The organism is Curtobacterium sp. VKM Ac-1395, from assembly GCF_015350975.1.
Classification (GTDB): Bacteria; Actinomycetota; Actinomycetes; order Actinomycetales; family Microbacteriaceae; genus Curtobacterium.
On sequence record NZ_JADKRX010000002.1, the window covers coordinates 337346 to 452688 of the forward strand.

The following is a 115343-nucleotide window of genomic DNA, read 5'->3' on the forward strand; positions in this document are numbered from 1 at the left end:
TCACCTCGAGGACGTCCTCGAGCTCCCGGATCACGTCGGGCAGCGGTGCACCGGCGTCGGGGGCGAACACGACCTGCACCAGGATGGACTCCGGATCGACATCGGTCATGCCAGCAGCCTAAGTGGACCCGTCGAGCGCCGGTAGGCTCGTCGTGTGACGATCCGCATCTCGCCGAGCATCCTGTCCGCCGACTTCGCGAACCTCGAGCGTGAGCTCGGGCGCATCGCCACCGCCGACCTGGTGCACGTCGACGTCATGGACAACCACTTCGTGCCGAACCTGACGCTCGGGCTGCCGATCGTCGAGCGGCTGCAGCAGGTGTCACCCGTGCCGCTCGACGTCCACCTGATGATCACCGACGCCGACACCGAGGCCCCGAAGTACGCCGAGCTCGGGGTGTCCAGCGTGACGTTCCACCTCGAAGCCGCGACCGACCCGGTGGCGACCGCCGCAGCGATCCGGTCGAACGGCGCCCGTGCCGCGGTCGCGGTGAAGCCCGGCACGCCGATCACCCCCGTGCTCGCGCACCTCGACGCCTACGACATGATCCTGCTCATGACGGTCGAGCCCGGGTTCGGCGGTCAGTCCTTCATGCCCGAGGTGATGCCGAAGCTCGCCGACGCCCGCGCGGCCGTCGACGCCTCGGGGCTCGACGTCTGGCTCGAGGTCGACGGCGGCATCGCGGTCGACACCGTGCCCCAGGCCGTGCGGAGCGGGGCCGACACCCTGGTCGCCGGGTCCGCGGTCTACGGCGGCGACCCCGAGTCCCGCATCCGTGACCTCCGTGACGCGGCGCAGCGTGCGCTCGCGGGACGGTAGCCTGGTCCCGTGAAGACGTTCGACGAGCTGTTCGCGGAGCTGACCGAGAAGGCCGCATCGCGCCCCGAGGGCTCCGGCACCGTCGCCGAACTGGACGCCGGCGTGCACCAGATCGGCAAGAAGATCGTGGAAGAGGCCGCCGAGGTCTGGATGGCCGCCGAGTACGAGGGCGACGTCCGCACGGCCGAGGAGATCTCGCAGCTCGTGTACCACCTGCAGGTGCTCATGGTCGCGAAGGGCCTCACCCCTGCGGACGTCTGGCGACATCTGTGACGCGCTGACCAGTCGCCGACCTCCACCAGAAAGCAGACCACCTGATGCTGCGCATCGCCGTGCCCAACAAGGGCTCGCTCTCCGAGACCGCCTCCGAGATGCTGCGGGAGGCCGGCTACGCCGGTCGTCGTGACCCGAAGGCCCTCCACCTCATCGACGAGCGCAACGGCGTGGAGTTCTTCTTCCTCCGTCCGCGCGACATCGCGACCTACGTCGGTTCCGGCGCGCTCGACGTCGGCATCACCGGCCGCGACCTGCTCCTCGACTCGGGGTCCCAGGCGCACGAGGTCGACGCCCTCGGGTTCGCCGACTCGACCTTCCGCTTCGCCGGCACGCCCGGACGCTTCGGTTCGCTGCAGGACCTCGACGGGGTCCGCGTCGCGACGAGCTACCCCGGCCTCGTGGGGGAGTTCCTCGGTCGCCACGGGGTGACCGCCACGCTCGTGCAGCTCGACGGTGCCGTGGAGAGCGCCGTGCGGCTCGGCGTCGCGGACGCGGTCGCCGACGTCGTCTCGACCGGCAGCACCCTGCGTCAGGCGGGCCTGGAGATCTTCGGGCCGGTCATCCTCGAGTCCACCGCGTTGCTGATCTCCACCGACGAGACCATCCCCGGCATCGACGTGCTCCGCCGTCGGCTGCAGGGCGTGCTCGTCGCCCGTGGCTACGTGATGCTCGACTACGACATCCCGACCGACCTGCTCGAGCAGGCGACCGCGATCGCGTCGGGCATCGAGTCCCCGACGGTCTCGCCGCTGCACGGGCGCGACTGGTCCGCCGTCCGCGTGATGATCCCGCGCGACGACGCCAACCTGATCATGGACGCGCTCTACGACCTCGGCGCCCGCGCCATCCTCGTGAGCCCCATCCACGCCGCACGCCTGTGAGCCCCGCCGTGGGCGGTGCCCGTGGCGGCGTCGCGGTCCGTGTCGTCCCGTGCCTCGACGTCTCGGGCGGCCGGGTGGTCAAGGGCGTCAACTTCCTCGACCTGCAGGACGCCGGCGACCCGGTCGAGCTCGCCGCGCGCTACTACGAGCAGGGCGCCGACGAGCTGACGTTCCTCGACGTCGGGGCCACGGTCGAGAACCGCTCGACGATGTACGACACGGTGACCAGGACGGCCGAGCAGGTCTTCATCCCGCTCACCGTCGGTGGTGGCGTCCGCAGTGTCGACGACGTGTCGCGGCTGCAGCAGTGCGGCGCGGACAAGATCGGCGTGAACAGCGCGGCCATCGCCCGGCCGGACCTGGTCGGGGAGATCGCCGACCGCTTCGGCGCGCAGGCCGTGGTGCTCTCGCTCGACGTCAAGCGCTCCGACCGCACCGACTCCGGCTTCGTCGTGACGACCCACGGCGGCCGCATGGAGACCGACATCGACGCCGTCGCCTGGGCGCGCGAGGCCGTCGAGCGGGGCGCCGGTGAGCTGCTCGTGAACTCGATCGACGCCGACGGCACGAAGAACGGCTTCGACCTCGACCTGGTCCGTGCCGTGCGCGCCGTGTCGACCGTGCCGGTGATCGCATCCGGCGGTGCCGGGCGGGTCGAGCACTTCGCACCGGCCGTCGACGCCGGTGCAGACGCCGTCCTCGCCGCCAGCGTGTTCCACCGCGCGGAGATGACCATCGGCGACGTCAAGGACGCTCTGCGGGAGTCCGGGCACGCCGTACGCTAGGAGCCTCATGACCGACAGCACCAGCACCAGCACCAGCACCGAGGCGGTCCTCGACCGCGCGCGCTTCGGTGCGGACGGCCTGCTCCCGGCAGTCGTGCAAGAAGAGTCCTCGAAGGACGTCCTCATGCTCGGCTACATGGACCGCGAAGCCCTCCGCCGCACCCTGACCGAGGGGCGGGTGACCTTCTGGTCCCGCTCGCGGCAGGAGTACTGGCGGAAGGGCGACACCTCCGGGCACGCCCAGTACGTGCGGGCAGCCGCGCTCGACTGCGACGACGACACCCTCCTGGTGACCGTCCAGCAGGTCGGTGCCGCGTGCCACACCGGTGCCCACCGCTGCTTCGACGTCGACCCGCTCGACCCCGTGACCGCGTCGGCCCCGGTCGCCGACGCGACGGTCGCCGACGTGACGGAGGCGACCCGATGACCACGACGACCGCCCCGTCGTCCGCGACGATCCCCGACAAGCCGCACACGACCTCCCGTCCGGAGTTCGACGCCCTGGTGGCGGACGGCCACCGTGTCGTCCCGGTGGTGCGCGCCCTCTACGCCGACAGCGAGACCCCGGTCGGCGTCTACCGGAAGCTCGCCGACGGCCGCCCCGGGTCGTTCCTGCTCGAGTCCGCCGGCCAGGGCGGGCTGTGGTCCCGCTGGTCGTTCGTCGGTGTGCGCAGCTACGGCGTCCTGACGCAGGACGGCGACCAGGCCGCGTGGATCGACACCGGCATGAGCGCCGACCGTGCCGTCGGCTCGCTCGACGGCGCGCCGCTCGAGGTCCTCGCCCGGCTCCACGAGCGCTGGGCCACCCCCCGCGTCCCGGGCACCCCGCCGCTCGTCGGCGGGACGGTCGGGTTCATCGGATGGGAGGCGGTCCGGCAGCTGGAGCACCTGCCGAACGTGCCGCCGGCCGACTTCGAGGTGCCCGGGCAGTCACTCGCCTTCGTCGCCGAGCTCGCCGCCCTCGACCACCGCACCGGACTCGTCCTGCTCGTCGCGAGTGCCCTGAACGACGGCACCGACGACGCCGACGCGCTCTGGACCGGAGCGCAGGAGCGCCTCGACCGGATGCAGGCCGACCTCGTGCAGCCGAGCCCGGCCACCGTCGCCGAGGCCTTCGACATCGCCGAGCCCACCGCCAGGCACCGCACGACCCCGGACGACTACATGGCTTCCGTCGTGCGGTCGAAGGACTTCATCCGCGACGGCGACGTCTTCCAGGTCGTCATCTCGCAGCGGTTCGACCACGACGTCACGGCCGACCCGCTCGACGTCTACCGGGTGCTCCGCACGCTCAACCCGAGCCCGTACATGTACTTCCTGTCCATGGCGGACACCGAGGGCGAGCCGTTCTGGATCGTCGGCGCTTCCCCGGAGGCACTGGTCAAGGTGCAGGACGGGCGGGTCATCACGCACCCGATCGCCGGGTCCCGCCCGCGTGGGGCGACCCCGGAAGAGGACGTGCGCCTCGGCGAGGACCTGCTCGACGACCCCAAGGAGCGGGCCGAGCACCTGATGCTCGTGGACCTGTCCCGCAACGACCTGCAGAAGGTGTGCGAGCCCGGCACCGTCGCGGTGACCGAGTTCATGACCGTCGAGCGCTTCAGCCACATCATGCACCTGGTGTCGAGCGTCGAGGGCGTCGTGCGTCCCGAGCAGTCGGCGATCGACGTGTTCCGGGCGACGTTCCCGGCCGGCACGCTCTCCGGGGCGCCGAAGCCGCGCGCGCTGGAGATCATCGACGAGCTCGAGCCGGCCAAGCGCGGGGCGTACGCCGGGGTCGTCGGCTACTTCGACTTCGCCGGGGACGCCGACCTGGCGATCGCGATCCGGACGGCGCTCATCAAGGACGGCGTCGCGCGGGTGCAGGCCGGAGCGGGGCTCGTCGCCGACTCCGACCCGGCGACCGAGCACGCCGAGGCCGTCAACAAGGCCGCGGCGCCGCTCCGGGCCGTCGCCACCGCGAACCGCATGCGCGAGGTCCGGTCATGAAGCGCTCCCGTCCGCTCGTCGTCGTGCTCGGCCTGGCGGTCGCCGGCATCGTGATGCTCTCGTGGACGCAGACGTGGTTCACGCTCCGCCTGGACGCCGACGCCGCCGTGACCCCGACGGTCGTCGCCGACGGGGCCGCTGCGGTCCCGCAGTTCACCGCACTGGCGATCGCCCTGCTCGCGCTGTTCCTCGCCATGACCATCGCCGGTCGGGTCGTCCGGGTCGTCCTCGCCGGCATCGAGATCCTGCTCGGCCTCGGCATCGTCGTGTCCGGGGTGTCCGCGCTCAGCGACCCGGTCTCGGCGGCGCGCGGTGCCGTCGGTGAGGTCGCCGGCGTCAGTGACCTGGGTGCGGTGCGGCGCATCGTGACCAGCGTCGACGTGACCGCGTGGCCGGCCGTCGGCATCGCCGGGGGCGTCCTCGCGGTGCTGCTCGGGGTCGTCGTGCTCGTCGTGCAGCGGTCCTGGCCGGGCCCGAGCCGCAAGTACGCGGCCACGCCCACCGCGACCGCGCCGACGTCGGCTCCGGTCCAGCGTGACGCGATCGTCGACTGGGACGACCTCAGCGCCGGGCTCGACCCGACGGACCCCGCCGACCCGGTCACCGTGACCGAGGCCGACCCGGTCCCCGTGACCGAGACGGACAGCCTCGGCACGGTAGGATCAGACACGCGTCGTACGACCGACGACGCCCACGACCACGAGGAGCACCGTGAGCACCACTGAGCCCGCAGATCTCGGCGAAGGCCACTCGCCGGCAGCCTGGACGTCCGTCATCATCATGCTGGCTGGCTTCGCGATCGGGACACTGTGCTTCTGGTTCGACATCGCGTGGGGCGTCTGGGCGTCCGCCGGGATCGTCGTGATCGGCCTCATCGTCGGCTGGGTCATGGGGCGTGCCGGCTACGGCGTCAACGGTCCGAAGTACGTCGGCAAGCACCACAACGAGTAGGGCGAGCATGCCGAACGTGCTCGAGACCCTCGTCGCGGGCGCGCTCGAGGACGCCGCCACCCGTCGCCTCGACCGTCCGTACGCCGACGTCGAACGTGACCTCGACCGTGTGACCTCCCCGCTCGACGCCCTCGACTTCCTGTCGGCAGGGGAGCGCGTGAAGGTCCTCGCCGAGGTCAAGCGCGCCAGCCCCTCCCGCGGGTCCATGGCCCCGATCGAGGACCCGGCCGCCCTCGCCGCCGACTACGAGCGCGGCGGTGCCTCGGCGATCAGCGTGCTGACCGAAGGCCGGAAGTTCCTCGGGTCGCTCGCCGACCTCGAAGCCGTCAAGGCGCGCGTGTCGGTGCCGGTGCTCCGCAAGGACTTCATCGCCGACCCCTACCAGGTCGTCGAGGCCCGTGCGGCGGGGGCGGACATCGTCCTGCTCATCGTCGCCGCACTCGACCAGGCCCAGCTCGTGGAGCTGCACGGCCTGGCCGAGGAGCTCGGCATGCGCGTCCTGGTCGAGGCCCACTCCGCGGACGAGCTGTCCCGCGGGATCGACGCCGGCGCCCGGATCCTCGGCGTCAACGCCCGGGACCTCACCGACTTCTCGCTCGACCGCGACCTCTTCGGTTCCCTGGCCGACCGCATCCCCACCGGTGTGGTCCGGGTCGCCGAGTCCGCCGTGTCGAGCCCCGCCGACGTCGCGCACTACCGGGCAGCCGGAGCCGACGTCGTCCTCGTCGGGGAGGCGCTGGTCACCGGCGCCGACCCGGCCGCAACGCTCGCGTCGTTCCTCGACGCCTGACCACCCCGTCCGCTCGGCGTCCGCGCCGGGCACCCCTGGAGCACCATCGTGACCTCACTCCGTGACCTCCACGGCCCGTACTTCGGCGACTTCGGCGGACGCTTCGTCCCCGAGTCCCTCGTGCTGGCCCTCGACGAACTCGAAGCCGCCTTCCGCGAGGCCTGGGCAGACCCGGCCTTCCACGAGGAGCTCGACACCCTGCAGCGCGACTACACCGGTCGCCCGTCGATCATCACCGAGGTGCCGCGCTTCGCCAAGCACGCCGGTGGTGCCCGGGTGATCCTCAAGCGCGAGGACCTCAACCACACCGGTTCGCACAAGATCAACAACGTGCTCGGCCAGGCGCTCGTCGCCAAGCGCCTCGGCAAGACCCGCCTCATCGCGGAGACCGGCGCCGGCCAGCACGGCGTGGCCACCGCGACGGCCGCAGCGCTCTTCGGCATGGACTGCGTCGTGTACATGGGCGCCGTCGACACCGACCGCCAGGCGCTCAACGTCGCCAGGATGCGGCTGCTCGGCGCCGAGGTGATCCCCGTCGAGACGGGGTCGCGCACCCTGAAGGACGCCATCAACGACGCCCTCCGCGACTGGGTCGCCAACGTCGACTCGACGCACTACCTGCTCGGCACCGTCGCCGGTCCGCACCCGTTCCCGGAGATGGTCCGCGAGTTCCACAAGGTGATCGGGGTGGAGGCCCGCGAGCAGGTCCTCGACCTCGTCGGTCGCCTGCCCGACGCCGTCGCCGCGTGCGTCGGCGGCGGGTCGAACGCGATGGGCATCTTCGAGGCCTTCCTCGACGACGAGTCCGTGCGGCTCCTCGGGTACGAGGCCGGCGGCGACGGCGTCGAGACCGGCCGTCACGCGGCGAGCATCACCCTCGGCCGCGAGGGCGTGCTGCAGGGCGCCAAGTCGTACCTCATGCAGGACGAGGACGGCCAGACGATCGAGAGCCACAGCATCTCCGCCGGCCTCGACTACCCGAGCGTCGGCCCGGAGCACGCCTACCTGGCGTCCATCGGCCGTGCGCAGTACGAGCCCATCACCGACACCGAGGCGATGGAGGCCTTCCGTCTGCTGAGCCAGACCGAGGGCATCATCCCGGCGATCGAGTCGTCCCACGCCCTCGCCGGGGTGATCAAGCTCGGCAAGGAGCTCGGCCCCGACGGCGTCATCCTGGTGAACCTCTCCGGGCGCGGCGACAAGGACGTGGCCTCGGCCAGCCGGTACTTCGGCATCCTCGACGAGACTGCGGAGCAGCTGTGAGCACGAACCGGACCGTCGCCACCACGATCGACCAGGCGAACACCGACCGCGCGGGTGCGGTCGTCGGCTACCTGCCCGCCGGCTTCCCGACGCTCGAGACCAGCATCGACGCCGCCGTGGCCCTGGCCGAGAACGGCGTGGACGTCATCGAGCTCGGCCTGCCGTACTCCGACCCCGTGATGGACGGCCCCGTCATCCAGCGCGCGGCCGAGGAGTCCCTGGCCAACGGCTTCCGCGTCGCGCAGGTCTTCGACGCCGTGCACGCCATCACCGAGCGCGTCGACGTCCCCGTCCTCGTGATGACGTACTGGAACCCGGTGCTCCGGTACGGCGTCGAGCGCTTCGCCGACGACCTGGTGCAGTCCGGGGCCGCCGGCCTGATCACGCCCGACCTCATCCCCGACGAGGCCCGCGCGTGGATGGACGCCTCCGAGCGCACCGGTCTCGACCGCGTGTTCCTCGCGGCACCGTCCTCGTCCGACGTCCGCATGCACCAGGCCGTCGAGGCCAGCCGCGGGTTCGTGTACGCCGTCTCGACGATGGGCGTCACCGGTGCCCGCCTCGGTGTCGACGTCGCCGCCCGCACGGTCGTCTCCCGACTCCGTGACGCGGGCGTCGCCCGCACCTGCGTCGGGCTCGGCATCTCCACCGCCGACCAGGTCGCCGAAGTCCTCGAGTACGCCGACGGCGCCATCGTCGGGTCGGCCTTCGTCCGCGCCCTCGCCGACCTCGGCGTCACCGGCGTCGGGCAGCGGGCCGCCGAGCTGACGGTCGGTGCCCAGCGCCGCTGAGCAGCAGCAGTCCCGGACGGGAGGCCCGGTGCGGGTGAGCAGACCCGCTCACCCGCACCGGGCCTCCCGTCCACACCGCATCACGGTTCCCACAGACAGCGCCGTCGGTTCCTGACCACCGGACCAGCCGCGCTACAGTGATCCGGGGTCGACGCGGGTCGACCCACCGCCCGGCCGCACCGGCTGCGCAGCAACGAAAGGCGAGAGCACCTCCATGCCCCTCCTGAGCATCCCGAGCCCCAGCACGGCCTGGCAGTACTTCGACCTCACCGCCTGGCTGCGCGACGTGTTCGGCTGGTCGCTGCCGCTGGACTTCCGCATCCACGCGTACGCGATCTGCATCCTCCTGGGGATCGTCGCCGCCGTGATCCTGACGAACCGCCGTCTGAACGCCCGCGGCGTCGAGCGCTGGATCATCATCGACATCGCGATCTGGGCGGTGCCGTTCGGCATCGTCGGCGGTCGGCTCTTCCACGTCCTGACGCACTTCAGCGACTACTTCGGTCCCGGGCGCGACCCGTGGTCCTTCCTCTACATCTGGGAGGGCGGCCTGGCGATCTTCGGGGCGCTCATCCTCGGCTCGGTCGGCGCGTACTTCGGCTGCCGCCAGGTCGGGCTGCGCTTCACCGCGTTCCTCGACGCCGTCGCCCCGGCGATGCTGCTCGCACAGGCCTTCGGCCGCCTCGGCAACTACTTCAACCACGAGCTGTTCGGCATGCCGACGAGCCTGCCGTGGGGTCTGCAGATCGAGTCCTCGAACGCCGCGTACCCGACCGGTCTGCCCGAGGGCACGCTGTTCCACCCGACGTTCCTCTACGAGATCATCTGGAACGTCGTCGGCGTCGCGGTGATCCTGCTCATCGACCGCCGGTTCCGGCTGCAGTGGGGCCGGGTGCTCGCGCTCTACCTCATCTGGTACGGCATCGGTCGCTCCGTCCTCGAGTCGATTCGCGTCGACACGAGCGAGACCTTCTTCGGCGTCCGCACCAACGTCTGGGTCGCGTTCGCCGCGATCCTGATCGGCATCGTCGTCTTCGTGGTGCAGTCCCGTCGGCACACCGGCAAGGAACCGAGCCCGTACCTGCCTGGTCGCGAGCCGCGAGCGAAGTCCGTAGACTCGGACGACACCTACTCGGAGCACGACGACGACGTCCCCGTCGGCGCCGGGTCCGGACCGGTCGCCACAGCAGTCGATCGTTCCTGAGGCGGCGGCCCCCGCGCCGTCACCCCACCAGCACCACTCCCAACGGGTCTGCCACAAGCGGTCCCCATCCTCCGCACGGCGTCCGGGCAACCACCGCTGACGCCGCGCACGGGCACCAGTTCCGCCCACTTCGGGCCCGCCCTCCTCGGGCGGAACGCACCACCGGGCCACCGCTGTCCCTGTTCCACTTCCTCGTGAGGACGGTTCCCCATGGCGCTCCTGCCACCCCAGTCCACGGCACCGGCCGAGCTCCTGCCGGCGCACCAGCGGTTCTCGGCCGTGCCGAAGGCCACCGGGATGTACGACCCGGCGAACGAGAAGGACGCCTGCGGTCTCGCGATGGTGGCGACGCTCCGCGGCACCCCCGGGCACGACATCGTCGACGCCGCACTCGGTGCGCTGCGCAACCTCGAGCACCGCGGTGCCGTCGGGTCCGACGCGGGCACCGGCGACGGCGCGGGCATCCTCTGCCAGGTGCCGGACGCCTTCCTGCGTGACGCCGTGCCGTTCGAGCTGCCCGCCGCGGGGGAGTACGCCGTCGGCACCGCCTACCTGCCGTTGAACGACGACGACCGCGCTGCCGTGAAGGCCGCGATCGAGGCCACCGCGGACGACGAGGGCCTCCGCGTCCTCGGGTGGCGCGAGGTCCCGGTCCGCCCGGAGGTCCTCGGCACCCTGGCGCGCGCCGCGATGCCGGCGTTCGAACAGCTCTTCGTCGCGTCGACCCGCCACGACGACCAGGGCGCCGCGTGGAACGGCATCGCGCTCGACCGCCAGGCGTTCCGCATGCGCAAGCGCGTCGAGCGTGAGCGCGAGGTCTACTTCATGTCGCTGTCGGCCCGGACCATGGTCTACAAGGGCATGGTCACGACGCTGCAGCTCGAGCCCTTCTACCCCGACCTCAGCGACGAGCGCTTCGCCTCGAAGCTGGCGATCGTGCACTCCCGGTACTCGACGAACACGTTCCCGTCGTGGCCCCTCGCGCAGCCGTTCCGCACGCTGGCGCACAACGGCGAGATCAACACCGTCCGCGGCAACCGGAACTGGATGCGTGCGCGGCAGTCCCAGCTCGAGAGCGACCTGCTCGGCGACATGGCACCGCTGCTGCCGATCGTCAGCCCCGGCGCGAGCGACTCGGCGTCGTTCGACGAGACCCTCGAGCTCCTGACCCTGTCCGGCCGGTCGCTCCCGCACGCGGTGTCGATGATGGTGCCGGAGGCGTGGGAGAACCAGCTCGACATGGACCCCGACCTGCGGGCGTTCTACGAGTACCACTCGATGCTCATGGAGCCGTGGGACGGCCCCGCGGCCATCACCTTCACCGACGGCTCCCTCGTCGGTGCCACGCTCGACCGCAACGGGCTGCGGCCCGGACGGTTCCTGGTGACCGACGACGGGCTGATCGTGATGGGCTCGGAGACGGGCGTCATCGACGTGCCCGCGTCCAAGGTCGTCCGCAAGGGCCGCCTGCGCCCGGGCCGGCTGTTCCTCGTCGACACCGAGGCCGGCCGCATCATCGAGGACGACGAGGTCAAGCAGACCCTGGCGTCGTCGGGCCCGTGGAGCGAGTGGCTCGAAGCCGGGCGGATCAACCTCCGCGACCTCCCCGAGCGCGAGCACATCGTGCACACCCCGGCGTCGGTCACCCGTCGCCAGCGCGCCTTCGGCTACACGGAGGAAGAGGTCCGCATCCTGCTGCGGCCGATGGCCCAGGCGGGCGCCGAGCCCCTCGGCGCCATGGGGTCGGACACGCCCATCGCGGTGCTGTCCGAGCGTCCCCGGCTGCTCTTCGACTACTTCACGCAGCAGTTCGCGCAGGTCACGAACCCGCCGCTCGACTCGATCCGCGAGCAGGTCATCACGTCGATGGGCCTCGGGCTCGGTCCCGAGCGCAACCTGCTCGACGCCGGCCCCGAGCACGCCAAGCAGATCGTGCTCGACTTCCCGGTCATCGACAACGACCAGCTCGCCAAGGTGCAGCACTTCGAGAGCGAGTCCGGCCGCCACCTCACCGTGACGATCAAGGGCCTGTACCGCGTCGACGCCGGCGAGCAGGCCATGGAGCAGCGCCTCCAGGCCGTGTGTGACGAGGTCGACGAGGCCATCGAGTCCGGCAAGCAGTTCATCGTGCTGTCCGACCGCGACGGCAACGCCGAGTACGCGCCGATCCCGAGCCTGCTGCTGCTCGCCGCCGTGCACCACCACCTGATCCGGACCGAGCAGCGGATGACGGCCGGGCTCATCGTCGAGGCCGGCGACGTGCGCGAGGTCCACCACGTGGCGACGCTCATCGGGTACGGCGCCTCGGCGATCAACCCGTACCTCGCGATGGAGACCTGCGAGAACCTGGTCCGTTCCGGCATGATCAGCGGGATCACCCCCGAGCAGGCCGTCAAGAACGTGATCAAGGCGCTCGGCAAGGGCGTGCTGAAGATCATGTCGAAGATGGGCATCTCGACCGTGTCCAGCTACGCCGGCGCCCAGGCGTTCGAGGCCGTCGGGCTCAGCCAGGCGTTCGTCGACCGCTACTTCACCGGCACCTCGTCGATCCTCGGCGGTGTCGACATCGACGTCATCGCCAAGGAGAACGCCCAGCGGCACCAGCAGGCCTACCCGCTCGACGGCTCGGTCGTCGCGCACGAGCGCCTGCAGACCGGCGGCGAGTACCAGTGGCGCCGACAGGGTCCGCCGCACCTGTTCAACCCGGACACGGTGTTCCGCCTGCAGCACGCCACGCGCTCGCGCCGGTACGACATCTTCCGCGAGTACTCCAAGGCCGTGGACGACCAGGCCGAGGAGCTCATGACGCTCCGCGGGCTGTTCCGCTTCAAGCAGGGCGAGCGCACCCCGGTGTCGCTCGAGGACGTCGAGCCGATCGAGTCGATCGTCAAGCGGTTCAACACCGGCGCCATGTCGTACGGCTCCATCTCGAAGGAAGCCCACGAGACCCTGGCGATCGCGATGAACCGGCTCGGTGGCCGGTCGAACACGGGCGAGGGCGGCGAGGACGTCGACCGTCTGCTCGATCCCGAGCGTCGCAGCGCGATCAAGCAGGTCGCGTCGGGACGGTTCGGCGTGACGAGCATGTACCTGACCCACGCGACGGACATCCAGCTCAAGATGGCCCAGGGCGCCAAGCCGGGCGAGGGCGGCCAGCTGCCCCCGCAGAAGGTCTACCCCTGGGTGGCACGGACCCGGCACGCCACCGCCGGTGTCGGGCTCATCTCGCCGCCGCCGCACCACGACATCTACTCCATCGAGGACCTCAAGCAGCTGATCTTCGACGTCAAGCGCGCGAACCCCTCGGCGCGTGTCCACGTGAAGCTCGTCAGCCAGTCCGGCATCGGCGCGGTCGCGGCCGGCGTGACGAAGGCCCTGGCCGACGTCGTGCTCGTCTCCGGCCACGACGGCGGCACCGGGGCGTCCCCGCTGAACTCCCTGAAGCACGCCGGCACCCCGTGGGAGATCGGCCTCGCCGAGACGCAGCAGACGCTCATGCTGAACGGCATGCGCGACCGCGTGGTCGTGCAGGTCGACGGCCAGATGAAGACGGGCCGCGACGTCGTCGTCGCCGCGCTGCTCGGCGCCGAGGAGTACGGCTTCGCGACGGCACCGCTCGTCGTCGAGGGCTGCATCCTGATGCGCGTGTGCCACCTCGACACGTGCCCGGTCGGCGTCGCGACGCAGAACCCGGAGCTGCGCAAGCGGTTCTCCGGCAAGCCCGAGTTCGTCGTCAACTTCTTCGAGTTCATCGCCCAGGAGGTCCGGGAGCTCCTCGCCGAGCTCGGGTTCCGTACCCTCGACGAGGCGATCGGCCAGGCCGACGCCCTCGACGTCGACCGTGCCGTGCACCACTGGAAGGCGTCCGGCCTCGACCTGGCACCGGTCCTCGCCGGGCCGCAGTTCTCGCCTGACGAACCCCGTCGCCACCACCGCGAGCAGGACCACGAGCTCGAGCAGCACTTCGACGTGCAGCTCATCCACCGTGCGTCCGACGTGCTCGAGCACGGCGGGTCGCTCACGCTCGACCTGCCGATCCGCAACACGGAGCGCGCGGTCGGCACGATGCTCGGCCACGAGGTCACCCTGCGCCACGGCGAGAACGGGCTGCCGGCCGGGTCGATCGACATCACGCTGCGCGGGTCCGCGGGGCAGTCGCTCGGTGCCTTCCTGCCGGCGGGCATCACCCTGCGGCTCATCGGCGACAGCAACGACTACGTCGGCAAGGGCCTGTCGGGCGGCGACATCGTCGTGCGTCCGGCCGAGTCCAGCGGCTTCAAGCCGTCGGAGAACGTCATCGCCGGCAACGTCATCGGCTACGGCGCGACCCAGGGCAGCATGTTCATCCGCGGCATCGTGGGGGAGCGCTTCCTGGTCCGCAACTCCGGTGCCAGCGCCGTGGTCGAGGGCGTCGGCGACCACGCCCTCGAGTACATGACGGGCGGTCTGGCGGTCATCCTGGGCGAGACCGGGCGGAACCTCGGTGCCGGCATGTCCGGCGGTACCGCGTACGTCCGCGGCCTGCGCCGGGAGCACGTCAACACGGACGCGCTCGCGAGCGGCGAGCTCCGGCTCGAGCCGCTCGACAGCGCCGACGTCGAGATCGTCACCGATCTGCTCCGGCGGCACGCCGACGAGACCGGGTCGACCCTGGCCGCCGGGCTGCTCGAGTCCGGTGACCTCAGCGAGTTCGTGAAGGTGCTCCCGCGTGACTACGCGGCGGTGCTCGAGACCCGCAGACAGGCCGTCGACGAGGGGCTCGACCCCGACGGCGACATCGTGTGGAACAGGATCATGGAGGTGACCGCAGGTGGCTGACCCCAAGGGGTTCCTGAAGGTCCAGGAACGAGAACTGCCGCCCCGGCGGCCCGTGCCCGTGCGGCTCATGGACTGGAAAGAGGTCTACGAGCAGCAGGAGTCCGGCGCGCTGAAGCGACAGGCCGGCCGCTGCATGGACTGCGGCGTGCCGTTCTGTCACCAGGGCTGCCCGCTCGGCAACCTCATCCCGGAGTGGAACGACCTCACGTGGCGCGGCGAGGGCCGCCAGGCGATCGAGCGGCTCCACGCGACGAACAACTTCCCGGAGTTCACCGGTCGCCTCTGCCCGGCGCCCTGCGAGTCCTCCTGCGTGCTCGGCATCAACCAGCCGCCGGTGACCATCAAGCAGGTCGAGGTCTCGATCATCGACGAGGCCTACCAGCAGGGCTGGGTCACCCCGCACCCGCCCGAGCGGCTGACCGGCAAGACCGTCGCCGTCGTCGGCTCCGGCCCCGCCGGGCTGGCCGCCGCGCAGCAGCTCACGCGCGCCGGGCACACCGTCGCCGTCTACGAGCGCGACGACCGCATCGGTGGTCTGCTCCGCTACGGGATCCCGGACTTCAAGATGGAGAAGCGCCAGATCGACGCGCGCCTCGCCCAGATGCAGGCCGAGGGCACCCGCTTCCGTGCGGGCGTCGAGATCGGCCGTGACATCACCTGGGACGACCTGAAGTCCCGCTACGACGCCGTCGTCGTCGCCACCGGAGCCACCGTCCCGCGCGAGCTGGCGATCCCCGGGCGCGACCTCGAGGGCGTGCACTTCGCGATGGAGTACCTCGTGCAGCAGAACCGCGCGGGTGCCGGCACCGTCGTCGACAACCAGGTCACCGCCGAGGGCAAGCACGTCGTCGTCATCGGCGGCGGCGACACCGGTGCGGACTGCATCGGCACCGCACACCGACAGGGTGCCCTCAGCGTGACGAACCTGGCGATCGGCAAGCAGCCGCCCGTCGAGCGTCCGCAGGACCAGCCCTGGCCGATGTTCCCGACGCTCTACGAGGTCGCGAGCGCCCACGAGGAGGGCGGTGAGCGTACCTTCCTCGCGTCCACGGTCGAGTTCCTGTCCAACGACGCCGGCGAGGTCCGGGGTCTGCGCGTGGCGGAGACCGAGTACGTCGACGGCCGCCGCATCCCGAAGGCGGGCACCGAGCGCGAGATCCCCGCGGACCTCGTCCTCATCGCCATGGGCTTCACCGGCCCGGAGACCCACACGATCGAGCCGCAGCTCGGCCTGCCCGTGGACGCCTCCGGAGCGGTGGCCCGCCGGGCCGACTACACGACGAACGAGCCGGGCGTCTTCGTCGCCGGTGACGCCGGTCGTGGCCAGTCCCTCATCGTCTGGGCCATCGCCGAGGGCCGCGCGGCCGCGGCGAAGGTGGACGAGTACCTCGAGGGCACGACGATGCTCCCGGCTCCGGTCAAGGCGACCGACCGGGCGATCTCCGTCTGATGCACACCACAGGGTGAGCGGGAGGCCACCGGCACTCGATAGGGTGCTGGTGGCCTCCTCGTCATGCGAAGCCCCACGAGCACGACATGCCGCACGCCCCACCGTTCTCTCGCGAGAGAGACCGTCCACCACACGAAGGAATCCATTGCGACGCGCAAAGATCGTTTCGACCCTCGGACCGGCCACCTCGGACTATGAGACCGTCAAGGAGATCATCCAGGCCGGTGTCGACGTCGCCCGTCTCAACCTGAGCCACGGTGACTACAGCGTCCACGAGGCCAACTACGTCAACGTCCGCCGTGCTGCCGAGGAACTCGGCAAGCCGGTCGCGATCCTCGTCGACCTGCAGGGTCCGAAGATCCGCCTCGCCAAGTTCGCCGACGGCCCGCACGAGCTCGCCGTCGGTGACGTCTTCACCATCACGACCGAGGACGTCCCCGGGTCGAAGGAGATCTGCGGCACGACCTTCAAGGGCCTGCCGCAGGACGTCAAGCCCGGCGACCCGCTGCTCATCGACGACGGCCGGGTCCGCCTGCGTGTGCTCGACACCGACGGCGTCCGCGTCCGCACCGAGGTCGTCGTCGGCGGCACCGTGTCGAACAACAAGGGCATCAACCTGCCCGGCGTCGCCGTGAACGTCCCCGCGCTCAGCGAGAAGGACGAGGCCGACCTCCGCTGGGGGATCCGGCAGGGCGCCGACCTCATCGCGCTGTCGTTCGTCCGGAACGCCTCCGACGTCGACCGGGCGCACGAGATCATGGACGAGGAGGGCAAGCGCCTCCCGGTGATCGCGAAGATCGAGAAGCCCCAGGCCGTCGACGCGCTCGAGGAGATCATCGACGCCTTCGACTCGATCATGGTCGCCCGCGGTGACCTCGGCGTCGAGCTGCCGCTCGAGGCCGTCCCGATCGTGCAGAAGCGTGCGGTCGAACTGGCCCGCCGCATGGCCAAGCCGGTCATCGTCGCGACGCAGATGCTCGAGTCGATGATCTCCTCGCCGATCCCGACCCGCGCCGAGACCTCCGACGTCGCGAACGCCGTGCTCGACGGCGCCGACGCCGTGATGCTCTCCGGTGAGACCAGCGTCGGCGAGTACCCGGTGCAGACCGTCCGCACCATGGCCCGCATCGTCGAGTCGACCGAGGACCACGGCCTGGAGCGCATCGCCCCGCTCGGCACGAAGCCCCGCACCCTCGGTGGTGCCATCACGCTGGCCGCCGTCGAGATCGCGGAGTTCACCGAGGCCTCGTACCTCTGCGTGTTCACCGAGTCCGGCGACTCCGCACGCCGCATGTCGCGCCTGCGCCACGGTCTGCCGATCATCGCCTTCACCCCGAACGAAGCCACGCGCCGTCGCATGGCGCTCACCTGGGGCGTCCGCTCGTTCCTCGTGGAGCGCAAGACCCACACCGACGAGCTCTTCTCGCAGGTGGACGACGTCCTCCTCGAGAACGGCCTGGCCGCCCCCGGCGACCGCGTCATCGTGACGGCCGGGTCGCCCCCCGGACTCGAGGGCTCCACGAACGACCTCCGCGTGCACCGCGTCGGCGACGCACACGCCGAGGCCGCTCCGGCCTACGTCCGGGACTGACCCCGCTCCACGGACACCGCGCGACGGCGCGGACGGGAGGCCCCCACAGCGCACAGCTGTCGGCCTCCGGTCCGCGCCGTCGCGCGTCCACCGCCCCCGTCCCGTCGACAGGAGACGACCACGATGCGTGAACCGAGCCTCCCGTCCGACACCGAGGCGCGTCGCCCCGGCGACGTGCGCCGATGGCGGCGCTACCTGGCGGACGAACGCGCCGAGGCGGCCGTGTACCGGAACCTGGCCTCGCGCCGCTCCGGCGAGGAGCGCGACATCCTCGACGCCCTGGCCGAGGCCGAGGGGCGGCACGAACAGCACTGGGTGGACCTGCTCGGCGCCGACGTCGGCCGGCCGCTGCGGGGGAGCCTGCGCACCCGGGTCCTCGCGAGCCTGGCGAAGCGCTTCGGCTCGGTGTTCGTGCTCGCGCTCATGCAGCGTGCCGAGGACCGTTCGCCCTACGCCGACGACGCCGACGCGACCGCACGGATGGCGGCCGACGAGCGGATCCACGGCGAGGTCGTCCGCGGGCTCGCGAACCGCGGGCGGATGCGGCTGTCCGGGACCTTCCGCGCCGCGGTGTTCGGCGCGAACGACGGGCTCGTGTCGAACCTGGCGCTCATCATCGGCATCAGTGCCTCCGGCGCCGACCGGCACTTCGTCCTGCTCAGCGGCATCGCGGGGCTCCTCGCCGGTGCGCTGTCGATGGGCGCGGGGGAGTACGTCTCCGTGCGGTCGCAGCGGGAGCTCCTCGAGGCCTCGGCACCACACCCCGAGGCCGGCAGCGCGGTGGCCGACCTCGACGTCGACGTCAACGAGCTCGCCCTCGTCTACCGCGCCAGGGGCATGCCCGAGGACCAGGCCGCCGCGCACGCCGCCGACGTTCTGGCCGGCCTCGGCAGTGCCCCGGAGACCCGACCGACACGGATCCCCGACGACCACGAGGCGGTCGGCAACGGCATGAGCGCGGCGATCTCGAGCTTCTGCTTCTTCGCCTCGGGCGCGGTCATCCCGATCCTGCCCTACCTGTTCGGGCTCGACGGGTGGCCGGCCATCGGCCTCGCAGCAGCGCTGGTCGGCATCGCCCTGCTCGGGACCGGTGCGGTCGTGGGCGTCCTGAGCGGGGCGTCACCGCTCCGGCGGGCCCTACGGCAGCTCGCGATCGGCTTCGGCGCCGCCGTCGTGACCTACCTGCTCGGCCTGCTCTTCGGGACCGGCGCCGCCTGACGCGCCGGCTGGACCGCGGGTGTCGTCAGCGTCGGACCGCCGCGCGAGGGGGCAGCAGCAGGAGCGCTCCGGCGCCCACCACGATGAGTGCGATGCCGGCGAGGAACGTGAAGACCGTCAGCGCCAGGCCGGGCGCGAGGAGCACGGCCACGCCGCCGAGCAGCGACAGCACCCCGCTGACGACCGACGGCACGCGGGACGACCCCGGGTGGCCGACCGCTCCGCCGACGAGCGCGGCGACGCCCTCGACGAGGAACGCCACCCCGGCCAGCACGGCGTAGACCACCAGCGGGATCGCCGGGTCGAGCAGGGCCACGAGCCCCGCGAGCGCCACGAGCGTGCCGACGATGCCGGACGTCCAGCGCCAGAGCGGCGGCGTGCCGTGCCCACGCACCGCCGCGACGACGCGCAGGACCCCGGACACGACGAGGTACACGCCGAACACCAGGGCGACGACGACGAGCGACGGACGCGGGAGCACGACGGCGACGACACCGAGCACGACGGCGACGACGGCCGTGACGACCACGAAGACGCGGAACGTGCGGACGGCACGGGAATCCACAGGCACTCCTCCTGACCTGGACTGCTTCGGTCCTCGACGGTACCCGGCGTCCGTCGAGTCCGGCCGTGCGCGTTGGGCATGCAGCGCGGTGGGCTGCTGGTAGCGTGGGAGACCTCGCGAGTGTGGTGGAATCGGCAGACACGGGGCACTCAAAATGCTCTGCCTCACGGCGTGCGGGTTCAAGTCCCGCCACTCGTACCGACGCTCCTCACGGCGTGCGGGGCTGTTCCGGTCCCGCCGTCCCGCCACTCGTACCGAATGCTCCTCACGGCGTGCGGGGCTGTTCCGGTCCCGCCGTCCCGCCACTCGTACCGACGCTCGTCACGGAGTGCGGGGCTGTTCCGGTCCCGCCGTCCCGCCACTCGTACCGAACGACTTCACGTCAGCGTCACTGCGTGCCGAAGGCGTCAGGTCTAGTAGGCTCTCCGTCGTGAGTGACACAGAAGCAACTGCAACAGCACCCCGTCGCGTCGTCGTCGCCGAGGACGAGTCGCTCATCCGCCTGGACATCGTCGAGATCCTCCGCGACAACGGGTTCGACGTCGTCGGTGAGGCGGGTGACGGTGAGACCGCGGTCCAGCTGGCCACCGACCTGCGCCCCGACCTCGTCATCATGGACGTCAAGATGCCGCAGCTCGACGGCATCTCCGCCGCCGAGAAGCTCTCCAAGAACCACATCGCTCCGGTCGTCCTGCTCACGGCGTTCAGCCAGAAGGAACTCGTCGAGCGTGCGACCGAGGCCGGCGCCCTCGCCTACGTCGTGAAGCCCTTCACCCCGAACGACCTGCTCCCTGCGATCGAGATCGCCCTCTCGCGGTACCAGCAGATCATCACGCTCGAGGCCGAGGTCGCCGACCTGGTCGAGCGCTTCGAGACCCGCAAGCTCGTCGACCGCGCCAAGGGCCTGCTCAACGAGAAGATGGGCCTCACCGAGCCCGAGGCCTTCCGCTGGATCCAGAAGGCCTCCATGGACCGCCGCCTGACCATGCACGACGTCGCCAAGGCGATCATCGAGCAGCTCAGCGCCAAGAAGTAGTCGCGCACGCAACGCGGAAGCGCCGTCACCCGGTCCGGGTGGCGGCGCTTCCGCGTGTGGTGACCATCTGCGAGGGTGGAGCCGTGAACGACGTCGTGATCCGAGCCTCCCGTCCGACCGACATGCCGTCGGTGGCCGACCTGCGCTGGCGGTGGAGCGTCGAGGAGGGCGGCCAGGCGCCGGTCCACACGGTGGAGGCGTACCGGGCCGCGATGACCGCGTTCGCCGAGGCACACCCGGAGACCCACCGGTGCGTCGTGGCGGAGCGCGACGGTCACGTGCTCGGGATGGCGTGGCTCGGACTGGTGGGCCGTCCGCCGACGCCGGATCGATCCGTGGGGCGCCTGACCGGCGACGTGCAGACGGTGTACGTGCACCCGGACCTGCGTGGGCTCGGCGTGGCGGGCCGTCTGGTCACGGCGTTGCTCGACGTCGCGGACGACCTCGGCGTGGAGCGGGTGTCCGTGCACTCGAGCGTCGACGGCGAGCGGCTGTACCGGCGGCTCGGCTTCGGCGACGCCCGGCTGCTGCTGCAGCGTCCGGCAGAGGACTGAGGCGGTCAGCGCCGCTCGCGGATCATGTTGGTGATCCGCACGGTCGAGCAGCGTCGGCCCTGGTCGTCGGTGAGCACGATCTCGTGGGTCGTGAGCGTGTTCCCGAGGTGGATCGCCGTGCACGTCCCCGTGACGGTGCCGCTCGTCGCGCTCCGGGAGTGCGACGCGTTCAGCTCGATGCCGACCGCGTAGCGACCGGGGCCGGCGTGGACGTTCGCGGCCATCGACCCGAGGCTCTCGGCGAGCACCACGTACGCCCCGCCGTGCAGGAGCCCGACCGGCTGCCGGTTGCCCTCGACCGGGATGGTGCCGACCGCACGCTCGGCGCTCAGCTCCGTGATGACCATGCCCATCTTGTCGGCGAGCTCGCCCATGCCCCGGTCGGCGAGACGCTCGTCCACGGTGCCGGTGGTGGTCGGTTCGTCGGTCACAGCGCTTGACTTCCGTGTCGGGGGGCGTCGGTAGGCTGTCCGGGTGTCGGACTCCGCAAAGCCTACCCTCATGGTCATCGACGGCCATTCGCTCGCCTTCCGGGCCTTCTACGCGCTGCCCGTGGACAGCTTCGTCAACCGTGACGGGCAGCACACGAACGCCATCCACGGCTTCATCTCGATGCTGTTGATGCTGCTCCAGCGCGAGAAGCCGACGCACCTCGCGGTGGCGTTCGACATCTCCCGGTTCTCGTTCCGCACGCGTGAGTACGCCGAGTACAAGGGCACCCGCTCGGAGACCCCCGCGGAGTTCAAGGGGCAGATCCCGCTGCTGCAGCAGGCACTCGAGGCCATGGGCATCACCACCGTCACGAAGGAGGACTACGAGGCCGACGACATCCTCGCGACGCTCTCCTCGCAGGGGGCTGAGCAGGGCTTCCAGGTCTACGTGGTGTCCGGCGACCGCGACTCCATCCAGCTCGTGAACGACGACGTCACGCTGCTCTACCCGTCGGTCCGCGGGGTGTCCGAGCTGACGCGCTACGACCGCGACAAGGTCTACGAGCGCTACGGCATCGAGCCCCACCAGTACCCGGACGTGGCCGCCCTCGTCGGGGAGACCAGCGACAACCTCATCGGCGTCGACAAGGTCGGCGAGAAGACCGCGGTGAAGTGGGTCACCCAGTACGGCTCGCTCGAGGGCGTCCTCGAGCACGCGGACGAGATCAAGGGCGTCGTCGGCAACAACCTGCGCGAGCAGCGGGACCGGGCCGTCCGGAACCGCCGCCTGAACCGGCTGGTCACCGACGTCGAGCTGCCCGTCGGGCCGGCCGACGTCGCGCTCCGTCCCCTCGACGAAGCCGCCGTCCGCGAGCTCTTCGCCAAGCTGCAGTTCCGCACGCTGCTCGACCGCGTGTTCAAGGTCGCGGGGAACGGCGAGCCGAGCGACCAGACCGCGGTGGAGGGCGGCGTCGAGGACACCGGCGTCACCCCGCCGCCGGTGAAGACCCTCATCGACGAGGAACTCGGCTACTGGCTCGAGCGCAAGAACGCGGCCGACGCCGAGAACGGCTACGGCGTCGCGGTGGAGGTCATCGACGGCCGCCTGAGCGCGATCGGCATCGCCACGCACGACGACGCGGTGCTGGTGCCCGGCGGCAGCGGCGCGAAGGACTACGAGCAGCTGACCGCCTGGTTCGCCTCGGACGCCCCGAAGCACTTCCACGACGCCAAGGCCGCCATCAAGGCCCTCGGCACCGCCGGGATCGCCGTGAACGGCGTCGCCGGGGACGCCCGCATCATGGGGTGGCTGGCGAACCCGGGCAAGCAGGGCCAGCCGCTGACCGACCTGGTCTACCAGGAGCTCGGCGAGGAACTGCCCACCGCCGACCCGAACCAGCTCGTCCCCGAGACCGCGCCGGTGAACGTCGGCGTGCACGCCTGGTACGTCCTCCGCGTGACCACGGCGCTGCGTGCCCGCATCGACACCGGCTCGCTCGGGGTGCTGGACGACATCGAGCTGCCGCTGGTGTCGGTGCTCGCGCAGATGGAGACCACCGGCGTCGGCATCGACCGTCCGGTGCTGACCGGGCTGTCGAAGGAGCTCGGGGAGCGCGCCGCCGACCTCGCCCAGCAGGCCTTCGCGGAGATCGGCCACGAGGTCAACCTCGGGTCGCCGAAGCAGCTGCAGGAGGTCCTGTTCACCGAGCTGGCGATGCCGAAGACCCGCAAGACCAAGACGGGCTTCTCGACCGACGCCGCCAGCCTGACCGACCTGCAGGAGCAGCACCCGCACCCGTTCCTCGGCCTGCTGCTGCAGCACCGTGATGCCACGAAGCTCCGGCAGATCGTGGACACCCTCGACGCCGCGGTCGTCGACGGCCGCATCCACACCCGGTACGAGCAGACCGGCACGAGCACGGGGCGGGTGTCCTCGACCGACCCGAACCTGCAGAACATCCCCGTGAAGACCGCCGTCGGCCGCCGCATCCGGTCCGCGTTCGCCGTCGCCGAGCCGTACACGACGCTCCTGACGGCGGACTACTCGCAGATCGAGATGCGGATCATGGCGCACCTCTCCGGTGACCCGGGGCTCGTCCAGGCCTTCAACGAGGGGGAGGACCTCCACCGGTTCGTCGGCGCACGGGTGTTCGGCGTCGAGCCGGCGGACGTCAGCCCCGAGATGCGCACGAAGGTCAAGGCGATGTCGTACGGGCTCGCCTACGGCCTCAGCGCCTTCGGCCTGTCGAAGCAGCTGCGCATCGAGCAGAGCGAAGCCCGCACCCTGATGACCGAGTACTTCGCCCGCTTCGGTGCGGTGCGGGACTACCTCCGCAACGTCGTCGAGCAGGCGCGGGAGGACGGCTACACGGAGACGATCTTCGGCCGCCGCCGCCCCTTCCCGGACCTGAAGAGCCCGAACCGGGTGCTGCGCGAGAACGCCGAGCGGGCTGCCTTGAACGCACCGATCCAGGGGTCCGCGGCCGACATCATGAAGATCGCGATGCTCGGCGTGGCCGCCGACCTCCGCGACGGCGACCTCGGCACGCGACTGCTGCTGCAGGTGCACGACGAACTGATCCTCGAGGTCGCTCCCGGCGAGCAGGAGCGCGTCGAGGAGATCCTGCGGGCGCGCATGGGGTCGGCGGCGGACCTGACCGTGCCGCTCGACGTCCAGGTGGGCACCGGCGCCAACTGGGAGGTCGCCGCGCACTGATGCGGGGTCGTATGGTCGGAGCATGACCACAGAGCGTCCCGTCCGCCAGCCCTCCGCCGTCGACCGGGTCGCCGAGGACTGGGTGACCACCCTCGTCGACCTCGACCCGACCGTCGCCACGTACATCGGCGTCTCCGGGCGCACGGGGGAGTACGGCGACACCTCGCCCGCCGGAGCCGCAGCGTCCGCGGACGCGGCCCGAGCAGCTCGGCGTGCACTCGACGCGGCGGAGCCCGTCGACGCCGTCGACCGCGTCACGAAGACCGACCTCGGGGCGGAGCTCGACCTGGTCGTCGAGTCGTACGAGCGCAAGCTGCACCTGCGCGACCTCAACGTCATCACCAGCCCGGCCCAGGCGCTGCGCGAGGTCATCGACCTGATGCCGACGGCGACCACGTCCGACTGGGAGGACGTCGCGAGCCGGGTGCGGGCACTGCCCGACGCGCTCGAGGGCTTCCGCGAGACCCTGCTCGAGGGCACCCGCGACCAGGTCGTCCCCGCCCGTCGGCAGGTCGAGCTCGTCGCCGAGCAGATGGCCAGGAGCGGCGCCGACGACGGCTTCTTCCGGCAGCTCGCCACCACGGCGGCGCTCGACGACGGCGCACCGGTGCCCGAGGCACTCCGCGCCGAGCTGGTCCGCGGTGGCGAGGTCGCCGCGGCCGCGTACCGCTCGTTCGGCCGGTTCCTCCAGCACGAGCTGATGCCCCTCGCGACGCCCACCGACGCCGTGGGCCGTGATGACTACGAGCTGCACTCCCGCCGGTTCCTCGGTGCGGTGGTCGACCTCGACGAGACGTACGCGTGGGGCCTCGAGGAGCTCGCCCGGATGCGCGAGGAGCAGGAGCGCATCGCCGACCGGATCGAGTCCGGCGCGTCCGTGGCCCGTGCGATCGAGGTGCTCGACGCCGACCCCACCCGGGTCCTGCACGGCACCGAGGCCCTCCGGCAGTGGATGCAGGAGACGAGCGACGAGTCGATCCGGGCGATGGACGGCCGCTACTTCGACATCGCGGACCCGATCAAGCGCCTGGAGTGCCGCATCGCCCCGACGCAGGAGGGCGGGATCTACTACACGGGTCCGTCCGACGACTTCTCGCGCGCCGGCCGCATGTGGTGGTCCGTCCCGGAGGGCGTCACCGAGTTCGGCACCTGGCGGGAGAAGACCACGGTCTACCACGAGGGCGTCCCCGGTCACCACCTGCAGATCAGCCAGGCCGTGTTCAACCGCGGCGAGCTGAACACCTGGCGTCGGCAGCTCGCCGGCCCCTCCGGACACGTGGAGGGCTGGGCGCTGTACGCCGAGCGCCTGATGGAGCAGCTCGGGTTCCTGGACGACGACGGCGACCGCCTCGGGATGCTCGACGGCCAGCGGATGCGCGCAGCCCGTGTCGTGCTCGACATCGGGGTGCACCTGCAGAAGACGAACCCGGACGGCGGCGGCTGGACGTGGGAGTACGCCCTCGACTTCATGGGGCAGAACGTCAACATGGACCCGGCGTTCGTGCGCTTCGAGGTCGCCAGGTACTTCGGGTGGCCCGGCCAGGCGCCGTCGTACAAGGTCGGCCAGCGCGTGTGGGAGTCCGTGCGTGACGAGGTCGCCGCTCGTGAGGGGGCCGACTTCGACCTCAAGGCCTTCCACCACCGGGCACTGGCGCTCGGCGGGGTCGGTCTCGACACCCTCCGGTCGGCGCTGCTCGACTGACCCCGGGAGCTCCGGACGGACCGCCGCGACACGCGCGTTGCCCCGCTTGTGAGGGGTCGAGCGCACCGGTTAGACTTGTGCGGCGCAATCCGCGTCACCACAATCCACCGCCACGGCGGCAGCATGCGGGCACTGTCCCCGCGTCGCCCTGGCCCGACTCATGTCCGTTCGGAGCAATCTCTACATGACAACCACTACGACCAAGGCTCCTAAGCAGGTCGCCATCAACGACATCGGTTCGGCTGATGACTTCCTGGCCGAGGTCGAGAAGACCCTGAAGTTCTTCAACGACGGCGATCTCATCTCCGGCACCGTCGTGAAGATCGACCGCGACGAGGTCCTCCTCGACGTCGGGTACAAGACCGAGGGTGTCATCCCCTCGCGCGAGCTCTCGATCAAGCACGACGTCGACCCCAACGAGGTCGTCAACGTCGGTGACGAGGTCGAGGCCCTGGTCCTCCAGAAGGAGGACAAGGAAGGCCGCCTCATCCTGTCGAAGAAGCGCGCGCAGTACGAGCGTGCGTGGGGCGACGTCGAGAAGATCAAGGAGTCCGACGGGGTCGTCACCGGCACCGTCATCGAGGTCGTCAAGGGTGGCCTCATCGTGGACATCGGTCTCCGCGGCTTCCTCCCGGCATCGCTCATCGAGCTCCGCCGTGTCCGCGACCTCACGCCGTACCTCGGCCAGGAGATCGAGGCCAAGATCCTCGAGCTCGACAAGAACCGCAACAACGTGGTCCTCTCGCGTCGTGCACTGCTCGAGCAGACGCAGTCCGAGTCGCGCACCACGTTCCTGAACAACCTCCACAAGGGCCAGGTCCGCAAGGGCGTCGTCTCGTCGATCGTCAACTTCGGTGCGTTCGTCGACCTCGGCGGCGTCGACGGTCTCGTCCACGTCTCCGAGCTCAGCTGGAAGCACATCGAGCACGCCAGCGAGGTCGTCGAGGTCGGTCAGGAAGTCACCGTCGAGATCCTCGAGGTGGACCTGGACCGCGAGCGCGTGTCGCTCTCGCTCAAGGCCACGCAGGAGGACCCCTGGCAGGTCTTCGCCCGCACCCACGCGATCGGTCAGATCGCACCGGGCAAGGTCACGAAGCTCGTGCCGTTCGGTGCCTTCGTCCGCGTCGCGGACGGCATCGAGGGCCTGGTCCACATCTCGGAGCTCTCGAACAAGCACGTCGAGCTCGCCGAGCAGGTCGTCTCCGTCGGTGACGAGGTCTTCGTGAAGATCATCGACATCGACCTCGACCGTCGTCGCATCTCGCTCAGCCTCAAGCAGGCCAACGAGGGCGTCGACCCGGAGAGCGCCGAGTTCGACCCGGCTCTCTACGGCATGCCGACCGAGTACGACGACAAGGGTGACTACAAGTACCCCGAGGGCTTCGACCCGGAGACCAACGAGTGGCTCGAGGGCTACGACGCACAGCGCGAGGTCTGGGAAGGCCAGTACGCCGCCGCCCAGGCTCGTTGGGAGGCCCACAAGGCACAGGTCGCCAAGTCCCTCACGGACGAGGCCACCGGTACCTTCGACCTCCCGACCAGCGCGTCCTCGTCGTTCACCACCGAGCAGGCCGGCCAGGGCACCCTGGCCGACGACGCCTCGCTCGCGGCGCTCCGCGAGAAGCTCAGCTCGACCAACTGATCGAGCTCAGCAGCAACTGAACGCACCGGAAGCCCGGCATCCCTCAGGGGGTGCCGGGCTTCCGGCGTTCGCGGGGGACCCGCGCCTAGGCTGGTCGCCGTGCGCATCATCGGACTCACGGGCGGCATCGCCGCGGGGAAGTCGACCGTCTCTGGTCGCTGGGCAGAGCACGGCGCCGTCGTCGTCGACGCGGACCGCCTGGCACGGGACGCCGTCGCCCCCGGCAGCCCGGGGCTCGAGCAGGTCGCGGAGCGCTTCGGCCCGTCCGTGATCGCGGCGGACGGAACACTCGACCGGCCGGCCCTCGGTGCGGTCGTGTTCTCCGACCCCGCAGCGCGCAAGGACCTCGAAGCCATCACCCACCCCGAGGTCTGGCGACTCGCCCAGGCCGCGTTCGACGCCGCCGAGCGGGCCGACCCGGACGCGGTGGTGGTCTACGACGTCCCGCTCCTCGCCGAGGCCCGCGGGTCCCGTCCACTGCGCTTCGACGCGGTCGTCGTCGTCGACGCGCCGGCAGCGATGCGGATCGAGCGCCTCGTGCAGCACCGCGGGATGTCCCGACAAGAGGCGGAGCGTCGCGTCGGCGCGCAGGCGAGCGACGCCGACCGCCTCGCCCTGGCCGACCACGTCGTCGACGCCACCGGCACGCTCGAGGACACGGTCCGCTCGGCGGACCAGGTCTGGGCCGTGGTCGCTCCCGTTCCCAGATGAAGCACCGGCTGCTGCTCGTCGTCGCCGCGGTCGTCCTCGTGGCGATCGGGCTGGGCACCCTCGTCGCCGCGAACGTGCTCGCCGGGCAGCGGGTGGCGGACCACGGGCGCGAACCGGCACATGCCCCCTCGCGCAGTCACGCACGCGGGCCCCAGGACGAGTTCCACCGCTTCCGGCTCGGCGCGATCGACGGCGAGCGGCTGGAGCCGAACCGCGACGACTTCGCCGCCAGGACCGCGGCCGACGGACCACTGCTGCTGTTCCTGCCGGCGACCCGTGCGCGGCCGGCGGACTACCAGCGGTTCCTGACGACGGCGCTCGGTGACGGGTACCACGTGCTCGGGCTCGACTACTGGAACCTCGGCAAGACCCTCTCCGGCACGTGCGAGGCCGACCCGCACTGCTACGGCACGGTCCAGCGGAACCGGTTCGACGGCACCCGACAGTCGGACCACAGCGCGGTGTCCCCGGCGGGATCGATCGTCTCGCGGTTCCGCGACGCGATCGCGCACCTCGACGACGTCGACCCGACGGGCGGGTGGGGGCGCTTCGTCGCGGCGGACGAGGACATCGCCTGGAGTGACATCGTCGTGGCCGGGCACTCACAGGGTGGGGGAGAGGCGGCGTACATCGCGCACATCCGGCCGGTCCTCGGCGCGCTGATGTTCGCGTCCCCGGTGGAGTCGCTCGGGCCGGTGCACGCCGCCTGGATGGACCGCCCCGGACAGACCCCGGCGTCACGGATGTATGCCGTGGACGACGTCCGCGACGAGTTCGGCCCGCGGATCCGCGGGTCGTGGACGGCACTCGGTCTCGACGTCCCGGCGACCCCGGGCGGACCGGCGGAACCGTGGCGCACGGACACCGCAGCGCCGCCGGAGGGCTGGTACCCGCACGCCATCCTCACGGACATCAGCATCGGGACGCCGGCGCAGTCGCACTCCCGCATCATCAAGGACACGACGCCGCTCGACGCCCAGGGACAGCCCCGGCTCATCGCGCTCTGGCAGTGGCTGCTCCGACGCTTCCCCCTGCCCACGCAGACGAGTCCCTGACACGCGGTCCCGGACAGCAGGTCCCTGACGGACGGTCATAGCGTCGGGGATTAGCGTGGCAGGGTGCAGCACGACCGCGACCCCCACGCGCCGAACCCCGGCAGCCTCCGCGCCCTGATCCGTCAGCGCGCCACGGACGACCCCGACCACGTGTACCTCGAGGACGCCCGTTCCGACCGGGTGCTCCGCCAGGGCGACCTCGAGACCGCCGTCGCCGCCTGGTCCTCGACCTTCGACGTGATCGGCGTGCCCGACTCCGGCGCCGTGCTCGTCGACGTGGGGGACCCGATCGCGTTCGCCGTCGTCCACCTCGCGGCCGTCGCGAGCGGACGCCGCGCGGTCCCCGTCGACACCGGGCAGCCGACGACCGAACCGGCGCGGCTCGCGGACCTGCTCGGCGGCGCCTCGATCGTGGTCTCGGACCGGCTCGAGGACGCGACCATCCCGGGGACGCCCGCCGCCCGTGTGGACCCGGCCACGGGCCTCCCGTCCGACGTCCGCGACGGCGACGTGCCCACCGAGACACCCGACGCACCCGGTGAGGGGTCCGTCGTGCTGTTCACCTCGGGCTCGACCGGGACGCCGAAGGGCGTCGAGCTGCCGGAGTCGCAGCTGCTGTTCGTCGCCCGCGCCGTGGCGGAGCACAACGGGCTGACCGCGGAGGACCGCGGCTTCAACTCGCTGCCGCTGTTCCACGTCAACGCCGAGGTCGTCGGGCTGCTCTCGACCCTCGTCGCCGGCGGCACGCTCGTGCTCGACCGGCGCTTCCGTCGGACCGGGTTCTGGGAGCTGCTCGCGGAACGGCGGGTGACCTGGCTGAACGCGGTGCCGGCGATCCTCGCGGTGCTCGCGAAGACCGGGCCGCTCGACTTCCCCGACGGCCTGCGGTTCGTGCGGAGTGCCTCGGCACCGCTGCCCGACCCCGTCCGCGCCGCACTGGGTGACGTGCCGCTCGTCGTGAGCTGGGGGATGACCGAGGGCGCGAGCCAGATCACCGCCACACCGCTCGGTGCGCCCGCGCGTGCCGGCACCGTCGGGGTGCCCGTCGGCTGCGCGGTGCAGGTCCGTGACGAGGACGGCGCCGTGCTGCCGGCCGGCACGACCGGGGCGCTGTGGGTCCGCGGGCCGGGCATCGTGCGCTCCTACCTGCACGGCCGCGCTGCCGAGCGCTTCGACCAGGACGGCTGGCTCGCCACGGGGGACGTCGGCTCCGTCGCCGAGGACGGCTGGGTGTCGCTCGCCGGGCGGTCCGACGACGTCATCAACCGCGGGGGCGAGAAGGTCTGGCCCGCCGAGGTCGAGGACGTCCTGCTCGGTGACCCGCGGGTCCTCGAGGCCGTGGTCGTGGCCCGCCCCGACGACGTCCTCGGCAGCGTGCCGGTCGCGTACGTCATCCCGCAGCCACGGGACGAAGACCCAGGCGACGACCGCGACGCCGACGACCGCGGCCGGGACACCACGGACGCCGCCCTCGTCGCCGACCTCACCGCCCGCGCCGAACGGTCCCTGACCCGCTTCCGCCGCCCGGTCGAGATCATCGTCGTCCCCGACCTGCCCCGTGCCCCCACCGGCAAGATCCAGCGCGCCCGGGTGCGCGGCATGGCGGAGACCCCGTGAGCACGACGACGGCGCCGGGCACCGGGGTCAGGACGCCGACGCGGACCGCGGAGGGCCGCCCCCGACACCTCTACGAGATCGACGTCCTCCGCATCCTGACGTTCGCGTGCGTGATCGGCGTGCACACGACGAGCCACACGATGGCGTCCGACGACCTCGGGCTCGCCGGGCTCCTCGCGCTGCTGCACTTCACCCGGCTGGTGTTCTTCACGCTCACCGCGTTCGTGCTCGTGTACAGCTGGTCCATCCGCCCGAAGCCGATGTCGGTGTTCTGGCCGAAACGGTTCCTGCTCGTCGGGGTGCCGTACCTGGCGTGGTCGTTCGTCTACGTCGCGTCCGCGTGGCTGCTCGACGCCGGCCAACGCGGTGACGTCCCGGCGCTCGTCGAGACGTACGCCACCGGCATCGTCACGGGGACGGCGAAGTACCACCTGTACTTCCTGCTCGTGACGATGCAGGTGTACCTGCTGCTGCCCGCGATCATGTGGCTCGTGCGGACCACGCGCCGCCACCACGTCGCGGTGCTCGTCGTCAGCCTGCTCGTGCAGCTCGTCGTCTTCGCCGGCTACAAGTACTTCCCCGCGAGCGACGCCTGGATGCACGGCTACCAGAAGCAGTTCTTCTTCTCGTACGTCTTCTTCATCGTCTCCGGGGCGATCGCGGCCGACCACGCGGAGGGGTTCCTCGGGTTCGTGCGCAGACGTCGCCGGGCGATCGGGTGGGCATTCGTCGGCGGTGCGGTGCTGACGCTGGTCGTGTACGTCGTCCAGATGGCGCTCGGGGACTCGCCCTACAAGGCCGGCACCCCGCTGCAGCCCGTCGAGGTGGTCTGGAGCACCCTCGTCTTCCTCGGGTTCCTCGCCGCGGGGGCGGCCTGGGCCGACCGACGCGTCGCCGGCAGCCGACTGGCACGCGTCGTCGACTACGCCTCGGACCGCTCGTTCGGCATCTTCCTGAGCCACCCGCTGGTGATCTGGCTGCTGCTCTACGGCTCGAGTCCGTTCGAGGCCCTCGTGCCGAAGCCGTGGCTCACCCTCGTGACGTACCTGCTCGTCGTGGTGCTCGCCGTCGCCGTCACCGAGGCCTTCCGCTGGACCCCGCTCAGCGTCCCGCTCACGGGGCGACCGTCGCTCTCCGCGCGGTCGGCGCGGCAGGCGCGGGCCGCGAAGCGCACAGCGACCCGCTGACGGACTGGAGGCTCCCGGCGGCCCCGGTCCGAGCCTCCAGTCCGTCCTGTGGTCAGGCCGAGCGCTGCTCGGCCTTCGGGACGCCGATCTCCAGCACGCCGTCGGTGGAGGTGAGCCGCTGCGGCTTCATGAACCACGCGACGACGGCTGCGGCACCGAGCAGCACGCAGGACAGCGCGAACGGCAGCTGCCAGCCCGACGCGTCGACGAGCACGCCGAAGACGATGGGCGAGATGACCCCGGCGACGCCGAACCCGGTGTTCATGAAGCCGGACGCCGTTCCGGACCACTGCGGCGCGACGTCCATCGGGATGGCCCAGAGGTTGGCGTTGCAGAGCTCGAGGAAGAAGAACGACAGGGCGAGCGAGATCGTCGCCACGAGCAGGCCCTGCCCGATGACGAGCGGCACCAGACAGACGAGCGACCCGCCGAGCCCGACGACGAGGATGGCCCGTCGGGCGTTCCGGGTGTCACCGCCGCGGTGGATGATGCGGTCGCTGAGCATGCCGCCGACGGTGTCCCCGACGACGCCCGCGAGCAGGATGAGCGTCGTGAACAGGGCGAAGTCGCCGATCGCCAGGCCGTAGGTCGAGCTGAGGAAGGTCGGTAGCCAGGTGAGGAACACCCAGAGGGTCCAGCCGTAGCCGAAGTCCACGAACGTGACGGGCAGGATCTGCTTCGCCAGCTGCCCCCACGGCACGGGGGGACGCGTCGCGCGGGTCGCCACGGGCGGGAGCTCGTCGAGCTCGACCTGCGTGATGCCCTTCGCCGACTCGGGCTTGTCCCGGAACAGGAACCACCAGGCGATCGCCCACGCGAAGGACAGCACCGCGGTGGCGAAGAAGGCCAGCCGCCAGCCACTGATCGCGATGAAGTACGCGACGACGAGGGGGGCGAGGGCGTTGCCGAGCCGCGCCGCGGAGTGCACGACCCCCTGCGCGAAGCCGTTCCGGTCGCGGGGGATCCAGCGGCTCATCGCCTGCGTGGCGGTGGGGAACGCGGCCGCCTCGCTCAGCCCGAGCAGGGCGCGGGCGGCGAACAGCGTCCAGAAGCCCACGGCGAACCCGGTCCAGAGCGTCGCCACGCCCCAGATGACCGTGATGACGAAGAGGGCCTTGCGCGGGCCGAACTTCTCGCTGATCGTCCCGCCGAACACCTGGAGCAGGGCGTAGGGCAGCGAGAACGCGGCGACGATGAGACCGGCGGTGGTCTCGTTGAAGCCGAACTCCTCGGTGATGTGGGGGAGTGCGGTCGAGATGTTGGTGCGGTCGATGTACGAGATCGCGTACATGAAGCACAGCAGGAGGAGCACCCGGCCGCGGATGCGTCCGCGGAACGGGGTGCCCTTCGCTGGTGCGGCGGGGGTCGCCGTGGTCATGGGTGGGTGCCTCTTCGCCGGGGGGTGCGGTCGTGTCGTTGCTGAACAGACGGAACGGTAGGAGCCTGGCCTATCAGCGTCCTTGGAGCGTGCTCTCCGCGGACGATACGCCGGACGGGGCAGAGGGGAGCGCCGCTGTGCGCTCGACGCGGCGGACGTGGCGGACGTGGCGGACGTGGCGGACGCGGCGCTACGCCCTGGGCGAGAAGCCGGATCGCTGTCGGTGGGCGCGCCTACCATTGACGGCATGGCAGTTGCAGTCAAACCGGTCCGCTCGGTCCGTCCGTTCGAGGTGATCAGCGAGTACTCGCCGAGCGGTGACCAGCCCGCCGCGATCGCCGAGCTCGCTGGGCGCATCAACGCGGGTGAGACCGACGTGGTGCTCCTCGGGGCGACCGGTACGGGCAAGTCGGCGACGACCGCCTGGCTCATCGAGCAGGTGCAGCGCCCGACGCTCGTGCTCGCGCACAACAAGACCCTCGCGGCACAGCTCGCGACGGAGTTCCGCAGCCTGCTGCCGGAGAACGCGATCGAGTACTTCGTCTCGTACTACGACTACTACCAGCCAGAGGCCTACGTCCCGCAGACGGACACCTTCATCGAGAAGGACTCCTCGGTCAACGCCGAGGTCGAACGCCTCCGGCACTCCACGACGAACTCGCTGCTCAGCCGGCGCGACGTCGTCGTGGTCTCGACCGTGTCCTGCATCTACGGCCTCGGGACGCCCGAGCAGTACATGAACGCGTCGGTGGCGCTGTCGGTCGGGCAGGAGATCTCCCGTGACCAGCTGGTCCGCCGCTTCGTCGCCATGCAGTACCAGCGCAACGACGTCGACTTCGCGCGCGGCACCTTCCGCGTGCGCGGCGACACCATCGAGATCATCCCGATGTACGAAGAGCACGCGATCCGCATCGAGATGTTCGGTGACGAGATCGAAGCCCTCAGCTCGCTGCACCCGCTGACCGGCACCGTCATCGACGACCTCCCCGCGGTCTCGATCTTCCCCGCGTCGCACTACGTGGCGGACACCGACGTCATGCACCGGGCGATCGGCACCATCAAGGAAGAGCTGGCCGAGCGCCTCGCCGAGCTCGAGGGGCAGGGGAAGCTCCTCGAAGCCCAGCGGCTGCGCATGCGCACCACGTTCGACATCGAGATGATGGAGCAGATCGGGTTCTGCTCGGGCATCGAGAACTACTCCAGGCACGTCGACGGTCGGATGCCGGGCGAGGCCCCGCACTGCCTGCTCGACTACTTCGCCGACGACTTCCTCATCGTGATCGACGAGTCCCACGTGACCGTGCCGCAGATCGGTGCGATGTACGAGGGCGACGCCTCCCGCAAGCGCACCCTGGTCGAGCACGGTTTCCGACTCCCCAGCGCGATGGACAACCGCCCGCTCAAGTGGGAGGAGTTCCTGGAGCGCGCCGGGCAGAAGGTCTTCCTGTCGGCGACCCCCGGCAAGTACGAGCTCGGGATCACCGACAGCGTCGTCGAGCAGATCATCCGCCCGACCGGGCTGATCGACCCCGAGATCGTGGTGAAGCCGTCCGACGGCCAGATCGACGACCTGCTCGAGGAGATCCAGCAGCGCGTCGACAAGGACGAGCGCGTCCTCGTCACGACGCTGACCAAGCGCATGGCCGAGGAGCTGACCGACTTCCTCGGCAACGCCGGGGTCCGTGTCCGGTACCTGCACTCGGACGTCGACACGCTGAAGCGCGTCGAGCTGCTGACCGAGCTCCGTCAGGGCGTCTACGACGTGCTCGTCGGCATCAACCTGCTCCGTGAAGGCCTCGACCTGCCCGAGGTCTCCCTCGTGGCGATCCTCGACGCCGACAAGGAGGGCTTCCTGCGCTCGGCCACGTCGCTCATCCAGACCATCGGCCGCGCGGCGCGCAACGTCTCCGGTCAGGTGCTCATGTACGCCGACAAGATGACCGCCTCGATGGCCCAGGCGATCGAGGAGACCGACCGACGCCGCGAGAAGCAGGTGGCGTACAACCTCGAGCACGGCATCGACCCGCAGCCCCTCCGCAAGAAGATCGGCGACATCACCGAGCAGCTCAACCGGGAGAACGAGGACACCCAGGAGCTCCTCGAACGTCGGGGTGGCGGCGTGCGCGACGGCCGCCGGGCGCCGACGCCGAACCTCAAGCGCACGGGCATCGCCGGCGAGGGCGCCACGCAGCTCGAGGCCACGATCGCCGACCTCAACGACCAGATGCTGCAGGCCGCGGCCGAGCTGAAGTTCGAGCTGGCGGGGCGTCTGCGCGACGAGGTCCAGGACCTCAAGAAGGCGCTCCGGCAGATGGAGTCCGCGGGGCATGTCAACTGAGGACAGCGCCGGGGTGACCGACCTGGGCAGCGAGGCGAAGACCGTCGTCGTCACGGGCGCCAGCGCCGGTCTCGGGTACCACGCGGCCGAGCAGCTGGCGCGTGCCGGGCACCGCGTCGTGCTCGCGACCCGCAGCCCCGAGCGGGCGGCGGCAGCGGAGCGGAGCATCCGGCAGCACGTGCCCACGGCGGACCTCACGCAGCTGCACGTCGACCTCGCGGACCTCGACAGCGTCCGCACGGCTGCAGACGAACTCCGGAAGCTGGGACCGATCGACGCGCTGGTGAACAACGCAGGCGTCGTCGGGTCGAGCACGGAGCGTTCCACCGCCCAGGGCGTCGAGCTGCAGGTCGGCACGAACCACCTCGGGCACTTCGCCCTCACCGGCCTGGTGCTGCCGCTCCTCGAGCGCACCGCGGGCCGGGTCGTGCACCTCGGCTCCATCGCCCACCGCTGGGCATCGCTCGACCACACCGACCCCCTGCGCGTCGGGCACTACTCGAGCTACCGCCAGTACGGCCGCAGCAAGCTCGCCGTGATGCTGTTCGGCTTCGAGCTGGCGCAACGCCTGGCCGACGCCGGTTCAGCGGTGTCGAGCGTCGTCGCCCACCCGGGGCTGGCGCTCGAGGCCCTCTCACCAGCGCGCCCCGACGTGGCACCGGCGCGGAGCGAACCCGGGTGGACCCGCCCCGGTCAGCGGCTGTACGCCCAGGGCAAGGACGCCGGCGCGCTGCCGCTCGTCCACGCGGCGGTCGCCGCCGGCGTCCGCTCGGGGGAGTACTGGGGCCCGAGCGGTCCCTTCCAGCTGCGGGGTCCAGCAGCGCTCGTCCGCGCGGAACCCCGGGCGCACGACCGCACCCAGGCGGCACGGCTCTGGCACGCCAGCGAGCAGGTCTCCGGGGTGGCGTTCGCTCTCGACGCACTCGCGTGAGGCCCTCGGGTCGGCGAATGTCGGAGTCGGTTCGTACAATCGTCGGTGATGACCATCACTTCTGACCGCGACTCCGCGACCTCCGGCCGGAACGCCTTCGGCGACTCCGCGGACCTCGAGCCTGCAGACCTGCACCTCCCCGGCGGCACCGCTCCGCACAGCACGTCGACGCTCAGCGTCCGTGGTGCGCGCGTGCACAACCTGCGTGACGTGGACCTCGAGATCCCACGCGACTCGCTCGTCGTGTTCACGGGCCTGTCCGGCTCGGGGAAGTCCTCGCTGGCGTTCGACACGATCTTCGCCGAGGGGCAGCGACGCTACGTCGAGTCGCTGTCGGCGTACGCGCGCCAGTTCCTCGGGCAGGTCGACCGCCCGGACGTCGACTTCATCGAGGGCCTGTCACCCGCAGTGTCGATCGACCAGAAGTCGACGAACCGCAACCCGCGCTCGACCGTCGGCACGATCACCGAGGTCTACGACTACATGCGCCTGCTCTGGGCGCGCATCGGCATCCCGCACTGCCCCGTCTGCGGAGAGGTCATCAGCAAGCAGAGCGTGCAGCAGATCGCCGACCAGCTGATGACGCAGGAGACCGGCACCCGGTTCCAGGTCCTCGCCCCGATCGTCTCCAAGAAGAAGGGCGAGTTCGTCGACCTCTTCCAGGAGCTCGCGGCCTCCGGGTACTCCCGTGCGATCGTCGACGGCGAGCGGATCCAGCTGAACAGCCCGCCGACGCTGAAGAAGCAGGTCAAGCACGACATCTCGGTCATCATCGACCGCCTGGTGGCGAGCGACGACATCCTCGGCCGCCTGACGGACTCCCTCGAGACCGCGCTGCGCCTGACGAACGGCACGGTGGCGATCGACCTGGTGGACCACGAGGGGCCCGGCGCCGTCCGGACCTACTCCGAGAACCTCTCCTGCCCGAACAACCACCCCCTCGCGCTCACCGAGATCGAGCCCCGCACGTTCTCGTTCAACGCGCCGTTCGGTGCCTGCCCGGAGTGCTCCGGCCTGGGCACGCGCATGTCCGTCGACCCCGACCTGGTGCTCGGTGACCCGGAGGCCACGCTGTCCGGCGGCGTCCTGCTGCCCTGGACCGGCACGAGCGGGCTCTACTCCTACTTCGAGAAGCTGCTCGGCGGCCTCGGCAAGGAGCTCGGCTTCAAGCTCGACACCCCGTGGAACCAGCTCGACCCGACGGTGCAGGCCGCGATCCTCACCGGCAAGGACTTCGAGGTCTCGGTGTCCTGGCGCAACCGCTTCGGCCGTGAGATGCGCTACACCAGCGGGTTCGAGGGCGTCATGCCCTACATCGAGCGCAAGTTCGCCGAGGCCGAGTCGGACTCGCAGCGACAGCGCTTCCAGGGCTACCTGCGCGAGGTCCCCTGCCCCGTCTGTGACGGCACCCGCCTGAAGCCCGAGGTCCTCGGCGTCACCGTCGCCGACCACAGCATCGCGGACGTCACCCAGCTCAGCCTCGACGACGCCTACGCGTTCATGGACACCCTGTCGCTCACCGACCGCGAAGCCCACATCGCGGCGGCGGTCCTCCGGGAGATCCGCGCCCGACTCGAGTTCCTGCTCGAGGTCGGCCTGAACTACCTCACCCTGTCGCGTGGCGCCGGGTCGCTCTCCGGCGGCGAGGCCCAGCGCATTCGTCTGGCAACGCAGATCGGCTCCGGCCTGACCGGCGTGCTCTACGTCCTCGACGAGCCGAGCATCGGGCTGCACCAGCGCGACAACCGTCGACTCATCGACACCCTCGTCAAGCTCAAGAACCTCGGCAACACGCTCATCGTCGTCGAGCACGACGAGGACACCATCCGCACGGCGGACTGGGTCGTCGACATCGGCCCCGGCGCCGGCGTGAACGGCGGCAACGTCGTGCACTCGGGCTCCTACGCCGAGATGATCGAGAACCGCGAGTCGATCACCGGGGACTACCTCGCCGGTCGTCGCGCGATCGAGATGCCCGCGTCGCGCCGCAAGGTCAACCGCAAGCGCGTCATCAGCGTGCAGGGTGCCCGCGCCAACAACCTGCAGGAGGTCGACGCCGACTTCCCGCTCGGCGTGTTCACCGCGGTGACGGGCGTCAGCGGTTCCGGCAAGTCGACCCTGGTCAACGACATCCTCTACAAGGTGCTCGCCAACCAGCTCAACGGCGCCCGGCACATCGCCGGCAAGCACACCCGCGTCAAGGGCCTCGACCAGCTCGACAAGGTCGTGCACGTCGACCAGGCCCCGATCGGTCGCACCCCGCGCTCGAACCCGGCGACCTACACCGGCGTCTTCGACCGCATCCGTGGGCTCTTCGCCGAGACGACCGAAGCCAAGGCGCGCGGGTACCTGCCCGGCCGCTTCAGCTTCAACGTCAAGGGCGGTCGCTGCGAGAACTGCTCCGGCGACGGCACCATCAAGATCGAGATGAACTTCCTGCCCGACGTCTACGTCGCGTGCGAGGTCTGCGGCGGTGCGCGCTACAACCGCGAGACGCTCCAGGTCCACTACAAGGGCAAGGACATCTCCGAGGTCCTCGACATGCCCATCAGCGAGGCCGCCGAGTTCTTCGAGCCGATCTCCGCGATCCACCGCTACATGGCGACCCTCGTCGACGTCGGCCTCGGCTACGTCCGCCTCGGGCAGAGCGCCACGACCCTGTCGGGTGGCGAGGCCCAGCGCGTCAAGCTCGCGACCGAGCTCCAGCGCCGCTCGAACGGTCGCACCGTGTACGTGCTCGACGAGCCGACGACGGGGTTGCACTTCGAGGACGTCCGCAAGCTGCTCCTCGTGCTGCAGAGCCTGGTCGACAAGGGCAACACCGTCATCACGATCGAGCACAACCTCGACGTCATCAAGTCCGCCGACTGGGTCATCGACATGGGACCGGAGGGCGGCTCCGGTGGCGGGACCGTCCTGGCCGTGGGTACCCCCGAGCACATCGCCGAGGTCCCCGAGAGCCACACGGGGGTGTTCCTCCGTGAGATCTTCGAGGCCCAGGATGCCCGCGTCGGCAAGGAGCGTTCCGTCGGTGCCCGCACCGTCGACGAGTCGACGCTCGGTTCGCTGAAGCGCGGCAAGGCCGCCGACACGCAGAAGGCTGGTGCTCGGTAGGTGACGGACACCGTCTCGTGGCGGCCGAAGGCGGGGGAGATCCCGACCGACCCGGGCGTCTACCGGTGGCGTGACGGCAACGGCCGGGTGCTCTACGTCGGCAAGGCCAAGAACCTCCGCGCACGCCTCAGCAACTACTTCGCCCCGCTGCCCACGCTCCACGAACGCACCCGGCGGATGGTCCTCACCGCCCGGAGCGTCGAGTGGACGACGGTCGGCTCCGACATCGAGGCCCTGCAGCTCGAGTACACCTGGATCAAGGAGTTCGACCCGCCCTTCAACGTCAAGTTCCGGGACGACAAGTCGTACCCGTACATGGCGATCACGCTCGGGGACGAGGCCCCGCGGGTGATGGTGACGCGCAACCGGAAGATCCGGGGCGCGAAGTACTTCGGGCCGTACCCGAAGATCTGGGCCGTGCACGACACCATCGACCTGATGATCAAGGTGTTCCCGATCCGCACGTGTTCGGACTCCTCCTACAAGCGCGCCATGCAGACGGGCAAGCCGTGCTTCCCGGGGCAGATCGGCAAGTGCGGCGGCCCATGCTCGCAGCGCGTCACGATCGCCGAGCACCGCGCGATGGTCGAGGAGTTCGTCCGCTTCATGGGCAGCTACGACCGGCGGATCATCACGCAGCTCCGGCAGCGGATGGGCGCGTCGGCCGACGCGATGCAGTACGAGCAGGCCGCCCGGTTCCGCGACCAGGTCGAGGCCCTCGAAGCCGTGCTCGAGAAGTCCGCCGTCGTGCTGAAGGACTCGGTCGACCTCGACCTGTTCGGCATCGCCGAGGACGAGCTCGCGGCCGCGGTCCAGCTGTTCTCCGTCCGCGGCGGCCGCATCCGCGGTGTGCGGGGGTGGGTCGTCGACAAGGAGCTCGACATCAGCACGGGCGACCTCGTCGAGCAGATCGTCCAGGGCGTCTACGCCGACGGCGAGCTGGCGCCACAGACCGCCGGCGCGCTCACCAGTCCGAGCATGGAGGAGCCCCCGCGCGAGGTCGTCGTGCCCGAGCTCCCCGAGGACGCCGACGCGCTGCAGCAGTGGCTCAGCGACCGTCGGGGTGGGCGTGCCACGAAGCTCAGCACCGCCCAGCGTGGCGAACGCGCCGGCCTCGCCCGCACGGCCTCGCAGAACGCGCAGCAGGCCCTCATGCTCTACAAGACGAAGCGCTCCGCCGACTACACCACGCGCGCCGCGGCCCTGGCGGACATCCAGGAGGCCCTCGGCATGACCGAGGCGCCGCTGCGCATGGAGTGCTACGACATCTCGCACCTGCAGGGCACCAACGTGGTCGCGTCGATGGTGGTGTTCGAGGACGGCCTGCCGCGCAAGGACCAGTACCGCCGCTACTCGATCGCCGAGACCCGCGACGACACCGACAGCATGCACCAGGTGCTCACCCGTCGGTTGGCGCGGCTCGACGAGGACGCCGAGCTGCCGGACCAGCCCGACCACAACGCCGACGGCGTCGTGGCGGTGGAGAAGCCGACGAAGCGGTTCGCGTACCGCCCGCAGCTGCTCATCGTCGACGGCGGCCAGCCCCAGGTGGCGGCTGCCAAGCGCGCGATGGACGAGGCCGGCGTTACCGACATCGCGCTCGTCGGCATCGCCAAGCGGCTCGAGGAGCTCTGGCTGCCGGACGACGACTTCCCGGTGATCCTGCCGCGCAACTCCGAGGCCCTGTTCCTCATCCAGCGCATCCGTGACGAGGCGCACCGCTTCGCGATCACGCACCAGCGCGGGCGCCGCAAGCGCGACGTCCGCACGCAGCTGTCCGAGATCCCGGGCCTCGGCCCGAGCCGGGTCAGCGCGCTGCTGAAGCACTTCGGCTCGGTCGCGCGGCTCCGTGGTGCCACCGCCGAGGAGATCGGCGTGGTCCCGGGCGTCGGACCGGCCACGGCCGCCGCCGTCGTCCGGAAGCTGCAGACCGTCCCGACGAGCACTCCGACCGGGGAGTCCCCGGGGGGGCCGACCAGCCCGACCGGTCCCACGAGCGCCGACGACACCGGCACGACCGCCGGCACGGACGACCGAACGGGAGGGCCTGTGCGGGTCCCCGAGGTGACCAGCGACGGGCCCACGCTGCCGTCGTGACGCCACCACGAGCCTCCAGGCCGGCCCGTCCGCTCGCCCCTGCCGGACGGTAGCCTTGACGCCGAGCCACCAGACCACCGGCCCGCACTGCGGGCCGCCGGACCACCCGGGCGACGCGCCCGGGCAGCGACGACGGAGCACATCTCCCAGATGACGGACACCGAACCGAAGCCCCAGCACGACGTCCTCATCGTCACCGGGATGTCCGGTGCCGGCCGGTCGACGGTCGGCAAGGCGCTCGAGGACCTCGACTGGTACGTCGTCGACAACCTGCCGACGCAGATGCTCGGGCCGCTCACCGACCTGGCCGACCGCGCGGGGGAGAAGATCCCGAAGCTCGCCGCGGTCGTGGACGTCCGCGGTGGTCGCTACTTCACGGCGCCGGAGCACGCGGTCGAGCAGCTCCGCTCGAGCACGTCCGCACGGGTGCGCGTGTTGTTCCTCGAAGCGACCGACCAGGTCCTCGTGCGACGGTTCGAGCAGGTGCGGCGACCGCACCCGCTCCAGGGCGAGGACACCCTCCTCGACGGCATCGCGCGGGAGCGCACCCGGCTGCTGGGGCTGCGCGAGGCCTCCGACGTGATCATCGACACGTCCGACCTGAACATCCACCAACTCGCGAATACCATCACCGAGAAGTTCGCCGAGGACCGCTTCACCGGTGTCCAGGTCACGCTGATGAGCTTCGGCTTCAAGTACGGCCTGCCCACGGACGCTGACATGGTCGCCGACGTCCGGTTCATCCCGAACCCCTACTGGGTGCCGGAACTCCGCGAGCACACGGGCCTCGACGAGCCGGTGTCGGACTACGTGCTGGCCCAGTCGGGGGCCCGGCAGTTCGTCGACCGGTACGCAGCCGTGCTCGAGCCCGTGCTCGCCGGGTACCAGCGCGAGAACAAAAGACACGCTACGATCGCCATCGGCTGTACCGGCGGGAAGCACCGCTCGGTCGCCATCGTCGCCGAGTTGGCGAGCGTCCTCCGCGGGATGCCCAACGTCGCCGTGCGTGTGAAGAACCGAGATCTCGGCCGGGAGTGACCGTCCCACCGGCCGCTGCACACGGGTGCGCCAACGGGACCGACGAGCCCCACCACCAGAAACGTTAGGAATGATGCTGTGCCGTTGACTGCCGAGGTCAAGGACGAACTGGCCAGGGTCGTCGTGGGCCGCAACACGGTCCGTGCCGCCGAACTCGCGACGATCCTCCGGTTCGCGGGTGGCCTGCACGTCATCTCCGGCAGGATCGCCGTCGAGGTCGAGCTCGACACCCGGATCATCGTGCACCGCGTGCGCAAGGACCTCGCCGAGCTCTACGGCGTGCGGAGCGAGGCCTCGGTCGGTTCGACCGCCTCGGCCCGTCGCGGCACCCGCTACCTGGTCCGCGTCCTCGAGGCGGGGGAGACCCTGGCCCGACAGACCGGCCTGATGGACGCCCGTCGTCGTCCTGTGCGCGGGCTCCCCAACCGGCTCACCACGGGCAACCGCGAGGACCTGGCCGCCATCTGGCGCGGTGCGTTCCTCGCCGCCGGCACCCTCACCGATCCGGGTCGAGCCGCTGCGCTCGAGGTCACCTGCCCGGGCAACGAGGCAGCGATGGCCCTGGTGGGGGCTGCGTCCCGTCTCGGCGTCGCCGCGAAGGGCCGCGAGGTCCGCGGGGTGCACCGCGTCGTCATCCGTGACGGCGAGGCCATCGGGCAGATGCTGACCGTCATGGGCGCCGCGCGCACCACCGCCGAGTGGGAGGAGATGCGCCAGCGCCGCGAGGTCCGTGCCACCGCCAACCGCCTGGTGAACTTCGACGACGCCAACCTCCGTCGCTCCGCCCAGGCAGCCGTCGCGGCGTGCGCCCGGGTCGAGCGTGCCCTCGAGATCCTCGGCGACGAGGTCCCCGACCACCTGCAGTACGCCGGGTCGCTCCGCCTGCAGCACCGTGACGCCTCGCTCGACGAGCTCGGCCAGCACGCGGACCCGCCCATGACGAAGGACGCCATCGCTGGCCGGATCCGCCGCCTCCTGGCGATGGCGGACAAGCGTGCCGTCGAGCTCGACATCCCGGGCACCGAGGCCAGCGTCCCCGAGGAGCTCGAGGGCGTCTGACGCCCGCTGCACGGTCGACGTCGTCCAGGCGGCGTGTGGGGCGCTGACTGCTAGGCTCGTTTCGGTGGCGTTACGGGGCGTATCGTCAGCCACCCGCGTTCCCGTCACGGGTGCGTGACTCCCGAAAGCAGCGTCCTCGGGCGCTCCACACCCCACAGGAGATCCTTTGACCGTCAAGATCGGTATCAACGGCTTCGGCCGGATCGGCCGCAACTTCTTCCGGGCCGCCCTGGCCAAGGGCAGCGACCTCGAGATCGTGGCGGTGAACGACCTCACCGACAACGCCGCACTCGCGAACCTGCTCAAGTTCGACTCGATCACGGGTCGTCTCGGCGTCTCCGTCGAGCTGGACGGCGACAACATCGTCGTCGACGGCAAGGCGGTCAAGGTCCTCGCGGAGCGCGACCCCGCGAACCTCCCCTGGGGCGAGCTCGGCGTCGACATCGTCGTCGAGTCGACCGGCTTCTTCACCAAGGCCGCCGATGCGCAGAAGCACATCGACGCCGGCGCCAAGAAGGTCATCATCTCCGCCCCGGCCACGGGTGACGACGTCACCATCGTGCTCGGCGTGAACGAGGACCAGTACGACGCCGCGAACCACCACATCATCTCGAACGCCTCGTGCACCACGAACAGCCTCGCGCCGCTCGCCAAGGTGTTCCACGACAAGTTCGGCATCGAGCGCGGTCTCATGACCACGGTCCACGCCTACACCGCGGACCAGAACCTGCAGGACGGCCCGCACAAGGACCCCCGCCGTGCCCGCGCCGCCGCGCTGAACATCGTGCCGACCTCGACCGGTGCCGCCAAGGCCATCGGCCTGGTCATGCCCGAGCTCGCCGGCAAGCTCGACGGCTTCGCCCTCCGCGTCCCGGTCCCCACCGGCTCGATCACCGACCTCACCCTCGAGACCAAGTCCGAGGTCACCGTCGACGAGATCAACGCTGCGTACAAGGAGGCAGCCGAGGGCCCGATGAAGGGCATCCTGCTCTACAGCGAGGACCCGCTGGTGTCGACCGACATCACCACTGACCCGCACTCCTCGATCTACGACTCCGGTCTGACCAAGGTCATCGGCGGTCTCGTGAAGATCACCTCGTGGTACGACAACGAGTGGGGCTACTCGAACCGCCTCGTCGACCTCACCGAGTACGTCGGCGCGCGGCTCTGAGCGCATGACACTCCGCACCCTCGAGGACCTCGGCGACCTCGCCGGCAAGCGTGTCGTCGTCCGCTGTGACCTGAACGTCCCGCTCAAGGACGGCACGATCACGGACGACGGCCGCGTGCGGGCGTCGCTCACCACGTTGAACACGCTGATCACCGCCGGTGCGCGGGTCATCGTGGTCTCCCACCTCGGTCGTCCCGACGGCGAACCCAAGCCCGAGTTCTCCCTCGCGCCGGTCGCCCAGCGGCTCTCGGAGCTGCTCGGAAAGCCGGTGACCTTCGTCGGCGAGACCGTCGGCGACGAGGCCACCGCGGCCGCCGAGGACCTCGAGGACGGTGACGTCCTGCTGCTCGAGAACCTCCGCTTCAACCCGGAGGAGACCTCGAAGGACGCCGCCGAGCGCACGGCCTTCGCGGAGCGCATCGCCGCTCTCGGTGACGCCTTCGTGTCCGACGGCTTCGGCGTCGTGCACCGCAAGCAGGCCTCCGTGTACGAACTGGCCTCCGCCCTGCCGTCCGCGGCCGGGCAGCTCATCGAGCAGGAGCTCACCGTGCTCGAGCGGCTGACCAAGGACCCGGAGCGCCCCTACACGGTGGTGCTCGGCGGGTCGAAGGTCAGCGACAAGCTCGGGGTCATCGACCACATCCTGCCGAAGGTCGACACGCTCTGCATCGGTGGCGGCATGCTCTTCACCTTCCTGGCCGCCGACGGCCACGGGGTGGCGAAGTCCCTCCTCGAGCAGGACCAGCTCGACGTCGTCCGCGAGTACGTCTCGCGGGCGAAGGAGCTCGGCGTCACGATCGACCTGCCGACCGACGTGGTGGTGGCCTCCGGGTTCGCCGCCGACGCCGACCACGAGACGGTCCCCGCCGACGCGATCGAGTCCTCCTCGTTCGGCGTCGACGGCATCGGGCTCGACATCGGCCCGGAGACCGCAGCGCGGTTCGCGAAGGCCGTGTCCGGCTCGAAGACCGTGTTCTGGAACGGCCCGATGGGCGTGTTCGAGTTCCCGGCCTTCGCCGCGGGCACGAAGACCGTCGCGCAGGCGCTGACCGAGGTCGACGGCCTCGGCGTCGTCGGCGGTGGCGACTCGGCCGCAGCGGTCCGGTCCCTCGGCTTCACGGACGACCAGTTCGGGCACATCTCGACCGGTGGCGGTGCGAGCCTCGAGTTCCTCGAGGGCAAGTCGCTCCCCGGCCTCGAAGCCCTGGGGTGGTCCGCATGAGCCGCACACCGCTGATCGCTGACAACGCGCAGGATGGTGCAGCATGAACCGCACCCCCCTCATCGCCGGCAACTGGAAGATGAACCTCGATCATCTGCAGGCCATCGCGACCGTGCAGAAGCTCGCCTGGACCCTGAAGGACGCCCGCCACGACTTCGACGACGTCGAGGTCGCGGTCTTCCCGCCCTTCACGGACCTGCGCAGCGTGCAGACGCTCATCTCCGCTGACAAGCTCCCGATCCGGTTCGGCGCCCAGGACCTGTCGCAGCACGACTCCGGTGCGTACACCGGTGACGTGTCCGGCGCGTTCCTGGCCGCGCTCGACGCCGCCTACGTGATCGTCGGGCACTCCGAGCGCCGCACGATGCACGGGGAGACCGACCAGGTCGTCGCAGCCAAGACCGCCGCGGCCGTCAAGCACGGGCTCGTGCCGATCGTCTGTGTCGGCGAGACCGGGGAGCAGCGTGACGAGCGCGGCCCCGGGGTCGTGCCGGTCGAGCAGCTGCAGGTCGTCCTCGACACCGTGCCGTCGTCCGAGATCGTCGTCGCGTACGAGCCGGTCTGGGCCATCGGCTCCGGGCAGGCCGCCACCGCCGAGCAGGCCCAGGACGAGTGCGCCGCACTCCGTCGTGGGATCGCTGCGGCCTGGGGCGAGGAAGCAGCCGCGGCGACGCGGGTGCTCTACGGCGGCTCGGTCAAGTCCGGCAACATCGCGGGGTTCCTCCGCGAGCCCGACGTCGACGGCGCGCTCGTCGGCGGGGCGTCCCTCGACGTGCAGGAGTTCGCCGCGATCGCGCGGTTCCGCCAGCACGTCGGTCTCTGACCGCACCCGGGGCACCTGCTCCCGCCCCACTCCCGTGCCGGTACCGGCCGAGCCCTGCTCGGCCGGTACACTGGTACGGCTGACTGACACGAAAGGTACGTCGTGGCGATACTCTCCGTCGTGCTGCAGGTCCTGCTCGCTATCACGAGCCTCCTGCTCACGCTCCTCATCTTGCTGCACAAGGGCCGCGGTGGCGGCCTCTCCGACATGTTCGGCGGTGGCGTGACGAGCAACCTCGGGGCGTCCGGCGTGGCCGAGCGCAACCTGAACCGCATCACGGTGATCCTCGGGCTCCTGTGGATCACGAGCATCATCGTGCTCGGTCTCATCAACAAGTTCACAGCGGGGAGCTGAGCCATGGCATCCGGAGGCAGTGCAATCCGAGGGTCTCGCGTCGGCGCGGGCCCGATGGGGGAGCAGGACCGTGGGGTCCAGGCAGAGCGCGTGGCGATCTCGTACTGGGACGCCCTCGGGAACGAGGTCGTGCGGTACTTCTCTGCGACCCTCCCCGACGAGGAGATCCCCGAGACGGTCGACTCGCCGTCCAGCGGGCTCCCGGCCGGCCGCGACAAGGAGAACCCGCCCGTGGTCTCCAAGACCGAGCCCTACAAGACGCACCTCGCGTACGTGAAGGAGCGCCGCACCGAGGAAGAGGCAGCCCAGCTCCTCGAAGACGCGCTGCAGCAGCTCCGCCAGCGTCGCGGCACCGCAAAGTAGGCACCCGTTCCACACGAAGGCCCCCGCACCCATGGTGCTGGGGCCTTCGTCGTCGTTGGGCTTGCGGGGGCGCGGTCCCAAGCCCCCGGCCCGAGTGGTCACGACACCCCGCCCGTCGATCGCCGACCGGTCGCAGACTGTCGCCGCCGCGGCGCCGGAGCGACGGTCGTGGACCACTCGCGGGACGTGAGCGGGGAGTCGTGACCCCTCGGGAAGATGACGTCCGTGGACAGGGGAACACGCGACGGCACGCGACCGCAGACAGACGGGAGGCCCGGGGCCAGCTGGCACCGGGCCTCCCGTCTGCAGAGTGCGTCAGTAGGTCGACGCGATGAGGTTCTCCGGGACGTCGCGGGCGGCGTCCTGGTCCACGAAGAAGACCGTGCGCTTACGGCCCTGCACGCCACCGACGGGGACCTCGTCGACGGATGCACCCGCGAGGGCGAGTCCGAGAACCGAGGCCTTCTCGGCACCGGACAGGATGACCCACACCCGCTGCGACGCGTTGATCGCCGGGTAGGTCAGGGTGAGGCGCTGCGGCGGCGGCTTGGGGGAGTCGTCGACCGGCACGACCACGCGGTCGGTCACCGTGAGCTGCGGGAACTCCGGGAACAGCGACGCGGTGTGCCCGTCGGGACCGACGCCCAGCAGGGTGATGTCGAACTTCGGTGCGATCGCGGAGTCTGGCGCCGCAGCCTGGAGCTCCCGCTCGTACTGGGCGGCGGCCTCGTCGATGCTGAGTCCGGCGTCCGAGGCGGCCATCGGGTGGATGTTCGCCGCGGGGATGCCCACGTGGTCGAAGAAGTCGGACTGCGTACCGGTGACGTTCCGGTCGGCGTCGCCCTCCGGTGCCCAGCGCTCGTCGACCCACCAGACGTGCACCTTGGACCAGTCGACGCTCTCACGGGCCTGCGACTGCCCGATGGCGGCGAGGACCAGTGTGGACACCGAGCCACCGCTGATGGCGATGTCCGCGCGTTCCTGCTCGTCCAGCACGTCGATGATCTTCGTGATGAAGCGTGCGGCGACGGACGCGCCGAGGGCCTGCTTGTCCGGGTGCACCAGCACCCGCCGTTCGTTGGTCACGTGACTCCCGTGTTCGTGGAGCGGCCAGAGGATGTGGTCGCGATCGGCCCGTCCGGTCCGCCCCTGCCGTGACGACAGGGGCGGGACGGTCGGACCGCGGTGGTGCTGGTCAGCTGGCGATCGAGTCGCGGAGCTGTGCCACGCCGTGCTTGACGACGTCTCCGAAGAGGACGTCGGGGTCGAGTCTACGGAGTTCCTCGGCGAGGCAGTCACGCAGGTTCCGGCGTGGCAGCGACAGGTCGTGCACCGGCTGACCGGGCATCGACAGCGTGGCCACGTCGACGAGGGAGCGTTCCAGCTCGATGTTGCCGGACCCGCGGGACAGCGTGACGCCGTGGATGCCGCTCGAGCCCGTTGCACGGGGCGACGTGACGACCGAGACCGGCACCTGGAGCCGCAGCTGGAGCCAGGCGGCGAGGAGGAACGTCGACGGGCTGTCGCTCGCCCCGGAGACCTCGACGCCGGTGACCGGCTCGTACGGCGGCTGGTCGAGCGCCGCGGCGAGCTGGTTCCGCCAGAGCGTCAGGCGTGTCCACGCGAAGTCGGTGTCGCCGGGCACGTAGGACTCGCTCAGGGCGGTGATCGCCGTGTTCGGGTCCCGCTGGGCGGCGGCGTCGGTGATCCGCCGCTGGGCGATCCGCCCGAGCGAGGACTCCGCCGGCTTCGGCGGGGCGATCCCGGGCCACCAGGCCACGACCGGTGCATCGGGCAGGAGCAGACCGGTGACGAGGCTCTCCTCGTCGCTGGCCGTCTCGCCGTAGGCACGCAGGACGATGACCTCGCTGGCGCCGGCGTCGCTCCCGACGCGGATCTGCGCGTCGAGGCGGCCGGGCGAGGCGATGTCGCCGTCGTTCTTCGACACGATGATCACGCGCATGGGGTGCTCGCGGGATGCCTCGTTCGCCGCTGCGATCGCCTCTTCCTCGTGGCCGAGGGCCGTCGAGATGATCAGCGTGAGGACACGGCCGAGTGCGACCGCGCCCCCTTCCTCGCGGATGTGGACGAGGGTCTTCTGGATCTTCGAGACCGTGGTGTTGGGCAGGTCGATCTTCATGGACGCCTCCAGGTCCGGCCGTCGCGGGCGAGGAGGTCGTCGGCCGAAGCCGGACCCCACGTCCCCGGACGGTACTGCTCGGGCTGGCCCTGCGTGGCCCAGAACTCCTCGATGGGGTCGAGGATCTTCCAGGACAGCTCGACCTCCTGGTGCCGCGGGAACAGCGGCGGGTCACCGAGGAGCACGTCGAGGATGAGTCGCTCGTAGGCCTCGGGGGATGCCTCGGTGAACGCGTGTCCGTAGCCGAAGTCCATCGTCACGTCGCGCACCTGGGTGCCGACGCCGGGGACCTTCGAGCCGAAGCGGAGCGTGACGCCCTCGTCCGGCTGGACACGGACGACGAGCGCGTTCTGGCCGAGGGGCGACTGCGGGATGCCGAACACGGCTTCCGGCACGCGCTTGAACACGATCGCGATCTCGGTCACACGGCGACCGAGGCGCTTGCCGGCCCGCAGGTAGAACGGCACGCCCTGCCAGCGTCGGGTCGCGATGTTGAGCTTCACCGCGGCGAAGGTCTCGGTCGTGGACTCGGGGTTCATGCCCGCTTCGTCCAGGAACCCGAGGACCTTCTCGCCGCCCTGCCAACCGCCCGAGTACTGGCCGCGAGCGGTGGCGGTGGACAGGTCCTCCGGCAGCTCGACCGCGGAGAGCACCTTCTCCTTCTCGGCGCGGAGGTGTCCGGCCTTGAACGAGACGGGTTCCTCCATCGCCGTGAGGGCGAGGAGCTGCAGCAGATGGTTCTGGATGACGTCGCGCGCCGCCCCGATGCCGTCGTAGTACGCGGCACGCCCGGCGACGCCGATGTCCTCGGCCATCGTGATCTGGACGTGGTCCACGTAGTTCGAGTTCCAGATGGGTTCGTACATCTGGTTCGCGAACCGCAGCGTCAGGAGGTTCTGGACCGTCTCCTTGCCGAGGTAGTGGTCGATGCGGAAGACGTCGTCGGGCGCGAAGACGCTCTCGACGATCGCGTTCAGCTCGCGTGCGGTGCGGAGGTCGGACCCGAAGGGCTTCTCCACCACGACGCGGCTCCACGAGCCCTCGGGCTTGTCGGTCAGCCCGGACAGCTTGAGCTGCTCGGTGACGACCGGGAACATCTTCGGCGGGATGGACAGGTAGAACGCGTGGTTCCCCAGAGTGCCCCGCTCGGCGTCGAGGGCGTCGACGGTCTCCTTGAGCTGGACGAAGGCCTCGGGGTCGTCGAACGACCCCTGGACGAAGCGGATGCCCTGTTCGAGCTGCCGCCAGACGTCCTCGTCGAAGGGGGTCCTGGAGTGTTCCTTGACCGCGTCGTGGACGAGCTGGGAGAAGTCCTGGTCCTCCCAGTCGCGCCGAGCGAACCCGACCAACGCGAACCCCGGGGGCAGGAGCCCTCGGTTCGCGAGGTCGTAGACCGCGGGCATCAGCTTCTTGCGGGACAGGTCGCCTGTCACGCCGAAGATGATGAGGGTGCTCGGACCCGCGATCCGGTTCAGTCGACGGTCCGTGGGCAGCCGGAGCGGGTTGTGCTCCGGGGTGATCGCCACCGGTGACATGTGTCGGTGAACTCCTTTGGTGTCAGGAAGTGGGTGAGGGCCCCTGGACCGCGGCGGTGACGACGTCTGCCAGGGCGGGGAGGTCCCCGGACGACAGCGTCAGCACCGGGCGGCCGTGCTGCGCGAGGACGCTGGCGTCCCCGGCTGCCTGGGCCCGGATGAGCTGGCCGAACGTGAAGGGCCGCCCGGGGATCGGCAGGTCGCCTGCGTCGTCCGCGAGGATCTGCAGGAACACCCCCGTCGCGGGTCCGCCCTTGTGGTACTGGCCGGTGGAGTGCAGGAACCGCGGGCCGTAGCCGAACGTGACCGGTCGGCCGACGTGCTCCGCGACGATGTCCCGGAGCACCGCGAGCTCGCGGTTGACGCCGCGGTCCACGTACGCCTGGATGGCGACGTAGCCGTCGGGGCCGACAGCGGACAGGAGGCTCGTCACGGCCTGGGCGATGCTGCCGCCGGTCTCGAGACCGGTCGCGGACACCCCGATGCCGGAGTCCCGGAACGCGGGCTCCGCCAGCGCGGACGCCGGCTGGTCGCCGTCGCCGTCGAGCAGTGCGCGCGTGGCGACCTTGGCGGCCTCCACGTCGGGCTGGTCGAACGGGTCGATGCCGAGCAGACGCCCGGCGACGGCCACGGCGTACTCCCACACGAGGAACTGGCCACCGAGCGTGCCGGTGATCTCGACCTCGTGGTCGGCGACGTGGCGTTCCTCGTTGGCGGACCCGACCAGCCGGATGACCTGCAGGTCGGGCAGGTCCGCGGTGAGCTCTGGGGCGTCCACGTCGAGGACGACGGGGAGCAGTCCCCGCCTGGACTTGCCGGTGGACTCGGCGATCAGCTGTTCGGCCCAGTCGGCGAACCCGATGATGTGGGTGCCGTCCGCGACGATGCCGATCTTGTCGCGCAGCGGGTCGGTGCCGGCGAGGACCGCGCCGAGCACGAGCCCGGGGTTCTCGTCGATGTCGACCGCCAGGAGCGCCGAGATGGCGTCGGCCTCGTCGAGCAGCTCCTCGATGTCCGCGCCGGCGAGACCGGACGGCACGAGGCCGAACGCCGTCAGGGCCGACCAGCGGCCGCCGACGGTGGGGTCGGCCGTGAAGACGCGGTACCCGGCGTCGGTCGCGGCCGCCTCGAGCGGGGAGCCCGGGTCGGTGACGACGACGATGCGGCCGGTCGGGTCGATGCCGGCGTCCTGGAACGCCTGTTCGTAGACGCGGCGCTGCGAGTCGGTCTCCAGCGTGGAGCCGGACTTCGACGACACGACGAGCACGGTGCGCTCGAGGCGGTCGGTCAGCGCTGCGGTGACCTGGGCGGGGTCGGTCGAGTCGAGCACCGTGAGGGGGACGCCCGCCGTGCGGGTGATGACCTCGGGTGCCAACGACGAGCCGCCCATGCCGGCGAGGACGACGTGGTCGATCCCCTCGGCGCGGAGCTGCTCGCGCAGTTCGACGATCTGCGGGACGAGCGGTCGCGAGGTCGCGACGGCTTCGACCCACCCGAGGCGCGAGGAGGCCTCGGTCTCCGCCGCCGGGCCCCAGAGGTCGGGGTCCTGGGCGGTGATGCCCGACGCCACCAGGTCGGTGACGAGGCGCGGGACCACCTGTTCGATGGCCCGCGCCGCGTCACCCCTGGCGGCGATGGAGACAGTCACTACTTCTTGGCGTTCTCGAGTGCCGTCTTGACGGTCTCGACGAGCTCACCCCAGGAGACGTTGAACTTGTCCACGCCCTCCTTCTCGAGGAGCCCGACGACGTCGTCGTAGTCGACGCCGGCAGCAGCCAGCTTGTCCATGAACTCGTTGGCCGAGTCGAACGTGCCGGCGATCGCGTCGCCGTGGACCTGGCCGTGGTCGAACGTGGCCTCGAGCGTCTTGCCGGGCATCGTGTTGACGGTGTTCGGCGCGGCGAGCTCGGTGACGTAGAGCGTGTCGGACAGCGACGGGTCCTTGACACCGGTCGAGGCCCAGAGCGGACGCTGCGTGTTGGCGCCGGACTCGAGCAGGCCGAGGGCACGCTCCGTGGCGAAGGCCTGGGTCCAGACCTGGTAGGCGAGCTGCGCGTTGGCGATGCCGGCCTTGGACTTGAGGGCCGTGGCCTCGTCGGTGCCGACGGCGTCGAGACGCTTGTCGATCTCGGAGTCGACGCGCGACACGAAGAAGGACGCGACCGAGTGGATCTTGGACAGGTCGTGGCCGGCGGCCTTGGCCTTCTCGAGCCCACCGAGGTAGGCGTCGATCACGGCGCGGTAGCGCTCGAGCGAGAAGATCAGGGTGACGTTGACCGAGATGCCGGCGCCGATGACCTCGGTGATGGCCTCGAGGCCCTCGAGCGTCGCGGGGATCTTGATGAGGACGTTCTCGCGGCCGACCTTCTCGAACAGGAACTTGGCCTGCTCGATGGTCTTGGCGGTGTCGTGGGCGAGACCCGGCTCGACCTCGATCGAGACACGGCCGTCGAAGCCCTTGGTCTCGTCGTAGATCGGCTTGAAGACGTCGGAGGCGTTGGCGACGTCCTGCGTGGTGATCGCGAAGATCGCGTCGGTCACGTCGGTGTCCGCCGCGGCGAGCTCCTTGACCTGCGCGTCGTAGCGCTCGCCCTTGGCGAGGGCCGACGCGAAGATCGTCGGGTTGGTCGTCACGCCGACGACGTTGCGGTCCTTGATGAGGTTCTCGAGACGCCCGGTCTCGAGGAGCTCGCGGGAGAGGTCGTCGAGCCAGATGCTCACGCCGATGGCGGAGAGGGCTTCGGTGGGGGTGGTGTCAGTCATGTGTTTCTCTTCTTTCGTCGACGTGCGCTCGCTCTGAGCGGTGAGTCGGGGTCTGTGGGGTGAGCGTCTGAGGACGGGAGGTCCGCTGCGGAGCCGCTGCGGGCCTCCCGTCGGAAGGGCCGGGTCCGTGATCCGGACCCGGCCCTCGTGACTCAGGACGCTGCTGCGATGGTTTCCTTCGCCGCGGCGAGGACGTGCTCCGTGGTGAAGCCGAACTCGTCGTACAGCTTCTGGTAGTCGGCCGAGGCACCGAAGTGCTCGATCGACACGCTGCGGCCGGCGTCACCGACGATGTCGCGCCAGCTCATGCCGATGCCGGCCTCGACCGAGACGCGGGCCTTGATCGCGGCGGGGAGGACCGACTCGCGGTAGGCCTCGTCCTGCTCGAAGAACCACTCGAGCGACGGAGCGGACACGACGCGGGCGTTGATGCCCTCGCCCTTGAGCTGCTCACGGGCGTCGAGCGCGATCTGGACCTCGGAGCCGGAGCCGATGAGGATGACGTCCGGGGTGCCGTTCGGCGCCTCGGCGAGCACGTACGCGCCCTTCGCGACGTTCGCGGCGGACGCGAGCGTCTCGCCGGAGGCGTCGCCCTCGCCACGCTCGAACACCGGGAGGTTCTGGCGGCTGAGCGCCAGACCGGCCGGGCGGTCGGTGTGCTTGAGGATGGTCAGCCAGGCGTGCGCGACCTCGTTGGCGTCGGCCGGACGGACGACGTCGAGACCCGGGATCGCACGGAGGGCCGTGAGCTGCTCGACCGGCTGGTGCGTCGGGCCGTCCTCGCCCAGGGCGATGGAGTCGTGGGTCCAGACGTAGATCGCCGGCGCCTTCATGAGCGCGGCGAGACGGACTGCCGGACGCATGTAGTCGCTGAAGATCAGGAACGTGCCACCGAACGGACGCGTGTTGCCGTGCAGCACGATGCCGTTCAGGATCGAGCCCATCGCGTGCTCGCGGATGCCGAAGTGCAGCACGCGGCCGAACGGGTCGGTGCTCCAGGTCGACGTCGATGCCTCGGCCGGACCGAAGGACTTGGCGCCCTCGATCGTGGTGAGGTTCGACTCGGCGAGGTCGGCGGACCCACCCCAGAACTCGGGCATGAGCGGCGCGATCGCGTTGATGACCTTGCCGGAGGCGGCGCGGGTCGAGACGGCCTTCTCGGTGCTGAACACCGGGAGTGCTGCCTCGAGGCCCTCGGGGAGCTCCTTGGCGTTCATGCGGTCGAGCAGCGCCTTCTTGTCGGCGTTGGCCGCGGCCCACGCGTCGAAGGACTTCTGCCACTCGGCGTGCTGCGCCTGGCCCTTGGCGACGGCGCCACGGGTGTACTCGAGGACCTCCGGGGCGACCTCGAAGGTCTTCTCGGTGTCGAAGCCGAGGATCTCCTTCAGGCCCTTGATCTCCTCGGCGCCGAGCGCGGAGCCGTGGATCTTGCCGGAGTTCTGCTTGGTCGGCGACGGCCAGCCGATGATCGTCTTGAGGACGATGAGCGACGGCTTGTCGGTGACCTGCTTGGCGGCCTCGACGGCTGCGTACAGCTCCTCGACGTCCTCGGAGTACTCGCCGGTCTTCTTCCAGTCCACGATCTGGACGTGCCAGCCGAGGGCCTCGTACCGCTCCGGGACGCTCTCCGAGAAGGCGATGTCGGTGTTGTCCTCGATCGAGATCTGGTTCGAGTCGTAGAACGCGATGAGGTTGCCGAGCTGCTGACGACCGGCGAGCGAGCCCGCTTCGTTCGTCACGCCCTCCTGCATGTCGCCGTCGCCGGCGATGACGTAGGTGAAGTGGTCGAAGGGGGACTGGCCGGCCGGGGTCTCCGGGTCGAACAGGCCACGCTCGAAGCGCTGCGCGTAGGCGAAGCCGACCGAGGACGCGAGGCCCTGGCCGAGCGGGCCGGTCGTGATCTCCACGCCGTCCGTGTGGCCGTACTCCGGGTGACCCGGCGTCTTCGAGCCCCACTTGCGGAGGTGCTGGAGGTCATCGATCTCGAGACCGTAGCCGTGCAGGTAGAACTGCACGTACTGGAGGATGGACGCGTGACCCGCGGAGAGGATGAAGCGGTCGCGGCCGATCCAGGTGGAGTCGCTCGGGTCGCGGTGCATCACCTTCTGGAAGAGGAGGTGTGCGAGCGGGGCGAGGCTCATCGCGGTGCCGGGGTGACCGTTGCCGGCTGCCTCGACGGAGTCGGCGGCGAGTACGCGCGCCGTGTCGACGGCCTTCTTGTCGATGGCGTCCCAGGTGAATTCAGCCACTTGGATGTTGACCCTTCTTGATGCGACGTGTGCGAGGGCTCGTGCCACCGCACGGACATGGTGGCCACCCGGCGCCCCGTCAGGTCGCCGGTCAACGGCGGCCGACCGACTCGTTCGCGGGCCGACGTCTTCGGGGCACACTGCGGGTGGCCCCTCCAGCATAGTGAACCGGCACTCAGAAGGTGTCCAGGTCACCCCGACTGTTCACAACTGCGGTCGGAGGACGTCGCCGTGTCGCTCGGGTTCACCGCTCCGTCGGTCGCATCGCGTAAAGTGGGAGGCGACCCGTGGACATTCCGGGTCAGCGCACGCCCGGACGCCGAGGACGCCGTCCACCGAGTGTGCGAGCTGAAGCGACACAGACTGAGGTCCCCTTGCCGACTGCCACCGTGACCAGGCCCGACATCGAGCGACGCTCGACGCTGTCCCGCAAGGTCCGGGCGTACGTTTCGTTGACGAAGCCGCGCGTCATGGAACTGCTGCTCGTCACGACCGCCCCGACGATGTTCCTCGCCCAGCGCGGGGTGCCGGACCTGTGGCTCGTGTTCTGGACGCTCCTCGGTGGTGCGATGTCGGCCGGTTCCGCGTCGGCCTTCAACTGCTACATCGACCGCGACATCGACCGCCTGATGAAGCGGACCAGCACCCGCCCGCTGGTCACCGGCGAGCTCACCGACCGCCAGGCCCTGGTGTTCTCCTGGATCCTCGGCATCGGGTCGACGGCGGTCCTCGGCTTCCTGGTGAACTGGCTCGCCGCCGCGCTCAGCGTCGCCGCGATCCTGATCTACGTCTTCGTCTACACGCTGTGGCTCAAGCGCCGCACGCCGCAGAACATCGTCTGGGGCGGGTCTGCCGGCTGCATGCCCGTGCTCATCGGCTGGGCCGCCGTCACCGGGTCGCTGACCTGGGCGCCGGTCATCCTCTTCATGGTGATCTTCCTGTGGACGCCGCCGCACTACTGGCCGCTGTCGATGAAGTACCGCGACGACTACGACGCCGCTGCCGTGCCGATGCTCGCCGTGGTCCGGGGTCGCACGGTGGTCGGGCTGCAGGTCGTGCTCTACGCCTGGGCCACGCTCGTCTGCTCGCTGCTGCTCATCCCCGTCGCGCACATGGGGCCCCTCTACACGGTCGTCGCGCTGGCCGGCGGCATCTGGTTCGTCGTCGAGTCGCACAAGCTCTACACGCGGGCCATCCAGCACGTCGAGCACGTGCACCCGATGCGGGTCTTCCACAGCTCGATCACGTACCTGACGCTGCTGTTCATCGCCGTCGGCATCGACCCGCTGCTGCCGCAGGTCTTCAGCTTCTAGGGGCGGGGCGGGCGCGCACAGGCCGCTCCTGCCGCTGAACGACGAAGTCGACGTCGTACGACGTCGACTTCGTCGTTCCCGGGGTGCAGTCCGTCAGTCGCACCGGACGGGAGACTCGTACGGGGCCCGGCCCGAGCCTCCCGTCCGGTGCGTGGTGCCGAGCGGTGCGTTGTGCGGAGCGGTGCGTGGTGCGGTGCGCGCTGTGGAGCGGTGCGTGGTGCGGTGCGCGCTGCGGGACTGCGAGACAGCGGTGTCCCGGGGCGGGCGTCCCGGCCTCAGCGCGAGACGGGCTGGCGCGTGGCGGATCGTCCCGCGGTCGCCCTCGTGGACAGCGTGACCACGGTGACGGCACCGACGAGCAGTCCGGCGAGCACCATGTGCGTCCCGACGAGCCCGACGGGCAGTGCCGTGCGGGCCTGGGTCAGCCCGACGGCGATCTGCACGAACTCGACGACGAGCAGCAGGAGCGCCCACTTGCTCGACAGCTGCAGCCGGACGGCGCCGACCACCAACACGAGGGTGAGCGCGAAGAGGACGTACGCGGGAACGGCGTGCACGTGCTGCAGGACCGCCGGGTCGAGGCCCGTGCGGTGCAGGCGGCCGCCGTCGACGGCTTCGTCGGCACCCGCGTGCGGGCCGCTGCCCGTGGTCAGGATGCCGAGGAGCACGGTGACGGCGGTCGCCGCGATCGTGCCGCGGACCACGCCGACGTACCAGTTCGGCACGAGGCGACGCGCCAGGCGGGGCCCGTTCATCGCGCGGTGGACCAGCGTGGCGGTGATCGCGGTGAGCGCCATCGAGACCACGAAGTGCAGGCCGACGACGTAGGGGTTCAGGTTCGTCAGCACGCTGAGACCGCCGATGACGGCCTGCACGGGGATCGCTGCGCCCTGGGCGAACGCCAGCCAGAACAGTTCGGGTCGGGTCCGTCGCATCCGGACCACGGCGAGGAACATCGCGATGGCCACGACGACGAGCACGAACGTCAGCAGACGGTTGCCGAACTCGATGATCCCGTGCACGCCCATCTCGGGGGTGGAGACGAGCGAGTCGGCCGTGCATCGCGGCCAGGTGGGGCATCCGAGCCCCGACGCGGTCAGGCGGACGAGGCCACCGGTGCCGATGAGCACGACCTCCACCACGAAGGACGCCCAGGCGAGGACGACCACGCGAGGGTCGACGACCCGGGGCAGTGCCCACCACCGTGTGCGGACGTCCTGGTCGACGGGGGATGCGACGCGAGTCACGAGGGTGGTGCCTTCCTGTTGTTCCGCGCTGCGGGCCTGTAGGATTCGAGGGTTCAGCAGCAGTCAAGTCTAGGCAGGCGCCGGCTCCGAATGGGCCGAGATCGCCGATCACACCCAGGACTGCGTGGGACCATGACGTTGCGAGGCAGCAGCTGCGTGACCACCGTCGACGGGTTCGTCCTGTCGGTGGTCCGCGATGGAATGGTGACCGGCAGCCGCCGGTTGCCACCAGGGAACTGCCGCGAGAAGGAAACGAGGAGATCATGTCCGACGTGCTCATCGACCGTCCGGAGCTCGAGGGGCTCGGCCAGTACGAGTTCGGTTGGTCCGACTCCGACTCCGCCGGTGCCTCCGCCCGTCGCGGTGTCTCGGACGAGGTCGTCACCGACATCTCGAACCTCAAGGCCGAACCCGAGTGGATGCTGAAGAACCGTCTCAAGGGGCTCCAGCTGTTCGACCGCAAGCCGATGCCGACGTGGGGCGCCGACCTCACCGGGATCGACTTCGACAACATCAAGTACTTCGTGCGCTCCACGGAGAAGCAGGCCCAGTCGTGGGAAGACCTGCCCGAGGACATCCGCTCCACGTACGAGAAGCTCGGCATCCCCGAGGCCGAGCGCCAGCGCCTCGTCGCCGGCGTGGCCGCGCAGTACGAGTCCGAGGTCGTCTACCACCAGATCCGCGAGGACCTTGAGCAGCAGGGCGTCATCTTCATGGACACTGACACCGCGCTGCGCGAGCACCCGGAGCTCTTCCAGGAGTACTTCGGCACCGTCATCCCCGCCGGTGACAACAAGTTCGCCGCGCTGAACACGGCTGTCTGGTCCGGCGGCTCCTTCGTCTACGTCCCCAAGGGCGTCCACGTCGAGATCCCGCTGCAGGCCTACTTCCGGATCAACACCGAGAACATGGGGCAGTTCGAGCGGACGCTGATCATCGCCGACGAGGACTCCTACGTCCACTACATCGAGGGCTGCACCGCCCCGATCTACAAGTCGGACTCCCTGCACTCGGCCGTCGTCGAGATCATCGTGAAGAAGAACGCCCGCGTTCGCTACACGACGATCCAGAACTGGTCGAACAACGTCTACAACCTCGTCACCAAGCGTGCGATCGCGCACGAAGGCGCGACGATGGAGTGGATCGACGGCAACATCGGCTCCAAGGTGACGATGAAGTACCCGTCGATCTACCTCGCGGGTGAGCACGCCACGGGCGAGACGCTCTCCGTCGCCTTCGCGGGCCCCGGTCAGCACCAGGACGCCGGCGCGAAGATGATCCACATGGCGCCGTACACGACGTCCTCCATCGTGTCGAAGTCGATCGCCCGTGGCGGTGGCCGCGCCGGCTACCGCGGCGAGGTCCGCGTCGACCCGAACGCGCACCACTCGGCGAACACGGTCCGCTGCGACGCGCTGCTCGTCGACACCGTCTCGCGCTCGGACACCTACCCGGCGATCGACATCCGCGTCGACGACGTCCAGCTCGGCCACGAGGCCACGGTCTCCCGCGTGAGCGAGGAGCAGCTGTTCTACCTCATGTCGCGCGGCATGGCAGAGGACGAGGCCATGGCGATGATCGTCCGTGGCTTCATCGAGCCCATCGCCCGCGAGCTCCCGATGGAGTACGCGCTCGAACTCAACAAGCTCATCGAGATGAGCATGGAAGGATCCGTCGGCTAGATGTCGAGCTCCACCCCCACCCCCCGAATCGACCAGCCGATCGAGCCTGCTGCCCCCACGGGGACCGAGCGCGGTGCCGGTCAGGAACAGCATGGCGCGCGGGCCCACTCCGACGGCGCCTGGGACTCCAAGGTCCCGGTGCAGACCCGTTCGGAGCGCCCGCAGTCGGGTGACATCGACGCCTTCGCCGCGGTCACCGGCCGTGAGGTCAACTGGAAGTTCGCGCCGCTCGACAAGATCGCGCCGCTGCTCGCGCCCGGTCTCGACGGCTCGGCCTACCCCTTCCTCGCGACCCAGACCGACGGCGCCGACATCGAGTGGGGTCGCAGCGACGACCCGCGTGTCGGCACTGCCGGGCTGCCGGAGGACCGGGCAGCGGCTGCAGCCTGGACTGCGCGTGACGCCGTCCTCGCGGTCACCGTGAAGGCGACGGACGCGCACGAGTCGATCGCGATCACGCGCTCGGACTTCGGGCGTCAGCCGCGGGCGGCACACACGGTCATCACGGCCGAGCCGAACGCGCAGGGCATCGTCGTCATCGACAACCGCGGTTCCGCGCTCCTCTCGGAGAACGTCGAGATCGTCGTCAAGGACAACGCACGTCTCACCGTCGTGACGGTCCAGGACTGGGACGACGACGCCGTGCACGTCTCGACGCACTTCGCCGAGGTCGGCCGTGACGCCTTCCTCAAGCACGTCGTGGTTTCGCTCGGCGGCGACGTCGTCCGCGTGAACCCGTCGACGCACCTCGGTGCGCAGGGCGCCGACGTCGAGATGTACGGCGTGTACTTCGCCGACGCCGGGCAGTACATCGAGCAGCAGGTGTACGTGAACCACGACGCCCCGAACTCCCGTAGCCGCGTCAACTACAAGGGCGCACTGCAGGGGGCCGGAGCGCACACCGTCTGGATCGGTGACGTGCTCATCGGCCGCACGGCTCCGGGCACGGACTCCTACGAGCAGAACCGCAACCTGGTCCTGACGGACGGCACGCGCGCCGACAGCATCCCGAACCTCGAGATCGAGACCGGCGACATCGCCGGTGCCGGTCACGCGAGCGCGACCGGACGCTTCGACGACGAGCAGCTGTTCTACCTGCAGGCCCGCGGCATCCCCGAGGAAGAGGCCCGCCGACTGGTCGTGCTCGGCTTCCTCGTCGAGGTCATCCAGAAGATCGGCGCGCCCGAGCTCGAGGAACGCCTCGTCGCCGCGGTCGAGCAGGAGCTCCTCGAGGGCAAGACCGTCCTCGCCGCGCCGATCGCCGACGCCTCCCTCACCGAGACCTCGGTCTGATGGCCGAGAAGGTCTGCGCCGAGGGCGACATCGCCGTGGACAGCCCCATGCGGGTCGTCGTCGACGGCACCCCGGTCGCCATCGTGAAGGACTCCGCCGGCGTCGTGCACGCCATCGGGGACACTTGCACCCACGGGGAGATCTCGTTGGCCGAGGGCTTCGTCGAGGGTGACTCGCTGGAGTGCTGGGCACACGGTTCGCAGTTCTCGCTGACGACCGGCAAGCCCAAGAACTTCCCCGCGTACGAGCCCGTGCCGGTCTTCCGGGTCGAGGTCCGCGACGGCGACGTCTACGTCGACGTGCAGGACCCGGTCCCCGTCGACTGAACCGACCGGCCCCGGCCGGCTGCGCCTGACCCCCACACTCCTCCCGCGGCTGACGCCGCACCCCAGCTGCAACCGAAGGAACGCAATGTCCACTCTCGAAATCCGCGACCTCAAGGTCTCGATCGACACCGACCAGGGTGTCAAGGAGATCCTGAAGGGCGTCGACCTCACCATCAACGAGGGTGAGATCCACGCGATCATGGGGCCGAACGGCTCGGGCAAGTCGACTCTCGCCTACACGATCGCCGGGCACCCCCGCTACCACGTCGTCGGTGGCTCGATCACCCTCGACGGCCAGGACGTCCTCGCGATGAGCGTCGACGAGCGTGCCCGCGCCGGCATGTTCCTCGCGATGCAGTACCCGGTCGAGATCCCCGGAGTGACCGTCTCGAACTTCCTCCGCACCGCCAAGACGGCGATCGACGGCGAGGCCCCCGCGCTGCGCGGCTGGGTCAAGGACCTCCGCTCGTCGATGGCGGACCTGAAGATGGACCCGTCGTTCGCCGAGCGCAACGTCAACGAGGGCTTCTCCGGCGGCGAGAAGAAGCGCCACGAGATCATGCAGCTCGAGCTCCTCAAGCCGAAGTTCGCCGTCCTCGACGAGACCGACTCCGGCCTCGACGTCGACGCGCTGAAGATCGTGTCCGAGGGCGTCAACCGCGCCAAGGCCGCGACCGGCCTGGGCGTGCTGCTCATCACGCACTACACGCGCATCCTCCGCTACATCACGCCGGACTTCGTCCACGTGTTCGTCGCGGGCAAGGTCGCGGAGCAGGGCGGCCCGGAGCTGGCCGACCGTCTCGAGAACGAGGGCTACGACCGCTACGTGCAGGCCGCAGCCGCAGCAGCGGGGAACTGATGATCACCACACTCGCACCGGAGAAGTTCGACGAGGTCGTCGAGGGCCTCAAAGAGGTCCAGGACCCGGAACTCGGCGTCAACATCGTCGACCTCGGGCTCATCTACGACCTCGCCTGGGACGACGAGGCCTCGGCGCTCATCATCAGCATGACGCTGACGAGCGCGGGCTGCCCCCTGACCGACGTCATCGAGGGTGACACCGCGAACGCGCTCGACGGCATCGTCGACGCCTTCCGCATCAACTGGGTCTGGATGCCGCCGTGGGGCCCGGACCGCATCACCGACGACGGGCGCGAGATGATGCGCGCCCTCGGGTTCTCGATCTAGTAGCGACCCGACGACGAACAGGAGGCCCCCTGCCAGCTGGCACGGGGCCTCCCGTTCGTGTTGGCCGATCGCGCGCAGGGGCGACGCGCTCCACCGGTCGCGACTCCCCGTTCACGTTCGTCGGATGGTCAGGGATCGTCGCCTCTGCGTCCGTCCGCCGACGTTCCGCGACCCGTCGGCGCGCTGCTGTCGGGGTGTCATGACCGGTCGTCGCAGACGCGACGCAGACGCACACGCACACGCACACGCACACGCACACGCAGTCGCAGCCGCCGCAGGCTCCGACGCACGAGGGCCCCGTACCAGCGGTACGGGGCCCTCGTGCGGAACGGGCGAGCTCAGCGGCGGCGGAGCAGGCTCCACACGAGCGGGACGATGCCGGCGGCGATGAGCGCCTTCACGACGCCGCCCACGATGAACGGGTACAGGCCGGCGGACAGCACCGCCTGCAGGTCGTTCGGCAGGCCCAGGGCTCCGAGCGTCAGTGCCAGGTACGGCAGACCCGTGACGAACGGGATCGCGCTGGCGAGGGTGAACGCGACGACGGCGCGCCCGACCTTGCGGTCCCAGTTGCGGCGAGCGAGCCATCCGATGACGCCGGCGGCCGGGATGAAGCCGATGACGTACCCGAAGCTCGGGACGCTCAGCATGTGCAGGCCACCGGACATGCCGGCGAAGAACGGGGCACCGGCGAGGCCGACGATGGCGTACACGAGCATCGAGAGGACACCGCGGCGGGCTCCGAGGGTCGCGCCGACGAGCACGACGGCGAGGGTCTGACCGGTGATCGGGACCGGCCACATCGGGACCTCGAGCTGGGCCATCGCGGCCGTGAACAGGGCGCCGCCGGCGACGAGGGCGGCATCGGTGGCCAGCCCGTGCGTCCGAAGACGGTCGGCGAGGACTGCGCGGGGAGCGAACCCGGTGGCGTTCGTCATGGATTCTCCTAGAATGGACTGCTGGTCCCCTTCGGGACTGTCGGTCCCGTCAGCGTAGCGGTGAACCTCCCGCACACACCGTTGTGCACAACCACCAACTGATTGGACCACCACTGTGCTTGCCGTGCACGAACTCGAGATCCGCGTCGGGGCTCGCCTCCTGATGGAGAACGTGTCCTTCCGTGTGGAGAAGGGCGACAAGATCGGGCTGGTCGGCCGCAACGGCGCCGGCAAGACGACGATGACCAAGGCCCTGGCGGGCGAACAGCCGCCGACCGACGGCAAGATCGACCGCACCGGCGAGATCGGCTACCTGCCGCAGGACCCCCGCTCGGGCAACCCGGAGGACACCGCACGCAAGCGCATCCTCGACGCCCGTGGGCTCGGTGAGCTGGTGGAGGGCATCCGCCAGGCCACGCTCGACATGGCGAGTGCGGACACCGCCGTCGCCGAGAAGGCGATGCGCCGGTACTCCCGGCTCGACGACCAGTTCAACGCGCTCGGTGGCTACGCCGCCGAGGCCGAGGCGGCGTCCATCGCGTCGAACCTCAAGCTGCCCGACCGCATCCTCGACCAGCAGCTCAAGACGCTCTCGGGTGGTCAGCGCCGACGCATCGAGCTCGCGCGCATCCTGTTCTCCGACGCCGAGACGATGATCCTCGACGAGCCGACCAACCACCTCGACGCCGACTCGGTCGTCTGGCTCCGCGAGCACCTGAAGACCTACCCCGGCGGCGTCATCGTGATCTCCCACGACGTCGAGCTCGTCGACGAGGTCGTCAACCGCGTCTTCTACCTCGACGCCAACCGCCAGACCATCGACATCTACAACATGGGCTGGAAGCTGTACCAGCGGCAGCGCGTCGCCGACGAGGAGCGCCGCCGCAAGGAGCGTGCCGGCGCCGAGAAGAAGGCCGCCACGCTGAAGGACCAGGCCGCGCGCTTCGGTGCGAAGGCGTCGAAGGCCGCTGCCGCGCACCAGATGGTCGCGCGTGCCGACAAGCTGCTCGCAGGCCTCGAGGACGAGCGCGTCGCCGACCGCGTCGCGAAGATCCGCTTCCCCACACCGGCCCCCTGTGGCCGCACGCCGCTGATGGCCGAGGGACTGTCGAAGTCCTACGGGTCGCTCGAGATCTTCGCGGGCGTCGACCTGGCGATCGACCGTGGTTCCCGCGTCGTCATCCTGGGCTTCAACGGCGCGGGCAAGACGACGCTGCTCCGCATCCTCGCGGGCGCCGACGCTCCGGACACCGGCGCGATCCTGCCCGGTCACGGCCTGCGCATCGGGTACTACGCGCAGGAGCACGAGAACATCGACGTCAACCGCACCGTGATCGAGAACATGGTCTCCGCGTCGACCGACCTCAACGAGACCGAGGCCCGCCGCGTCCTCGGGTCGTTCCTGTTCACCGGCGACGACGGCTACAAGAAGGCCGGCGTGCTCTCCGGTGGCGAGAAGACCCGCCTGTCACTCGCGATGATCGTCGTGTCGGGCGCGAACGTGTTGCTGCTCGACGAGCCCACGAACAACCTGGACCCCGCGTCGCGCGAGGAGATCCTCAGTGCCCTGGCGAACTTCGAGGGGGCCGTCGTCCTCGTGTCCCACGACGCCGGCGCGGTCGAGGCCCTCAACCCGGAGCGCGTCCTGCTCCTCCCGGACGGCACCGAGGACCACTGGAACAAGGACTACGCGGAGCTCATCGAGCTCGCCTAGCCCGCGCAGGCGGCTGCCGGGCGCTGACCGGCTCAGGCGCGTTCCCGTGACCGGCCACGACATCCCGCTCACGTCCGTCGATCGGTCACCGTTCGTCTGTTCTCAGCGCGACCACCGACGAGTCGTGACCGCTGGATGGAGCGCCGTCGGGGTGTCCTGACCAGTGGACGGTGCCGCTTCCGTGCCGTCTCGGTCCGACGGCGGACGGGAGGCCCGTGGCGACGCCGTCACGGGCCTCCCGTCCGCCGTCAGACCGGTCACGACAGCCCGCTCACCGTCGCCGAGCGGGCGAGGATCGTCGACCCGTGCCGTGCTGACCGACAGACCAAGACCACTCGGCGAACGACCGGCGCGACGGCGCGACCAGTCGGGTGGGTCAGCGACGTGACTCGAGGAGCTCGTCCTCGATGTCCGCGTCCGTCTTCGGCTTGGCGTCCTTGCGGCGCTGCCGCTCGAGGGCGCGCTCGCGCTCCTCGGGGTCGTCCTGGTTGAGGTTCCGGTACTCCTGCACCATCAGGTACGCCAGGAACCCGAAGCCTCCCGCGGCGAACATGAACCACTGGATGAAGTAGCTCAGGTGCAGCCCGGTGTCGGCGCTCGGGCGGTCCCAGCCGAGGGGACGGGCCTCGGTCGGCGCGGGGGACTCGGACGCGAGCTGCCCGTACGCCCCGGTCCAGATGGGGGCCTCGGTCTTCGCGGCCACGTCCGTGAGCGTGACGGACTGGACCTGGTCGGTGTGGGCCGGGTCGGTCCGGCCGGGGATGCGTGGTTCGGACTGCTGCAGCCGAGCCGTGACGGTGACCTGCCCCGACGGGGGAGCGGGCACGTGGTCTGGGGCGTCCTGCCGGTTGCCGGTGGGCACCCACCCGCGGTCGACGATGAACGCGCGCCCGTCGGCGGTGACGAGCGGCGTCAGGACCTCGAAGCCGGGCTGGCCGTTGTGGACGCGGTTCCGGACGAGGAGCTGGTCGTCGGTGTCGTAGCGCCCGGTGGCGGTGACGCGGAGCCAGGTCTGGTCGTTCGTCCAGCTGGAGGCCCGGGGGAGGGCGTCCTGCACGGCGACCGGGGTGTGGTCGTAGTTCGTGGCGATCTGCAGGTTCTCGCGGACGGCCTCGTTCCGGCGGTCCCACTGCCACATGCCGAACAGCGTGCAGAGGATCGCGAAGGCCACGGCGATCGCGAAGTACCCGAGCCAACGACGGCTCCGGACGAAGTGCCAGCCGACGAAGGGCTCGTCGGGGTCGTGCACGGCGGTCTCGACCTCGGCGGCACGTTCCCGAGCCGTCGCCTGACGGATGCGCTCGGCGTGCTTCCGGCCGTAGCGCGACTGCGGGTCGAAGTCGTCGGTCATCGCTCGTTCGCCGAGCGGGTCCGTTCACCCACGTCGTTCTTCGGGCCGCCGTGGAGTGCGCCGTGCTGGACGGCGTCGGGGCGGTGGGAGTCGTCCAGCTGGTCGACGTCCTCGTCGATGCCGGTGACCTTGACGGGGAAGGTACGGGACCGCAGGTACCCGGCGAGGAAGTCGCAGTGCTCGTCGCACGCCGCCCAGATCTTCACGCGGTCGAGCGGGTGGATGCGCGGGTTCCGCCAGTTGACGCGCCAGCTCGCGGCGGTGGAGCACCCGGCGCGGGAGCACACGGGCGTGGAGCCCGGCTCGGTGAACAGGTCGAAGGTCGCACCCATCAGCGGTGGCCCCACATGCGGGACCGGTCGCCGTTGCGCTGCCATTCCTCTTGCGCGTGCTGCGCCGACTGGCGCAGGCGTTCCTGCTCGTCGCGGTAGGCCTGCGCGCGGGCGTCCTCCTGCTGCTGGCGGAGTGCCGGGTCGTAGTCGGCGGCGCGCACGAGGGCACCGGCCGGGGCGATCGCGTCGGACTCGACGTGACTGCCCGCGTTCGCGATGACGACGGCGATCCAGGGGATGACGCCGGCGAGCACGATCGGGATGATCGCGAGGATCGGGTTGTGCCAGACCGTGTAGACGAGCACGGCCCCGACGAACAGGAACACGCGGACGGCCATCTGCCAGATGTAGCGCGACAGACGGTGGTGCCGGTCACGCGTCGGTGACTTCGGAAGTGCCGTGATGCTCTGCGTCGTACGCGTCGTCTTCATGCCTTCGTTCTCCGTCTGCCCACACACCAGCCTAAGCCCGGCCACCGACACTTGACCGCGCGATCTGGGGCCGTGTGTGCCCGGGTAGGCTCGTGCGGGCGTGTCGGGCGGAGCGTCGTCCGTGCGCCCTCGCAGGCAACGCCGTGCACCCCGAGCACACCACCGAACGGAGCGCCCATGACCACCCCCCGTACCGTCCTCATCACCGGCGGCAACCGCGGCATCGGCAACGCCCTCGCCGAGCGGTTCGTCGCCGCCGGACACCGGGTCGCGGTCACCTCCCGGAACGGCCAGGGCGGTCCCGAGGGTGCGCTGACGGTGCAGGCCGACATCACGGACACCGCCTCGGTCGACGCCGCGTTCACCGAGGTCGAGAACGCGCTCGGACCCGTCGAGGTCCTGGTCGCGAACGCCGGCATCACGAACGACGGTCTCCTGCTCCGCATGAGCGAGGAGGACTTCACGAGCGTCATCGACACCAACCTGACCGGCACGTTCCGCGTGGTGAAGCGGGCCACGAAGGGCATGATGCGCGCGAAGTTCGGCCGCATCGTGCTGATGTCGAGCGTCGTCGGCGCCTACGGACAGGTCGGGCAGGTCAACTACGCGTCCTCGAAGGCCGCGCTCGTCGGCATGGCCCGGTCGATCACGCGGGAACTCGGGTCCCGCGGCATCACGGCGAACGTGGTCGCGCCCGGGTTCATCCAGACCGACATGACGGCCGCGCTGCCCGAGGAGCTGCAGGCCGAGTTCAAGAAGCAGATCCCGGCGGCGCGCTACGGCACGGTCGACGACGTCGCGGACGCCACGCTCTTCCTCGCCGGGGACGGCGCCGGGTACATCTCCGGCGCGGTCGTGCCGGTGGACGGCGGCCTCGGGATGGGCCACTAGCCAGCGGCGGTCGCCGAGACTCGGCCGGGCGGACACCGTGCGGGCCGTGGCGCCCAGGAACTGTCCGGGGGGCCGAGACCCGGGCACGCGGCCGGCCGGCGGCGTCAGCCGCGCAGGCCCAGCGCGGCCAGCACGGCGGAGAGGTCGCGGTCCACGACGACGAGGTCGGCGGCCTCCCGCACGCGCGGCTTCGCGTCGAACGCGACGGACAGCGCCGCGACCCGCATCATCTCGACGTCGTTCGCGCCGTCGCCGACCGCCACGGTGCGGGTGAGCGGGACGCCGTCGGCCTCGGCCCACGCCAGGAGCGCGTCGGCCTTGGCGTGCGCGTCGACGACGTCGCCGAGGACCTGCCCGGTGAGGACGCCGTCCACAACCTCGAGTCGGTTGGCCTGGCAGTGGTCGAGCCCGAGCGCTGCGGCGAACGGGTCGAGCACCTCGTGGAACCCGCCGGACACGACGCCGACGGTCCCACCGGCCGCGTGGACGCCGCGGACCAGGTCGTCGGCACCCCGCGTCACGCGGACCGCCCGCTGTGCCTGCACGACGACGTCGGACGGGAGGCCCGCCAGGGTCGCGACCCGCTCCCGGAGGCTCTCGGTGAAGTCGATCTCGCCGCGCATGGCGCGCTGCGTGACCGCCTCGACCTGTGGTCGGGTCCCCGCCGACTCGGCGAGCAGTTCGATGACCTCGTCCTCGAGCAGGGTGGAGTCGGCATCGAGGACGACGAGGAAGCGCGGCACGCCACCACGGTAGCGGTGCCGCGCACCTCGTTACGCCGGGGGTCCTCGCCGGGGCTAGGCCTCGACGCGGACGCCCTTGCCGACCACGGTGATGCCCGACTCGGTCACGGTGAAGCCGCGGGCGACGTCGGCCTCGCGGTCGACACCCACCCGGGCGCCGGGAGCGAGCACGACGTCCTTGTCCAGGATCGCCCGGTTCACGACGGCACCGGCACCGATGGTCGCCCGCTCGAAGACGATCGAGTCGAGGACCTTCGCCCCGGAGTCGGCCGTGCACCAGGGACCGATGACGCTGCGCTCGAGCTGGGCGCCCGACATCAGGCAGCCGAGCGACACGATCGAGTCGACCGTCGCACCGGTGTTGCCGTTCGCGTCGCGGACGAACTTCGCCGGGGGCAGGTTCGTCTGCTGGTTGAAGATCGGCCAGTCCGTGTTGTACAGGTTGAAGACCGGCACCGGGGCGATGAGGTCCATGTGGGCGTCGTAGAACGAGTCGATCGTCCCCACGTCGCGCCAGTAGTACTTGTCACGGTCGTTCGACCCGGGCACCTCGTTGCGCTGCAGGTCGTACACGCCGGCGTCGCCGCGGGCCACGAAGTCGGGGACGATGTCGCCGCCCATGTCGTGCGCCGAGGTCTCGACCTGGCCGTCGCGGAGCACGGCGTCGACGAGCGCGTCGGCGTCGAAGACGTAGTTGCCCATCGACGCGAGGATCTCGCCGGGGGAGTCGGGCAGGCCGGTGGCGTCCTTCGGCTTCTCGAGGAAGGCCTCGATGCGCGTGGGGTCGTCGTCGTCCACCTTGATGACGCCGAACTGGTCGGCGAGGGCGATCGGCTGCCGGATCGCGGCGACGGTGGCGCTGCGGCCGGAGGCGATGTGGGCCTCCACCATCTGGGAGAAGTCCATCCGGTACACATGGTCGGCACCGACGACGACGACGATGTCCGGACGCTCGTCACGGAGCAGGTTGAGCGACTGCAGGATCGCGTCGGCCGAGCCGGCGAACCAGCGCTTGCCGAGTCGCTGCTGCGCGGGGACGGACGCCACGTAGGACCCGAGCAGGCCCTCCATGCGCCAGGTCTCCGCCACGTGGCGGTCCAGGCTGTGGGACTTGTACTGCGTCAGGACGACGATCTTCTGCAACCCGGAGTTCACCAGGTTCGAGAGCGCGAAGTCGACGAGGCGGAAGTTGCCACCGAACGGGACGGCAGGCTTTGCGCGGTCGGCGGTGAGCGGCATGAGCCGTTTCCCTTCGCCCCCGGCGAGGACGATCCCGAATATCTTCTTCGATGGCATGGGGTTCACAGTAGGCGAGCGCACTGGGAACCCGTTACGTTGAACGCGTGCGAGTCGATCTACTGACCAGGGAGTATCCGCCGGAGGTCTACGGCGGAGCGGGTGTCCACGTGGCCGAACTGACCGCAGCGCTGCGGTCCGGGACGGACACCGAGGTGCGCGTCCGGGCCTTCGGGGCCTTCCGCGACGAGGCCGACGTGTGGGCGTACCGCACGCCCGAAGGCCTCGAGCAGGCCAACGGCGCGCTGCAGGCGCTCGGCACCGACGTGCAGATCGCCGCGGACGTCGAGGGCGCCGACGTCGTGCACTCGCACACCTGGTACGCCAACGCGGCCGGGCGCATCGCGCAGCTGACCCACGGCATCCCGCACGTCGTCACCGCCCACTCCCTCGAGCCCCTGCGCCCGTGGAAGGCCGAGCAGCTCGGCGGCGGCTACCGCCTGTCGAGCTGGATGGAGCGCGAGTCCTTCGTCGAGGCCGACGCCGTCATCGCCGTGTCGAAGGCCATGCGCGCCGACATCCTCCGCTCGTACCCGTCGATCGACCCCGCCAAGGTGCACGTCGTCTACAACGGCATCGACGTCGAGGAGTGGAAGCCCGAGGTCGACCACGACGCCGTCCGTGCGCTCGGGATCGACCCGGAGCGCCCGAGCGTCGTCTTCGTCGGGCGCATCACCCGGCAGAAGGGCCTGCCGTACCTGCTCCGCGCGGTCGCGGCCCTGCCGCCCGAGGTGCAGATCGTCCTGTGCGCCGGCGCGCCGGACACCCCCGAGATCCTCGCCGAGGTCACCGGCCTGGTCGAGGACCTCCGCCAGCAGCGCGACGGCGTCGTCTGGATCGACCGGATGCTGGCCCACCGCGAGATCGTCAACGTGCTGTCCTCCGGCACCGTCTTCGTCTGCCCGTCGGTCTACGAGCCCCTCGGCATCGTCAACCTCGAGGCCATGGCCTGCGGCATCCCCGTCGTCGGCTCCGGCACCGGCGGCATCCCCGAGGTCGTCGCCGACGGTCTCACCGGCCGCATCGTGCCGATCGACCAGGTCACCGACGGCACCGGCACGCCGACGAACCCGGACAAGTACGTCGCCGACCTCGCCGCCACCCTGAACGAGGTCCTGTCGGACCTCGGCCTCGCCAAGCTGATGGGGCGCGCCGGCCGGCTCCGCGTCGAGAGCGAGTTCACCTGGGACGCGATCGCGACGCGGACCCGGGCGGTCTACGACCAGGTCCTGGCGGCTCGCTGAGGCGAGCTGGCAACCGAACCAGCCGGGAGGCCCGGGTGACGTCCGTGACGGACGTCACCCGGGCCTCCCGTCCGTTGGTCCCACGGCTGCGACGCGCGCGCCCTGCGGACATCGGGTGACGGTCCGCTCGCGTAGGGTTGGGGCATGCCCTCGGTTGTGCGCTTGTCAGACGTGTCCGTGGTCCGGAACGGGGCCACCATCCTCGACGCGGTCTCGTGGGAGGTGCAGGACGACGAGCGGTGGGTCGTGCTCGGCGCGAACGGTGCCGGCAAGACCACGCTGCTCCAGGTCGCGGGGGCCCAGAGCTTCCCGACCTCCGGAGAGGTCGAGGTCCTCGGGACCGAACTCGGCGGCGCCGACCTGTTCGAACTGCGGCCCCGCATCGGCTTCGCGTCCACCGCGCTCGCCCGTCGCATCCCGGTGACCGAGAAGGTCATCGACGTGGTCCTCACCGCCGCGTACTCGGTCACGGGTCGCTGGAACGAGGAGTACGAGGAGCTCGACGTCCGTCGCGCCCAGCGGGTGCTCGACGAGTGGGGCCTCGGGTCCTTCACCGACCGGACCTTCGGCGAGCTCAGCGACGGCGAGCAGAAGCGCGTGCAGATCGCCCGGGCCGTGATGACCGACCCCGAGATCCTGTTCCTCGACGAGCCGGCCGCGTCGCTCGACCTCGGCGCCCGCGAGAGCCTGGTGCGCACCCTCGGCGGGTACGCGCAGAGCTCCGACTCGCCCGCGATCGTCATCGTGACGCACCACGTCGAGGAGATCCCGGCGGGCTTCACGCACGCGCTGATCCTGGCCTCCGGGCACATCCAGGCCGCCGGACCCATCGACGACGTCCTGACCGACGCCACCCTGAGCGAGGCCTTCGGCATCGCGCTGACCGTCACGAAGGACGCCGGACGCTTCACGGCACGCGCCGCCTGAGCCGGTCGGACGACGTGTCCTGCTCCCGTTCGTGCCCGCTGTCTGGTAACGTGGACGGCTGGCGTGAGCCGCAGACTTCCGGGGCGACCGCCCCGCTCTCAACACCGCTATCCACCCAAGGAATCACCTCATGAAGACCGAGACCCACCCCGAGTACCGCGCCATCGTCTTCCGCGACCTGGCTTCCGGTGAGACGTTCCTGACGCGTTCGACCGCGAACAGCGACAAGACCATCGAGCTCGACGGTGCCACCTACCCGGTGATCGACGTCGAGATCTCGTCCGCATCGCACCCGTTCTACACGGGCAAGCAGCGCATCCTCGACTCGGCCGGTCGCGTCGAGAAGTTCAACCAGCGCTTCAAGGGCTTCAGCAAGTAAGCAGTCCTGCAACGCACACGGGCGGTCCTCCTTCGGGAGGGCCGCCCGTTCGCGTTGCCGGTCCCGTCTCCGCAAGACACCGGTGTCCAGCAGGCGCCCTCCGCAAGACACCGGTGTCCAGCAGTCGCGCCGCGGATGTTCGCGGCGCGGAGCCTGAACACCGGTGTCTTGCGAGGGGGCGGGGCGTCAGTCGGCGGTGCGGTGGGGCCAGCGGCCGTCGGCGATGAAGGAGGGGTCGCGCTTCTTCCGCATGTACTCCTGGAAGGAGACGGCCTGGTCGGCGCACCAGGCGACCTGCTTGCGGTGGAGTTCCTCGGCCGAGACGGTGAGGTCATCCGGGTACTTCAGGGCGATGGCCTGGGCGACACGTCCGGCAGCGATGGCGTCCGCACCGGCGTCGTGGGCGTCGGAGAGCGTGACGCCGTAGGTCTCCGCGGCGGCTTCGAGCGTGCGCTTGCCCTTGCGGTAGGTGTCGAGCGCCTTGTCCATCACGAGCGGGTCGACGACGTTGCCGATGACCGGGGAGGCGATGCCGTGCCGCTTGGCTTCTCTGTCGAGCAGCGTGAGGTCGTACGGGGCGTTGTAGATCACCAGGGGGATGCCCCGGGCGAAGACGGCCTCGATCGCGAGGACGATCTCCGCGACGACCTCCCCAGCAGGACGGCCGTCGGCCTGGGCGCGCTCGGTGCTGATGCCGTGGACCGCCGAGGCCTGCTCGGGGATGGGCACACCGGGGTCGGCGAGCCAGGCTCCTTCGACGATGCTGCGCCCGGTCATGTCGATCAGGCCCACGTGGGCGGTGACGATCCGGGCGGTCTCGACGTCGATGCCGGTGGTCTCGAGGTCGAAGACGCCGAGCGCGTGCCACCAGGGCCGTGCTGAGAGGTCCTGAGCGGTGGCCGGGGCGTCCAGCTCGGTTGCGGAGTACGTCACCCCACGAGGCTAACCGGAGCGACCGACACCTCGACGCGACGCGCCCGCCGGGGGCGAGTGGGGCCTCCCGGCGGGCGTGTGGTGGTGACTACGCGGCGGGTGCCGCCGGCGCTGCCGGAGCGACCGGCGCCTGCTGCGTCGGTGCGGCACCGACGTGCAGCCAGTAGAACGACTGCGTGCCGAGGGTCAGCGTGACGTTGCCCTCGTCGTCGAACGACGGGAACGAGGCCCCGCCGAACAGGTCGTAGAGCGGGCGTCCGGCGTACTCGGGTGCCGAGATCGTCGCCGTCGTCGCGTTGACCGCGAAGGAGAACACGCAGAGGACGTCCTCGGCGGACGGGCCGAACTGCGTGCCGGCACCTTCCCACGAGCGGACGAACGCCAGGACGCTCTCGTTGTCGGTCTGCTGGACGGCCAGGGAGCCCATGCCGAAGACCGGGTGGGCCTTCCGCACGTGGATGACGTTGCGCACCCAGTGCAGCAGGGACCGGGACTGCGCCAGCTGGGCCTCGACGTTCACCTGCGCGTAGTTGTAGACCAGCGACTGGACGACGGGCAGGAAGAGCTTGCCCGGGTCGGCGCTCGAGAAGCCCGCGTTGCGGTCCGGCGTCCACTGCATCGGCGTGCGCGAGGAGTCGCGGTCCGGCAGCCAGATGTTGTCGCCCATCCCGATCTCGTCGCCGTAGTACAGGAACGGCGAGCCAGGCAGGGAGAACAGCAGTGCGTGGATGAGCTCGAGCTCGGCGCGGGAGTTGTCGAGCAGGGGCGCGAGACGACGGCGGATGCCGATGTTGGAGCGCATGCGGGGGTCGTAGCCGTACCAGCCGTACATCGCCTGGCGGTACTCCTCGCTCACCATCTCGAGGGTGAGCTCGTCGTGGTTGCGGAGGAACACCCCCCATGCGGCGCTCTCGGGCACGTCGAGGGTCTCCGACAGGATCGCGGAGAGCTCCTTGGCGTGCTGGGCACGGAGCGAGTAGAAGATGCGCGGCATCACCGGGAAGTCGAACGCCATGTGGCACTCGGGCTCCTCGTCGGTGCCGAAGAACGCGGCGGTCTCCCGGGGCCACTGGTTCGCCTCGGCGATGAGCACGCGGCCGGGGTACTCCTCGTCGACCATCTTGCGCATCTTCTTGATGAACTCGTGGGTCTCCGGCTCGCCCTCGCCGTTGCCCTCTTCCGACTCGAAGAGGTACGGGATCGCGTCGAGGCGCAGGCCGTCGACGCCGAGGTCGAGCCAGTGCCGGACGACGTCGTAGATGGCCTCGACCACGGCCGGGTTCTCGAAGTTCAGGTCGGGCTGGTGGGAGAAGAACCGGTGGAAGAAGAACTGGCGACGGACCGGGTCGAACGTCCAGTTCGACTCCTCGGTGTCGACGAAGATGACGCGGATGTTCTCGTAGTGCTCGTCGGTGTCGCGCCAGACGTAGAAGTCGCCGTAGGGGCCGTCCGGGTCCTCGCGGGACTGCTGGAACCACTCGTGCTGGTCCGACGTGTGGTTGATCACCATGTCGATGACGATGCGCATGTTGCGCTCGTGCGACTTCGTGACGAGCTCGCGGAACTCCTCGAGCGTGCCGAACTCCGGCAGGATCGACTTGTAGTCGGAGATGTCGTAGCCGCCGTCGCGCAGGGGCGAGCGGAAGAACGGCGGGAGCCACAGCGCGTCGACGCCGAGCCACTGCAGGTAGTCGAGGCGGCTGATGAGCCCCTGGAGGTCGCCGGTGCCGTCGCCGTTCGAGTCCACGAAGGACCGGATCATGCACTCGTAGAACACGGAGCGCTTGTACCAGAGCGGATCGAGCGTCAGTCCGGGCAGCTGGATCGGGGCTGTGAAGGTCACCGTGCTCCTCGTCGTCAGATACGGACCGGTTGTCACCAGGCCCGCCCCGGACACGATAGGCGCGTCCGGCCGAACGTGTTCCAGGGTCAGGGCGAACCGCAGTCCTAGACTGACGCGGATGCGATCGCCCGTCCTCTCCCCGTACCAGTCGCTGATGGCCTCGACCCCGGTCGTGCACCGCGCCGTCGAGGTCGACGGCCGCACCACGCACTACTGGGAGTACGGTCCGACGGACGCCACGCAGACCGTCCTGGCGGTCCACGGGTTCCGCGGCGACCACCACGGACTCGAGTCCCTCGCCGCACACCTGGTGGGTGTGCGGGTGATCGTGCCGGACCTGCCCGGTTTCGGCGTGTCGGACCCGCTGACGGTGTCCGACCTCGACTCCTACGTCGGGTGGCTCCGCGCGTTCCACACCGCCCTGGGTCTCGACCGGAGCGCCGTCGTGCTCGGACACTCGTTCGGCTCGATCGTGGTGTCCGCCGCGGTGGCAGCCGGACTCGACACCCGGCTCCTGGTCCTCGTGAACCCGATCGCCGCGCCGGCCCTGCAGGGTCCGCGTGCCGTGGGCACCGGCATCGCCATCGCGTACTACCGCGCCGGTGCCGCCCTGCCGCGGCCGCTCGGCCTCGGGATCCTGCGCAACCGGGCGATCGTCCGCGCGATGAGCGTCGCCATGCTGAAGTCGCACGACCCCGACCTGCGACGGTGGGTGCACGACCAGCACGACCGGTACTTCTCCGCCTTCGCCGACCGCACCAGCGTGCTCGAGGCCTTCCGCACGTCCGTCACCCACGACGTGTCGGAGTACGCGGACCGCATCACCGTCCCCGTGCTGCTCATCGCGGCCGAGCGCGACGACATCACCGCCGTGCCGGAGCAGCGGGCCCTGGCCGAGCGGCTGCGGGACGCCGAGCTGGTCGTCATCCCGCGGGTCGGGCACCTGGTGCACTACGAGACGCCCGCCGCCGCCGCGGAGGCGACTCTGCGCCGCATGGCCGACCCCGTGCGGAAGCCGGGCCGGGCGGCCAAGCCGGGTCGAGCCTCCAGGCCGGATAGAAGCGCGTCCGACCGGGGGAGCGCGTCGGACCGGGGGAGCGCGTCGTGACCCGCCTGCGGATCGGCATCGACTGCCGCTACGTCCGCATCGGACGCCACGACGGCATCAGCCGGTTCACCGCCGGGATCGCCGCGCACCTGCCGGACCGCCACGACGCTGTGCTGCTCGTCAACGACGAACGGCAGCTCGCCTCGCTGCCACCGGACCTGCCGTGGGAACTCGTGCCGGCGCCGACCGAGCCGGGGGAACCGCTCGTCGCCCGGCGCGTCAACCGACTCGGGCTCGACGCCGTGTTCTCGCCGATGCAGACGATGGGGTCGCGCGGACGCTCCTACGCCCTCGTGCTGACGCTGCACGACCTGATCTACTACCGGAACCGCACCCCCCCACGCGAGTTCGCCTGGCCGCTGCGCCTGGGCTGGCGAGCCTTCCACCTGGCGTGGTGGCCGCAGCGGATGCTGCTGAACGGCGCCGACGGCGTCGTGACGGTCTCCGAGACGACCGCGGGGCTGATCGCGGACCACCGGCTGACGAAACGACCGGTCACCGTCGCGTACAACGCGGCCGACCCCGCGGCGCCTCGGCCAGTCGGGGGAGCCCGGACGAAGTCCCTCGTCTACATGGGGTCGTTCATGCCGTACAAGAACGTGGAGACCCTCGCGGCGGCGTTGCCGCTGCTCGGAGCCGACTGGACGCTGCACTGCATGTCCCGGGTGTCGGCTGCCGACCGGGCGCGCCTCGAGGACCTGGCGCCCGCCGGGGCGATCGTGTTCCACGACGGGGCGTCGGACGAGGAGTACCTCGACGCGCTGCGGTCCGCAACGGCCCTCGTCACGGCGTCCCACGACGAGGGCTTCGGCATCCCGCTCGTCGAGGCGATGGGCGTCGGCACCCCGGTCGCGGTGAGCGACATCCCGATCTTCCGGGAGATCGGCGGCGACGTCGCGGAGTACTTCGACCCGGACTCGCCGTCCGCGGTGGCCGCGGCCGTGCGGCGGCTCGAAGGACGGTGGGACGAGGCGTCCGCCGCGTCGCTCGACCGTGCGGCGCGGTTCCGGTGGGCGGACTCGGCCGAGCAGGTCGTGCGGGCCGTGGAACGGGCCGTGGCGGACCGGCGGGGCTGAGGTCCGTCGGATGCTGTCCGGGACAGGTCCGCCGGACGCTGCCCGGGACAGGTCCGTCGGACGCTGCCCGGGTCAGGTCCGTCAGACGCTGCCCGGCACCGCCGTCGTGACGGTGGCGCCCGGGAACTCCTTGAGCACGATCTTCTGCGCCGCGTCGGCCACCGCAGCCAGCCCGACGCCGGTGCCGGCGGTCTCGACGATCACCCGCTGCGCCTTGGCGTCGTCCGACCGGCTGCCGTCGTCGCCGTCGGTCTCCCAGACCGCGTGCACCCGGAGGACGCCACCGATCGCCTTGACGTCCTCGGCCACGGCGAGCCGCTGGGCGCTGACCTCGGACGACCCGGACACGCCGACGACCATGTCGCCGAAGTCGGTGAGGGCGTACACGTGCACGCCGGTGCTGCCGGAGGAGGCTGCGGCGGTGCTGACCTGTCGCACCAGCTCGGCACGGCGGGCCCGGGACAGGTCGCGGTCGGCCTGCACGGCACTGACCACGTCGTAGCTGATGAGCGACGTCTTCGTCGGGTCGGCGGTCTTCGCCGACGCGATGCCGGAGACGTCGCGGACGGCGGTGGTGAACTGCGCGGCACTCCGTTCCGGTCGCGGCACGAACCCGCCGACGCCGTTCTGCACGCTCGACAGGATCAGGCCGAGGACGACGACGATGACCCCGGCGGCGAGGACGACACCGACGAGGAGCAGGCCCCACGAGCGCACCCGCTGTGGGCCGCTCCGCGTGGCGACGGCGCCGGTCTCCGTCCCGAAGGCACGGTCGAGGTCGTCGTCCTCCTCGTGCACGGTGGGAGCGGTCGGCTGCTCGCGCTGCCAGCCGGTGCCACCCGGACCCTCGATCGTCATGTCACCCCCGGTGTCGCACGCGGCACGGCCTTCGATGGCGTCGTGTCGTCGAGTGCTTCAGGATCGTAGTCCGGCTGCCCGACCGGACACGCCAGCGGCGGACAACGATCGCGCAACGACCACCGCGGGCCGCCTGTCGGTGTGCGGTCGGCGGGGCTAGCGTGGCGGGCATGTGGATCGTGTTGCTGGCCGTGTTCGTGGCACTCGTCGCCTTCGGGGCGGTCTTCGCGGTCATCGGTGTCCGGCGGGACCGCTCGCTGCGCGGCCTCGAGGACCCGCTGGCTCCGCGCACGCAGGACGACGGCGCCCACGGGGTGCAGACGGCGCAGGCGAAGGCCGCGCGACCGGACAGCGGCGTCGGCGGGTTCAGCGCCTTCTGAGCCGGCCTCGGCAGCGGCCCGCTGCTCAGTTCCGCTGCTCGAGCGGGTTCTGGTCGTCGAAGACCGCGGACTCCGGCGCTGCCGGCAGCTCCTCGACCGGGTCGTCGAAGCGGACGAGCTCTGCGTGGAACCGATCCGGGTCCCAGCGGAACGAGTGGATCGAGCCGTTCCGGATCGGGGTGTGCCGGCGGTCGGCGGTGCCCGGAGCGGCGGCGTTCACCACGCTGCGGATGACGGCACCGTGGGTCGCGACGACGATGACCCCGCCGTCGAACCGCACCGCGATCTCCCCGAGGGTCTCCGTGACGCGGGCGAGCAGCGCGGAACGGGACTCCCGCCCGGGGATGGCGTCGTGCGGGTACTGCGCGAGGACCTCGTCGTCCGTCAGCCCCTCGGCGTCGCCGTAGGCCCGCTCCGCCAGCCCCGGGTAGGCCGTCGGGGTCGGGAGTCCGAGCCGCTCGGCGATGAGCGACCCGGTCTCGAAGGCCCGCGAGAGCGGCGAGGCGACGACCGCGTCGAACGAGCGCCGGGCGAGCAGCTCCGCGGCGGCCCGTGCCTGCGCACGTCCGGTGTCGTTGAGCGGGATGTCGGTCGAGCCCTGGATGCGGCGTTCGGCGTTCCAGTCGGTCTCGCCGTGCCGGACGAGGTACAGGTGGGTCGTCACACCACGATCATGACAGAGCAGCCCCGCGCGCCCCGGATCAGCTCCAGTGCGCCAGTGCGCCAGTGCGCCAGTGCATGACTGCGCCAGTGCGTCAGCGCGCCAGTCGCTCCGCCAGGGCCACCAGCGTCTCGGTGGTGCCGCCCTCGATCTTGACGGCGGCGCGGCGGTCGCTCCGGGTGGCACCGCGGTTGACGATCACGACGGGGTGCTTCCGCCGGGCCGCGTGGTCGACGAGCCGCACGCCGGAGTTCACGGTGAGCGAGGACCCGACGACGAGCAGCGCGTCCGCGTCGGCCACGATCGACACCGACTCGGTGAACTTCTCGGTGGGGACGAACTCGCCGAAGAAGACGACGTCGGGCTTCAGCACGCCGCCGCAGACCGAGCAGCCCGGCACCACGAAGCGCTCGACGTCGGTGATCTCCACGTCGCCGTCCGGCTGGAGCTGCACGGACCCGGGTTCGTCGATCCAGGGGTTCGCGCGGTCGATGGTCGCGGCGAGGTCGGCGCGGGCGAACACCTGCCCGCACGTCAGGCAGAGGGCGCGGTCCATCGACCCGTGGATCTCCACGACCCGGCGTGACCCGGCGCGGAGGTGCAGCCCGTCGACGTTCTGCGTGATGACCCCGGTCACGACGCCGCGGTCCTCGAGCGCGGCGAGGGCACGGTGGCCGTCGTTCGGCCGTGCGGCGGCGAAGGTGCGCCAGCCGAGGTGCGACCCGGCCCAGTACCGCTGGCGCTTGCCCGGGTCGGCCAGGAACTCCTGGAACGTCATCGGCTTCCGCACCACCCGGCCGGCACCGCGGTAGTCGGGGATGCCGGAGTCGGTGCTGAGCCCGGCCCCGGACAGCACGGCGATCCGCTTCCCCGCCAGCAGCTCAGCGGCCTGGTCGAGGTCGGTGCTCGTCGCGTCGCTCGTCGCCATCAGGTTCACGGTACCCTCAACAGCCGACCGGCCCCGCCACTTCCCGTCCGCGACGGCACGGTCGCCAGCCACCGCCGCCCGACCGGAACGAGACCCGTGCACCCCGTCCGCATCGACACCCTCGACGACCCGCGCCTCGACGACTTCGCCCGCCTGACGGACGTCGCGCTCCGCCGGGTCAGCGAACCCGAGGGTGGCCTGTACATCGCCGAGTCGAGCACGGTCATCGAGCGGGCGATCCGCGCCGGACACGTCCCGCGGAGCGTCCTGGTGCAGGAGAAGTGGCTCGACGACGTGCTGCCCCTCGTCGCCGAGCACGACGGGCCCGTCTTCGTCGGGCCGGACGCGCTGCTCGAGGAGCTCACCGGGTTCCGGATGCACCGCGGCGCGATCGCGTCGATGCAGCGCCCCGAGCTGCCGACCGTGGCCGACGTCGTCCGGGACGCCCGCCTGGTCGTCGTGCTCGAGGACATCGTCGACCACACCAACGTCGGCGCGGTCTTCCGGAGCGTCGCCGGCCTCGGCGCGGACGCCGTGCTCGTCAGCCCGCGGTGCGCCGACCCGCTGTACCGACGCAGTGTCCGGGTCAGCATGGGCACCGTCCTGCAGGTGCCGTGGACCCGCATCGGCGACTGGCCCGCCGCCGGCGAGGAACTGCGGGACCAGGGCTTCCACCTCGCCGCGATGGCGCTGACGGACCGCTCCGTCGACCTGGACGTCTTCGCCGCGGACGTCCCGGAGCGTGTCGCCCTCGTGATGGGCACCGAGGGACAGGGCCTGACCCCGGCGGCCATCGCGGCCGCCGACACGACCGTGCGGATCCCGATGCACCACGGCGTGGACTCGCTGAACGTCGCGGCGGCGAGCGCCGTCGGGCTCTGGGCGGTCGCCGCGGCGCAGCGCGCGCGGCACTGACCGCCCGGCCTGGAGGCCCGTCCTGCGTTCTCCACGCCCCCGGCGGTTCCCCAGATGGCCGGTCGGCACCGCCGGTACGCTCGGCTGTCGTGTCCCGTGTCGTCCGCCGCCCCCGCTCCGCCGTCCGCCGGCCGGTGACGATCGCCGTCGTCGCCGTGCTGCTGCTGGCCGTCGCCTACCTCGTGGCCGCGGCCCTGGTGCCCTTCTCCCCGGCGAGCGCGACGACCACCAGGTACGCGGCCCCGACCTCGACGGTGCCGGCGCTGGACTTCCCGGGGTACGGCGCCACGGCGGTCGAGGCCACCGACTTCCCGGAGAGCCTGCGGACGAGCGGGGACGAGCAGCGGCGGTCGATCGCGAGCATCTCGAAGGTCGTGACCGCGCTCGTGGTCCTCGACGCCAAGCCGCTCCGGCCGGGACAGGACGGCCCCTCCATCGCCTTCACGCCCGAGATGCAGGGCCTCTACGCCAAGTACCTCGCGGTCAACGGTGAGGTCGCTCCGATGCCGGCGGGACTCCGGCTGTCGGAGCACCAGACGCTGCAGGTCATGCTGATGAAGTCCGCGAACAACTACGCCGGTGCGCTGGCGATCTGGGCGTTCGGTTCGCTCGACGCCTACGAGGAGGCCGCGGCGTCGTGGCTGGAGGCACACGACCTCGACCACACCACGATCGAGGAGCCGACGGGCCTCGACGCCGACAACCGGTCCACGGCGACCGACCTGGTCGACCTCGGGCAGCTCGCGCTCGCGAACCCCGTGGTGAAGGAGGTGGTGGGCACGAAGACCGTGTCCGTCCCGGGCGTCGGTGACATCGAGAACTCGAACAAGCTCCTCGGGATCGACGGGGTGGAGGGCATCAAGACCGGCACGCTCGACGAAGCCGGCGCCTGCCTGCTGTTCGCGGCGCAGTACGAGCGGGGTGGGCGCACCGTGACGGTCGTCGGGGCGATGCTCGGCGGGGTCGACCACGACACGCTCGACGGGGACGTCCAGCGTCTGCTGCACTCGGTCGCGGACGGCTTCCACGTGGTGACGCTGACGCACGGGGGGCAGTCCTTCGGCACCTACTCGACCCCGTGGAAGGACGGCACCGACGCCGTCACCCGGTCGGCGGCCCAGGTCCTGGTGTGGGGCAGGGCGACCGTGCGGGCGACGACGAAGCTCGACGCGGTGACCCTCGGCATGAAGGGGGAGCGGGTCGGTCGGGTGCGGTTCGACGTCTCGGACCACGACCCCGTGACGGTGCCGCTCGTCCTCGAGCAGGACATCCCGGACCCCGGCGTCTGGTGGCGGTGGACGAACCCGTTCCAGGGAACCTCCGCCGACGCCGCCTAGGCCCGGTCGCGACCGCCGAGGGGCTGCAGCTCCGGCCGCTTCGGCGTGATCCCGTCGCCGGAGGACGTGTGCCGGATCCGCCGGACGACCCACGGCACCAGGTACTCGCGCGCCCAACCGAGGTCCTCCGCGCGGGCCTCACGCCAGGGCCGGGCCGCGAGCGGCTCGGGCGTGAACGGTTCGAGCTCGTGGTCGACGCCGAGCGTGTCCAGCACGGCGGCCGCGATCGTGGCATGGCCGACGGGGGAGTGGTGCAGCCGGTCGGGGGCCCACATGCGCGGGTCCCGCAGCACACGGAGCGCCCACATGTCCGCCACGAGGGCGCCGTGCTTCAGGGCGATCGCGTGGATGTGCTCGTTGTAGATGGCGGCCTTGCCGCGGACCAGCCCGAGCACCGGGGTCATGCCGACGTCCGGCCCGGTGAACACGACGACGGTCGCGCCGTCGCGCCGCAGGTCGGCGACGAGCCGGTCGAAGCGCGCGGCGACCTCGTCCGGGTCCGAGCCCGGTCGGATGATGTCGTTGCCACCGGCGGAGACGGTGACCAGGTCGGGGCCGAGGGCGAGCGCCGACTCGACCTGTTCGTCGATGACCTGCTGGAGCAGCCGCCCGCGCACCGCGAGGTTGGCGTAGGCGAAGTCGTCCGTGCGGCTCGCGAGGACCTCGGCCACGCGATCGGCCCAGCCGCGGTTCCCGCCCGGCGCCCCGGGGTCCGGGTCACCGAGTCCTTCGGTGAACGAGTCACCGATCGCGACGTACCTGGACCAGGGATGACGATCTGACACGCCTCGGACCATAGTCTCGTGCCATGACCGAGGCCAACTCGACCGGCAAGCGCCGCCCCTGGACCCTCCCCGAGGACCTGCTCGTCCGCATCGCGGAGCGGGCGCCACGGTACGACGCCGAGAACGCCTTCGCCGCCGAGGACCTCGACGAGCTCCGGGCGGCCGGCTACCTGCGGATCGGTGTGCCGATCGCGGACGGCGGCAGCGGCCTCGGGCTGCGTGCGACCGCGGCCGTCCAGCGCCGGCTCGCCCGGGCGGCACCGGCGACAGCGCTCGGGCTCGGGATGCACCAGGTCTGGGTGCAGGCGGCCCGCAGCGTGTCCGCGCGGGGCGAGTCGTTCCTCCAGTCCGTCACGACCCACGCCGCGGCGGACAGACTGCTCGCCTTCGGGGTGAGCGAGCCCGGCAACGACCGCGTGCTGTTCGACTCGCTGACCGTCGCGGAGCCGGACGGCGACGGGGGCTACCGCTTCACCGGGACGAAGGTCTCGACGTCCCTGGCACCGGCGTGGGACGTCCTCAGCGTGTTCGGCAAGGACGTCAGCGGCGCCGAGCCGCGGCTGGTGCACGGCTTCGCGCTGCGGTCCGACGGCGGCATCCGACACCTCGACGACTGGGACACGCTCGGCATGCGGGCGACGCAGAGCCGGACGACCCTGCTCGAGGGCGTGCACGTGCCGGCGGACCGGATCGTGCGGTCGCTGCCCGTCGGTCCGACGGCCGACCCGCTGGTCTTCGGGGTGTTCGCGGCCTTCGAGCTCCTCGTCGCGTCCGTGTACGTCGGCATCGCCGAGCGGGCCGTGGAGCTCACCGTGGCGCACGTGCGTGACCGGCGCGGGCTGGACGGCCGGGCACGCGCCGACGACCCGGACGTCCGGCGCGCGGTGGCGGACATGCAGGGCGCGGTCGACGCGGTCGCGCTGCAGGTCGACGCGCTCGCCCGTGACGTCGACGAGCTCGAGGACCACGGGGCACGGTGGTTCCCGTTGCTCGTCGGGACGAAGGCGCGGACGGTCGACACCGCGCAGCACGTGGTGGACGAGGCCATGCGGGTCGTCGGTGGTGGCGCGTTCCGGGCGACGGGCGAGCTCGCCCGCCTGGCCAGGGACGTCCGGGCCGGGCAGTACCACCCGTCGACCAGGGACTCGGCGGCCAGGACGATCGCGGCCGCGATGCTCGGACCGGCGGCGGCTGCGGAGCCGGTGGCCGGGCCGGCCGTGGCATCGGGGCCGGTCGCGGCGCCGATGTCGGCGGCCGGTGGCACCATCTCCTCGTGAGCAAGCAGGACGGACGCAACCGGCTCGTCTCCGACCAGCCGGTCGCGGACGTCACCGCGACGGTGCTGCACGTCGACATGGACGCCTTCTTCGCCTCCGTCGAACTGCTCGACCGCCCCGACCTCGTCGGGCTGCCCGTGATCGTCGGGCACGACTCGGACCGCTCGGTCGTCACCGCCGCCACCTACGAAGCCCGCAAGTACGGCATCAACTCCGCGATGCCGATGGCCGTCGCCAAGCGCCGCTGCCCGGGCGCGGTGATCGTCGAGCCGCACTTCGAGAAGTACCAGGCAAAGTCCCGCGCCGTGATGCGGGTGTTCGAGCAGTTCACCCCGCAGGTCGAGCGGCTCGGCATCGACGAGGCCTTCCTCGACGTCGCCGGTGCCCTGCGGCTGTACGGCACGCCGTGGGAGATCGGCCAGGCCATCCGCCGCGCGGTGTTCGCCGAGACGGGGCTGCACTGCTCCGTCGGCGCCGCGTCGACGAAGTTCGTGGCGAAGCTCGCCTCCAGCCGGTCCAAGCCCGACGGGCTCCTCGTCGTGCCCGCCGCCGACACGGTCGCGTTCCTGCACCCCCAGCCCGTGTCCGCGCTCTGGGGCGTCGGCGGCAAGACGCAGGAGACCCTCGAGAACCGCGGGCTCCGCACGGTCGGCGACCTCGCGACGACACCGCTCGCCTCGCTCGTGGCGTTGCTCGGTCCCGCCGGCGGGCAGCGGCTGCACGACCTCGCCTGGGGCCGCGACCCCCGCCGGGTCGACACCGCCGTCGGCGAGAAGTCCATCGGGCACGAGGTCACCTTCGGCACCGACCTGACCGACCGCGACGCCGTCGCGCGGGAACTCCTGCGGCTGTCGGAGAAGGTCGCCGTGCGGATGCGCCGTGCCGACGTGCAGGCCAGGACCCTTGCTCTCAAGGTCCGGTACACCGACTTCACCACGCTGACCCGGTCCCGCACCCTGGCCGAGCCGACCGACGTCGCCCGCCGCATCCACCGCGAGGCCGTCGAGCTCTACGACGTGCTGCACAAGCCGGGCAACCGCATCCGGCTCATCGGCGTGCGCGGGGAGAACCTCGTGCCGACGGCCGCGAGCAACGCCCTGTGGGACGACGACGCGCCGTGGCGGGAGACCGAGACGACCGTCGACGCCGTCACCGCACGCTTCGGCGCCGGCGTGCTGCGACCGGCGTCGCTCGTCCGGGGTGCGCCCCAGCAGCGACCGCCCCATGCTCGGCAGGACCTCGGGTGACGGTAGAATCGCCTGAAGTGAGCGCAGCGGAGTACGACGACCAGCAGCCCGCCGCACCCGGCGGTCAGGGCCCCGAACTCGACCTCGGGCCGGCCGAACTGGCGGAGATCGCCGGCAACGCGGCCGCCGAGCACCTGTCCCCGGCCTTCCCGGACCGTGCGGCGTGGGGCACGGCGTCGAAGCTCCGCGCCTGGCAGGTCGAAGCCCTCACCAAGTACTTCGAGTCCGAGCCGCGCGACTTCCTCGCCGCGGCCACCCCCGGCGCCGGCAAGACCACGTTCGCGCTCCGGCTCGCCACCGAGCTCCTGGCCCGCGGCACCGTCGACCGCATCGTGGTCGTCGCGCCGACCGAGCACCTGAAGCGGCAGTGGGCCGACGCCGCCGACCGGGTGAACATCCGCATCGACCCGATGTTCAAGAACGGCGACGGCATGTTCGGCCGGCACTACCAGGGCGTCGCGATCACGTACGCCCAGGTCGGCATGAACCCCGAGGTCCACAAGCGCATCACCGAGGGCGGCCGCACGCTCGTGGTCCTCGACGAGGTCCACCACGGCGGCGACGCCCTGACGTGGGGCGACGGCATCAGGGAGGCGTTCAGCGGCGCCACCCGCCGGTTGTCGCTGTCCGGCACGCCCTTCCGCTCCGACACCGCGCCGATCCCGTTCGTGCAGTACGCCCCCGACGAGCAGGGCATCCGGACGTCGATCTCCGACTACAACTACGGGTACGGCCGCGCCCTCGCCGACGGCGTCGTCCGCCCGGTCCTGTTCATGGCCTACGCCGGACAGATGCGCTGGAAGACCCGGATGGGCGACGAGATGTCGGCGTCCCTCGGCGAGCAGGTCACGAAGGACATCACCGCCCAGGCCTGGCGGACGGCGCTCTCGCCCGAGGGCGAGTGGATGCCGGCCGTGCTCCAGGCCGCCGACACGCGCCTGACCGAGGTCCGGCGCGGGGTCCCCGACGCCGGCGGGCTCGTCATCGCCACGGACACCACGACCGCACGGGCTTACGCCAGGATCCTGCAGCAGATCACGGGGGAGCGGCCCACGGTCGTGCTCTCCGACGAGGCTGCCGGGTCGAGCCGCATCGGCGCGTTCGCCGCGGACACCTCGCGCTGGATGGTCGCCGTCCGGATGGTGTCGGAAGGCGTCGACGTGCCCCGGCTCTGCGTCGGCGTGTACGCCACGAGCGCCAGCACGCCGCTGTTCTTCGCCCAGGTCATCGGCCGCTTCGTGCGCGCCCGTCGTCGCGGCGAGACCGCCTCGGTGTTCCTGCCGAGCGTGCCGGGGCTGATGGCCCTCGCGGCGACCCTCGAGCTCGAGCGCGACCACGCCCTCGACCGCCCGAAGGACGCCGAGGACGGGATGTACAACCCCGAGGACGCGATGGTCGCCGAGGCCAACAAGGAGGACCGCGCCTCCGAGAGCCTGCTCGACATGCAGCCGTTCGAGGCCCTCGACTCGCAGGCGTCCTTCGACCGGGTCCTCTACGACGGCGGCGAGTTCGGCACCGGCGGCGAGATCGGGTCCCTCGAGGAACTCGACTTCATCGGCATCCCCGGGCTCCTCGAACCCGACCAGGTGCGTGACCTGCTCCGCGCGCGCCAGGCCACCCAGGCGAAGCGGTCGAAGGGCCGCGCGGTCAAGGACGGACACCCCAAGGCGCCCGAGCCGGACCGCCCGATGTACATGACGATCAAGGAGCAGCGCTCCGAGCTGCAGCGCCTCGTGTCGATCTGGTCGCGGCACTCGAACGAGCCGCACGGGTCGATCCACGCCGAGCTCCGCCGCATCAGCGGTGGTCCGGCCGTCGCACAGGCGAGCATCGAGCAGATCCAGAAGCGGATCGACGTCCTCCGGTCCCGCATCGGCGGCCGACGATGACCCGGTCGCGAGCGACGACCGCTCCGGCGCCGTGATCGTCGAGGTCGACGACCGCACCTGGCTCGTCAAGCGCGACGAGTCGTCGTCTCCAGAGGCGGTGATCGACCGCTTCGGCGGCGGCTACCGGCTCCGCCGCTTCAGCCTGGTCGAGTCACGCCGGACGGCACACGGCGTCTACACGGGCCTGGAGCTCGCGGAGACCGCCTGGTGGCGGTTGCGCGACAACCGTCGTTGATCGTCATCCGATCTGCCCGATCCGCGCGGCGATGATGACGCTGTGAGCCCGGATCGAGTAGACCGGTCTCATGGCAGATTCGATCCCTCACGTCCTCGTCCTCGGTGGCGGCTCCGCCGGCTACTCCACCGTCAAGCAGCTGCAGAAGCACGCCGCGACCGTGCCGATGCGCATCACCCTCGTGGACCAGAACACGTACTACACGTACCTGCCGTTCCTGCCCGAGGTCGCCGGCGGTCACATCGCCCCGAAGGACGTCACCGTGGAGCTCCGTCGGGCGCTCCGCAAGACCCGCGTCATCCAGGGCAAGGTCACCGGGATCTCCTCCGCTGACAAGACCGTCTCGATCGCCACGGCCGGCGGCGACGACCGCACGCTCGGCTACGACCAGCTCGTCGTCGCGCTCGGCTCCGTCACGCGCACCTTCCCGACCCCGGGCCTCGACGAGGTCGGCGTCGGCTTCAAGACCGTGGAAGAGGCCGCCTACGTCCGCGCGAAGCTCCTCGACAACATCGCGAAGGCCGCTGCCACCCGTGACGACGACGAGCGTCGCCGTCTGCTCACCAGCATCTTCGTCGGCGGTGGCTACACCGGCGTCGAGGCCATCGGCGAGCTGTTCGACGTCTCGCAGGCCGCGATCAAGACGTACCCGTCGCTCGCCGGCGAGCAGCCCCGCTGGGTGCTCATCGACGCCCTCGACCGCGTCGCGCCCGAGGTCGGCCCGGAGCTGTCGAAGTGGACTCTCGAGTCCCTCCGCGCCCGCGGCATCGACGTCCGCCTGAAGACCACCATGCCGAGCTGCGAGGGCGGCGTCGTCAAGCTCTCCGACGGCGACGAGTTCGCCACCGGCCTGCTCGTCTGGACCGCGGGTGTCAAGCCGAACCCGCTCCTCGACGCCTCCGACCTGCCGCGCGGACCGAAGGGCCACCTCGCCGCGAACGCGAAGCTCCAGGTCGAGGCCGAGGACACCCACGAGGTCGTCCCCGGCGTGTGGGGCCTCGGCGACGTCGCGCAGGTCCCCGACCTGACCGCCGACAAGCAGCCGGCGTACTACCCGCCGAACGCGCAGAACGCCGTCCGCCAGGCCGTCGTCGCCGCGGACAACGTGGTCGCCACGATCACGGGCAAGCCGCTCGAGGAGTACCGCCACGTCTCCGTGGGCACGGTCGCCTCGTACGGTGTCGCCAAGGGTGCCGCCAACATCAAGGGCATCAAGATGACGAACCTGTTCGCGTGGCTCGCGCACCGCTCGTACCACGTGTACGCGATGCCGACGCTGAACCGCAAGGCGCGCATCGTCATCGGCTGGGTCACCGGCGCCGTCTCCGGTCGCGACGCGACCTCGCTCATCAAGGAGACGGATCCGCGCCGCTCCTTCGTGGACGCCAGCAAGAGCTGATCAGTTCCACACAACGGACGGGAGGCTCGGTGCCAGCTGGCACCGAGCCTCCCGTCCGTCGTCTGGTCGCCGATCAGACCGTGTGGTCGGCCGTCTCGCTGAGTGCCCGGACGATGACGCGCACGACGTCGGCCGGGTGGGTGTGCATCAGCAGGTGCGGGCCGTCGACCTCGATGACCTCCCGGAACCCGGCGCGCTCGTACCCGGTGCGTTCCACCTCGGGCTGCACCGTCTGGTCGGCCGTCGCGACGATGCCCCAGCTGGGCTTCGCCTTCCAGGCCGCAGCAGACGCCGCCTCCGTGTAGGCGGCCACCGCGAACGGGCGCTGCGAGACGGCCAGGACCGCTGCGGTCTCCTCGTCCATGCCGGCGGCGAAGACCGGCAGGAACGCCTCGGGAGCGACGGACAGGTCGACGTCCTGGTCGTCGGCCGGGTCCGTGGTGGGCAGCGAGACGAGGTGGTCGCGCAGCGACGTGGCGGGGAAGCGAGCGTCCATGTCCGACGGGCTCTCACCCTCGTCGGGCGTGCTGCTCCTCGTTCGTGTAGCCGGCGGTCGCTGACGGCGAAAGCGCGGCGAGCCCGGGGGCGGTCGCCGTAGGCGACCGTTGCCGGACGGGAGGCTCGGTGCCAGCTGGCACCTGGGCCCAGGCCGGCCGGTACCGGACCGACGCGCCAGCGGCGGGACGGCCGTGACCGGTGGGGAGCCTCCCGTCCGTCATTGGTCACCATGCGCAGACCTGGAACGGCTCCCACGCGTCGCTCGCCACCCTGGGCGGACGAGCGAGAGGAGCGTCCATGCGCGCCATGACGTACCGCGGTCCGTACCGCGTCCGGGTCGAGGAGAAGCCCGACCCGCGCATCGAGCACCCGAACGACGCGATCGTCCGGGTCGAGCGGGCCGCGATCTGCGGATCCGACCTGCACCTGTACCACGGCATGATGCCCGACACCCGGGTCGGCCACACGTTCGGCCACGAGTTCATCGGCGTCGTCGAGCAGATCGGGTCGTCGGTCGAGACGCTCAACGTCGGCGACCGGGTGATGGTGCCGTTCCACATCTCCTGCGGGACCTGCTGGTTCTGCGCCAGGGGCCTGTTCACGAACTGCCACAACGTCAACGCGAACGCCACCGCGGTGGGCGGGATCTTCGGGTACTCGCACACGACCGGTGGCTTCGACGGCGGGCAGGCCGAACGCGTCCGCGTGCCGTACGCCGACGTCGGGCCGCAGGTCATCCCCGACTGGCTCGACCCCGACGACGCACTGCTGATGACCGACGCGCTCGGCACCGGCTACTTCGGGGCGCAGCTCGCCTCGATCCGCGAGGGCGACACCGTCGTGGTCCTCGGCGCCGGCCCCGTCGGGTTGTTCGCGGCGAAGTCGGCCTGGTTCATGGGTGCCGGCCGCGTGATCGTCATCGACGCGTTCGAGTACCGCCTCGAGAAGGCGCGGACGTTCGCACACGCCGAGACGATCAACTACGCCGAGGTCGACGACGTGGTCGTGGAGATGAAGAAGCAGACCGACTACCTCGGGGCCGACAGCGTCATCGACGCCGTGGGTGCCGAGGCCGACGGCAACTTCCTGCAGCACGTCAGCGCTGCCAAGTTCAAGATGCAGGGCGGCTCACCGGTCGCGTTGAACTGGGCGATCGACGGCGTCCGCAAGGGCGGCACCGTCTCGGCCATGGGCGCGTACGGGCCGATCCCGAACCTGGTGAAGTTCGGTGACGCCATGAACAAGGGCGTCACGATCCACATGAACCAGGCACCCGTGAAGCGGCAGTGGCCGCGGCTGCTCGAGCACATCCAGGCCGGACACCTGAAGCCGAGCGACATCATCACGCACCGCATCCCGCTCGAGCACATCGCCGAGGGCTACCACCTGTTCTCCGCGAAGCTCGACGGGTGCATCAAGACGGTGATCGTGCCGTGAGCAGGGAGGACGAGGAGATGACGGACCACATCGCGTACATCGCCGACGGCAAGCGCAACGCGCCGAGTGCGGACGAGCTCCGGGCGCGGATCCCCGGGTGGGGGAGCGACCTCGACCCCGCCGACCGGCCGAGCGTGCCGAAGCTGTCGAGGGAGGCCGGTTCCGCCACCGGTGCCCACTGGGACAAGCCGGAGCAGCAGCCGGGCGGGACGGGACGCGAACGCTCGATCCAGCACGCGCACCTGACGCCCGTGTTCGGGACCGCCCAGCCGCTCCGGGGGCTCGCCGGGGCCGTACGGCGGTACGCCTACCGCCGTTTCAGCGAGGGACGTCTGGCGCACTGGATGCTGCTCGTCGTGGGCGACCGGATCGACGTCGCGACGCACCGGGTGACCGATGCGCTGCGCGGGCGGCCGGACGACCTGATCGGGGAGACCGGCATCGGTGCCGAGCGGGGGAAACGTCCCGTCGCGTCGCGGCTCGGGAGCACGCGGCCCGACACGCACCACACGTGGATGGACCCGTTCGTCGTGAACTGGCCCGCGGTCGTCGCCGGTGGCGTGCTGCTGCTCGTCGTGCGGCGGGTGCTGCGGCGGCGGTAGGGGCTGGTTCCGGGGGCCGACTCGGAACGACGTCGTCGAGGTCGTACGACAGCGATGATGTCGTTCCGGGACGAGCCAGCTGCATCCGGGCGCACCAAAACGAACGGCCCACCCGAAGGTGGGCCGTTCGCCGCGTGTCTCAACACTGCGTGTCCGAAGGGGGACTTGAACCCCCACGCCCTAATACGGGCACTAGCACCTCAAGCTAGCGCGTCTACCAATTCCGCCATCCGGACAGGATGTCTTGCTGTCGTGCGACGGCCCCGGCGGGTTTCCCCGGCGTTGCTGCCGGAGAAGACATTAGCACGGGTCTGAACGTCCGTTGAACACGGCTGGACATCCCGGGCGCGTTGACGGCGCGTCGACGCGGGGCAGGGCTGCCGGCGCCGTCGGACCCGGCCGGTAGCGTGGTGGCATGACGACGGACGCGCACGGCACCACGGCCGACCAGGAGCTCGAAGCCACCGCTCGGATCGCCCGCGACCTCATCCGGATCGACACGACCAACTGGGGGGAAGGCCGCTCGGCCGGCGAGACCGAAGCCGCCCACTACGTCGAGGCAGCGCTCCGGGAGCTCGGCGCGACGCCGCAGCTGTTCGAGTCCGAACCCGATCGCGTCAGCGTCGTCGCGCGCTTCCCGGGGCGCAACCCGGACAAGCCCGCGCTCGTCGTCCACGGGCACCTCGACGTCGTCCCCGCCGACCCGGCCAACTGGAGCGTCGACCCCTTCGGCGGCGTGGTGCAGGACGGCATGCTCTGGGGTCGCGGTGCCGTGGACATGAAGAACATGGACGCGATGATGCTGACCGCCCTCGGTGACGTCATCGCCGAGCACGGTGCCCCCGAACGTGACCTCGTGGTCGCGTACTTCGCGGACGAGGAAGCCGGCGGCGTGCTCGGCGCCCACCACGTGGTGTCGAACCACCCCGAGGTCTTCGCCGGGGCGACGGCCGCCATCAGCGAGGTCGGCGGCTACTCCGTCACCCTCGACGACCGGCGTGCCTACCTGTTGCAGACCGGCGAGAAGGCCCTCATGTGGATCAAGCTCGTCGCCCGCGGCACGGCGGCTCACGGGTCCCACGTCATCCGGGACAACGCCGTCACGAAGGTCGCGGCGGCCGTCGCCAGGATCGGGAGCGAGGAGTGGCCCGTCCGGCTCTCCGCGACGACCGAGTCCATGGTCACCGAGATCGCCCGCTTCCTCGGGGTCGACCCGACGGTGACCGGCCCGGACGAGATCGCCCTCGCGACGGGGTCCGCCTCGCGCTTCATCCACGCGGCGCTGCACACCACGACGAACCCGACGGTGCTGCGGGCCGGCTACAAGCACAACGTGATCCCCGACGCGGCCGAGGCGCTCATCGACGTCCGCTGCCTGCCCGGGGACGAGGACACCGTGCTCGCCCGCGTGCACGAACTGGCGGGGGACGACGTCGAGGTGGTCATGTCGCACCGGGACATCGGCATGGAGCAGGACTTCGGCGCGCCGCTCGTCGACGCCGTGCGGGACGTCCTCGGTCGTCACGACCCGGGTGCCCCCGTGCTGCCGTACCTGCTCTCCGGCGGCACGGACAACAAGGCCCTGTCGACCCTCGGCATCGCCGGCTACGGCTTCGTGCCGCTGCAGCTGCCGGCCGGCATCGACTTCCCGGCGATGTTCCACGGGGTCGACGAGCGTGTGCCGCTCGAGTCGCTGGCGTTCGGTCGGCGCGTGCTCGGCGACCTGCTCGGCTCGTACTGAGACACTTGACGGTCGCCTGAACCGGCGGCGCCCGACGACGACCCACCCTGAAAGGCCGCGCCAGTGCACATCCTCGAGGCCATCTTCCTCGGCTTCGTGCAGGGACTGACCGAGTTCCTGCCCGTCTCCTCCAGCGCGCACCTGCGCATCGTCGGGCTGTTCCTGCCCGACGCCAAGGACCCGGGCGCCGCGTTCACCGCCGTGACCCAGCTCGGCACCGAGACCGCCGTGCTCATCTACTTCTGGCGGGACATCACGCGGATCGTCGCCCGCTGGTTCGGCTCGCTCTCCGGCAGGGTGCCGCGCACCGACCCCGACGTCCGGCTCGGCTGGCTGGTCATCCTCGGCACGATCCCGATCGGCGTCGTCGGGCTGCTGCTGCAGGACACGATCGAGACCACGTTCCGGTCGCTCTGGATCGTGGCGGTCGTGCTCATCGTCTTCGGTGTCGTGCTCGGTGTGCTCGACCGCGTCGGCCGCAAGGAGCGCCGCATCGAGCAGATGACCTTCGGCGGCGGCATCCTGGTCGGCCTGGCCCAGGTGCTCGCCCTCGTCCCCGGTGTCTCCCGCTCGGGCGCGACGGTGTCGATGGGCCTGGCGCTCGGGTACACCCGCGAAGCCGCCGCCCGGTTCGCGTTCCTCCTCGCCGTGCCCGCCGTGTTCCTGTCCGGCCTGTACGAGGCCGCGACCAGCCTCGGCGACACCGGCGCACCGTTCGGCCTGGCCGACACGCTGATCGCGACCGTCGTCGCCTTCGGGGTGGGGTACGTCGTGATCGCCGCGTTCATGCGCTACATCAGCACGCGGAGCTTCATGCCCTTCGTGTACTACCGGATCGCACTGGGTATCGTGCTGATCGTGCTGCTGTCGCTCGGAGTGATCAACCCGTGAGGGCCTGGCAGGCCCCGTCCGTCCCCGAGGTCCCCGGCAACGGCCCTCGCCCCGTCGTGCACGACACGGCCGTGGGCAGGCCCGTCGACCCGACGCGCGGGGACGACCGCGCAGCGCTCTACGTGTGCGGCATCACCCCGTACGACGCCACCCACCTCGGCCACGCGGCCACCTACCTGGCGTTCGACACGCTCGGGCGGGCCTGGCGTGACGCCGGCTTCGACGTGGAGTACGCGCAGAACACGACCGACGTCGACGACCCGCTGCTCGAACGCGCCGCGCGGGACGGCGTCGACTGGCAGGAGCTCGCCGCGTCGCAGATCGACCTGTTCCGACGGGACATGGAAGCCCTGCGCATCCTGCCGCCCGACGACTACGTCGCCGTCACGGACGAGGTCGAGCGCATCGCCGAAGCGATCGCGTTCCTGCAGGAGACCGGCTACGCCTACAGCGTCCCGACCCCCGACTCCGAGGGCGACGACCTCTACTTCGACGTGAACCGCCCGACCGAGTCCTGGGCCCTCGGCGACGAGAGCCGCCTGGACCGCGAGACGATGCTGACGCTGTCGGCCGAGCGTGGCGGCGACCCCGACCGCCCGGGCAAGCGCGACCCGCTCGACCCGCTGCTCTGGCGCGCCGCCCGAGCGGGGGAGCCGAGCTGGGAGACCGAGGTCGGCCCGGGGCGTCCCGGCTGGCACATCGAGTGCAGCGTCATCGCCGGCGACCGTCTCGGCCTGCCCATCACCGTGCAGGGCGGCGGCAGCGACCTCGTCTTCCCGCACCACGAGATGAGTGCGGGACACGCTGCGGCCCTGGCGCACCAGCCGCTCGCGAACGCCTACGTGCACACCGGGATGATCGCCTACCAGGGCGAGAAGATCTCGAAGTCGCTCGGCAACCTCGTCACCGTGCGCGGACTGCTCGACGACGGCGCCGACCCGCGGGCCATCCGGCTGGCGCTGCTCTCGCACCGGTACTCGGACGACTGGGAGTGGTTCGACGGCGAGCTCGCGAGCGCGACCCGTCGCCTCGCGACCTGGGACGCCTGGGCCTCCGGCGGTGCGGGACACGCCGACGACGCCGACGACGTCGTGGCACGACTCCGTGCCCGCGTGGCGGACGACCTCGACACGCCGGGCGCCGTGGCCGCCGTCGACACCGCCGTCGCCGGCGGCACGCGCTCGACCCCGGCGCTCGTCGACGTCGTCGACGCGCTCCTCGGCATCCGCATCGGCTGACGCGCTGCTCCGTCTCCTGGGGGACGGGCCGGCCACATGACGGACGGGAGGCTCGGTGCCAGCTGGCACCGAGCCTCCCGTCCGTCATGGGTGTACGTTCCGACCCCTGTCACGTGCAATGGCACGCCGGAACGCGCGTTGCGGGTCCGAAGGAACGACGCGTTACGCGCGAATCGACCCGCAACGCACGAGACGACTCACCACGCGCGGGACCACCCGCCTCCAGCGCGCGCTACTGCGGCGGCTGCGGCGGCCGCCAGGGGCCCTCGCCCGCGGAGCCGCCCCCGTCCTTGCCGTCCTTGCGCTCCCGACGGCGCAGGTACTGCTCGAACTCCTGCGCGATGGCGTCCCCGGAGGCCTCGGGGGAGTCGACCGTGTCGCGGGCCTGCTCGAGCTGCCCGATGTAGGACGCCATGTCCTCGTCGTCAGCGGCCAGGGCGTCGATGCCCTCCTCCCACTCGGAGGCGTCGTCGAGGAGGGTGCCGCGCGGGACGGTGACGTCCGTGAGCTCCTCCATCTTGTCGAGCAGCGACAGCGTGGCCTTGGGTGACGGCGCGTTGTGCACGTAGTGCGGCACCGACGCCCAGAGCGACAGCGTGGTCAGCCCGGCCTTGTCCATCGTGTCGGACAGCACGCCGAGGATGCCGGTCGGGCCCTCGTACGACGACTTGTCCACGTCGAAGGCCTGGCGGACCTCGGCGTTCTCGCTCGACACGAACACCGAGATCGGCCGGGTGTGCGGGACGTCGGCGAGCATCGCGCCGACGAAGACGACGGCGTCGATCGAGTACACGTCGGCGAGGTCGATGACTTCGGCGCAGAACGCCCGCCACGTGCGCGAGGGCTCGGGGCCGACGAGCACGAAGACGTCGCGGTCCGCGGGGGAGCCGGTGGCACCGATGACCGGGCGGCCGAGCTCACCCGGACCGTGGAGCACGATGCGGGGCCACTCGATCCCGCGCACGCCGTTGTCGTCGCTGCCGACGTTCGGCCGGTTGAACTGGTAGTCGACGTACCGCTCGCCGTCGATCTCCCGGAGTTCGTCGAGCCCGAGCGCGTCGACGATGCGTCGAGCGAGACCGCTGGCGGCCTCACCCGCGTCGTTCCAGCCCTCGAACGCGACGACCAGCAGCCGGCCGTCGTTGAAGGGGGAGTGCTGTGGCACGGAGCGGACCTCCTGGAGGTGGAGTGGAGCGGGTCACCAGCGCGCGGACGGCGCGCCGGACGACCGGACACGATCAGGCATCCACTGTAGGCCCCTCGGGCGGGTCGGCCCCGCGCCGGCCGCCGGTAGACTCGACGCCCGTGACTGCGCATCCCCCCGCCCTCGTCCAGCCCGCAGCCGTGCTGTGGGACATGGACGGCACGATCATCGACACCGAGCCGATCTGGCAGCAGTCCCAAGTGGAGCTGACCGGTCGCTACGGCGCCACCTGGACCCACGAGGACGGCCTGTCCCTCGTGGGCAGCGGGCTCGAGCGCTCGGGGGAGATCCTCCGCGACCGTGGCGTCGACATGGAGGTCGAGGAGATCGTCCAGTGGATGACCTCCTACGTGATGGAGCGCCTGCAGGGCGACGACCTGCCGTGGCGCCCCGGTGCACGCGAGCTCGTCGAGGAACTGCACACCCGCGGCATCCCGACAGCCCTGGTCACGATGTCCCGCCGCACCATGGCGCTCGTGGCCGCCGACGCCCTCGCCGACCATGCGTTCCGCGTCGTCGTCGCCGGTGACGACGTCGAGCACCCGAAGCCGCACCCCGAGGCCTACCTCCGCGCCGCCGCCGAGCTCGGTGTCGACGCCACCGCCTGCGTCGCGATCGAGGACTCCGCCACCGGTGTCGCCGCCGCCGTCGCGTCCGGTGCCGTCACGATCGCGGTCGAGCACATCGTCCCGCTCCCCGAGACCGCCGGGGACGTCTACCTGACGTCGCTGGCCGGCATCGACGTGGACCGGCTGGTCGAGCTGACGTCGCCGGCGCTGGCTGCGCGCGCCGGTGGGTCGTCCGCGTCGTCGGCACCCGCGTCGTCTGCACCCGCGTCGTCTGCACCTGCGTCGTCTGCACCCGCGTCGTCCCGGCCTGGAGGCCCTGGTGCCGTCGACCGGGCGGCCACCGACACCGAGGGGGTCACCTCGTGAACGCCGAGCTCCCCGACACGACCGGACTGCCGCACACCGCCGGTGGTGCGCCGCACACCCCGCCGCGTGGCCCGTTCCGCGCCGGGGACCGCGTGCAGCTGACCGGACCGAAGGGCAAGCTCACGACGCTGTCCCTCGAGCCCGGCGTGATCTACCACACGCACCGCGGCATGCTCGCGCACGACGACGTCATCGGACAGCCCGACGGATCGGTCATCACCGCGAGCTCCGGCGACGAGTACCTGGCGCTGCGCCCCCTGCTCAACGACTACGTGATGTCGATGCCCCGTGGCGCGGCGATCGTCTACCCGAAGGACGCCGCCCAGATCGTCGCCTTCGCGGACGTCTTCCCCGGTGCCCGCGTGGTCGAGGCCGGCGTCGGCTCCGGGGCGCTCTCGCTCTGGCTGCTCCGCGCGATCGGTCCGACCGGCCGCCTGCAGTCGTTCGAGCGTCGTGACGAGTTCGCCGAGATCGCCCGTGGCAACGTCGGCACCTTCCTCGGCGCCGTGCCGGACAACTGGAGCGTGACGGTGGGCGACCTCGTCGAGGAGCTCCCCGGAGCCGTCGAGGAGCAGAGCATCGACCGGGTCGTCCTCGACATGCTCGCCCCGTGGGAGTGCGTGGACGCCGCCGCGGACGCCCTCGTCCCCGGTGGCCTCATCGTCTGCTACGTCGCGACGGTCACCCAGCTGTCCCGCACGGCCGAGGCGCTCCGCGACACCGGACGCTTCACGGACCCGCAGTCGAGCGAGACCCTGGTCCGCACCTGGCACGTCGAGGGCCTCGCCGTCCGGCCGGACCACCGCATGGTCGGACACACCGGGTTCCTCGTGACCGCGCGTCGCCTGGCCGACGGTGTCGTGCTCCCGAACCTCAAGCGCCGCGCGAGTAAGGCCGAGTTCTCCGACGAGGACGTCGAGGCCTGGACCCCCGGGGCCGTCGGCGACCGGACCGCGAGCGACAAGAAGCTCCGCAAGGTCGCGCGTCAGGCGGCCGCACAGGCCCGCAAGGTCGCCGCTGCCGAGGCCGGCAGCCCGGCCGAGACCGATGGTGGCGACCGGTAGGCTTCCGCTGTCGCTCGTCCTGCATCGAACGGAAAGAGGGTCCGTGCGCACCATCCCCGCACTCCTGGTCACCATCGGACTGGCCGCGTCGCTGACCGCGTGCGCGTCGAGCGGCGCGGGCACGTCCCCGACGAGCTGTGACGCCCCCGGGCCTGCGTCCGAGGCCGTCACCGCGTCCGGCCGCTTCGGTGCCGAGCCGAAGGTGAACATCCCGACAGGCCTCACGACCAAGGGCACGCAGGTCTCGGTCCTCAGGCAGGGTGAGGGCCGCCGCATCGACGACGGCACCCCGGTGCTCATCGAGTACACGCTCGTCGACGGCGCCACCGGCAAGGTCGCGCAGACCAGCGGGTACACCGGCAAGACCGCCCCGATTACCGCGGGGTCGTCGAACGCCGGGGCCCTGGGCGACGCCCTGCAGTGTGCGAACGTCGGGGACCGCCTCGCGGTGGCGCTGCCGCAGAGCGCGCTGGCGAGCGGCGCGAAGGCCACGAAGAAGACCGAGGACGCCGTCGTTGCCGTCATCGACGTCAAGCGCGCGTACGACGCCCGTGCCACCGGCACCCCGCAGGTCGCCGCGGACGGCATGCCCGCGGTCGTGCTCGCGCCGGACGGAGCGCCCGGCATCACGGTGCCCTCGACCACGGCGCCGAAGGGCGACGAGACCCACCTGCTCCGCAAGGGCTCCGGCGCGGTCCTGACCGCGAAGGACACCGCGGTCATCAAGTACACCGCCGTCACGTGGGGCGAGGACTCCACCGTCGCCGGCTCGAGCTGGACCGACGGCACGGGTGCGCAGACCGTCCCGCTCACCAAGGGACAGGTGCAGGAAGGCGTCCGGAACGCCATCGTCGGCAGCCGCGTCGGCGACCAGGTGCTCGCCGTCGTCCACCAGCAGGGCATCGCCTACGCGTACGTCATCGACGTCCTCGGGGTCATGCCGTCCTGATCACCGGAACGGCCCCACGGACGGCCCTGACCGACTGTCCACCACCTCGCGCGAGGGTGCACTCCTGCACCCTCGCGCTGCCGTAGGATCGGCTCGTGCCAGCCACCCGTGTGCCCCGCGTACCGGCGGAAGAACGCCTGTTCAGCCTCGTGCTCGCGCTGCTCTCGACCGAAGCCGGGCTGACCAAGTCGGAGATCCTGGCGAACGTGCAGGGCTACCGGCAGCGGTTCACCACCGGCGGTGACAACGCCTCGCTGGAGCGCCAGTTCGAGCGCGACAAGGACGACGTCCGCGAGCTCGGCATCCCGCTCGAGACCATCGAGACCCCGGGTGCCGCCGGCAACAACCAGACGCTCCGCTACCGGATCCCCAAGGGCGAGTACGACCTGCCGCTCGACGTCCGCTTCACCCCGGACGAGTCCGCGCTGCTCTCCCTCGCCGCGATGGCCTGGCGAGAAGGCGCCCTGTCGTCCGACTCCCGCCGCGGCCTGCTCAAGGTCCGGTCGGCCGGGGACGACGAGGGGTCGGGTGAGGCCTTCGGCATCGACGCCTACGCCCCGCGCCTCCGCACCCGTGACGCCGCCTTCGAGCCGCTCCGTGCCGCGCTCGACCGCGCCGCCGGCGTCCGCTTCGACTACATCACCCCCGGCGAGCACGAGCCCCGCCGCCGCGAACTCCACCCGATGGCGCTCGTGCAGCACGGCGGTCGCTGGATGCTCACGGGGTACGAGCCCTCGACCGACGGCGTGAAGAACTACCTGCTGTCCCGGATCGTCGGCCCGGTCACCTCGTTCCAGGCCGGTCAGCACCCGGCGCCGGCGGGGGCCGGGGAGCGCGCCCTGACCGAGCTCGACCGGCTCTGGTCCGAGCGCACCGCCACCGTCGCCGTGCAGCCCGGCTCGGACGCCGAACGCCGGCTCGCCCGCCGCCGCGACACCACCACCACGACCGACGGCGCCCTGGTCATCCACTACGTCGACCCGCAGATCCTCGCCGAGGAGCTCGCCGCCTTCGGGCCGGAACTGCGCGTGCTCGAACCGGACGAGGTCCGCGAGCGCGTCGTCGCACGGCTCCGCGCACTCGTCGCCGACCACGCCGAGGGAGCGCTCCGTGGCTGACACCCAACCGCTGCAGGCCCAGGACAAGCTCGCGTTCCTGCTCGCCCTCGTGCCGTACCTCATCGACCGCGAGCGCGTCTCCGTGGCCGAGGCCGCCCGGCACTTCGGGGTGCCCGAGGCCCGCATCCGCCGTGCCGTCGAGCTCATCGCGGTGTCCGGCATCCCCGGCGAGACCATGCAGTACCAGCACGGCGACCTGTTCGACATCGCGTGGGACGACTTCGAGCAGAACGCGATGATCGTGCTGACGAACCTCGTCGCGATCGACGACTCGCCGCGGCTCTCCGCCCGAGAGGCCTCGGCGCTCATCGCCGGGCTGCAGTACCTCTCCGCCCTGCCCGAAGCAGCGGACCGCGACGCCATCCGCGCGCTCATGGCCAAGCTGTCCCGCGGTGCCGGGGGAGCGGCCGCGAACGTCGCCGTCGGGCAGGAGCTCCACGACGCCACCCTGACGACGATCCGCCGCGCGATGTCCGAGTGCCGCGGGCTGGTCTTCGACTACGCCGGGCCCCGCAGCAAGGGCAGTACCCGACGGGTCGACGCCCTGCGGGTCGAGTCGATCGACACCGACTGGTACCTCCGCGCCTGGGACCTCGACCGCCAGGCGCTCCGGACCTTCCGCCTCGACCGGATGACGAACGCCCGCGTGGACGACCGCCCCGCCGAGCGCTCCATCGAGGACGTCGTCATCCCGGACACCCTCTTCCAGCAGAGCTCGAACGACGTCATCGTCACGCTCGAGCTCGACGCCTCGTCGTTGCCCCTCGTGGCCGACTTCCTCGCCGACACCGCCGACGCTCCCGACGACGGCGGCCGGGTGCGCATCCGGCTGGCCGCGTCCGCCGGGTTCGACGGCGTCGTCCGCCTCGTCGCCGGCCTGCCGGGTCGTGCCGTCGTGATCGACCCGCCCGCGGCGCGGGATGCGGTCCGCGACTTCGCGGCGTCGGCGCTCAGCGCCGACTGACCCGGGCCGACCGGCCCGAGCCTCCCGTCCGCCGCGCCACCGGTCACCACACCCCGTCGGTCGAGCGGCGAGTGGGCGCGATCCGTCGGTTCGGGCCGCCGGAGGCGACGGCCGGCGGCCGCTCGGCGGACGTGAGCGGGGTGTCGTGACCACTCGCGCCGGCAGGCGGCCGCGCAGCGGCGGACGGGAGGGCCGTGGCGGCGCCGCACCGAGCCTCCCGTCCGCCGCGCCACCGGTCACGACGCCCCGTCGGTCGAGCGGCGAGTGGGCACGATCCGTCGGTTCGGGCCGCCGGAGGCGACGACCGGCGACCGCTCGTCGGACGTGAGCGGGGTGTCGTGACCACTCGCGCCGGCAGGCGGCCGCGCAGCGGCGGGGGGAGGCCCGTGGCGGCGCCGCACCGAGCCTCCCGTCCGCCGCGCTCTCCGACCTGTGCGTTCGCGGCTCACGCCGCGGACTGTCGGTCCCGCTGCCGTAGGATCGGGACATGGCTTCGACGACCGCGCGCGGGCGAGAGAAGCGGCAGGGTCGCCAGTCCAGGGAACCCGAAGGCCGCATGTCCCTCGGGCAGCACCTGATCGAGCTGCGCAACCGCCTGTTCAAGGCCGTGGTCGCAGTGCTCCTCGGGGCGGTGGGCGGCTGGTTCCTCACGCCGTTCGTGCTCGACTCGCTGCGGGCACCCGTGACCGAGCTCGCGAAGGTCGGCGGCCACACGGCCGAGCTGAACTTCCCGATGATCACGGGCGCGTTCGACCTCCGGCTGCAGATCGCGATCACCATCGGCGTCGTCATCGCCAGCCCGGTGTGGCTGTACCAGATCTGGGCGTTCATCGTCCCGGCGCTCGTGCGTCGTGAGAAGCAGTACGTCTGGGGCTTCCTCGGCACCGCGATCCCGCTGTTCTTCGCCGGCTGCTGGTTCGGCTGGTACGTCCTGCCGCACATCGTCGGCATCCTCGGCAGCTTCGTGTCCAGCCAGGACACCTCGATCGTCGACGCGAAGGCCTACTACGACTTCGTCATCAAGCTCATCGTGGCGGTCGGCATCGCGTTCGTGCTGCCGGTGTTCCTGGTGCTGCTGAACTTCGTCGGGGTGCTCTCCGCGAAGGCGATCATCAAGTCCTGGCGCGTGGCGATCCTCTGCATCCTCGTCTTCTGCGCCATCGTCACGCCGAGTGCCGACGTCATCTCGATGTTCCTGCTCGCGGTCCCGATGGTCGTGCTCTACATCGCGGCGTGCGTCGTCACGTGGTTCCACGACCGCCGCCTGGCGAAGCGTCAGGCGAAGCTCGACGCCGAGTACGGACTGTGAGCGACACCGGGCTGAGCGCCGCCGAGCGCTTCCAGGCCGCCAGGATCCGCAACCGGTCGCGCAACCTCGAGCTGTTCCGCGCCGACCTCCGCTTCGACCTCGACCCGTTCCAGTTCGCCGCGTGCGACTCGCTCGACCAGGGCCGCAGCGTGCTCGTCGCGGCACCGACCGGCGCCGGCAAGACGATCGTCGCGGAGTTCGCGATCTGGCTGGCGATGCGGCAGCCCACGGCGAAGGTGTTCTACACGACGCCGATGAAGGCGCTGAGCAACCAGAAGTACCAGGAGCTCGTCGACGTCTACGGCGAGACCGAGGTCGGGCTGCTCACCGGGGACACGAACGTCAACCCGCGGGCACGGGTGGTCGTGATGACGACCGAGGTCCTCCGCAACATGATCTACGCGGACTCCGACCTGCTCGACGACCTCGCCTGGGTCGTCCTCGACGAGGTGCACTACCTGGCCGACCGGTTCCGCGGCGCGGTGTGGGAAGAGGTCATCCTGCACCTGCCGACCGAGGTCCGGCTCGTCAGCCTGTCCGCGACGGTGTCCAACGCCGAGGAGTTCGGCGACTGGCTGCAGACCGTCCGCGGTGAGACCGACGTCATCGTGTCGGAGGACCGCCCCGTCCCGCTGGAGCAGCACGTGCTCGTCGGGAACAAGATGGTCGACCTCTTCGACTCCTCCGGTGCCGCGGCGACCAACCGGGTGAACCCGGAGCTGCTGCGCCTGGTCGGCGGTGCCGCCCGCAACGAGGGCCGCGGCGGCGGACACCACGGCCGACGTGGTCGCGGTGGGTACCCCGAACGCCGCGGGCCGCGCACCGAGAAGCTGCACCGCGAGCACATCGCCCGGATGCTCGACGAGCGCATGCTCCTGCCGGCGATCTTCTTCGTGTTCAGCCGCGCGGGCTGCGACCAGGGCGTCCGGCAGGTCCTGCGCTCCGGCGTCTCGCTCACCACCTCGCAGGAACGCAACGAGATCCGGGAGACCGCCGAGTACCACTGCCGCACGCTCCTCGACGAGGACCTCGCGGTGCTCGGCTACTGGGAGTGGCTCGAGGGCCTCGAGCGCGGGGTCGCCGCCCACCACGCGGGCATGCTGCCCGCGTTCAAGGAGGTCGTCGAGGACCTCTTCCAGCGCAAGCTGCTCAAGGTCGTCTTCGCGACGGAGACCCTGGCGCTCGGCGTCAACATGCCCGCGCGCACGGTCGTCCTCGAGAAGCTCGAGAAGTTCAACGGCGAAGCCCGCGTCCCGATCACGCCGGGGGAGTACACCCAGCTGACGGGCCGCGCCGGTCGCCGGGGCATCGACGTCGAGGGCCACTCGGTCATCCAGTGGTCGGACGGCCTCGAGCCGCAGGCGGTCGCGTCCCTCGCCAGCCGTCGGACGTACCCGCTCAACTCCTCGTTCAAGCCGACGTACAACATGGCCGTGAACCTCATCGACCAGTTCGGCCGGCAGCGCACCAGAGAGGTGCTCGAGACCTCGTTCGCGCAGTTCCAGGCGGACCGCTCCGTCGTCGACCTGGCGCGGAAGGTGCGGTCGCAGCAGGAGTCGCTCGACGGCTACCAGAAGTCCATGCAGTGCCACCTCGGCGACTTCACCGAGTACGCGGCACTCCGTCGGGAGCTCTCCGACCTCGAGCGCTCCAACGTCCCCGGCGGCCGTGAAGCCTCGCACGGTGCCCGCGCCGAACGTCAGGCCTCGATCACCGAGGTCAGGCGCGCCCTGCAGCGGCACCCCTGCCATGCCTGCCCGGACCGCGAAGCCCACGCCCGCTGGGCCGAGCGCTGGTACAAGCTCAAGCGCGTCAACGACAAGCTCGTCCAGCAGATCCGGTCGCGCACCGGTGCCGTCGCGACGACGTTCGACCGCGTCACCGACGTGCTGCTGCAGCTCGGCTACCTCGTGCCCACGGACGACGGCACCGGCGAGGCCACCGTCGCCGCCGGTGGCCGTCGACTCCAGCGCATCTACGGTGACCGCGACCTGCTCGTCGCCGAGTGCCTCGAAGCCGGGGTCTGGAAGGAACTGACGCCGGGGCAGCTCGCCGCGATGGCCGCGACGATCGTCTACCAGCCCCGCCGCGAGGACGCGCCCGGCACCGAGCACGCCCTGCCCCGCGGTGCGTTCCGCCCGGCGCTCGACCAGACGCTCACGATCTGGGCCCGGCTCGACGACGTGGAGCGGGACGCCCGCCTTGCCGGGTCGCAGCCGCCCACGCCGGCGATCGCGCTCGGCATGTTCCGCTGGGCCTCGGGCTCGGCCCTCGACGACGTCCTCCGCGCCCTCGACCTGGCTGCCGGCGACTTCGTCCGGTGGTCCAAGCAGGTCATCGACCTCCTCGACCAGATCAAGAACGCCGGAGACCCCGACCTCGCCGAGACCGCCCGCCGTGCGACCGACGCGGTCCGCCGCGGCATCGTCGCGTACGCGACGGTCTGACGGGAGGCCCGGTGACCGTCCGCGAGTCCGTCGCGCCTCCGCGAGACGGCGGCGTCCCACCGAGACGCCCCGGCGGGTCCGAGACACCGCCGGTCCCGACGGTGTCCGGCGGCTTCGGCGGCGTCGCCCGGCCGTCACCCTTCACGGCGCTGCCGGTGCGCGTCGCGCTGCCGCTCGCGGTGATCGGCGGCGTGCTCTTCGCGCTCGCGTTCCCGACGCCCGGGTGGTGGTTCCTCGCCTACCCGGCGGTGGCGTGCACGCTCCTGGCCGCGATGGGCCAGACCTGGCGCCGCGCGGCGTGGATCGGCTACCTCGGCGGAGTGGCGTTCTGGGTGCCGGCGATCTCCTGGGCCGGCCGCTACCTCGGACCGGTCCCGTGGCTGGCGTTGGCGCTGTTCGAGGCGGCCATGTTCGCCCTCGGCAGCGTGGCCCTCGCCCTCACGTACCGCTGGGTCGCCCGGGTGGTGACGACGACTGTGGGACGTGTGTGGGGCCTCCCGGCCGTGGTGGCCGCGATCTGGACCGGACGTGAGTGGTTCTCCGGGAGCTGGCCGTACGGCGGGTTCGCCTGGGGCCGCGTCGGGCTGTCGCAGTCCGAGAGCCCGTTCGCGCACCTGGCCGCCTACGTCGGTGTGCTCGGGGTGTCGTTCGTGGTCGTCTACTGCGTCGCCGTCGTCGTCTCGCTCGGACTCGTGGCGGGCGTCCGGCTCCGCATTCGGGTCGCGACGGCGGGCCTGCTCGTCGCCGCGGTGCTCGCCGTGCCCGCGTGGCCGACCGCCACCGACGGCACGATCCGCATCGAGTCCGTGCAGGGCAACGGCCCGGCGGGGTACTTCGACCGCGCCCAGCCGGGTGACGTCCTCCGGTCGCAGGTCGCCGCCACCGACGTCGACGCCCGCGGGGTCGACCTCGTGGTCTGGCCCGAGGCCTCGGCCGAGTACGACCCCCGAGCGCAGCCGGTCATCGCGAACGACCTGGACCAGGTCGTGCGCGGAGTCGGAGCCCCGATCGTCGCCGGCGCGATCACGCAGACGCCGTCCGGGGTGCTGCACAACACCTCGTTCGTGTGGACCGCCGACGGCTGGCAGTCCTCGTACGACAAGGTGCGCCCGGTGCCGTTCGGCGAGTACGTGCCCGACCGCTGGTTCTTCTCCAAGCTGGCACCGTCGCTCATCGGGCTGCTGCAGCGTGACTACACGCCGGGGACGAAGCCGAACGTGCTCTCCGTCGCCGGGGTCAAGGCGGGCATCGCGATCTGCTTCGACATCGTCGACGACGGCCTGACCGCCGACATGGCGCGCGGGGGAGCGCAGGTGATCCTCGCGCAGACGAACAACGCCGACTTCTCCGGGACCGACGAGAACCTGCAGCAGCTCGAGATCGCCCGGATGCGAGCCATCGAGAGCGGACGCTCGCTCGTGAACATCTCGACGGTCGGGGCCTCGCAGGTCATCGACCCGACCGGCCGGACGATCGACCGTGTGCCGGAGTACACCGCGACGTCGATGATCACCGACGTGCCCCTCGGCACCTCGACCACGCCCGCCACGGTGGCGTCCGGGTCGATCACCCTGGTGCTCTCCCTCGGCGGCCTGCTCGTGCTGCTCGCCTGCGCCCCGTGGCGTCGTCGTCGCCGCCGAGGTCCCGCCGGCGTCTGACCCTCCCCGGTCGCGGCACTGGGAACCCACTGTGAATGCGCCGGTCCCGGAACGGAAGCGCGTGGGACAGTGTTGGAACGGGGGAACGACGAGAGGAGTCCACCATGGCTGATCGGAGTCTCCGCGGCATGCGGCTCGGGAGTCAGAGTCTCCAGAGCGAAGAGGGCGTCGAGCTCTCAGATCGCAAGCGTGCGGTGTACCAGGCGGCGACGGGCGAGACCTTCGACGTGGTGTTCTCGGCCGACGCCGAGGTCCCGCAGAGCTGGTCCGACCCGCGCAGCGGTTTCGAGGGACGCCTGCTCGGCGACGACGGCGTGCCCGTCGAGGTCGCGGCAGAGGACGTCAAGGCACCGCGAACGCACTGGGACATGCTGCTCGAGCGGCGGTCCCGCGAGGAGCTCGAGGAACTGCTGCAGGAACGTCTGCAGTTCCTCCGCGCCCGACGCGGCGCCTGACCTGCAACGAATGACGGCCCGCTCCCCTGATCGGGGAGCGGGCCGTCGACGTTGGTGGACGGTTCCTGCTACTGCTGCCGCTGCTGGTCGTCACCGTCGCGGAGCTGCGCGCGGGTGGCGTCGGCGGCAGCGGCGAGCTTCTCCTCGACGCTGCGGTTCGACTCGGCCAGACGCTCGTCGAGCACGGAGTCCGGGATGATGTCCGATGCGGGAGCGTTCGCCCGCGTCGCCGCCGAGGTGTTCGTGCCGTCGGCCGCGGCGCTGTTCGCGAGGCTCTCGTTCGCGAGCTGCGAGATCTTCGCGAGGAAGTCGCTGCCGCCAGCTGCACCCGCCGCGCCGCCGGCCGTCGAGCCACCGGTCGACCCACCCGCAGGTGCGCCGCCCATGCGGGGTGCGGTGAAGCCCTTCGCGATGCCGGACAGGGCCTCGGTGAACTCGCTGGGGATCATCCACACCTTGTTCGCGGTGCCCTCGGCGATCTTCGGGAGCATCTGCAGGTACTGGTACGACAGGAGCTTCTCGTCCGGGTCGCCGACGTGGATGGCGTCGAAGACCGTCGCGATGGCCTGGGCTTCACCCTCGGCGCGGAGGACCTGCGCCTTGGCGGCACCCTCGGCCTGCAGGATCGCTGCCTGACGGGCACCCTCGGCCTCGAGGATCTGGGACTGCTTGGTGCCCTCGGCCTGCAGGATCGCGGCGCGTCGGTTCCGCTCGGCACGGAGCTGCTGCTCCATGGCGTCGACGATCGACACGGGCGGCTCGATGGCCTTGAGCTCGACTCGGCCCACGCGGATGCCCCACTTGCCGGTGGCCTCGTCGAGCACGACGCGCAGCTGGCCGTTGATGTTGTCGCGGCTGGTCAGGGCCTCTTCGAGGTTCAGGCCACCGACCACGTTGCGGAGCGTGGTGGTCGTGAGCTGCTCGACGGCGCCGAGGTAGTTCGCGATCTCGTACGTCGCCGCACGGGCGTCGGTCACCTGGAAGTAGACGACCGTGTCGATCGAGACGACGAGGTTGTCCTCGGTGATGACGGGCTGCGGCGGGAAGGACACGACCTGCTCGCGCATGTCGAGCAGCGGCCGGAGCCGGTCGATGAACGGCACCAGCAGGTTCAACCCGGGGGTGAGGGTCTTGTGGTACTTGCCCAGTCGTTCGACCACGCCGGCCGTCGCCTGGGGGACGATCCGGATCGCCTTGGCGAGGACGACGATCACGAAGATGACGATGACGGCGATCAGTACGAAGAGCACGATCGTCCCGGGTGCGAGGGTCATTGAGCTGCCTTCTGTTGGATGCGGACGACGGCGGTCGAGCCCTCGATGGACTCGACGACGACGCCGGTGCCGAGCGGCGGGGTGCGGTCGGGAGCGGCTGCGTCGATGCGCGCGCTCCAGGTCTCGCCGTTGGCCAGGCGGACCTGACCGGGTGCTGTGGTGGTGAACGCGACGGCGACCGTGCCGGGCATGCCGACGAGGCCTTCCATCCCGGTGCGGCGCGGGTCAGCGCCGCGGCCGAGGGCGGCGAGCACGCGGGGCCGCACCAGCGAGAGCAGCACGAGCGCGAGGACCGCGGCGATGATCGTGGAGAGCCACCACGGGGCGCCGAGCAGGGCGGCGATCAACCCACCGGCGGCTCCTGCGGCCAGCATGATGAAGATGAAGTCGAGCGTGAATACCTCGACCACCCCCAGCACGAGGACCAGTGCGATCCAGACGATCGTCTGGACCCATTCGGTGATGTGCACGCGAACTCCCTCCCTGTGTCGCGACGGCACCGCGACGCCGCGGAGCCGGTTCAACTCCGTTCAACATATCGGACGACCACCGACATCTCGCAGGGGATTGGTAGGCTCGCTGCGGTCGACCGGACCCTTCGAACAGGAGAACAGCACTGTGAGCAACCCCCTCGCCCCCGGAGCACTCACCGGCACGCGCGCCCTCGTCACCGGGTCCTCCCGCGGCATCGGCGCCGACACCGTCGGGTACCTGGCAGAGGCCGGCGCGAAGGTCGTCGTGAACTACCGCAACAAGGCCCGTCGTGCCGAGCAGATCGCCGAGCGGGTCGTCGCTGCGGGCGGGGATGCCCTCGCCGTGGGCGCGGACCTCACCGACCATGACTCCGTGCAGGCCATGGTCGACACCGTGGTGCAGGCCTGGGGTGGCATCGACCTGCTCGTGCTCAACGCCTCCGGCGGCATGGAGTCCGGCATGGGCGACGACTACGCGCTCCGGCTGAACCGTGACGCCCAGGTCGACATGCTCCAGACCGCTGTGCCGCACATGCCCGCCGGCTCCCGCGTCGTCTTCGTCACGAGCCACCAGGCCCACTTCGTCGAGACCGCCGAGACGCTGCCCGAGTACGTGCCGGTCGCCAAGAGCAAGCGCGCCGGCGAACTCGCCCTGCGCGAGCTCGTCCCGCAGCTCGAAGCCGCCGGCATCGAGTTCGTCGTGGTCTCCGGCGACATGATCGAGGGCACCATCACCGCCACGCTCCTGAACCGGATCAACCCTGGCGCGATCGAGGGCCGCCGTCAGGAGGTCGGCAAGCTCTACAGCGTCTCGGAGTTCGCCGCGGAGATCGCCCAGGCCGCCGTCGACCCGGTCCCCGCGGACCACACCCGCCTGGTCGGCGACGTGAGCGGCTTCATCGGCTGACCGATCACCCGGGCACGCCGCGTCCGCTAGCGTCGACGGCGTGACTGCCACACCCGGCCTGCGCCGAACCTCCCGGATCCTGCTCCTCGACCCGGAGGGGCGCGTGTTCCTGATGGACACCAACGCGCCGTCCTCCGACGGCGCCCACCGCTGGATCACGCCGGGCGGCGGTGTCGACCCGGGGGAGTCGCACCGCGACGCCGCGATCCGCGAGCTCCGCGAGGAGACGGGCATCGTCATCTCGGACCCCGGTGAGCCGGTCTGGTCCTGGGACTTCGACGTCACGTGGGACCAGGCCGACCACGACCGCGGCCACTCCGAGTTCTACGTGGTGCGCACCCCGGGCTTCTCGCTCTCGAGCGAGGAGTGGACCGAGGACGAGCGCGTCGACATCCTCGACGCCCGGTGGTGGACGGCGGACGAACTCGACGCCACCGACGAGCCGTTCGAGCCGCGGGAGCTGCCCGACCTGGTCCGGCGGTTCACTCCCGAGGGGTGAGGACGCAGAACTCGTTGCCCTCGGGGTCGGTGAGGACGACCCACGGGACGTCCTGCTGTCCCACGTCGGCACGGGCGGCACCCCGGGCGACCAGGGCGTCGACCGCGTCCTGCAGCGACTCGTCGGGCGCGGGTGCCAGGTCGATGTGCAGGCGGTTCTTGACCGTCTTCGCCTCGGGCACGGGGACGAAGACGAGTCCCTGCGGCTGCTGCTCCCGCGGGACGGTGCCGGCGAGCTCGTCGGCGAAGGGCGGCGCGATGACCGCCTCGTCGCCGTCCTCGGACTCGTACACGAGCGGCCAACTGAGGGTCTCGCCCCACCAGCGGGCGAGGGCCGCGGGGTCGCGGCTGTCGATGACGATCGAGTACCAACGGAGTGCCATGGCGCCAGCATGGCGGTTCTCCACAGCGTCGTCCAGAGCCCTTCGCGCGGCGGACCGGTACCGCTACCCTGACGCGCATGGACACCAGCACGGGGCACGTCGCCGACAGCCACGACCGCATCCGCGTGCGTGGTGCGCGCGAGAACACGCTGCGTGACGTCGACGTCGACCTGCCGAAGCGCCGGCTGACCGTGTTCACCGGGGTGTCCGGGTCGGGCAAGAGCTCGCTCGTCTTCGGCACCGTCGCCGCGGAGTCGCAGCGGATGATCAACGAGACCTACAGCGCGTTCGTGCAGGGGTTCATGCCGTCGCTCGGCCGTCCGGACGTCGACCTGCTCGATGGTCTGACGACGGCGATCGTCGTCGACCAGGAACGCATCGGCGCCGACCCCCGCTCCACGGTGGGCACCGCGACGGACGCCAGCGCGATGCTCCGGCTCCTCTTCAGTCGACTCGGTCAGCCGCACATCGGCGGGCCGAACGCGTTCTCGTTCAACCTCGCGACGGTCACCGCTGGTGGCGCCATCACCGTGCAGCGTGGGACGGAAGCGAAGGCGGAGAAGGTCTCGTTCAGCCGGCTCGGCGGGATGTGTGCCCGGTGCGAAGGCCGGGGGAGCGTCAGCGAGATCGACCTGACCCAGCTCTTCGACGACTCCCGCGCGCTGGACGACGGCGCGCTGACCGTGCCGGGCTACGGCACGGACGGCTGGAACGTGCGGATGTACGCCGAGTCCGGCTACTACCCCGGCGACAAGCCGATCCGTGACTTCACCGAGCAGGAGCGTCAGGACTTCCTCTACCGCGAGCCCACCAAGCAGAAGATCGCGGGCATCAACATGACGTACGAGGGCCTCGTGCCCCGCGTCCGCCGGTCACTGCTGCAGAAGGACCGCACGGCGATGCAGCCGCACATCCGCGCCTTCGTCGACCGGGCGGTGACGTTCACCACGTGCCCGGACTGCGACGGCACACGGCTCAACGACGTCGCACGGTCGTCGAAGATCGACGGGAAGGACGTCGCCGAGGTCGCCGCGATGCAGATCACCGACCTCGCCGCCTGGCTGCACGGCCTCGACGAGCCGTCGGTCGGACCGCTGCTCGACGGGCTCCGCGACGCCGTCGACGCCTTCGTCGAGATCGGGCTCGGCTACCTGTCCCTCGACCGTCCCACCGGCACGCTCTCCGGCGGCGAAGGGCAGCGGGTGAAGATGGTGAAGCACCTCGGTTCCTCGCTCAGCGACATCACCTACGTCTTCGACGAACCGAGCACGGGGCTGCACCCGCACGACATCGAGCGGATGAACCGGCTGCTGCTGCGCCTCCGCGACAAGGGCAACACCGTGCTGGTCGTCGAGCACAAGCCGGAGGTCATCGCGATCGCCGACCACGTCGTCGACCTCGGTCCCGGAGCGGGCACCGGCGGCGGCACGCTCTGCTACCAGGGGCCGGTCGACGGCCTCCGCGCGAGCGGCACGGTGACGGGTCGCCACCTGGACGACCGCGTCGCCGTCAAGCCGACCGTGCGGGAGCCCACGGGCGTCATCGAGATCCGCGGCGCCGACCAGCACAACCTGCAGGACGTCGACGTCGACGTGCCGCTCGGGGTCCTGACCGTGGTGACGGGCGTCGCCGGGTCCGGCAAGAGCACGCTCGTGCACGGGTCGCTGTCCCACCGTGACGACGTCGTCACCGTCGACCAGAGCGGCATCCGGGGGTCGCGGCGCAGCAACCCCGCCACGTACACCGGGCTGCTCGAACCCGTCCGCAAGGCCTTCGCGAAGGCGAACGGCGTCAAGCCCGCGCTGTTCAGCGCCAACTCCGAGGGTGCCTGCCCCGCGTGCAACGGCGCTGGCGTCATCTACACGGACCTCGGGATGATGGCCGGCGTCTCCACCACCTGCGCGGAGTGCGAGGGGCGCCGGTTCGACCAGTCGGTCCTCGCGTACCGGCTCGGTGGCAAGGACATCAGCGAGGTGCTGGCGATGTCCGTCGCCGAGGCCCTCGACTTCTTCGGTGCCGGGGACTCCCGCCTCCCGGCCGCGCACACCCTGCTCACCCGGCTCGCCGACGTCGGGCTCGGCTACCTGACGATCGGCCAGCCACTCACCACGCTCTCGGGCGGGGAACGGCAGCGCCTGAAGCTCGCGACGCACCTCGGGGAGCCCGGCGGTGTGATCGTCCTCGACGAGCCGACCACCGGCCTGCACCTGGCGGACGTCGCCCAGCTGCTCGGCCTGCTCGACCGGATGGTCGACGCGGGCAGGACCGTCGTGGTGATCGAGCACCACCAGGCCGTGATGGCGCATGCCGACCACCTCATCGACCTCGGGCCGGGGGCCGGGCACGACGGCGGGCAGGTCGTGTTCCAGGGCACACCGGCCGCGCTGGTCGCCGCACGGTCGACCCTGACGGGGCAGCACCTGGCGGCCTACGTCGGCGCCTGACGCCCGTGGCGTGGGTGCGGCGCCTCGCGCGCTGCGCGCCACGGGACGCGCTTCGCCAGCGGTCGGCGGT

At 70.9% G+C, this 115343-nt stretch carries 102 protein-coding genes and 2 tRNA genes (1 of these 104 cut by a window edge); 75 read left to right on the forward strand and 29 right to left on the reverse strand.

From position 1 onward, the window contains the following. On the reverse strand, nt 1–109 hold the 5' end (the start) of the coding sequence (locus ITJ68_RS06235) for a hypothetical protein (RefSeq protein WP_194660432.1). Its footprint begins 485 nt before the window's first position; the window shows 109 of its 594 coding nt (coding positions 1–109); it begins with the start codon at nt 107–109; its stop codon lies beyond the left edge, outside the window. A gap of 45 nt (nt 110–154) precedes the next feature. On the opposite strand from ITJ68_RS06235, the gene rpe reads away from it, so the two are divergent. The 16 genes from rpe to ITJ68_RS06315 all read left to right on the forward strand — a co-directional run bounded on the left by rpe (nt 155) and on the right by ITJ68_RS06315 (nt 18827). Then, nucleotides 155–820 carry a ribulose-phosphate 3-epimerase gene (gene rpe, locus ITJ68_RS06240; protein ID WP_071275113.1) on the forward strand — a complete coding sequence of 222 codons (666 nt, stop codon included), beginning with the start codon at nt 155–157 and terminating at the stop codon, nt 818–820. A gap of 9 nt (nt 821–829) precedes the next feature. After that, nucleotides 830–1093 carry a phosphoribosyl-ATP diphosphatase gene (locus ITJ68_RS06245; protein WP_071275117.1) on the forward strand — a complete coding sequence of 88 codons (264 nt, stop codon included), beginning with the start codon at nt 830–832 and terminating at the stop codon, nt 1091–1093. 44 nt (nt 1094–1137) lie between these two features. Further along, complete coding sequence (gene hisG, locus ITJ68_RS06250; RefSeq protein ID WP_194660433.1) at nt 1138–1977, forward strand: ATP phosphoribosyltransferase; 840 nt, start codon at nt 1138–1140, stop codon at nt 1975–1977. Further along, a complete protein-coding gene (gene hisF / locus ITJ68_RS06255) occupies nt 1974–2762 on the forward strand; it encodes an imidazole glycerol phosphate synthase subunit HisF (protein ID WP_323743237.1) in 789 nt (262 codons plus the stop codon). Before hisG ends, hisF begins: the two co-directional genes overlap by 4 nt. Before the next feature lie 7 nt (nt 2763–2769). After that, nucleotides 2770–3189 carry a phosphoribosyl-AMP cyclohydrolase gene (gene hisI, locus ITJ68_RS06260; protein WP_194660434.1) on the forward strand — a complete coding sequence of 140 codons (420 nt, stop codon included), beginning with the start codon at nt 2770–2772 and terminating at the stop codon, nt 3187–3189. Further along, nucleotides 3186–4751 (forward strand): anthranilate synthase component I, encoded by a 1566-nt coding sequence (locus ITJ68_RS06265; protein ID WP_194660435.1) that lies wholly within the window; start codon nt 3186–3188, stop codon nt 4749–4751. Before hisI ends, ITJ68_RS06265 begins: the two co-directional genes overlap by 4 nt. Beyond that, the gene (locus ITJ68_RS06270) at nt 4748–5476 is read left to right on the forward strand and encodes a Trp biosynthesis-associated membrane protein (RefSeq protein WP_194660436.1); all 729 of its coding nucleotides are present in this window, start codon (nt 4748–4750) and stop codon (nt 5474–5476) included. The genes ITJ68_RS06265 and ITJ68_RS06270 overlap by 4 nt, the downstream gene beginning before the upstream one ends. Beyond that, complete coding sequence (locus tag ITJ68_RS06275; protein WP_194660437.1) at nt 5463–5702, forward strand: DUF6704 family protein; 240 nt, start codon at nt 5463–5465, stop codon at nt 5700–5702. The genes ITJ68_RS06270 and ITJ68_RS06275 overlap by 14 nt, the downstream gene beginning before the upstream one ends. A gap of 16 nt (nt 5703–5718) precedes the next feature. Next, a complete protein-coding gene (gene trpC, locus ITJ68_RS06280; RefSeq protein WP_194660814.1) occupies nt 5719–6492 on the forward strand; it encodes an indole-3-glycerol phosphate synthase TrpC in 774 nt (257 codons plus the stop codon). 48 nt (nt 6493–6540) lie between these two features. Continuing rightward, the gene (gene trpB, locus ITJ68_RS06285; protein ID WP_194660438.1) at nt 6541–7755 is read left to right on the forward strand and encodes a tryptophan synthase subunit beta; all 1215 of its coding nucleotides are present in this window, start codon (nt 6541–6543) and stop codon (nt 7753–7755) included. Then, on the forward strand, nt 7752–8546 hold the full coding sequence (trpA, locus tag ITJ68_RS06290) for a tryptophan synthase subunit alpha (RefSeq protein ID WP_194660439.1): 795 nt from the start codon (nt 7752–7754) through the stop codon (nt 8544–8546). The genes trpB and trpA overlap by 4 nt, the downstream gene beginning before the upstream one ends. 214 nt (nt 8547–8760) lie before the next feature. Continuing rightward, nucleotides 8761–9750 (forward strand): prolipoprotein diacylglyceryl transferase, encoded by a 990-nt coding sequence (gene lgt / locus ITJ68_RS06295; protein ID WP_194660440.1) that lies wholly within the window; start codon nt 8761–8763, stop codon nt 9748–9750. Nucleotides 9751–10047: 297 nt separating this feature from the next. Continuing rightward, complete coding sequence (gltB, locus tag ITJ68_RS06300; protein ID WP_194660815.1) at nt 10048–14568, forward strand: glutamate synthase large subunit; 4521 nt, start codon at nt 10048–10050, stop codon at nt 14566–14568. Beyond that, complete coding sequence (locus ITJ68_RS06305; RefSeq protein ID WP_194660441.1) at nt 14561–16018, forward strand: glutamate synthase subunit beta; 1458 nt, start codon at nt 14561–14563, stop codon at nt 16016–16018. The genes gltB and ITJ68_RS06305 overlap by 8 nt, the downstream gene beginning before the upstream one ends. Before the next feature lie 145 nt (nt 16019–16163). Continuing rightward, nucleotides 16164–17609, forward strand: coding sequence for a pyruvate kinase (pyk, locus tag ITJ68_RS06310; RefSeq protein ID WP_071275148.1), 1446 nt, complete (start codon nt 16164–16166; stop codon nt 17607–17609). Nucleotides 17610–17732: 123 nt separating this feature from the next. Then, the gene (locus ITJ68_RS06315; RefSeq protein ID WP_194660442.1) at nt 17733–18827 is read left to right on the forward strand and encodes a VIT1/CCC1 transporter family protein; all 1095 of its coding nucleotides are present in this window, start codon (nt 17733–17735) and stop codon (nt 18825–18827) included. A 25-nt stretch (nt 18828–18852) separates the two neighbouring features. On the opposite strand, the gene ITJ68_RS06320 is transcribed toward ITJ68_RS06315, so the two are convergent. Next, nucleotides 18853–19392, reverse strand: coding sequence for an HdeD family acid-resistance protein (locus tag ITJ68_RS06320; RefSeq protein ID WP_194660443.1), 540 nt, complete (start codon nt 19390–19392; stop codon nt 18853–18855). A gap of 116 nt (nt 19393–19508) precedes the next feature. On the opposite strand from ITJ68_RS06320, the gene ITJ68_RS06325 reads away from it, so the two are divergent. The 3 genes from ITJ68_RS06325 (at nt 19509) to ITJ68_RS06335 (ending at nt 20982) form a co-directional block, all read left to right on the forward strand. Next, nucleotides 19509–19590, forward strand: a tRNA-Leu gene (locus ITJ68_RS06325). Between the two features lie 232 nt (nt 19591–19822). After that, complete coding sequence (locus ITJ68_RS06330) at nt 19823–20428, forward strand: ANTAR domain-containing response regulator (protein WP_071275157.1); 606 nt, start codon at nt 19823–19825, stop codon at nt 20426–20428. Nucleotides 20429–20511: 83 nt separating this feature from the next. Further along, nucleotides 20512–20982, forward strand: coding sequence for a GNAT family N-acetyltransferase (locus ITJ68_RS06335; RefSeq protein WP_194660444.1), 471 nt, complete (start codon nt 20512–20514; stop codon nt 20980–20982). Nucleotides 20983–20987: 5 nt separating this feature from the next. On the opposite strand, the gene ITJ68_RS06340 is transcribed toward ITJ68_RS06335, so the two are convergent. Next, nucleotides 20988–21356: a PaaI family thioesterase gene (locus ITJ68_RS06340; RefSeq protein WP_194660816.1), complete on the reverse strand. Its 369-nt coding sequence runs from the start codon at nt 21354–21356 to the stop codon at nt 20988–20990. 100 nt (nt 21357–21456) lie between these two features. On the opposite strand from ITJ68_RS06340, the gene polA reads away from it, so the two are divergent. From polA to ITJ68_RS06375, 7 genes are all read left to right on the forward strand, one after another. Then, the gene (gene polA / locus ITJ68_RS06345; protein WP_194660445.1) at nt 21457–24129 is read left to right on the forward strand and encodes a DNA polymerase I; all 2673 of its coding nucleotides are present in this window, start codon (nt 21457–21459) and stop codon (nt 24127–24129) included. Nucleotides 24130–24151: 22 nt separating this feature from the next. Next, nucleotides 24152–25831, forward strand: a complete 1680-nt coding sequence (locus ITJ68_RS06350) for a DUF885 domain-containing protein (RefSeq protein WP_194660446.1) — start codon at nt 24152–24154, stop codon at nt 25829–25831. Nucleotides 25832–26015: 184 nt separating this feature from the next. After that, complete coding sequence (gene rpsA / locus ITJ68_RS06355) at nt 26016–27473, forward strand: 30S ribosomal protein S1 (protein ID WP_194660447.1); 1458 nt, start codon at nt 26016–26018, stop codon at nt 27471–27473. A gap of 99 nt (nt 27474–27572) precedes the next feature. Beyond that, the gene (gene coaE / locus ITJ68_RS06360) at nt 27573–28184 is read left to right on the forward strand and encodes a dephospho-CoA kinase (protein WP_194660448.1); all 612 of its coding nucleotides are present in this window, start codon (nt 27573–27575) and stop codon (nt 28182–28184) included. After that, on the forward strand, nt 28181–29239 hold the full coding sequence (locus ITJ68_RS06365; protein WP_194660449.1) for a BPSS1187 family protein: 1059 nt from the start codon (nt 28181–28183) through the stop codon (nt 29237–29239). Before coaE ends, ITJ68_RS06365 begins: the two co-directional genes overlap by 4 nt. Nucleotides 29240–29302: 63 nt before the next feature. Next, a complete protein-coding gene (locus tag ITJ68_RS06370; protein WP_194660450.1) occupies nt 29303–30856 on the forward strand; it encodes a class I adenylate-forming enzyme family protein in 1554 nt (517 codons plus the stop codon). Beyond that, complete coding sequence (locus tag ITJ68_RS06375; RefSeq protein WP_194660451.1) at nt 30853–32043, forward strand: acyltransferase; 1191 nt, start codon at nt 30853–30855, stop codon at nt 32041–32043. Before ITJ68_RS06370 ends, ITJ68_RS06375 begins: the two co-directional genes overlap by 4 nt. Nucleotides 32044–32095: 52 nt before the next feature. On the opposite strand, the gene ITJ68_RS06380 is transcribed toward ITJ68_RS06375, so the two are convergent. Continuing rightward, nucleotides 32096–33421, reverse strand: a complete 1326-nt coding sequence (locus ITJ68_RS06380; RefSeq protein WP_194660452.1) for an MFS transporter — start codon at nt 33419–33421, stop codon at nt 32096–32098. A 247-nt stretch (nt 33422–33668) separates the two neighbouring features. Here ITJ68_RS06380 and uvrB point away from each other — a divergent pair, with 247 nt between their 5' ends. The 11 genes from uvrB (at nt 33669) to ITJ68_RS06435 (ending at nt 47931) form a co-directional block, all read left to right on the forward strand. Further along, on the forward strand, nt 33669–35759 hold the full coding sequence (uvrB, locus tag ITJ68_RS06385) for an excinuclease ABC subunit UvrB (RefSeq protein ID WP_194660453.1): 2091 nt from the start codon (nt 33669–33671) through the stop codon (nt 35757–35759). After that, nucleotides 35749–36690, forward strand: a complete 942-nt coding sequence (locus tag ITJ68_RS06390; protein ID WP_194660454.1) for an SDR family NAD(P)-dependent oxidoreductase — start codon at nt 35749–35751, stop codon at nt 36688–36690. Before uvrB ends, ITJ68_RS06390 begins: the two co-directional genes overlap by 11 nt. A gap of 48 nt (nt 36691–36738) precedes the next feature. Beyond that, entirely contained in the window at nt 36739–39804 is a 3066-nt protein-coding gene (gene uvrA, locus ITJ68_RS06395) for an excinuclease ABC subunit UvrA (protein ID WP_228504830.1), read from the forward strand. Further along, nucleotides 39805–41901, forward strand: coding sequence for an excinuclease ABC subunit UvrC (gene uvrC, locus ITJ68_RS06400; protein WP_194660455.1), 2097 nt, complete (start codon nt 39805–39807; stop codon nt 41899–41901). Between the two features lie 150 nt (nt 41902–42051). Then, nucleotides 42052–42939 carry an RNase adapter RapZ gene (gene rapZ / locus ITJ68_RS06405; RefSeq protein ID WP_194660456.1) on the forward strand — a complete coding sequence of 296 codons (888 nt, stop codon included), beginning with the start codon at nt 42052–42054 and terminating at the stop codon, nt 42937–42939. A gap of 78 nt (nt 42940–43017) precedes the next feature. Then, the gene (whiA, locus tag ITJ68_RS06410) at nt 43018–43998 is read left to right on the forward strand and encodes a DNA-binding protein WhiA (protein ID WP_194625569.1); all 981 of its coding nucleotides are present in this window, start codon (nt 43018–43020) and stop codon (nt 43996–43998) included. A gap of 166 nt (nt 43999–44164) precedes the next feature. After that, nucleotides 44165–45169 carry a type I glyceraldehyde-3-phosphate dehydrogenase gene (gap, locus tag ITJ68_RS06415; protein WP_194660457.1) on the forward strand — a complete coding sequence of 335 codons (1005 nt, stop codon included), beginning with the start codon at nt 44165–44167 and terminating at the stop codon, nt 45167–45169. A gap of 4 nt (nt 45170–45173) precedes the next feature. Then, nucleotides 45174–46391, forward strand: coding sequence for a phosphoglycerate kinase (locus ITJ68_RS06420; protein ID WP_194660458.1), 1218 nt, complete (start codon nt 45174–45176; stop codon nt 46389–46391). Between the two features lie 43 nt (nt 46392–46434). Then, the gene (tpiA, locus tag ITJ68_RS06425) at nt 46435–47214 is read left to right on the forward strand and encodes a triose-phosphate isomerase (protein ID WP_194660459.1); all 780 of its coding nucleotides are present in this window, start codon (nt 46435–46437) and stop codon (nt 47212–47214) included. Nucleotides 47215–47316: 102 nt separating this feature from the next. Then, nucleotides 47317–47568: a preprotein translocase subunit SecG gene (gene secG / locus ITJ68_RS06430; RefSeq protein WP_071275211.1), complete on the forward strand. Its 252-nt coding sequence runs from the start codon at nt 47317–47319 to the stop codon at nt 47566–47568. Nucleotides 47569–47571: 3 nt separating this feature from the next. Next, nucleotides 47572–47931 carry an RNA polymerase-binding protein RbpA gene (locus tag ITJ68_RS06435; protein WP_071275214.1) on the forward strand — a complete coding sequence of 120 codons (360 nt, stop codon included), beginning with the start codon at nt 47572–47574 and terminating at the stop codon, nt 47929–47931. 315 nt (nt 47932–48246) lie between these two features. On the opposite strand, the gene pgl is transcribed toward ITJ68_RS06435, so the two are convergent. The 6 genes from pgl to tkt all read right to left on the reverse strand — a co-directional run bounded on the left by pgl (nt 48247) and on the right by tkt (nt 56618). Next, entirely contained in the window at nt 48247–49017 is a 771-nt protein-coding gene (gene pgl / locus ITJ68_RS06440) for a 6-phosphogluconolactonase (RefSeq protein ID WP_194660460.1), read from the reverse strand. A 109-nt stretch (nt 49018–49126) separates the two neighbouring features. After that, complete coding sequence (locus ITJ68_RS06445; protein ID WP_194660461.1) at nt 49127–50071, reverse strand: glucose-6-phosphate dehydrogenase assembly protein OpcA; 945 nt, start codon at nt 50069–50071, stop codon at nt 49127–49129. After that, entirely contained in the window at nt 50068–51606 is a 1539-nt protein-coding gene (gene zwf, locus ITJ68_RS06450) for a glucose-6-phosphate dehydrogenase (protein ID WP_194625575.1), read from the reverse strand. Before zwf ends, ITJ68_RS06445 begins: the two co-directional genes overlap by 4 nt. A 22-nt stretch (nt 51607–51628) precedes the next feature. Next, complete coding sequence (locus ITJ68_RS06455) at nt 51629–53254, reverse strand: glucose-6-phosphate isomerase (protein ID WP_194660462.1); 1626 nt, start codon at nt 53252–53254, stop codon at nt 51629–51631. Next, a complete protein-coding gene (gene tal / locus ITJ68_RS06460; protein WP_194660463.1) occupies nt 53254–54369 on the reverse strand; it encodes a transaldolase in 1116 nt (371 codons plus the stop codon). The genes ITJ68_RS06455 and tal overlap by 1 nt, the downstream gene beginning before the upstream one ends. A 152-nt stretch (nt 54370–54521) precedes the next feature. Continuing rightward, nucleotides 54522–56618, reverse strand: coding sequence for a transketolase (gene tkt / locus ITJ68_RS06465; protein WP_194660464.1), 2097 nt, complete (start codon nt 56616–56618; stop codon nt 54522–54524). 389 nt (nt 56619–57007) lie between these two features. On the opposite strand from tkt, the gene ITJ68_RS06470 reads away from it, so the two are divergent. Next, a complete protein-coding gene (locus ITJ68_RS06470; RefSeq protein ID WP_194660465.1) occupies nt 57008–57931 on the forward strand; it encodes a heme o synthase in 924 nt (307 codons plus the stop codon). Nucleotides 57932–58206: 275 nt separating this feature from the next. On the opposite strand, the gene ITJ68_RS06475 is transcribed toward ITJ68_RS06470, so the two are convergent. Beyond that, nucleotides 58207–59178: a COX15/CtaA family protein gene (locus ITJ68_RS06475; protein WP_194660466.1), complete on the reverse strand. Its 972-nt coding sequence runs from the start codon at nt 59176–59178 to the stop codon at nt 58207–58209. A gap of 263 nt (nt 59179–59441) precedes the next feature. On the opposite strand from ITJ68_RS06475, the gene sufB reads away from it, so the two are divergent. The 5 genes from sufB (at nt 59442) to ITJ68_RS06500 (ending at nt 63667) form a co-directional block, all read left to right on the forward strand. Further along, nucleotides 59442–60860, forward strand: a complete 1419-nt coding sequence (gene sufB / locus ITJ68_RS06480) for a Fe-S cluster assembly protein SufB (protein ID WP_194660467.1) — start codon at nt 59442–59444, stop codon at nt 60858–60860. Further along, complete coding sequence (gene sufD, locus ITJ68_RS06485) at nt 60861–62153, forward strand: Fe-S cluster assembly protein SufD (RefSeq protein ID WP_194660468.1); 1293 nt, start codon at nt 60861–60863, stop codon at nt 62151–62153. It begins immediately after the preceding gene. Further along, nucleotides 62153–62479: a non-heme iron oxygenase ferredoxin subunit gene (locus ITJ68_RS06490; protein ID WP_194660469.1), complete on the forward strand. Its 327-nt coding sequence runs from the start codon at nt 62153–62155 to the stop codon at nt 62477–62479. The genes sufD and ITJ68_RS06490 overlap by 1 nt, the downstream gene beginning before the upstream one ends. An 85-nt stretch (nt 62480–62564) precedes the next feature. After that, nucleotides 62565–63338: a Fe-S cluster assembly ATPase SufC gene (sufC, locus tag ITJ68_RS06495; protein ID WP_194660470.1), complete on the forward strand. Its 774-nt coding sequence runs from the start codon at nt 62565–62567 to the stop codon at nt 63336–63338. Then, nucleotides 63338–63667 (forward strand): metal-sulfur cluster assembly factor, encoded by a 330-nt coding sequence (locus ITJ68_RS06500; RefSeq protein WP_123653503.1) that lies wholly within the window; start codon nt 63338–63340, stop codon nt 63665–63667. Before sufC ends, ITJ68_RS06500 begins: the two co-directional genes overlap by 1 nt. A gap of 338 nt (nt 63668–64005) precedes the next feature. Here the strand turns inward: ITJ68_RS06500 and ITJ68_RS06505 are convergent, their stop codons facing one another. Then, nucleotides 64006–64605, reverse strand: a complete 600-nt coding sequence (locus ITJ68_RS06505; RefSeq protein WP_194660471.1) for a biotin transporter BioY — start codon at nt 64603–64605, stop codon at nt 64006–64008. A 115-nt stretch (nt 64606–64720) separates the two neighbouring features. On the opposite strand from ITJ68_RS06505, the gene ITJ68_RS06510 reads away from it, so the two are divergent. After that, nucleotides 64721–66319, forward strand: a complete 1599-nt coding sequence (locus ITJ68_RS06510; RefSeq protein ID WP_194660472.1) for an ABC-F family ATP-binding cassette domain-containing protein — start codon at nt 64721–64723, stop codon at nt 66317–66319. A 376-nt stretch (nt 66320–66695) separates the two neighbouring features. On the opposite strand, the gene ITJ68_RS06515 is transcribed toward ITJ68_RS06510, so the two are convergent. The 3 genes from ITJ68_RS06515 to ITJ68_RS06525 are packed head-to-tail and all read right to left on the reverse strand — an operon-like array spanning nt 66696 to nt 68433. Continuing rightward, a complete protein-coding gene (locus ITJ68_RS06515; protein ID WP_194660473.1) occupies nt 66696–67670 on the reverse strand; it encodes an SURF1 family protein in 975 nt (324 codons plus the stop codon). Beyond that, nucleotides 67667–68002 carry a hypothetical protein gene (locus ITJ68_RS19715; RefSeq protein WP_416354638.1) on the reverse strand — a complete coding sequence of 112 codons (336 nt, stop codon included), beginning with the start codon at nt 68000–68002 and terminating at the stop codon, nt 67667–67669. Before ITJ68_RS19715 ends, ITJ68_RS06515 begins: the two co-directional genes overlap by 4 nt. After that, nucleotides 68002–68433 carry a DUF3099 domain-containing protein gene (locus tag ITJ68_RS06525; protein ID WP_194660474.1) on the reverse strand — a complete coding sequence of 144 codons (432 nt, stop codon included), beginning with the start codon at nt 68431–68433 and terminating at the stop codon, nt 68002–68004. Before ITJ68_RS06525 ends, ITJ68_RS19715 begins: the two co-directional genes overlap by 1 nt. 177 nt (nt 68434–68610) lie before the next feature. Here ITJ68_RS06525 and fabG point away from each other — a divergent pair, with 177 nt between their 5' ends. After that, complete coding sequence (gene fabG / locus ITJ68_RS06530) at nt 68611–69324, forward strand: 3-oxoacyl-ACP reductase FabG (RefSeq protein WP_194660475.1); 714 nt, start codon at nt 68611–68613, stop codon at nt 69322–69324. Nucleotides 69325–69428: 104 nt separating this feature from the next. Here the strand turns inward: fabG and serB are convergent, their stop codons facing one another. After that, nucleotides 69429–70067: a phosphoserine phosphatase SerB gene (gene serB / locus ITJ68_RS06535; protein WP_194660476.1), complete on the reverse strand. Its 639-nt coding sequence runs from the start codon at nt 70065–70067 to the stop codon at nt 69429–69431. 54 nt (nt 70068–70121) lie between these two features. Then, on the reverse strand, nt 70122–71363 hold the full coding sequence (locus tag ITJ68_RS06540; RefSeq protein ID WP_194660477.1) for a glucose-1-phosphate adenylyltransferase: 1242 nt from the start codon (nt 71361–71363) through the stop codon (nt 70122–70124). A 47-nt stretch (nt 71364–71410) separates the two neighbouring features. Here ITJ68_RS06540 and glgA point away from each other — a divergent pair, with 47 nt between their 5' ends. The 3 genes from glgA (at nt 71411) to ITJ68_RS06555 (ending at nt 73913) form a co-directional block, all read left to right on the forward strand. Then, a complete protein-coding gene (glgA, locus tag ITJ68_RS06545; protein ID WP_194660478.1) occupies nt 71411–72607 on the forward strand; it encodes a glycogen synthase in 1197 nt (398 codons plus the stop codon). 144 nt (nt 72608–72751) lie between these two features. After that, complete coding sequence (locus ITJ68_RS06550) at nt 72752–73534, forward strand: ABC transporter ATP-binding protein (RefSeq protein WP_194660479.1); 783 nt, start codon at nt 72752–72754, stop codon at nt 73532–73534. 130 nt (nt 73535–73664) lie between these two features. Beyond that, nucleotides 73665–73913 carry a type B 50S ribosomal protein L31 gene (locus ITJ68_RS06555; protein WP_071275272.1) on the forward strand — a complete coding sequence of 83 codons (249 nt, stop codon included), beginning with the start codon at nt 73665–73667 and terminating at the stop codon, nt 73911–73913. Nucleotides 73914–74099: 186 nt separating this feature from the next. Here ITJ68_RS06555 and ITJ68_RS06560 read toward each other — a convergent pair whose 3' ends face one another. Both ITJ68_RS06560 and treS read right to left on the reverse strand, forming a co-directional pair. Then, the gene (locus tag ITJ68_RS06560) at nt 74100–74846 is read right to left on the reverse strand and encodes an exonuclease domain-containing protein (protein WP_194660480.1); all 747 of its coding nucleotides are present in this window, start codon (nt 74844–74846) and stop codon (nt 74100–74102) included. 88 nt (nt 74847–74934) lie between these two features. Continuing rightward, the gene (treS, locus tag ITJ68_RS06565) at nt 74935–76689 is read right to left on the reverse strand and encodes a maltose alpha-D-glucosyltransferase (RefSeq protein WP_194660481.1); all 1755 of its coding nucleotides are present in this window, start codon (nt 76687–76689) and stop codon (nt 74935–74937) included. Nucleotides 76690–76807: 118 nt separating this feature from the next. Here treS and ITJ68_RS06570 point away from each other — a divergent pair, with 118 nt between their 5' ends. Together ITJ68_RS06570 and ITJ68_RS06575 are read left to right on the forward strand one after the other, a co-directional pair. Continuing rightward, nucleotides 76808–77797: an alpha/beta fold hydrolase gene (locus tag ITJ68_RS06570; RefSeq protein ID WP_194660482.1), complete on the forward strand. Its 990-nt coding sequence runs from the start codon at nt 76808–76810 to the stop codon at nt 77795–77797. Nucleotides 77798–77802: 5 nt separating this feature from the next. Next, nucleotides 77803–78873: a glycosyltransferase family 4 protein gene (locus ITJ68_RS06575; protein WP_194660817.1), complete on the forward strand. Its 1071-nt coding sequence runs from the start codon at nt 77803–77805 to the stop codon at nt 78871–78873. A gap of 81 nt (nt 78874–78954) precedes the next feature. Here ITJ68_RS06575 and ITJ68_RS06580 read toward each other — a convergent pair whose 3' ends face one another. Then, nucleotides 78955–79731, reverse strand: coding sequence for a hypothetical protein (locus ITJ68_RS06580; protein WP_194660483.1), 777 nt, complete (start codon nt 79729–79731; stop codon nt 78955–78957). 170 nt (nt 79732–79901) lie between these two features. Here ITJ68_RS06580 and ITJ68_RS06585 point away from each other — a divergent pair, with 170 nt between their 5' ends. After that, a complete protein-coding gene (locus tag ITJ68_RS06585) occupies nt 79902–80111 on the forward strand; it encodes a hypothetical protein (RefSeq protein WP_194660484.1) in 210 nt (69 codons plus the stop codon). 25 nt (nt 80112–80136) lie between these two features. Here ITJ68_RS06585 and ITJ68_RS06590 read toward each other — a convergent pair whose 3' ends face one another. Next, complete coding sequence (locus tag ITJ68_RS06590) at nt 80137–80775, reverse strand: histidine phosphatase family protein (protein ID WP_194660485.1); 639 nt, start codon at nt 80773–80775, stop codon at nt 80137–80139. Nucleotides 80776–80866: 91 nt separating this feature from the next. Then, nucleotides 80867–81700 carry a Sir2 family NAD-dependent protein deacetylase gene (locus ITJ68_RS06595; protein ID WP_194660486.1) on the reverse strand — a complete coding sequence of 278 codons (834 nt, stop codon included), beginning with the start codon at nt 81698–81700 and terminating at the stop codon, nt 80867–80869. Nucleotides 81701–81796: 96 nt separating this feature from the next. Between ITJ68_RS06595 and ITJ68_RS06600 the strand changes: the two genes are divergently transcribed. Both ITJ68_RS06600 and ITJ68_RS06605 read left to right on the forward strand, forming a co-directional pair. Then, nucleotides 81797–82615: a TrmH family RNA methyltransferase gene (locus tag ITJ68_RS06600; RefSeq protein ID WP_194660487.1), complete on the forward strand. Its 819-nt coding sequence runs from the start codon at nt 81797–81799 to the stop codon at nt 82613–82615. 89 nt (nt 82616–82704) lie between these two features. Next, a complete protein-coding gene (locus ITJ68_RS06605) occupies nt 82705–83952 on the forward strand; it encodes a D-alanyl-D-alanine carboxypeptidase family protein (RefSeq protein ID WP_194660488.1) in 1248 nt (415 codons plus the stop codon). Here ITJ68_RS06605 and ITJ68_RS06610 read toward each other — a convergent pair. After that, complete coding sequence (locus ITJ68_RS06610; RefSeq protein WP_194660489.1) at nt 83949–84737, reverse strand: SGNH/GDSL hydrolase family protein; 789 nt, start codon at nt 84735–84737, stop codon at nt 83949–83951. The genes ITJ68_RS06605 and ITJ68_RS06610 overlap by 4 nt on opposite strands. A gap of 23 nt (nt 84738–84760) precedes the next feature. Here ITJ68_RS06610 and ITJ68_RS06615 point away from each other — a divergent pair, with 23 nt between their 5' ends. From ITJ68_RS06615 to ITJ68_RS06635, 5 genes are all read left to right on the forward strand, one after another. Continuing rightward, on the forward strand, nt 84761–86014 hold the full coding sequence (locus tag ITJ68_RS06615; RefSeq protein WP_194660490.1) for an acyl-CoA dehydrogenase family protein: 1254 nt from the start codon (nt 84761–84763) through the stop codon (nt 86012–86014). Next, the gene (gene dinB / locus ITJ68_RS06620; protein WP_194660491.1) at nt 86011–87261 is read left to right on the forward strand and encodes a DNA polymerase IV; all 1251 of its coding nucleotides are present in this window, start codon (nt 86011–86013) and stop codon (nt 87259–87261) included. The genes ITJ68_RS06615 and dinB overlap by 4 nt, the downstream gene beginning before the upstream one ends. A gap of 98 nt (nt 87262–87359) precedes the next feature. Continuing rightward, a complete protein-coding gene (locus ITJ68_RS06625) occupies nt 87360–89150 on the forward strand; it encodes a DEAD/DEAH box helicase (RefSeq protein WP_194660818.1) in 1791 nt (596 codons plus the stop codon). Nucleotides 89151–89181: 31 nt separating this feature from the next. Continuing rightward, nucleotides 89182–89385 (forward strand): hypothetical protein, encoded by a 204-nt coding sequence (locus ITJ68_RS06630; RefSeq protein WP_194660492.1) that lies wholly within the window; start codon nt 89182–89184, stop codon nt 89383–89385. A gap of 70 nt (nt 89386–89455) precedes the next feature. Next, nucleotides 89456–90784, forward strand: coding sequence for an NAD(P)/FAD-dependent oxidoreductase (locus ITJ68_RS06635; protein ID WP_071275294.1), 1329 nt, complete (start codon nt 89456–89458; stop codon nt 90782–90784). A 73-nt stretch (nt 90785–90857) separates the two neighbouring features. Here ITJ68_RS06635 and ITJ68_RS06640 read toward each other — a convergent pair whose 3' ends face one another. Continuing rightward, the gene (locus tag ITJ68_RS06640) at nt 90858–91280 is read right to left on the reverse strand and encodes an alpha/beta fold hydrolase (RefSeq protein ID WP_194660493.1); all 423 of its coding nucleotides are present in this window, start codon (nt 91278–91280) and stop codon (nt 90858–90860) included. 299 nt (nt 91281–91579) lie between these two features. On the opposite strand from ITJ68_RS06640, the gene ITJ68_RS06645 reads away from it, so the two are divergent. After that, complete coding sequence (locus tag ITJ68_RS06645) at nt 91580–92719, forward strand: zinc-dependent alcohol dehydrogenase (RefSeq protein ID WP_194660494.1); 1140 nt, start codon at nt 91580–91582, stop codon at nt 92717–92719. Nucleotides 92720–92736: 17 nt separating this feature from the next. Further along, the gene (locus ITJ68_RS06650; protein WP_194660495.1) at nt 92737–93321 is read left to right on the forward strand and encodes a hypothetical protein; all 585 of its coding nucleotides are present in this window, start codon (nt 92737–92739) and stop codon (nt 93319–93321) included. Between the two features lie 150 nt (nt 93322–93471). Here the strand turns inward: ITJ68_RS06650 and ITJ68_RS06655 are convergent. Further along, nucleotides 93472–93557: transfer RNA gene (locus ITJ68_RS06655), tRNA-Leu, on the reverse strand. Nucleotides 93558–93736: 179 nt separating this feature from the next. Here ITJ68_RS06655 and ITJ68_RS06660 point away from each other — a divergent pair. The 3 genes from ITJ68_RS06660 (at nt 93737) to mshC (ending at nt 97191) form a co-directional block, all read left to right on the forward strand. After that, the gene (locus ITJ68_RS06660) at nt 93737–95062 is read left to right on the forward strand and encodes a M20/M25/M40 family metallo-hydrolase (protein ID WP_194660496.1); all 1326 of its coding nucleotides are present in this window, start codon (nt 93737–93739) and stop codon (nt 95060–95062) included. Between the two features lie 63 nt (nt 95063–95125). Further along, nucleotides 95126–95953, forward strand: coding sequence for an undecaprenyl-diphosphate phosphatase (locus ITJ68_RS06665; RefSeq protein WP_194660497.1), 828 nt, complete (start codon nt 95126–95128; stop codon nt 95951–95953). Further along, nucleotides 95950–97191 (forward strand): cysteine--1-D-myo-inosityl 2-amino-2-deoxy-alpha-D-glucopyranoside ligase, encoded by a 1242-nt coding sequence (gene mshC / locus ITJ68_RS06670; protein ID WP_194660498.1) that lies wholly within the window; start codon nt 95950–95952, stop codon nt 97189–97191. The genes ITJ68_RS06665 and mshC overlap by 4 nt, the downstream gene beginning before the upstream one ends. A 232-nt stretch (nt 97192–97423) precedes the next feature. Here mshC and ITJ68_RS06675 read toward each other — a convergent pair whose 3' ends face one another. Next, nucleotides 97424–98356, reverse strand: a complete 933-nt coding sequence (locus tag ITJ68_RS06675) for a proteasome assembly chaperone family protein (RefSeq protein WP_194660499.1) — start codon at nt 98354–98356, stop codon at nt 97424–97426. A 140-nt stretch (nt 98357–98496) separates the two neighbouring features. On the opposite strand from ITJ68_RS06675, the gene ITJ68_RS06680 reads away from it, so the two are divergent. The 9 genes from ITJ68_RS06680 to ITJ68_RS06720 all read left to right on the forward strand — a co-directional run bounded on the left by ITJ68_RS06680 (nt 98497) and on the right by ITJ68_RS06720 (nt 109294). Further along, nucleotides 98497–99330 (forward strand): HAD family phosphatase, encoded by an 834-nt coding sequence (locus ITJ68_RS06680; protein ID WP_323743238.1) that lies wholly within the window; start codon nt 98497–98499, stop codon nt 99328–99330. A gap of 26 nt (nt 99331–99356) precedes the next feature. Continuing rightward, entirely contained in the window at nt 99357–100394 is a 1038-nt protein-coding gene (locus ITJ68_RS06685; RefSeq protein WP_194660820.1) for a tRNA (adenine-N1)-methyltransferase, read from the forward strand. A 43-nt stretch (nt 100395–100437) separates the two neighbouring features. Continuing rightward, a complete protein-coding gene (locus tag ITJ68_RS06690) occupies nt 100438–101343 on the forward strand; it encodes an FKBP-type peptidyl-prolyl cis-trans isomerase (RefSeq protein ID WP_194660500.1) in 906 nt (301 codons plus the stop codon). 95 nt (nt 101344–101438) lie between these two features. After that, nucleotides 101439–102461, forward strand: coding sequence for a helix-turn-helix transcriptional regulator (locus tag ITJ68_RS06695; RefSeq protein WP_194660501.1), 1023 nt, complete (start codon nt 101439–101441; stop codon nt 102459–102461). After that, the gene (locus ITJ68_RS06700; RefSeq protein WP_194660502.1) at nt 102454–103425 is read left to right on the forward strand and encodes a helix-turn-helix transcriptional regulator; all 972 of its coding nucleotides are present in this window, start codon (nt 102454–102456) and stop codon (nt 103423–103425) included. Before ITJ68_RS06695 ends, ITJ68_RS06700 begins: the two co-directional genes overlap by 8 nt. A 556-nt stretch (nt 103426–103981) precedes the next feature. Continuing rightward, entirely contained in the window at nt 103982–104734 is a 753-nt protein-coding gene (tatC, locus tag ITJ68_RS06705; protein ID WP_194626190.1) for a twin-arginine translocase subunit TatC, read from the forward strand. Beyond that, complete coding sequence (locus ITJ68_RS06710) at nt 104731–107181, forward strand: DEAD/DEAH box helicase (RefSeq protein WP_194660503.1); 2451 nt, start codon at nt 104731–104733, stop codon at nt 107179–107181. The genes tatC and ITJ68_RS06710 overlap by 4 nt, the downstream gene beginning before the upstream one ends. A gap of 101 nt (nt 107182–107282) precedes the next feature. Continuing rightward, nucleotides 107283–108839 carry an apolipoprotein N-acyltransferase gene (gene lnt / locus ITJ68_RS06715; protein ID WP_194660504.1) on the forward strand — a complete coding sequence of 519 codons (1557 nt, stop codon included), beginning with the start codon at nt 107283–107285 and terminating at the stop codon, nt 108837–108839. 104 nt (nt 108840–108943) lie between these two features. Next, nucleotides 108944–109294 carry an RNA polymerase-binding protein RbpA gene (locus tag ITJ68_RS06720; protein WP_071275321.1) on the forward strand — a complete coding sequence of 117 codons (351 nt, stop codon included), beginning with the start codon at nt 108944–108946 and terminating at the stop codon, nt 109292–109294. 68 nt (nt 109295–109362) lie between these two features. Here the strand turns inward: ITJ68_RS06720 and ITJ68_RS06725 are convergent, their stop codons facing one another. Together ITJ68_RS06725 and ITJ68_RS06730 are read right to left on the reverse strand one after the other, a co-directional pair. Continuing rightward, nucleotides 109363–110568 carry an SPFH domain-containing protein gene (locus ITJ68_RS06725; protein ID WP_194660505.1) on the reverse strand — a complete coding sequence of 402 codons (1206 nt, stop codon included), beginning with the start codon at nt 110566–110568 and terminating at the stop codon, nt 109363–109365. Continuing rightward, on the reverse strand, nt 110565–111038 hold the full coding sequence (locus ITJ68_RS06730) for an NfeD family protein (RefSeq protein ID WP_194625620.1): 474 nt from the start codon (nt 111036–111038) through the stop codon (nt 110565–110567). The genes ITJ68_RS06725 and ITJ68_RS06730 overlap by 4 nt, the downstream gene beginning before the upstream one ends. Nucleotides 111039–111186: 148 nt before the next feature. On the opposite strand from ITJ68_RS06730, the gene ITJ68_RS06735 reads away from it, so the two are divergent. Further along, nucleotides 111187–111948, forward strand: a complete 762-nt coding sequence (locus ITJ68_RS06735) for an SDR family oxidoreductase (RefSeq protein WP_194660506.1) — start codon at nt 111187–111189, stop codon at nt 111946–111948. Between the two features lie 40 nt (nt 111949–111988). Next, on the forward strand, nt 111989–112447 hold the full coding sequence (locus ITJ68_RS06740) for an NUDIX hydrolase (protein ID WP_194660507.1): 459 nt from the start codon (nt 111989–111991) through the stop codon (nt 112445–112447). On the opposite strand, the gene ITJ68_RS06745 is transcribed toward ITJ68_RS06740, so the two are convergent. Continuing rightward, nucleotides 112431–112829, reverse strand: coding sequence for a VOC family protein (locus ITJ68_RS06745; RefSeq protein WP_194660508.1), 399 nt, complete (start codon nt 112827–112829; stop codon nt 112431–112433). The genes ITJ68_RS06740 and ITJ68_RS06745 overlap by 17 nt on opposite strands. 77 nt (nt 112830–112906) lie before the next feature. On the opposite strand from ITJ68_RS06745, the gene ITJ68_RS06750 reads away from it, so the two are divergent. After that, on the forward strand, nt 112907–115273 hold the full coding sequence (locus ITJ68_RS06750) for an ATP-binding cassette domain-containing protein (protein WP_194660509.1): 2367 nt from the start codon (nt 112907–112909) through the stop codon (nt 115271–115273). Nucleotides 115274–115343 lie beyond the last annotated feature (70 nt).

Bases quoted from the DNA above. Each gene is read 5' to 3' on its own strand.
- hisG (WP_194660433.1), top strand. From the start codon at position 1,138: ATGCTGCGCATCGCCGTGCCCAACAAGGGCTCGCTCTCCGAGACCGCC.
- hisI (WP_194660434.1), top strand. From the start codon at position 2,770: ATGACCGACAGCACCAGCACCAGCACCAGCACCGAGGCGGTCCTCGAC.
- ITJ68_RS06265 (WP_194660435.1), top strand. From the start codon at position 3,186: ATGACCACGACGACCGCCCCGTCGTCCGCGACGATCCCCGACAAGCCG.
- ITJ68_RS06270 (WP_194660436.1), top strand. From the start codon at position 4,748: ATGAAGCGCTCCCGTCCGCTCGTCGTCGTGCTCGGCCTGGCGGTCGCC.
- lgt (WP_194660440.1), top strand. From the start codon at position 8,761: ATGCCCCTCCTGAGCATCCCGAGCCCCAGCACGGCCTGGCAGTACTTC.
- gltB (WP_194660815.1), top strand. From the start codon at position 10,048: ATGTACGACCCGGCGAACGAGAAGGACGCCTGCGGTCTCGCGATGGTG.
- ITJ68_RS06315 (WP_194660442.1), top strand. From the start codon at position 17,733: ATGCGTGAACCGAGCCTCCCGTCCGACACCGAGGCGCGTCGCCCCGGC.
- ITJ68_RS06340 (WP_194660816.1), bottom strand. From the start codon at position 21,356: ATGGGCGAGCTCGCCGACAAGATGGGCATGGTCATCACGGAGCTGAGC.
- ITJ68_RS06350 (WP_194660446.1), top strand. From the start codon at position 24,152: ATGACCACAGAGCGTCCCGTCCGCCAGCCCTCCGCCGTCGACCGGGTC.
- rpsA (WP_194660447.1), top strand. From the start codon at position 26,016: ATGACAACCACTACGACCAAGGCTCCTAAGCAGGTCGCCATCAACGAC.
- ITJ68_RS06365 (WP_194660449.1), top strand. From the start codon at position 28,181: ATGAAGCACCGGCTGCTGCTCGTCGTCGCCGCGGTCGTCCTCGTGGCG.
- ITJ68_RS06380 (WP_194660452.1), bottom strand. From the start codon at position 33,421: ATGACCACGGCGACCCCCGCCGCACCAGCGAAGGGCACCCCGTTCCGC.
- uvrB (WP_194660453.1), top strand. From the start codon at position 33,669: ATGGCAGTTGCAGTCAAACCGGTCCGCTCGGTCCGTCCGTTCGAGGTG.
- ITJ68_RS06390 (WP_194660454.1), top strand. From the start codon at position 35,749: ATGTCAACTGAGGACAGCGCCGGGGTGACCGACCTGGGCAGCGAGGCG.
- uvrA (WP_228504830.1), top strand. From the start codon at position 36,739: ATGACCATCACTTCTGACCGCGACTCCGCGACCTCCGGCCGGAACGCC.
- rapZ (WP_194660456.1), top strand. From the start codon at position 42,052: ATGACGGACACCGAACCGAAGCCCCAGCACGACGTCCTCATCGTCACC.
- ITJ68_RS06420 (WP_194660458.1), top strand. From the start codon at position 45,174: ATGACACTCCGCACCCTCGAGGACCTCGGCGACCTCGCCGGCAAGCGT.
- tpiA (WP_194660459.1), top strand. From the start codon at position 46,435: ATGAACCGCACCCCCCTCATCGCCGGCAACTGGAAGATGAACCTCGAT.
- ITJ68_RS06435 (WP_071275214.1), top strand. From the start codon at position 47,572: ATGGCATCCGGAGGCAGTGCAATCCGAGGGTCTCGCGTCGGCGCGGGC.
- ITJ68_RS06445 (WP_194660461.1), bottom strand. From the start codon at position 50,071: ATGAAGATCGACCTGCCCAACACCACGGTCTCGAAGATCCAGAAGACC.
- zwf (WP_194625575.1), bottom strand. From the start codon at position 51,606: ATGTCACCGGTGGCGATCACCCCGGAGCACAACCCGCTCCGGCTGCCC.
- tal (WP_194660463.1), bottom strand. From the start codon at position 54,369: ATGACTGACACCACCCCCACCGAAGCCCTCTCCGCCATCGGCGTGAGC.
- sufB (WP_194660467.1), top strand. From the start codon at position 59,442: ATGTCCGACGTGCTCATCGACCGTCCGGAGCTCGAGGGGCTCGGCCAG.
- sufD (WP_194660468.1), top strand. From the start codon at position 60,861: ATGTCGAGCTCCACCCCCACCCCCCGAATCGACCAGCCGATCGAGCCT.
- ITJ68_RS06490 (WP_194660469.1), top strand. From the start codon at position 62,153: ATGGCCGAGAAGGTCTGCGCCGAGGGCGACATCGCCGTGGACAGCCCC.
- sufC (WP_194660470.1), top strand. From the start codon at position 62,565: ATGTCCACTCTCGAAATCCGCGACCTCAAGGTCTCGATCGACACCGAC.
- ITJ68_RS06500 (WP_123653503.1), top strand. From the start codon at position 63,338: ATGATCACCACACTCGCACCGGAGAAGTTCGACGAGGTCGTCGAGGGC.
- ITJ68_RS06505 (WP_194660471.1), bottom strand. From the start codon at position 64,605: ATGACGAACGCCACCGGGTTCGCTCCCCGCGCAGTCCTCGCCGACCGT.
- ITJ68_RS06515 (WP_194660473.1), bottom strand. From the start codon at position 67,670: ATGACCGACGACTTCGACCCGCAGTCGCGCTACGGCCGGAAGCACGCC.
- ITJ68_RS19715 (WP_416354638.1), bottom strand. From the start codon at position 68,002: ATGGGTGCGACCTTCGACCTGTTCACCGAGCCGGGCTCCACGCCCGTG.
- ITJ68_RS06525 (WP_194660474.1), bottom strand. From the start codon at position 68,433: ATGAAGACGACGCGTACGACGCAGAGCATCACGGCACTTCCGAAGTCA.
- fabG (WP_194660475.1), top strand. From the start codon at position 68,611: ATGACCACCCCCCGTACCGTCCTCATCACCGGCGGCAACCGCGGCATC.
- ITJ68_RS06540 (WP_194660477.1), bottom strand. From the start codon at position 71,363: ATGCCATCGAAGAAGATATTCGGGATCGTCCTCGCCGGGGGCGAAGGG.
- ITJ68_RS06550 (WP_194660479.1), top strand. From the start codon at position 72,752: ATGCCCTCGGTTGTGCGCTTGTCAGACGTGTCCGTGGTCCGGAACGGG.
- ITJ68_RS06555 (WP_071275272.1), top strand. From the start codon at position 73,665: ATGAAGACCGAGACCCACCCCGAGTACCGCGCCATCGTCTTCCGCGAC.
- ITJ68_RS06570 (WP_194660482.1), top strand. From the start codon at position 76,808: ATGCGATCGCCCGTCCTCTCCCCGTACCAGTCGCTGATGGCCTCGACC.
- ITJ68_RS06580 (WP_194660483.1), bottom strand. From the start codon at position 79,731: ATGACGATCGAGGGTCCGGGTGGCACCGGCTGGCAGCGCGAGCAGCCG.
- ITJ68_RS06585 (WP_194660484.1), top strand. From the start codon at position 79,902: ATGTGGATCGTGTTGCTGGCCGTGTTCGTGGCACTCGTCGCCTTCGGG.
- ITJ68_RS06595 (WP_194660486.1), bottom strand. From the start codon at position 81,700: ATGGCGACGAGCGACGCGACGAGCACCGACCTCGACCAGGCCGCTGAG.
- ITJ68_RS06615 (WP_194660490.1), top strand. From the start codon at position 84,761: ATGACCGAGGCCAACTCGACCGGCAAGCGCCGCCCCTGGACCCTCCCC.
- ITJ68_RS06635 (WP_071275294.1), top strand. From the start codon at position 89,456: ATGGCAGATTCGATCCCTCACGTCCTCGTCCTCGGTGGCGGCTCCGCC.
- ITJ68_RS06640 (WP_194660493.1), bottom strand. From the start codon at position 91,280: ATGGACGCTCGCTTCCCCGCCACGTCGCTGCGCGACCACCTCGTCTCG.
- ITJ68_RS06645 (WP_194660494.1), top strand. From the start codon at position 91,580: ATGCGCGCCATGACGTACCGCGGTCCGTACCGCGTCCGGGTCGAGGAG.
- ITJ68_RS06650 (WP_194660495.1), top strand. From the start codon at position 92,737: ATGACGGACCACATCGCGTACATCGCCGACGGCAAGCGCAACGCGCCG.
- ITJ68_RS06660 (WP_194660496.1), top strand. From the start codon at position 93,737: ATGACGACGGACGCGCACGGCACCACGGCCGACCAGGAGCTCGAAGCC.
- tatC (WP_194626190.1), top strand. From the start codon at position 103,982: ATGTCCCTCGGGCAGCACCTGATCGAGCTGCGCAACCGCCTGTTCAAG.
- ITJ68_RS06720 (WP_071275321.1), top strand. From the start codon at position 108,944: ATGGCTGATCGGAGTCTCCGCGGCATGCGGCTCGGGAGTCAGAGTCTC.
- ITJ68_RS06725 (WP_194660505.1), bottom strand. From the start codon at position 110,568: ATGACCCTCGCACCCGGGACGATCGTGCTCTTCGTACTGATCGCCGTC.
- ITJ68_RS06745 (WP_194660508.1), bottom strand. From the start codon at position 112,829: ATGGCACTCCGTTGGTACTCGATCGTCATCGACAGCCGCGACCCCGCG.
- ITJ68_RS06750 (WP_194660509.1), top strand. From the start codon at position 112,907: ATGGACACCAGCACGGGGCACGTCGCCGACAGCCACGACCGCATCCGC.